Raw genomic sequence first — 115343 nt, 5'->3', positions numbered from 1 at the left:
ATGATGGTACGGTTAATAATTGAGAGGGATGATCTGGTGAGTATTTTGGTAATTTATCCCCATTTCCCCGCCCATTTGAACTAATAGAATCACTTACTGTTGAATGTAAAATTGGTTGAATTACTCTTTGATGACCAAGATGAACACCATCAAATTTACCAAGAGCAACAGCAGTTGGTGTTAGTAGCTGTTCAGTAGAAGCAGCAACCCACATAGAACACCCCCAAAAAAAACAACCAGCCTCAGACAAATTTAGCACTTGGATTCAGGGATTTTAGGTTTATTTTCGTTATCAGCGTTTGCCAACCTCTGCCTTTTAGACGTATTTGAGGCTTGGAGCAGGTGTAGGGTAAGGGGTGCAGGGTGTAAAATTAGCAGACCCATTACCTTGTTTACCAATTACAAATTAGTAATTATCCTAAAAAATTACCTTTTTTAACATTTTTGAATAAGTATCGTCTTGGGGAAGTTATATCTTGTCCAATGATGACGGTCATCATTTAAGAACTGTTCTCTCTCACACTTGTCAAGAGTCACCTATCACCTAAACGATTATTTTATGACTTACGTAAAGGTAATGATTTAGAGACAGCATCTAATACAGGAACATCCAGTATTAATCCCTCTCTGGCCATAATTGCACCAGGAAATTTCTCCGCTGCTTGTTTACCCACATTATCTAAAAAATCATCATTGTGGGCAGGATCATGGTGATAAATGACCAATGTTTTCACATTGGCTGCTTGGGCTATTTTCACCGCTTCTTGCCAAGTAGAATGTCCCCAACCAATTTTTGGTGATTTAGCCCAAGAGTATTCTTCATCAGTGTAGGTGCAATCATAAATCAAAATATCGGCATTGCGTGATAGCCTGAGGACATTTTCATCTAATCTATCAGGAAAATGTTCTGTATCTGTGATGTAAACGGCTGCTCCACCACACCAGTTAACTCGATATCCTACGGCTTCACCTGGATGGTTTAAATGTGTCGTTTCTATGGTAATGTCCTCAATGTGAATTGGTTCACCTGCTTTAACAGTATAAAAATTCAAGTTAGCCTGCATAATCTGCAAGGGTACAGGGAAGTTGGGATGAAGCATTTGGTCATTGAGACGTTGCTCAATGGTTGAGCCATCGGGGGCGATCGCACCGTAGATATTAAATTTATTTCCTTTGATAAAAGCCGGAGTAAAGAATGGAAACCCCTGTAGATGATCCCAATGGGAGTGAGTAAAGAAGATATGACCCTCTACAGGCATTTGGGACAGTAAAGATTGTCCCAAAACGTGAACTCCTGTACCACAATCAAAAATCAAACGTTTACCCCCCACTTGCATGGCAACACAAGGGGTATTACCTCCATAACGGACGGTGTGTGGACCAGGACAGGGGATACTACCCCTAACGCCCCAAAACTGCACTGTAAATTGATTCTCTATCCTAGACATGGTTGTTGGTTGCTGGACTGAGCGGGCGATAAATCAAAAAAATGCTGCTGATTTTTCTAGTTTAAAGTGTAAATTTTACGGTAATGGTTTTAATTTAGACTTGAGTCTTTGGAAATACAGAAAAATTTAAGTAAAGTTAAATTTCCATGTAGACAATTTATGCAGTCCATTGGCATAAGTAAGATTGTATTGCAAAGGAGTAATACTAATGAAATTTTTACGGATAACTTCTACATCTATGGGAATGTGTGGGGGTAAATTTAACCCTGGTGGTGGTTCGACATCTTCTAAAACTTCTCCAGTTAACCAGTAATAAGTTTTGCCACGGGGGTCAACTCGCTTATCGAAAACGTCAACATAGCGACGCACTCCTTGACGAGTGAGAGTGACACCAGCTATTTCTTCCCAAGAGATTGGGGGAATGTTGACGTTAAGTAACATTAAATCTGGTAAGGGTTCTACTGCCAGATGGTCTACTAGCAGTTTGGCAAATTTGGCAGCTGGCTGAAAGTCTTTGTGTGTATGACTGGTGAGACTCAAAGCAATACTAGGAACGCCCTCAATCATACCTTCCATTGCTGCCGAAACAGTTCCAGAGTAAAGAATTTCTGTTCCTAAATTCGCACCTTGGTTAATTCCTGATAATACCAAATCTGGGGGGGAATCGAGTAACGCCCACAATGCCAATTTTACACAATCGGAAGGTGTACCGTCACAAGCCCAAGCATTAACAGCAGGATGAAACAGGGATTCAACCATTTCAGCGCGAATTGGTTGATGTAAGGTTAATCCGTGTCCAGTTGCCGATCGCTCTCGATCTGGACAAACTACACTCACTTGATGGCCTGCTTCGGCTAGGGTGTTGGCTAAGGTGCGAATACCTAAAGCGGAAATTCCATCGTCGTTGCTGATTAGTAATTTCATCTGTTATTGGGGAAAAGGTGATTGGTAATTAATAATTAGTTCATGGTCTGTTGTCAGTGTTTTTGGTAACAACTGCAAAAAAAACTTTTCTCATGCTCTCTAGCTTCTAAACTGTAAACAGAGGAAAGTTGCACCTTGTGGCATTGACTGGTTTATGGCACATTGCTAAGGTTAATTGTCCTTTGTCAGTTGTTGGTTGTTTGTATTTTGCCACTGACTACTGACTACTGACCACTGACCGAAAAATTTTAGATTTTGGATTTTAGATTGTGGATTGAGAATTTTCGGGATAAACTCGGCCTTTTCAGGGCAGAATTAATCCAAAATACTCTCTGCGCTGCCTACGCTTCGCTAACGCCAATCTAAAATCCTCAAGCTCCACATTTTAGGGTGGAGTAAATCCAAAATCCAAAATCGTAAATCTAAAATTGATTGACCCCTGACTAATAATTAATCACGAATGACTAGCAATTTAGAGGAACAACTTTTAGTATTACGGCAGGAAGGAGAAACAGCGATCGCTGCTGCTGATACCCTAGAACGCCTGGAAGAACTGCGAGTTAACTATTTGGGCAAAAAAGGTCAACTGGGGGCGCTGTTACGCAGCATGGGACAAATGAGTGCGGAGGAACGTCCTAAAATTGGGGCGATCGCCAATACAGTTAAGGAAGCTTTACAAAACAGTCTTGACCAGCAACGCACCGCTTTAGAAACTGCCCAAATTCAAGCACAGCTAGAGTCTGAAACTTTAGATGTGACTATGCCCGGTATTTACCGTCCCCAAGGTCGCATTCATCCCCTCAATGGTATCATTGACCAAGCTCTAGATATCTTTGTCGGTATGGGTTACACTGTCGCCCAGGGGTCAGAGATGGAAACAGATTACTACAATTTTGAAGCCCTCAACACCCCTCCTGACCACCCAGCCCGTGATATGCAGGATACTTTCTATTTGCCAGATGGAAATTTACTGCGGACTCACACCTCATCGGTGCAAATTCGCTACATGGAAAAAGAAGAACCACCATTTAAAATTGTTGCCCCTGGTCGAGTTTACCGCAGAGACGATGTAGACGCTACCCACTCGGCTGTTTTCCATCAAATTGAACTTTTAGCAGTGGATGAAGGTTTAACTTTTACAGATTTGAAAGGCACGGTAAAGATATTTTTACAAGCGATGTTTGGTGATTTACCCATTCGTTTCCGCGCTAGTTATTTTCCTTTTACCGAACCTTCTGCGGAAGTTGATTTACAGTGGAATGGGCGCTGGTTAGAAGTAATGGGTTGCGGTATGGTTGACCCCAATGTATTAAAATCTGTGGGTTATGATCCAGAGATTTATAGTGGTTTTGCTGCTGGTTTTGGTGTAGAACGTTTTGCGATGGTTTTACATCAAATTGATGATATTCGCCGTTTGTATAATAGCGATTTGCGCTTTTTAAGGCAGTTTTAACTAATTATCAGTGGTCAATAGTCAGTAGGATAACCACTGAAAAACTGACTAATGACTACTGAATAATTTTTACAATGAACACAAATTTCACAATTATCAATTATTCAAAGAGGATTTATTGATATTGAGTAAACCTTTGACTATTTATATGGATTCCTGTTGTTTCTGCCGTCTTTTAGACGATCCCGTACAGTATCGAGTTCGGTTAGAAACTGAAGCAGTAGTCTCAATTCTAGAATATTGCGATCGCGGCGATTTAGTCTTAGTCAACAGTGATGCTCTAGAGTTTGAGCTTCAAAAAATTCCTGATTCTGGTAATCGTGATCAGATTTTAGCTTTTTTAGGTGCAGCAAATATCTTTGTTGAGTCAAATGAAGATATAGAATCTAGAGCAGAGATTTTATGTGGACTAGGTTTTACTTTATATGATTCATTAGACATCTCCACAATAGAATGTATTAATTTGTCATAAGTTGTAGGGGCGAAGCTTATGGGCGATAATTTAACGGAAAAATCAGACATCTAGATATCCCATAAGCTTCGCCCAGCCCCCATAAATAGGGGTTGCTGAGAAAGTCTTTCCGTGAGGGCATAGGAGTCAGGAGTCAGGAGTCAGGAGGAGATTTGAAAATTTCTTTGCCATCTCTTGAAATCCCAAAAAATGCACACTTTTTCCGGTATACCCTTCAAAACCCTTGCACTAATTTCTGTGTTTATCAGCCTCTAACCTTTGATATATCAAGGTTTTAGGTTTATTCAGCAAACCCTAAATAGGTTCCATAATTTCTTTTCTGGAGATGTCTATTGCATTTAGCATTTGCAGAACCAGCGCCAGTAACAGTCTTTCTGACGACAGATGATCGACTGTTAAGAAAAGCAAGGAATTATATTAATGATGTTAAAATAAATGTAGCTAATCCCGTCAATTGGTTAATGGAAAATCAAAAGTTAATTCAGGAGTTTTAAAAATGAAAGCCAGTGAAATTTCTAGAAGAGGCTACCAAGCACTAATCCAAGAATTAGGTTATGGTGGTGCTGCTAGATTTTTACTAAGATTTGAATCCGGTTTTGGAGATTATACAAAAGATCGTCATCAATGGCTAGATCAATTAACAATGGATGACTTTCGTAATTATATTCAACAAAAACGCCAACAAAAATAAAGGTAAGTATTCAGCTATCAGCGGACAGTAGTCAGCTTTTTAAAGGTTACGCCAAAAATCACGCTAGTGATAATCTACGGTTTTATTAAATATTCTGACTCCTGACTCTTGACTCCTGAATTATTACAAATAAAGTAATCATTTTTTACAATTATCACAATGTCCACAACGCAAATTTTCCGCTTCTTTCCCAAAACCAAAAGCAGTTAACAAAAACTGCCAACGACATTTTTTACTATACAAATATTCACTCATCTGTTTAGCAGCTTGTAATTGCATTTGTGGCTGTTTTCCCGACTTTGCAGAAATCGCATAATGAAAAGGATCAAGCCATTGTAATTGTCCACTACTATGAAGTAAAGAAAGCGCCGTTGCACCATCAGGAAATTGTTTAATTACAGATGTTACTTCTCCTTGTTTTGGTAACTTTTTCGCTAACTGTTGCGCTTTTTGTTGTTGCTGTAAAATTTGTTGTTCAAAAAACTGCTGTCTTTGCTTATCTTCAGCATCTAAAAAACCCGTTGGTTCACTAATTAAAGTTAACGCTTCCGCAGGTTTTCCATCTCTTCCTGCACGTCCAATTTCTTGGACATATTCCGATAATAAAAGTGGTGCTTGAAAGTGAATCACCCAACGGACATCTGGCTTATTTATCCCCATTCCAAAAGCACAGGTACAAACAACGAACGGCATTTTTCCATTTAACCAACTTGCTTCTACTGCGCGTCTTTCTGTAGCACCTAATCCCGCATGATAACTAGCAGTATTATACCCTAATTCTGTTAACCATGCTGCTAATTCTTCGCTATCTTTACGAGTTCTCACATAAATCAAACCTGCTTGATTTTGGTGATTTTTAATGAACTTTAATAATTGTTGTTTTCTGCCTTTTGGTGTCCAAGCAATACGCACATTAAGATGTAAATTATTCCGGTAAGGATTGAGTTTATAACTATCAGGTTTTTGTAACTGTAAAACTTCAGAAATTATCTTTTGTGCAGCAGGATCAGCAGTTGCAGTAAAAGCTGCTATACTAATTTTTGTACCCGGTGGTTTTGTTTTTAATAAAGCTGGACGTACAGCACCCAAACGGCGATAAGCTGGACGAAAAGTATCACCCCATTGTACTAAACAATGAGCTTCATCTAATATCAAACCATTAATTTGTAATTGGGGATGAGATAACCTTTCCCACACAGGAGGACTGAATAAAGTTTCTGGTGATAAATATAATAATCTTAATTGTTGTTTTTCTAAAGCTTGCAATGTTGCCCGACGTTGATAAGTAGGTAGTTCACTATGTAAAAGAGCAGCTTTTTGATTTCGTTGTTTGAGTTCTTCTACTTGGTTTTCCATTAATGCAACCAAGGGAGAAACTACCAAAGTTAACCCGGTTTTTAGGAGTGCAGGAAGTTGAAAACAAATTGATTTTCCCCCTCCTGTGGGCATAATAATTAAAGCATCTTTTTGGGATAATAAACTTTGGACAATTTCTCCCTGTGGAGGACGAAAATCATCATAACCCCAGATTTGTTTTAATGCAGTGCGGAGTTCTGTTAATGATGTGGTCGGGTGATTCATAGAAAAATTTAAGCCTAAATCATTATTTTATGCAGAAATTTGATTAATGCCTACTTGATAAATTACCTGTTCTCGTACTGAATTTGCAGCCGCTACAGCTATTTCTTGCCAATCGCTATCTAATAGTAAAATACTTAAAAGTGACTTTAATACATCCCGATTAGATATAAATTCGTCAATATTATATAATTCATCTTGCTTTAAAATATTTTGCAGTGCTGATAAAGCCACAGGTTCAGGTAATTGAAGTCTTTGAATCAAACATTTCTGTGCTACTTCTAAAGCTGTTTTTTCCCCTATACCCAAATTCCATTCTTGTAAAAGTAACCGCAGTTCTCGGTTGAGTGATACGCGCAACTGTCTCAACTTTCCAAACATTCCAGGATTTTGCAATAAAGCGGGAACTGCTAAACCCCATTCTAACCCTGCGGTTACATCACAGTCGGTTTTATCTTCAATTTCAATTGCTTCTTGAAGAGATGTAGGATTAAAAAGTATGTCAATAGCTGCTGCTACATTGTGATTATTATTCATAAATTTGTTCCTATATTGATATTATTGTTGTAGTCTCAAAATACCATATTCAAAGTATGTCAGATTCTTGTATTCTTCATCAACACCAAGATTGAGCATATTTTGGTTTTCATAAAATCGTTCCGCAGTCTGTAGTGAATGCAGTCCAATTCTCCCACCATAACCTAATTCTACACTTCTCAATCTTGCATATCTTAATAATGCAGTACCAACACCTTTGTATCGTGGTGGACGTTGGATTTCTTTACGATTCCAAGGTGCAGAGGTAATGTACTGGATATATACTAATTTTTGTCCCATTGCCAAACGTGAACCATGTAATTGGGTTTCTATCATCATTAACCCTTGAGTACAATCTTCACACTCAAGGGCATAACCTTCTTCGTTGTCTTGTTTGCTAATATATCCCAGTTTAAATAACCAATCCCAAAACTTATCTTCTGCTTGAACAACCCGCAATTGTTCGCGCCATAATTTTTCATAATCATCAATGTGCTTTTTAGACAGTTCAACAATATTAGCGTTAACAGGTGAATTGTCTATACCTCTATTTAGGGTTTGCTGAATAAACCTAAAACCTTGATATATCAAAGGTTAGAGGCTGATAAACACAGAAATTAGTGCAAGGGTTTTGAAGGGTATACCGGAAAAAGTGTGCATTTTTTGGGATTTCAAGAGATGGCAAAGAAATTTTCAAATCTCCTCCTGACTCCTGACTCCTGACTCCTGACTCCTATGCCCTCACGGAAAGACTTTCTCAGCAACCCCTATTTAGTGGTTATATGTTGCTAACACGGGATAAAGCTAAGAAAGATGATTAAAGATAATCAACAATAGTAAATAACCTCTACTCAATCAACCCAGGTAGGGGTTTTTCTTTGGGAAAGTTTTTTTAGTTTAGAATTGAAATAGCAGTAAGCAGAAATATTAGTTAAAACCAAAATAACTGTTTTTCATGAAGCACAAAATATAACATGGAAGAACTACTCGAACTCAGACAACTTCTAGAACAGGGTAAAATTCCTGAAGCATTAATATTAGTGGATGAATTAGAAGAAATGAGCCTTAGTGATAAAATCAATAAAATTGATAGTTATGGTGTAATTCTTCTCATCCATTTAATTAAACAAAAAGCTGAAAAACGTTCTACCCGTTCTTGGGAAATATCTATAGAAAATGCAATACGGGAAATCAATAAAATCAATAAACGCCGCAAATCTGGAAGTTATTACTTAAATCAAACGGAATTAATGGAAATTCTCCAACAAGGATATCAAGTAGCACTCAAAAGAGCAGCTTTAGAAGCATTTGGAGGATGTTATGAAACAGAAGAATTAGCAGCTATGGTACAAGAATCAGAAATATTAACTGATGCTTTGGAGTTAATTCAAAAATAGATACCTGGTGGTAAATAATGTAGAGACGTTTCATGAAACGTCTCTACACTTTCTAAGCTGTCACTTCTTCCTTCACGGTTTGCTGTAATGCAGCGTACAACCTATTCAGGGCATTCACATAAGCCTGAGCCGATGCCACAATAATATCTGTACTGGCTGCATGACCGGAAAATACACGGGATTCATAACGTAAACGAATCGTCACCTCTCCAAGAGCATCAATTCCCCCGGTTACAGATTGCACAGAAAACTCAATTAAATCATTAGGTACATTCACTACCCGATTGATGGCTTTATAAACTGCATCCACTGGACCAGTACCGATTGCCGCATCGGTTAATTCTTGTCCGTCTGGTGTCCGCAGGGTAACAGTTGCGGTGGGTTTGGCGTTGCTACCACAGGAAACTTGCACCAATTCGATTTTAAATAAGTCCGGCGCTTGTTTAATTTCGTCGTTAACGATCGCCTCTAAATCCCAATCAGAAATTTCTTTCTTTTTGTCCGCTACTTCTTTAAACCGAATAAAGGCTTTATTTAAGTCATTCTCTGACAACTCAAAGCCCAATTCTTTTAAACGAGTACGAAACGCATTTCTACCTGAGTGTTTACCCAATACTATTTGATTATCTGTCAACCCAATCAATTGGGCATCCATAATCTCATAAGTGAGTTTATTTTTCAACACTCCATCTTGATGAATACCAGACTCGTGTGCGAAAGCATTAGCACCCACAATAGCTTTATTCGGTTGTACCAGCATTCCTGTCAAGCTGGAAACCAAGCGGGAGGTTTTATAAATTTGCTTGGTGTCAATATTAGTTAATGATTCTTCAGAATCAGCAGGTCTACCAAAGAAGGAGTTAAAATATTGCCGTCTGACGTGCAAGGCCATGACTAATTCTTCTAAAGCAGCGTTCCCGGCTCTTTCCCCAATACCATTGATGGTACATTCTAGCTGTCTTGCGCCGTTTTTCACAGCTTCCAGGAAGTTGGCCACAGCTAAACCCAAATCATTATGGCCGTGGACGGAAATAACCGCCTGATCAATGTTGGGGACGTTTTCTTTGATACCTTTAATCAAAGCGCCAAATTCGCTGGGGGTGGTGTAACCTACGGTGTCGGGAATGTTAACAGTTGTTGCACCAGCAGCGATCGCCCTTTCCAAAACTTGATACAAAAATTCTGGATCGGATCTACCAGCATCTTCAGGGGAAAATTCTACATCATCGGTGAAGCTTTTAGCATAAGCTACCATTTCCTCAGCGATGGCAATTACTTCTGGTCTGGTTTTCTTTAACTTATATTGCAGGTGAATATCAGAAGTAGCAATAAATGTATGAATCCTCCCCTGAGCTGCTGGTTTGATCGCTTCCGCTGCGGCTTTGATATCATCGTGTCTAGCTCTAGCTAAACTACATATCACTGGACCATCTTCCAAGCCCACAGTCTGGGCGATTTTGCTCACTGCTTCAAAATCACCCGGACTCGCAAAGGCAAAACCAGCTTCAATTACATCTACACCTAAACGGGCTAATTGTTTGGCAATAATTAGCTTTTCGTCTATGTTTAAGGTCGCTCCTGGACACTGTTCTCCATCTCGCAGTGTCGTATCAAAGATGATAATTCTGTCTGCTTGACTGCTCATTGGTTTTGGGTTTTGGTTGGTTGAGTTGTTACTGTGGGCTTAAAATACCTTGAACTTTATTAAAAAGAATAAAGGAGTCAGAATAGAGAATTTAGAATTAATTATATAGGACTAGCTTATGTATAAGTGGGATTAAGATACCTAGCAAATCTATGATTTGGTAGTTCTAACTTTTGGTGATGCTTCGCCTCAATAATTTCTTCTCACTCCTGGTTATAGACTCCTTCTTCAGTTTTTAACTTTTGCTTTGTAAATAATTATTAATTTTACTAAGCTTCGGTCTTTTCTATTTGGTCTCTAATATCGTTCAAGTCTATATATCTATCCGTAGCATTACGCAATTCTCTAGCTATCATTCCTTCTGTCGATACCACTGTAATATGCGTATTTTTGGAACGTAGTAGCTCGATCGCTCTTTCAAAATCTCCATCTCCACTGAATAAAACTACTCGGTCGTACTGGTCAACGGTATTGAACATATCAACAACAATTTCAATATCTAAATTAGCTTTTTGTGAATAACGGCCAGAGACATCATCATAATATTCTTTGAGAATTTTAGTCCGTACTGTATATCCCAAACTAATGAGTGCATCTCGAAAGCCACGTTGGTCTTGTGGGTCTTTTAAGCCGGTGTACCAAAAAGCATTGATTAATGTTGTCTCAGGTTGTTCGTTCTTAAAATATTCTAACACTCGTCGCGGGTCAAAAAACCAGCCATTTTTTTGTTGAGCATAGAACATATTGTTTCCGTCTACGAAAATAGACAGACGATTCATTGGCAAAACCATAGAAATTTACACCTAAATAATAGATAAGAATGTAAGATTGAACAATAGATTATAGCAATTCTTAATTGACAAGCTCGCTAATATCTATAATGGTAGTTATCATGTATAGCTTTTATCTTACCTCTGGCAAAGCATAAAATTGCCTGAAACATTGCTCGCACATTAAATTTGAGTCCTGGGAACTGAACCTGTTTCACCTCCGATTCTTGCAAATACAGCCTGTAATCAAAATCTACCAATAAAAATGACCCAGTAATGGCATTTTGATCTGTATATCAGTCAAGTTTACTCCTAAAGAGGTATGGTATGGGGCTTTAGTTAGGATTTAGACAGATGTCCATTTATAGATTTTTTCATCAACATCAGGGTTTTTTACTGGTAAGTATAAATGATGACTTACGCAAAACAGAACCAAAGCAGGGGTAATTCATGAATTACCCCTAGGCAAGAATCAGGTTTTTAGTCCAATCTTGCTTAAATCCTATAAATATTACTTTTGATGGGAAAAATCTCCTTGAATATTATCTGTTATTGTATAAACTATGTCAAGAAAATTTAGAACTTTTACTGACAGGCAGATAAAATTTTTCTCTAATGCTTCCCTTTTGATTTAGTGAAATTTATGGATAGGATATAATCTCAGCTTAACCGATTGCAAAGGTGCAACAGTTTTAGTTCATAGTCCAGTGCAACAATCATTGATGGGAATTTAGTCAAACACCAGGCTAGACTGTATTTGTATAATGCATGCGTAGTGGCAAATTCACCAATGCTAGTTTTGTATTAATTTAAGCATATTAGTAAAACGTAGTGTATGTATTTTCAGTTGTTAAGAGCCTGGAGAGAAAATTTTTGCATTTATAATCATTTTCCCCTTCTTCACTCTCATAAGTAACCTGTCAACTGTCACCTATTCCTTATTTCAGTAGCTTTTGCCAAATAATTTGCTGTTATTTTGCCAAGGGATACAAAAAATGTCCCAATTTTTGCCAAGATAATAAATAATATTATTTTGCAAAAGTTCACTTGGCAAAAATCAGCATGAGTGAAAAAACCATAGAAAATTACGGGAAAAGTTTTCTCGTTCTCATTTTGCCGATATCGTTTTTGATTGTTTTGGTCGTCAATACTTGGAGGTTTTTGCTGATAGGCTTGTTGCTGCTGATGGTTTTCAACCTTTGGCATCAATACAGATGGGAAAAGTGGGGTGAGCAAGTTAACCCTCTTTTTTATCAGTTGATTCGGGAAAACCAGGGAAAGATCACACCTGTTGATTTAGCTCTCAAAGGTAATTTTTCTGGGAATCAGGCAAAACGCTACTTGGAGGGTAAAGCAAAGGAATTTGGCGCTAGTGTAGTGGACTCAGAAAGTGAGAGTCCTTCCTACTACTTTATAACTGCCAGTATTTTGGGTGACATATTTGATAGTAGTGAATCAGTGGAAAAACTTCCTCCTCGGTCTGTGACGAAAGAGGCGCGATCTCTCTTAGCTCCACCTCCTCCCATTCCACAGGAAGAAGAACAGCAAAAGCAACAGCAGGAAGAATTACAACCAGAATTATTACCTGAAGCCACAGATGTAGCAACTCATCAGGAGGTACAAAAACCTCTGGAAGAACAGTTAGTTTTTGGTTCTTTGATTCAATCTGAACTAGCCAAGCGGTTGGGTGTTTATTCCAGTACAGTTTATAAACGAAGGAATGACCCAGATTTTCCTGAATGGAGTCGCAGCCGTGATCCAGATGGTATTGCTTGGTCTTATTCTCGTAAGTCTAGGGAGTTTTTCCCTTTGGAAAATTAGGGACTGGTGACTGGTGATTGGTGACTGGTGATTGGTGATTGGGGACTGGTGACTGGTGACTGGTGACTGGTGACTGGTGACTGGTGACTGGTGACTGGTGACTGGTGACTGGTGACTGGTGACTGGTGACTGGGAGGATGAATAACCCAATTACCCATTACCTATTACCTATCACCTATTCCCTATTCCCTATTCCCTATTCCCTATTCCCTATTCCCTATTCCCACTGCTTCACTGATAGAATTTAAGCCGTTTTCTTCTAGTTTGGTTAACAAACCGGCAAGAGTGCGGCGCACCATCATTGGTCCTTCATAAATCAAACCTGTATAAACTTGGATGAGACTAGCACCTGCTGTAATTTTTTCCCAAGCATCCTCATCTGTGAAAATGCCACCAACGCCAATGATGGGTATCTGTCCTTGGGTTTTTTGATAAATAAACCGTATGACTTCCGTAGAACGTTGGCGTAATGGCGCTCCGCTAATGCCTCCGGCTTCTTCTTGAGGTGTTTTACCGGTTTTTTCAATGATTTGGGTTTTTAGTCCCTCACGGCTGATGGTGGTGTTGGTGGCAATTATTCCCGCTAGTTTATAGGTTTTGGCGAGATCAATAATGTCAGCGATGGCTTCCCATTCTAAATCCGGTGCTATCTTGACAAATAAGGGTTTTTGTGCCATGTTTTCTGTTTGCAGAACCTCCAAAATTTGACTGAGCATTGCTGCATCTTGGAGCGATCGCAATCCTGGTGTATTAGGAGAAGAAACATTAACCACAAAATAATCACCTAGATTTTTCAGCAAGCGAAAGCTTTCTAAATAATCTGCTGCTGCCGTTTCCAATGGTGTAATTTTAGACTTACCCAAATTTATGCCTATGGGTATTAACCGAGATTGTTGCGGATCAAGCATTTTTAATCTCATTGCCATTGCAGCAGCACCAGCATTATTAAAACCCATTCGATTGAGGGCTGCTTGATCTAAAGTTAAGCGAAACAAACGGGGAGGAGGATTGCCTGGTTGTGCATGATAAGTAACAGTACCCAATTCAGCACAACCAAAACCAAAACTAGACCAAAAATTAGCACCTACTCCATCTTTATCAAATCCCGCAGCCAAACCTAATGGGTTAGGAAAATTTAACCCGAATAGATTTTGTTCTAGCCGTGTATCATAGAGGCACAAAGACTTTTGTAGCAGAGAGTTCAACCATCTAGCACACTGATGATAGCTGGCTTCTGACAGCAAATTCAAACTACTAATTGCCTGTTGGTGTAACCACTCTGGATCTGCTTTTACCAGAGTAAATAAAAAAGGACGAATTACTGCTTTATAAATATCCAATCTGAGTTAATATCTACCAATTATTACAACAACTATGATCAGATGCCAAATCCAGGATTAATCTGAATTTTTTTCAGGCATCTTCAATAATATTAACCCAAGTTGCTAGTTAGTAATAGCAGTTAGGAGTCAGGAGAAAGAATGAATTATGATGGTGTTCCCTGCTTTTTTGCTATCTACTTATCCTTGTTCCTTCGATTTGAGAGCCTTTCTTGCATCATTAGCAACTTACGTTAGTATATGGTGACAGGTGACATTAGAGACAGGAACTGGGGACCATTGACTGGGTAATCAATTTTATTTTTCCCAATCAACTATCAACTATGAATTATCACCAGTCTAAAATCTAAAATCTAAAATCAACATGGGACGTACTCGTTCTAAATCTGACCTGCCTGAAAAAATCTGTCCAGTATGTCAACGTCCCTTCACTTGGCGAAAAAAATGGCAAGATTGTTGGGATGAAGTTAAATATTGCTCAGAACGTTGTCGTCGTCGCCGTTCTCAGGCTAAAGACGATAAATAATTGACAATTGACAATTGACAATTGATAACTGATAACTAATAACTGTTAAAACTACACAGAAACAAATAAATGACTTTACAAGTACAACCTAAATTAATTATTCATGGTGGGGCTGGTAGTTCTCTCCAAGGAAAGGGAGGATTGGCATCTGTCAGGCGATCGCTGCATCCTGTAATACAGGAAGTATACTCACTATTGATCACAGGCGCAACTGCTTCTGATGCTGTAGTCCGGGGTTGTCAAATATTGGAAGATGACCCCCGCTTTAATGCAGGTACTGGTTCTGTATTACAATCTGATGGTCAAATCCGCATGAGTGCTTCTCTGATGGATGGTACATCAGGGCGGTTTAGTGGTGTAATTAATGTTGCACGGGTAAAAAACCCGATTGAAATGGCGCTATTTCTGCAAAATTCCCCAGATCGGGTATTGTCTGATTACGGTTCCTCTGAGTTAGCACGAGAGTTACAAATTCCCACCTATAATGCCTTAACTGATTTGCGTCTTAACGAGTGGATGCAAGAACGGGAAGATAACTTTAAAAGGACAATGGCTGGAGTTGTCGCTGAACCGGAAATGGCAGAAATGTCTAATGCAGGACGGGGTACAATTGGTGTAGTCGCCTTAGATGGCTATGGTCAATTAGCCGCTGGTACTTCCACAGGTGGTAAAGGCTTTGAGCGCATTGGGCGAGTCAGTGATTCTGCTATGCCAGCAGGTAATTATGCTACTCAATATGCAGGAGTAAGTTGTACTGGTATTGGGGAAGATATCATTGATGAGTGTTTAGCCGCTAAAATTGTCATCCGGGTTAGTGATGGAATGTCTTTAAAAGAGGCGATGTTGCGCTCATTTACCGAAGCTAGTAAAAATGAACGGGATTTGGGTGCGATCGCTCTTGATGCTACTGGGGCAATATCCTATGGTAAAACCAGTGAAGTTTTACTGGCTGCCTATCATAACGGTGATACCATTGGCGATACATTAGAATGGGATGATGGCGAATTGATTGGTTATTGCTAAGTATTAAAGTAGCCATTCATTCATGAAACGCCCAATACAAGAGGGTTTTACTTCTGACTCCTGACTCCTGTACGGGCGAAGCATTCAGGTGATCAATTCTCGATTTTTCCCCAATATTTTTGTCCGAATGCTTCGCCCCTACTGACTCCTGCTATAGTGGTGGATTTAAATCCACTACTAACTTAGCTCCTGCTTCCTGCTACAGATAATCAACAGGATCTTGTAAACCCAACTGTGCAAAAGCAGCTAACCGCAACCGACAAGAATCACAAACCCCACAAGCTTGATCACCACCAGCATAACAAGACCAAGTTAACTCCCAAGGTACATCTAACTGATTACCAAGTTGGATAATTTCCGTTTTTTTCAAATTAATTAGCGGTGCAATAATATCAATAGGTTGTCCTTCCCGACCTTGTTTAGTTCCCAAACGGAACACTTCTTGCATCGCTTGGATATAATCAGGACGACAATCAGGATAACCAGAGTAATCTAAAGCATTAACACCAATGTATACACGTTGTGCGCCGATAGTCTCAGCATAACCCAAAGCAAAACTTAAAAAGATAGTATTCCGGGCAGGAACATAAGTGACAGGAATACTTTGTGACATTTCATCCAGGGAACGTGCTTGAGGGAGAGCGATCGCCTCATCCGTCAAAGCAGAACCACCCCATAAGCGTAAATCAAAATTAACTATCTGATGTTGAACAACCCCTACAGACTGCGCTACAAACATAGCTGATTGTAACTCTCGGCGGTGTCGCTGCTGGTAATCAAAAGAAATGGCGTAACATTCACAACCATCAGCCCTAGCTTGATAGAGAACCGTAGAAGAATCCAATCCGCCAGACAATAGAATTACAGCTTTCATCATGCAAAAAAAATCTCAAAAAATCCCTAACATCAATCTCACCCAAAAGGTGAGACAATCAACAAAATGCAACAAACAAAAAATTAAATTCAAAATGCAAATCAAAATGCAAAAAACAATTTACAGTATCGTTGGCAAAATTTTTACAGACAACCTTGCAGCCAATTACAGTCACTGATAATTTTACGGAAATTAGAATGTCATAAATTTATCCAGCAGCCAAGGAAGTAGTTATCTGAGTTATTAATTACCTAACTGCCATCCGAAAGCTACTACGTAAGTATTTTTGAGATGGTCAGTCAATAAAAAAACACATATTCTTTTGTGTTAATTATAACCCATAGGAAAATTAATAACTAACGATCCAAAAGTTAGCAAGATAGTGGGAACTGAACATAAACTTTGAAATTCTTCATAAATAGAACCACTATGTTACCATCTGGATGGTTTTAGACGGATCACACTTGGCAGTTCAGTATAAATGCCAACGACCGTAGCGTTTTTAAATTTGGTGGTTGAGGAGAAAATAATAGTGCAAAATAGCATATCAGTGGCAGAACCAAATCTATATTCACAGCGCAACCAGCCACGTGCAATCCGCATAGGCGTGATTGGTGTGGGTAACATGGGACAACATCACACCCGCGTACTCAGTTCAATGAAAGATGTTGAACTGATAGGCGTTTCTGATATCAACGTTGAACGAGGCTTAGAAACTGCCAGCAAATACAAAGTCCGTTTTTTTGAAGACTACTGTGATCTGCTACCCCATGTAGATGCAGTGTGTATTGCTGTACCCACTCGCTTACATTATGCCGTAGGCATCAACTGTTTGTTAGCAGGAATTCATGTTTTGATTGAAAAGCCAATTGCTGCCAGTATTTCCGAAGCAGAATCACTCGTCAACGCCGCCGCTGAGTCTCAATGTATTTTGCAGGTAGGACACATTGAGCGTTTTAATCCAGCCTTTAGAGAACTGAGTCAAGTCCTGAAAACAGAGGAAGTCTTGGCCTTAGAAGCGCATCGGATGAGTCCTTATTCAGCCAGGGCGAATGATGTTTCAGTCGTGCTGGATTTAATGATCCATGACATTGACCTACTTTTAGAATTAGCTGGTTCACCCGTAGTCAAATTAACAGCGAATGGCACTCGTTCCCTAGACTCTGGTTATTTAGATTATGTGACTGCCACATTAGGCTTTGCCAATGGCATTGTCGCCACTCTCACCGCCAGTAAAGTCACTCACCGTAAAATTCGCCGCATCGTCGCCCATTGCAAAAATTCATTTACTGAAGCCGATTTCCTCAAAAATGAAATTTTGATTCATCGCCAAAATACCAATCCGCATAACGACCATCGGCAGATTCTGTATAGGCAAGATGGTTTGATAGAAAAAGTCTATACTAGTAACGTTCAACCTTTAAGCGCAGAGTTAGAGCATTTTGTTAACTGTGTACATGGAGGTAATCAGCCTTCTGTGGGTGGTGAACAAGCCCTTAAAGCTCTGAGGTTAGCCAGTTTAATTGAGCAAATGGCTGTAGAAGAGCGGGATTGGAACCCATTAGAATGGGAATCCGGATCGATAGTACAATCATTAACGCCAACTGTTTAGAATAGGTGACTGGGGACTGGGGACTGGTGAATGGTGACTGGGGACTGGTGACTGGGAAGATTTATTTCTTTAGTAGATACAGATTTTTAAGGATTAATTTCCTAATTACCAATTACCAATTACCAATCACCAGTATGCTCGAATGGATAACCAAGACCATTAGCTCTTTGGGATATTTAGGAATCACCCTGCTGATGTTCCTAGAAAACCTTTTTCCCCCCATACCTTCTGAATTGATTATGCCATTGGCAGGATTTACGTCCAGTCCATATCAACCAGGAGGAGCAAAGCTGAATATAATAGGTGTGTTTTTATCCGGACTTTTGGGTTCTGTCGCGGGCGCACTGATCTGGTAAGATCCTGGTAAGTTTTTGGGGGAACGACGCTTAAAACAATTAGCTAACAAGTACGGTAGATGGTTGACTATATCTAGCGAAGATATTGATAGCGCTAAAGGATGTTTTAACAGACATGGGGGAAAAGCAGTATTAATTGGTCGTATTGTGCCAGGAATTCGTACTTTGATTTCTGTTCCCGCAGGTATGAGCAATATGCCCTTGTTGCCTTTCTTATTTTACACAACTTTGGGTAGTGCTGCCTGGGTGGCTTTGCTCACATATTCCGGATACTGGTTATGAATCCAGTATGAACTTGTGAAGAAATACCTTGCCCCTGTATCTAAAATTGTCCTGGGAGGTCTATTGGTTATTCTTACTTTGGGTACTCAAGCGCCAAAGTCGAGAAACTCGCAGATGAATATAGTTCAGTTTTCAATATATGGCTGCTGTAGAGAGGTTTCGGCGGCTAGTAACGGAAATATCTCCACTTTCCACTGGCTATATGTGAAAATTTTGCCTGTACAATAAATCCAAAATAATGTTACATTTCCAATCGCCTACAATAAATTTTGACGTATTTCTAGCTACACTTGACCCATCTGAAAATTTTTTTGATCTTGTATTTTTGTAAGATGGGCATGATAACTTTTTACAGTTAAGTCACCACATAGGAGCTTTCATGACAGATCAACCACCCGTAGCTAATCCGATGAATGCTGCTGCTATACCCATGAATCGAGTAGCATCAGCCCCTATAAACAACAATGTTAATAAGCCAGCCTCAATTTCGGGTAAAAACATTCTCAGCGTTGATTTAGGTAGAACATCTACCAAAACTTGTGTCAGCCGCGAACCTGGCAATGTTGCCTTCATCCCTGCCAATGTCAAGCAAATGTCAATTGAACAAATACGTGGTGGGGTGTTTGAATCTAAGGCAACTGATCCTTTAATGGATTTGTGGATGGAATATCAAGGCAAGGGCTATGCTGTAGGGCAGTTAGCAGCAGACTTTGGTGCAGGTTTAGGAGTTGGACAATCTAAGGTAGAAGATGCACTGGTCAAAGTATTGGCAACTGCTGGCTACTTTAAACTCAAAGACGAAATTTCCGTTGTCTTAGGTCTGCCTTTCCTGTCCTTGGAACAGTTTGAAAAGGAAAAAACCGCTTTAATCAGCCAAGTAACAGGTCCCCATGTCTTCAACTTCCGTGGGGAATCTTTGTCGTTAAATATAACTAAAGTTTGGGTGATGCCAGAAGGTTACGGCAGTCTGCTGTGGTCTGAAGCTCAACCTAATAAAACCCCCTCATCCCCTGATTTTACCAAAATATCAGTGGGAATTGTCGATATCGGACATCAAACCATTGATTGTATCATGGTGGATAATTTCCGCTTTGCTAGAGGTCTTTCTCAAAGTGAAGACTTTGGCATGAGCAAGTTTTATGAACTGGTAGCTAATGAAATAGGAGGGGCTGATAGTCAATCTCTAGCACTGATTTCTGCGGTTAATAAGCCTAAAGGTGAGCGTTTTTATCGTCCTAAAGGTGCAAGCAAACCCACTAACCTAGATGATTTTCTGCCGAACCTCACAGAGCAGTTTTCACGCGAAATTTGCGCTCGTGTGTTGGCTTGGTTACCAGAACGTGTTACAGATGTAATTATCACTGGTGGTGGTGGTGAGTTCTTCTGGGAAGATGTACAACGTCTGCTCAAAGAAGCTAAGATTAATGCTCATCTGGCTGCACCCTCCCGCCAAGCTAACGCTTTAGGGCAGTATCTTTACGGAGAGGCGCAATTGTCTGCTGTTCGCGCTGCTAGGTAATAAAACTGATGTTCCAATGGTCAAAAAAGGTAGTTAAATCCGTCACTTTCAATCCAGAAATTGGTGATGAAAGCTTGTTAGCACAGGTAGAAAGTTACTTGGAGGAACAGCCTGAAAAGACTTTCAGTGACCTCTGTAAAGAGGCTCTTTGGCAAGCTTTATGTGTACCGGACTCTGCACGACCTTCTCCGAATACAGCAGCACTACCGATGGAACAACAACTCGGTGAGTTGCAACGTCAGATAGCTGGACTTGAGGAACGTTTTTTTGCTAAGGAATCCAATCGTTTGCAGGTGATGGAAAGCCAGATATTACAACTTAGTCAACAAGTTGCACAATTGGCAATCATGGTCAATCAAGCAGCATCTTTTCAACCCGCAAATTCATCTATAGCAACGGTAGAAGTAGTTAATGAAACTGCTTCTACTCCCGATCCTACTCCCCAAGAGGTCGACCCTGTAATCAGTCGCCTGAGTTCTTTGGTTGATGATTTCTAAGGAAAAAGCCAGTTAGCAATTGATAATTGATAATTGATAATTGACAATTGTTTCACTCAAGGCTTTCGCCGTGAGCTTCAGCCGAACGGTTTAAAACCTCCCCTTTCAAAGGGAAAAAAAGAAAAAAATTCCGCTTTTTTGCTCCTCTCCCTTCAAGGGAGAGGTAGTTCTCAATAGTTCATTGTTAATTGTCCATTCATTATTGAATAAGCGTTTTTACAAGATAGATCGGGAAGTGTGAGAAGTTTACTAGTGACACCCAGAATTTTTTCGGATTTTCTGGGTGTAATCTTTTTTAGGAGGCAGGAGGCAGGAGAAAGATAAATAGGGTTTGCTGAAAAAGTTATCTGTGAAAGCTAGGTGACAGGTGACAGGTGCTACGCCACGGTGACAGTTTCAAGAGTTGGATAGGAACGATTTTTTCTTTAAGTAGGAATTAAGTGCAAGGTTTTTCAGTTGCCACCTCATAAAAGCTGGCACTTTTTGAAAGCACTTCGGCTTACTTCGACTGCGCCCTTCGACACAGCCCTTCGACACCGCTCAGTACAGGCTCAGGACAGGCTCAGTACAAGTCGCTCAGTACAAGTCAAAATAGCTAAAACCCTTTACCTGTAAAGTTTTCGGATTTATATGGCTAACGCCACGCTACGCTATCAGCAAACCCTAAATATTTCCTGTTTCCCCAGTCACCAGTCACCAGTCACCATTCCCCTGCTATAATTTCCGAATTTTCCACAGATAGCTAGATAGCCAATTTGTCATGATATGAGCCATTATTGGTACTAACAAGTTGCCACTCAATAAGGCGCTATATGCCAAGATGATACCGATAATAGTTGCCCAAATTACATAAGGCCATTGTTCAGCACCACTGAGATGTAATACTCCAAAACAAAGACTGGAGACCATGACGGCTACATGATCAGCGCCCAAAGCGGGTAACATGACACCGCGAAATAATAATTCTTCACTTAAACCCGGTAACAGCCCCAGCCAGAGCAAGTCTGGTAAAGCTAACGGTTTAATTACCATTTCTAGGTAATAATCTGCGCTTTTGCGATAGGGAGGAGAGAAGCGATAAGCTAAACCACTAAAAACAGTGATGACTAAACCCAACCCCAAACCCAAAAATAAATCCTGGGGTTCCCAGTACAACTTAAATAGGGCAACGTTACCAAAGCGCAGCCACAATTTGGCGGCTATCCATAAAATAATCGCTGTTGCGCCCATAGCTACCAGGACTTGGGTGCGTGAGAGTTCAGGAATTTCTGGTTCTTGCTTTTGTTGTTCTACCACAGGCGTTTAAATAATGAGGACTGGACTGGGGACTGGGGACTGGGGACTGGGAGCAGGCGGAGAATAACTAATGACTAATGACTAATGACTAATGACCAAGGATTAATACCTGCTTTGTGGGCGACTAAGACACCGACTGCTTCTAAATATGAGTTTACCTTTATAGATTTTATTCCTAACGCTGGGGCAGGAACTTGTATTAAAGTTTTATTTTCTGTAACAGTTATTATTTGGCATTGTTTCTGGCTTAAACTTAGTAAGGTACTACTCCCACAGGCGTTTGCTGGTACTATAACGGCATCTACTTGATCTGCCCAAATGTCTGCTGGTAAAGAATTGATAAATTCTCTGTTGAGGATAAATTGGGGGGCGCGACTTAAACCGACCAGCACGCATGATAAAAAAGTATAACCTATTTCTTCGGCTGCGGAACGGGGAGATAAATCGGGATCTGGGGGTGCTGGTGCTAGGGCTGGTGCATGGGCGCAAGGTATTTTAAAGGTTCGCACTAATAAATGGCTAATTACTGCTTCTGCACCTGCTAGGGGGTCTACGCCTTTTCCATGACGGTAATTTTGCGTTGCTTGTTCATCTATATGATCGGGAAACCGGGCTACTACTGCGATCGCCTCTGCTTTCTCTTTTTTAATCAATTTTTCTGCTGCCCGCAATAAACTTTCTGGGTTGCCGATTGTTCCCCAACTTACACCAGATGAAGATATGCGTAATTCTACGTTTAATGGGGCATCTGTAATTACATGATTTGTAATGTTTAATCCTAGTGTGGCTCTGGCTGCGTCTGCCGTTTGTAGGTGTCGCAGCATTAATTCTGGTTCTATTCCTTGGTCTAAAAGTAAACCAACTCGGTTACTATGCACGGGTCTTAAACCCCATTCTCCAGCGGCAAATTTATCTAAACCATATCCTTCTACATAGAAGGCGTTGGGAATATTCCAGTATAAACTTGCACCATTTAGGACGTTGGGATGAGTAATCAGGCGATCGCACACCTGTGATATAACTCTAGCTACTGGTAATGCGTCACCTGCATAACCACCTATGGACGCTCCTATGCCAGTAGGTATAATTAAAATTGCTGTATATGGGCGTTGCATGATGGTATTATGAATTATGTTTCCGCGCAATCTCCGTCAGGAGATCCCGCAGGGTAGGCACAAAGGAGCAAAGGCGCAAAGTTGCTAGTTGTAAATTTCTCAGTTTTTTCATGCTCATTCAGCAACGCCTTAATCTTAATTATTCAGGGTTTGCTGTGGTGACAACTGCTTCTACTGTGGCTTTTTCCTGTTCTGTATCTACGGAAGTAACCGCCCAGCGCAGGGGTTCACCTTGTTTTTTTAGTTCCGCTTCAATGGCTTTTTGTAATTCTGTGGGTGTTTCTTGCAGGTCTATTTCGGCAGTAATAAAATGAGTGGTCATGATGGTAAAATATAGGGTTTTGGTTATTTATAGAATACAGCTATTTTTGGGTAATTGGTGATTGGTGATTGGTAAACATTTATTACTTATCCTATCACTCATCACCCATTAATCGGTTGACTAACTTTTACCAAATTGCTTCTGATAAACTACTTCTTCTTTGTCTGTTTCGATTTTTAAATCAGAAAGAGGTTTAGCTACACAAAGTAAAGCATAACCTTGTTTTTGCAATTCTGGACTTACACCCATTCCCTCAGATTGATCTACCCTTCCTTGAGTTATCAAAGCAGCACAAGTTGTACAAACTCCAGCATGACAGGAAGCTGGTAAATCTAAACCTTTTGTTTCTGCAATAGCTAAGATAGTTTCATTTTCAGGAACTTGCAAATTATAAATTGTGCCTTGGTGGTTAATTTCGACGGCGTAAGTTTTGGTCATATTTAAAAGAGGAGTCTTTCAACTGATAAATTACTTATTTTATCTCATAAGATGTAAATTTCACAATGGTTACTTTTGACTACAAATTTTGCTATTTATGAATTTTGATTCATGAATATTTACTAAAGATGATCATTTCATTACCCACAACGGGACTACGTGCAATTAATTTATTTTCAGCATCAACAAGTTGTAAATGTGTAAAATCTAGTTCTTGAGAGCGTTTTAATATATCCGCTGCTAATTGTTGCTGTTGTGATGGTTCTAAGGTGTACCAATCATCACTAATTGTTATGGTTAAGTCGCTGGTGCGAAAATTAGCTTGGATTGATTTTATCAGATTAATAGCAATATTTTCATCTTCTTTGGTTTGTACGGAGATAACGGTAATTTCCGCAAGTTGCTGTTCTATTGCTGCTATTAAAGCTTGTTCTGGTGTTAATTGTACTGCTTCTGGTTCTGGTGTAGGTTCTGGTGTAGGTTCTGGTGTAGGTTCTGGTGTAGGTTCGGGGGTAGGTTCGGGGGTAGGTTCGGGTGTAGGTTCTGGGATAGGTTCTGGTGTAGGTTCTGGGATAGGTTTGGGTGTGGGAACTTCTGCAACTAAAGGAATATCTGGGGGAATGGTTGCTACTTGAGTAGGTTTGGGAGTCAAGAAAGCTGCTGTAACCCCGACTATCACCACTGCAAAAATAGCAAAAATTGCGTTTAAGGTAAAATCTGATACATTATTAGCAACCTTGGATGGTAAAAACAAGCGGAATGTTTGTAAAAATTTATCCCATGCTAAGAAAACCCGTGCTAAAAGATTAGGTTTTTTTTCAGTTGTTGGAGGTGGTTCTGTTTCTAGTTTGACTACTGTATTTTCTAAAATTCCTATTGTTCCTCGAAGAAATTGAATTATTGCTATTTTCCAAATAGGTTGATTTTCTTGGTAAAGTTGTGGAGCAGGTAGAGTTTTTTGTTGTTTTCTGGGTTGGGGTCTTCTATCTTGTGACATATAATTGATGTTGATTTATTGATTTATGAATATGAAACGTCGAGAATTTTTAGTTTTAGGTGGTCTGAGTGGGTTGTTTTCGGGTTTGTTTGCTGGTAAGTTTGTTGGTGAAAATAGTAAAAATTCTTTTTTAGAAACTGCTATAGCTGTAAATTCTCACCCAAAAGATTTATTATTGCGTTTTGTGTCGGTTGCGGATACGGGAACAGGTGCTAAAGGACAGTACGCTGTTGCTAGAGCGATGAATTTTTATCATCAAAAAAATCCCTATAATTTAGTTATTTTAGCTGGTGATAATATTTATAACAATGGGGAAATTGAGAAAATAGGGGCAGTTTTTGAACGTCCTTATCAACCTTTGTTGAAAAAAGGTGTGAAATTTTATGCTTGTTTAGGTAATCACGATATTAGAACTGATAATGGTGATCCACAGGTAAATTATCCTGGTTTCAATATGCAGGGAAGGTACTATACATTTCTTAGGGATAATGTACAGTTTTTTGCTTTAGATACTAATGGGAACGCTGATTGGAAAAATCAGCTAATTTGGTTAGAGAAAGAATTGAGTTTGAGTAAAGCTGCTTGGAAGATTGTATTTGGTCATCATCCGATTTATGCTTCTGGTGTTTATGGGAGTAATGCTAATTTTATCAAAGTGTTTACTCCTTTATTTAAAAAGTATGGTGTGCAGCTTTATATTAATGGTCATGAACATCATTATGAACGCACTCGCTCTATTAATGGTAGTACTTATTTAATTTGTGGTGCGGGTGCAGGAAATCGTTCTGTGGATCGTTCTGAGTGGACTGAATATTCTACCAGTAATTTAAGTTTTGCTGCTTATGATGTGTATGCGGATAGAATTGAGGTGAGTGGTATTGGTACTAATAATCGTGTTTTTGATCGGGGTTTGATTAGGGTGAAGGGTGTTTGAAAAATAATTGTTTGAATTAGGATTTTCAGGATAAGAACGCAGATAAACGCAGATAAACGCAGATAAACGCAGATTGTCAGAATCAGGTGGTTATCGAGCGACCTGTACTGAGCGCAGTCGAAGTAAGTCGAGATAATGTCCAGGATTTAAGGATTTACGGGATGTGTTATTTTAACAAATACTGCTTAATTAATTTGAAGATATACTATCTAAAAATTGACTCGGTGTAACAATCAATATATCTTGAAAAGGATGCAGTTCTAATAAATCTTTATCTCCTGTGATAATATGAGTGGCATTTCCAGAAATGGCTAATTCTAAGAATTTATTATCTTTAGGATCTCGACAAATATCAATTGTTTCATTAATTGTAATTAATTCTGTTTCTGTAGCTAAACTTGCTAAAAAGTCTTCACGAATTTCTCTGGATAGATAGCGGTCGAATTTTTGACGACTGAGTACATCAATTAATTCTGCTAAAATTTCTGCTGAAATTAAAATTAATCCGTTTTGTTTTGCTGCTCTAAAAGCTTGCATTGTGGTAGATTTAGAGAATATTAATGCACTAACAATTACATTTGTATAAATTACGAATCGGTTAGTTGTCATCATTGAGAATTGATTCTAAAATTTCTGGGGTCATTCCGTTAGCAATTGCTTGTTGACTCGCTTCTTCCATAATATCTAAGAGTGATTTTTGACTGACTACTTTTTGCAGCATTACTTTCAAAAACATTTGGATTTTTTGCTGTTTTTCTGGTTCTGCTTCTCGGTATGCTTGAGCAATTTCTGGGTCAACTTGAATGGTGATGTTTTCCATAATGGTTTAGAAGCTATCAATTTGCTTTTTTGATTATAACGGATTTAGAACCCCGAACCTACGTAGGTTAGTTTATTGTATTGTGTCAGAATCAGGATTTACAGGATTTAAGGATTGATTAATACCCAGATAGGCCAGATCCCTGACTTCTTTAAGAAGTCCGGGATCTAGTATTTTGTCTGAATCAGGATATCCAGGATTTAAGAATTTACTGTTGTGGGTTACGCCCTCATTAACCCACCCTACTATACTTATAGTAATTTGTAAATTATTGCTCCTGTGGATTTATCGTTGGTAATTTCCATGAGTCCATCAGTACAAATAGTTTCTAAAATTGAGCGCACTTCTGAAGTAGGTTGAGCAAGTTCAATCACTGCATCAGTGAGTGATATACTACCACCTTTACTTTGAGCTAACTTTAAAAAACCCGTAAAGTAATCAGGAGTCAGTAGGGGTTTAGTAATGCTAAACCCGTACATAATTCAGGATATTATCTATTCCAGAAATTTAGGACGATTTTGTTGATTTAACTTGAGCTTTTGCTCTAAAACTTCCCAGTTTTCCTGTTCAATCACGTTAATAAATATGTCGAGGTTTTGACGATATTGATGTAGTGAATTGATTAATGCTTGACGATTATATTGCGCCATCATCACCCCTAATTCTGGATTGCCAGCACCAACGCGGCTGGTATCTCGAAATCCTGAACTAGCAAGGTTTTGGGCTAATTGAAAAATTTCTGGATCGGTTTCACCCAAACAAGCAGCCATCAAAGAGGCGCTAACCATCACAGGTAAATGGGAAATCCAACTCACAGCCCGGTCGTGTTTTTCTGGCTGACAATGATAGATAATAGAACCAAGCGATCGCACAATTTCCTCTAAAACAGTAATGGCAGTAGTTGGGGTTGTTTCTATTGGTGTGAGTACATAAGGTCGATTCACAAATAAATTGCGCTGTGCGGCCTCTATACCCACATCTGTATTTCCCGCCATAGGATGACCGCCAATAAAATTCTTCCATAGAGGAGAAATTGCATTGACTATAGGTGCTTTTACTGAACCTACATCAGTTACAATAGTAGTCTCAGGCAAATGAGCAACCAACTGTTCAACTTGAGGCACAATCAGTCCTATAGGAGTACAAATAAACACAACTTCAGCACTAGCTAACAAACTCAAATCAATTGATGCTTGATCGACACTGCCAATCTCAACAGCTTTTTGACAGGTTGATTCACGACGGCTAACTCCTAAAACATAATGTCCTTGGGAACGTAAATCAAAACCTAATGAACCCCCTATCAGTCCCAGTCCTAAAATACCAATTTTCATTTTTGCCTTTAACAACTAAACTTTGAAATATTATCTGTATTTCTGACTCTTGCTATAACTAAGAAAATTATATGGAGAAGAAAAATGAGCAATTTTTTTAATAAAATGATGGGTAGAACTCGCTATGTAGTTTGTCGTTTATTTGTGCATTTAGCCGGCAGTGAAGTAGCACCAATTTTAGGAGTTTTAAACCGCGCCGCCAGAGAAGCGATTGACGCTGAGGGCGATTTAGAAGTTTTGGGCGAAGGATTAGTAGAAATTTGTGAAACTTTGCTCAGATATGATGAATACTGGCTTTCAGCAGCTAATGAAGGAGATGTTTTTTGGAATGAAGGAGAAGCGGGAGATTATGTCAATGAATTATTTACCGACTGCGCCCAAAGATACGGCGCTGAATTTGATATTAGTTCTTCCTCTGGTTTCGATCAACCTTTATCTATTCCTGTAACGCGCAACATTGTGATTATGCTAACAGTGGCTTATGAAGGAGAAGTACCAGAATTAGAAACAGACCTTTCCAACATTGCAGCCTTACAAGAAGGGTTAAAATCATTAATCAACTTACAGCAAAAACTTAAATTCCGCGCTATCCAAGTGCATTTTTCACCAGCCAAGTTGGGAGAAGAACTCACAAACGATCAATTGTTGCAGTATTTTCCAGAATTGATCCCATTGTAACTTGTTGTTACTCTTTAGTTATCACACCTAAAATCGGCAATGATAACTAACACATAAGGACAATTATCTAATGATCAGGACTATAATGCGTAAACTAACAATTTTTTGTTTAGCACTAAGTTTGTGCTTGACAAGTGTCGCCTGTGGGGGAGGAAACCAAACTACCTCTTCTCCTCAAAGTGGTAGCCAAAGTACCAGCCAAAGTGCAACCCCCACCAAGCTGAATGATGGACAGTATCAAGTACAACAAGCCACTTATAATGATGCCAATGGGGAGTATACCCTGTTCTTACTGGGTAGTCAGCCGCCAACCTTTGCTACAGAAAAATTACAAATGGCAAGGCTGACAGAGGAAGAAATCAAAGAGGGCAAAAAAACCTATCTCAAAGTAGAAAATGGTCAGCCAGCCTTATATCTGACAGAAGACTTTAAAATTGAGTACGTTCACAACGTCACCGAAACCAAAACCAATCCCCAAACCGGACAACAAGAAACCGTAATTGTACGTCAAGAATCTAACTTCTGGACACCTTTTGCTGGAGCTTTAGCTGGTAACATAGCAGGTCAAGCTATTGGTAGTCTGTTATTTAGACCTCAATATTATGTACCTCCCGTTTATCAGCCCGGTGGAATTATGACAGGTTATGGTGGATATGGTTCTAGCTATGATGCAGCAGTTTCCAGCTATCGTTCTCGATATAATGAACCACCCGCATCTGTAAGAAATCGTACAGCTTTCCGCACTACAGGTTCAATTAGATCCTCTGGAAGTTCTACAACCACAACAAATCGCACCAACACTAGCGGTAGGGCTACTGGTTCAGGTTTTGGTAGCAGTAATCTCCGTTCTTCTGGAAAATCTAGTTCTACCCGTCGTAATTCTGGCAGTAGTTTTGGTAGTGGCAGCCGTTCTTCAGTCCGTCGTTCTTCTGGTTTTGGTAGCAGAAGAAGATAAATAGAAGGCAGGAGGCAGGAGGCAGGAGGCAGGAGGCAGGAGGCAGGAGGCAGGAGGCAGGAGGCAGAAGGTAAATATTTCTTCCCATCTTCCCATCTCCCCATCTCTCCATCTCCTCATCTCCTCATCTCCTCATCTCTACTGTCACCTGTCACCTGTCACCTATCACCTGTCACCTGTTATATTACACAATTGCCAATGCAGGTTGTGGCCAACGACCGACGGCTTTACCAATAACTGCTAATTCTGACATGAGTTGATCAAAGCTGTCTGGTGTTAAAGATTGGGGTCCATCGGATAAAGCTTTGGCTGGGTTGGGGTGAACTTCAATCATTAAAGAATCTGTACCAGCGGCGATCGCTGCCATTGCCATTGCAGGTACAAACTCAGCCCAACCCACACCATGACTAGGATCAATCATAATCGGTAGGTGAGTCAGTTTTCTTAATACAGGTACAACAGACAAATCTAAAGTATTGCGCGTATACTGACGGTCAAAAGTTCTAATTCCCCGTTCACACAAAATCACATTCGGATTACCAGCAGCCAAAATATACTCAGCAGCCATTAACCAATCTTCAATAGTTGCTGCCATTCCCCGTTTTAAAAGCACTGGCTTAGATTGCGCCCCTACTTGTTTTAACAGAGAGAAATTTTGCATATTTCTCGCCCCTACCTGAATCACATCAGCAACTTCGGCGATTTTTTCCAAATCACCAGCGTCCATCACCTCAGTAATGATTCCCAGTCCACTGACTTCCCGCGCCTTTGCTAACAACTCCAAAGCACTTTCACCGTGACCTTGGAAAGCATAGGGTGAAGTTCGGGGTTTGTATGCACCACCACGCAGGAACTTAGCACCAGCAGCCTTAACCCGCTGTGCAGTTTCCACAATCATGGTTTCATTTTCCACCGAACATGGTCCAGCAACCACAACTAAAGGATGATGTTCACCAAAAATTACAGGACCATCGGGAGTATTTACCACCACCTCAGAAGCTTCACCGTGGCGGAACTGACGACTAGCGCGTTTATAGGGTACTTCCACCCGTAAAACTTGTTCGATCCATTGACTGAGTTCTTGAATTTGCAGGGGATCTAAATCCGCCGTTTCACCTACTAAACCTATTACTACTTTATGTTTGCCAATAATTTTTTCTGGTGTTAAACCCCAGTCAGCTAATTCTTGAGTTAAACGATCTATTTCTGACTGTGGGGAGCCGACTTTCATTACAACAATCATCTTTAAATCCCCTTATTAACAAAGTATTTTCAGTTATCAGTTAACAGTCTTTTTACCGTTCCCTGTTCCCTGTTCCCTGTTCCCTGTTCCCTAATATGTTAATCATTAAACAAAAAAATAAACAAAAAATGTAGCGCCAGGTACTTTGTCTGCATATTGGGTATAAATCAGATAAAATTCATTCCCTAATTTACCCAATATGGCAGTTATCTCAAGATACCTGAGCGCCGTTGATCAGTCGTTCTTTTTGCGTGTTTCTCGCCAACCTTCGACCATTCTGCCCCAATTGGTACTAAATTCACCAAAACCTAGTAAAGTACCAGGTCTTTCTACATCCCAAGAGGCGGAAAGTACACCGTAGGTTATGCCTAAAACCCCTAACCCAAATAATCCCATATTCACCAATAATACTGCGATGGGAGGTAATTGGACATGAGCGTAACTGACCAACAAATAGCTGACCACCAGAGTAGTAATACCTAAAGCCGTAGGTATCCCACAAAATGCAGCGACTCTGCGGATCATCCGCTGGCTGACCACTTCAGGAATCGCCATTTCCTCTTTCGTGTAAGGTGGTTGCTGTGGCGACTTTTGATTAGATTCCTGTGTTTTTACTATCGGTTGAGTTTTAGTTTTTACAGGTTTTTGACGCTTTTTATTTGGCTCAAAAGGTAAATTACTGCGTTCTGATCCTTCAGCAGACATAAGCAATAATTCCTAACCACGAATGCCCAGGCGAGAAATCAAAGCCTGATACTTTTCCCGGTCGTTTTTGAGAACATAAGCTAAAAGACGCTTGCGCTGTCCGATCATCTTTAAGAGTCCTCGGCGGGAGGAGTGATCTTTTTTGTTAGCTTGCAGGTGTTGGCTGAGGCGGTTAATACGATCAGTCAACATAGCGATTTGGACATCCGCAGATCCGGTATCGGTTTCGTGTACTTGGAAGCCAGAGAGAATTTCTTGTTTGCGCTGTTGCGTGAGAGCCATGATTGATTAAACTTCGATTTTCGCTAAATGTATGCAGCAGTCTCCTATAATATCACAGCAATCAAAGTCTGTGGTAATTTTAGGTGATTGGTGACTGGTTATTGGTGATAGGGTTATTTACCTCCCCATCTTCCCCCTGTTCCCTACCCATGACTTTCGTTCTGTTTTGCGTAAGTCCTGAAGTATTTAATCGAACTGAATATTAGTTATTTTCTTGCATACTTCTAACAATTTTTGTCACCATCTTTCGAGGAAAAAATCTGACACTTTTCGCCAGAATTTGATTTAAAAGTCCGGGAATAACTATAGTTTGACCGCGCATTAAGGCATCATATCCCATCAAAGCCACAGTTTGAGCATCCATCATTTTTTGACCTTTCAACAATTTAGAATCTGCCATTCCTGTGCGTTCATGAAATGCAGATACAGTTGAACCTGGACACAAAACAGTTACTGTTACACCTGTACCTTCTAACTCATTAGCAATAGCTTCAGAAAAGGATAAAACATAAGCTTTAGTGGCAAAATAAACCGCCATTAAAGGACCAGGTTGAAAAGCAGCAGCAGAAGCAACATTTAATATTTTCCCCCTACCTTGCTTAACCATATTTTTGAGAAATAACTTAGTTAAATGAGTCAAACAAACTAAGTTAACCTGCAACATTTCTAATTCATGATTCAAGCTGGTTTCATTAAAAAAACCATAAGTACCAAATCCGGCATTATTCACAAGTACATCAACTTGAATATTATCTTGTTGCAATTCTGTAAAAATTTCGTTGGGAGAAGTATGTATAGATAAATCTTTAACAATAGTTTTGACAAGAATATTAAATTTCTCCTTGAAATCAATAGCGATTTCTAAAAGTTTGATTTCGTTTCTATCTACTAGGACTAGATTGTAATTCTCGGAGGCAAATATACAGGCTAATTGGTAGCCAATTCCACTTGCTGCTCCAGTAATAAGAGCAGTTTCTTTACACTGTAATTGACCTTTGATGTTCATATTATAAACTGGTGTTATTCACCTAAAATTATTAGATTGTAAGATGGGGAATGCCCACCCTACTTTTTTAAGACTATAATTATGCGAGAGTCAGGAAACCTGTTTGCATTAAATAGGAAGTGTAAGTGATTAATAATTGTGAGTCAATTTGCGGACAAACAATAGAACTTCCTTTCAATGCTTCCAGGGTTTCTTCACAGCTAATAATTGGTCTTCTTGCTTGCAAATACAAATCAGGAATGGTGATTTGTTCATCAGACCAACGCTCTAATAAAAAGGGTTTCAGGGTGTATAATGGATTCTCTTGGTCAGTGACATTATTGATTAATTCATTTTGCCATTGTTCGTAGGGAATCATTTCTAATTTAAAGCCAAAGGTGTGTATCCATTCCACCAATGATTTTAAAGAAGCGGGTTGGGGATGTTGCAAATGGAAAGCTTGACCAATGGATTTTTCCTGTCTAGATAAGTAAACTACTGCTTTACTTACATAGTCTACAGGGGACATATCCAACATATAATCTACATCGGGAAAACATCCCATTTGTAGACACCCTTTAATCATTAAATTGATAAAATCATGGGTGTTACAAATCCCAGTTTGGCTATCTCCAGCAATTAAAGGTGGTCTGTAGATTGTAATCGGTAATCCTCTGTCACCAGCAATTTTAACTAACTTCTCAGCTACCCATTTTGTTTGAGAATAACCTAAGAAAATACCTTGCCAATCATCAAAGCTATCTTGTTCTTTAACTACCTTACCAGCGTAAGCGGTAGATTCAAAAACAGCAACGCTAGAAACGTAATGTACAGGTTTAACTTTGGTTTTGCAAGCTAACCTTAAAACTTCCTGAGTTCCTAATACGTTTGCTGCTTTTAATGCCGAATAAGGATAAACATAATTCAGCAAAGCACCACTATGATAAATGGTGTCAATATTGGCAGCTAAATTTTCAAATTGTTCTGCACTAATGCCTAAAAGTGGTAACGATAAATCACCAACAATAGGTATTAAACGATCACTATATTGATCATCCCAAATAGCATACTGTTGGAGATTTTTGATTAATTTGCTCTTAGCTTCGGCAACATCAGCAGCACGTACCAAACAATAAATAGTTGCTGGGGTTTCTGTTAGAAGTTCCTTAATAATAAACGCCCCTAAATAACCAGTCCCCCCTGTTAAAAAGATGTTTTTAGGATTGGTAACAGCGATCGCATTATTACCCACCAGTTGAATAGTGGGATCTAGCACCACTTCCGCACCTAAATCTAAAAATGGTACAGGAATATTGACATTATTAACAGTACCATTGCTGGAGTTTTCTAACTGGGAATTTTCGTGATTTTCTTCTGATAAACGTTGAGAAAGCGCAGCGATGGTGGGATAATGCCACAATAAAACCGGAGAGGGTTTAAAACCTAGTAAATTTTCTAATTTACTAATAATAATCATAGCTTGGGCAGAATCCAAACCATAATTTTCTAAATGTTCTTGAACGTCAATTTCTTCTGGTGTTGTTCCTAGCACTTCTGCTAAGTTAGACACCATAAAATCTTGAATTTGAGCAGCATTATAAGTAGTTGTTAAACTCATTTTTACATCTCCAATGTAGAGTTAACGGGTTGATATTGACTGTAAAAACTAGGAAGTTGCAAACCTTGGAATTTTAGGTTTTGAATACGATATAAAAAGGCAGTTCCTAACATAATGTGATTGGCGACATCAACAACATGACGGTTTTGAGGTGCTGCTAAATAAGAACCTTTTACCCAGTCGTTAAAACTGCCCATTGCAGGACCGCACCAAATTTGATAATCTACTTCTCGACCTTTTTCACCGCTACTAGACCACCGAGAAGATAAACCTAAATACCAACGGAAAATTAAAGCCATTTTTAATTTAGGATTATTCACAGCCTTACCTAATTTTTCAGGGTTTTTCTGTGATAAATAAGCGGCTGTTCCTTCCCAAACTTCGGCGATAGGTTTACGGAAGATTTGTTTTTCTAACTTCTCTCTTTCTGCTTGGGGAATCTCTTCAATTGAGTCATAAGCGCGATATAATTCATATAATTTTTGCGCCCGCATGGGAAACATTGTTCCCCGTTTTAAGACCTGTAATTTGACTCCCATTTCAAACATATCAGCAGCAGGAGCCATCATCATATCTGCCATTTCTGCTTGTGCTAATAACTTTTTGGTGTATTCACAAGCTCCCGATTCTATGCAAGATTGATTGATAGAACCACTGACTATATAAGCCGCACCCATCATAAATGCAGCTAGGGCGGATTCTGGTGTACCAATGCCTCCTGCTACTCCCACTCTAATGGGTTTTTCGTAATTATATTTACCTTGAATTTCGTCCCGCAAACTAATAATTGAAGGTAGTAAACATACGAGGGGACGATTATCTGTATGACCGCCAGAATCAGCTTCTACGGTAATATCATCAGCCATTGAAACTTTGCTGGCTAAATTTGCTTGCAGTTCGGTAATTAATCCTTGGGCAAGTAATTCTTTAACCATTTTTTCTGGGGGTGGCTGCATAAATTTGGTAGCAACTTCACGCCGAGAAATTTTGGCAATGACTTTATTTTTGATTTCAATTTGATGATTAGAATTTAAACTTAATCCGGCAATGCGATAATAAACAATGTTAGGAGTTAAGTCTAAAAATGCCGATGCTTCGACAGTGGTAACGCCATATTTTAAGTATAATTCTACGGCGCGACGTTCTATTGCTGGTTCGTTGGGACTGTGAATTAAATTAAAAGCATAAGGTCCATTGGGTAGGGCAGTTTGGATGTTGTGAATGGCTGTTTCTAGGCGTTCTGGAGGTAAACCACCTGCACCAAATGAACCTAAAAGTTGTTGTTTTCCTAGTGCAATGACCATTTCTTCGGATGCTATTCCCCCAGCCATTGCACCAGTCATGTAGGCATATTTTACATTATAGGTGGAGAGGAAAGAGCGATCGCCAAATTGTTGCAGTTCTAATGCTGGTAATGATATTAATAGTTCTGCTTGTTCGGATGCACCGTTGTTAGCAGGTGTTAAATATCCGTCGTTGGTTACGCCAATGTTACCTGCTATTTTGACTATATGACAGGGTTTTTCTAGGGTGAGTAGTTTTTGTTTGATGGCGTTTTGTTCAAAGGCAATATAATCTAATGAACCTCTCCAAGCTTGGGTTTGATGTTGGGAAATGTGGGAGAAGGTAAGTCCGTTGTTGGGTTTGTTGAGTACCGTATTAAATGTTGTCACGGTAGTTATTTCCTCAAGTTATCAAGTTTTGTAGCTATATTTATAGTTTATAAACCGCAAAGTTCGCAAAGTTCGCAAAGGTAAGAAAGGAAGAGATGTCAAGGGTTTTTTGTGGTTCTATTGCTTTGTGTTTTTTGCGTTCTTTGTGGTTAGTTTTATTCATTATTTTTCCTGTTGCAGTAAGTTTTGAGCGCAAGCTAATTGCAGTTTGATGATTTCGCTCATTTGTTGGCTGAAGTCTTTTCTAGCTTCTAAAAAGCTGGTGTGTGCTTTTGTTAATTTGGAGTTGTTGTTGGTCAGTTTTTGATACTGAGCTATTTTTAAATCGTTCATGTGAATTTTACGAAGTAATTTTTTAGGTTTGGGTTTTTGAGTGCTGGTTAGTTCAGAAGATTTTAATTCTTCTTGGGGTTGGAAACGGTTATCTATGAGCGGTTTTATAACCGTTTTTTCTGGTTGTGGGTAAATGTCTTGGGGTTGAATTTGGTAAGAGGGTTTGAGAGAGTTAATGATTTTATACTCTCGGTAATTAGTGTTTGGTTCTGGATTTTGATGGGTATCTTTTTGGAACAGTTGGCGGTTTTCTGCTTTTAAAATTTCGGCAGTGATGGAGTGACCACCCAGGGTTACTTTTCTCCAGGTTGATTTGTTGGTTTTCGTGGTTGCTAAGGAGAGGTTATACAGAGGAGAAATATCTAATTTAACTCCATGACTGAGCAGTTTTGCTAATGCCTTAACTATTGATGTATGGTCATCTAAGCCACGACGATTTAAGGATACGTTAATGTGTTCTTGGTTGCTGAGAATTTTATCTATCCACCGTGAACAAATACCACCAGCACCAGCTTCAATAAATACTTTTGCACCGTCTTGATAAACTCGATTGACTAAGCGAGGAAAGTCTAATTCCTGACATAATCCTTTGGCGATATTATGGGCAATTACTTCACTTTCTAAGGTAATTGGTTGATATTCTGCCGCAGAATAACAGGTAACTCCGGAAATTTTTTGTGCTGGTAAGTTGTTGAGTCGGAATAGTTCTGGGTATTCTGACTGCATCGCTGGAGCGTGAATAACGTGGTCAAAAGGTGCAGGAAAAGCGTTACATCCTAATTTTTTGATCACTCTTTCACACGCTGCTGGTTCACCGGCAATTAATACTTCTTCTGGTGTATTAATTTGGGTGAGGTAGACACGATTTTCACCTTTTAAAACTTCTCTAACTTGGTCAGGGGTGGACATTAAAACGTAGTTACTCCACAAATTATTATCATGATTTGCAGAATTTTTTGGTAGTCCCCAATACTCTCTGACTGCATTTTTTTGTCCTGATAATCTATCACCAAATAATGATGATGAGTTGAAGGTGTTACTTCCTTGATAGAAGTTGCTCCAAACTCCTTGGGCAACCATCATACTGGTTTCACCTAAGCTATAACCAAAGATATATTTGGGTTTAATTTGGAAGTCATCGCTAATAATTGTGGTGATGAATCTCGTAAAGAGCATTTCTGCTTCAAACATAGCCAGAGAATCATCTAACAATTTCTTTTCTAGTGTTTCTAGTTCTCTGGTAGTTAGTTTTTTTAGACTTCTGGGAAATACTAATTTTTCAACATCGGCTGCTCGTTTGTACAAACTTTTAACAATTACGTCATCAAATGCTTTAGGAAATAGTCGGAATAATGTCCGTCCAATTCCTACATAAGTGTTAACAGCTGCAGGATAAACAAAGGCAATTTCGCCATTTTTTCCTAATGGTTTGGGTGTAAAATAACTACCAATGGGTGTCACCCAATCTTTGCCATTTACAAAGGCATTGGTTACACCTTTTTTGGCAGAATTGATTTCTTTGAGGAGTTCTTTGTGGTTGCGTCCGGTGATAGATAAGGTATAATTGGCGTTAGGTTGTTGTTGAAAATTGATAAATGTTTGACTGGCTGTGGTTTTCAAACATTCAGCAGTTTCAATGGTTTTTTCCAGGTTATTTAACGCAGTTAATAAGCTAGTTTCATCATTTCCATTGATAGGAAAAAGATGATAGGGGCGTGATTCTAAATATCTGCTATTGCGTTCTTCCTGTTGGGTTTCTTCTGATAAAATAACGTGAGCAAAAGAACCGTCACAACCAATACTGTTAATAGCAGAAATTCGACATTTGACCTCTTTTTGTAAAAACCAAGGTCGAGACTCGGTAGCAACATAAAAGGGGCTTCCTTCCCATACTTGCGGTGTTTTCACACCTGACCAGTTGGGGGTTGCTGGTATATATTTATAGTACAGACTCAGGGCAGTTTTGATTAAACTGGCAATACCAGAAGCCACGAAAGTATGACCAATATTAGCTTTGACGCTACCAATGGCACAGTGTAAACCATCTCCCACCGAAGGATAAGCTTGCAGCATACCCTGAATTTCTGCTTCGTCCTCTTGGGGTATGCCACTACCGCAGACTTCTAAGTAATTGACCTCTTGGGGTTGAATGCCAGCTTGTTTAAATGCCTGTTTGCATACTTGATTGATGGTATCTGCATTTATCGCCATTGCAGGAGATTGACCAATACTTAAACCATCAATGACTGCATAGATGCGTTGATTGTTTTGCAATGCGGTATCATGTCTCTGCAAAACTACCGCACCTGCACCTTCTCCCACATTCCAACCGTCTGCATTTTGGTCAAAACTGAGGGTATTTATGCCTGTATTTAGTTTACCAAATTGACTTCTCAGGAAGACATTTTCTACACCCCCAGCTAAGTCAACAGCACCTACAACTACTGCTTCAACTTCGTGAGTTGCTAATAGCATTTCTGCTAATTCTAAAGCTTTAAAAGTGGCAGTTTCTACGGCGTTAATAGTGAAGGATGGACCAGAGAAATTCCACAAAGAAGAAACTCGACTGGCCATGATATTGCCGACATAACTGAGATATTCGCCAATATCAACTTGATGGTGAATGCTATCTTTTACTATGTTTTCTAGTTGGGTGATTTTTTCTGGTGGTAAGGCAATTTCCGCAGCATTCAAACCATCTTTTAATTGCCAAGAAGAATTCCACCGTTGTTGTAATTGGTGTACAGATAATTCTGTATCGGCGGCGATAATGACAGCGACATTACTATTAGGTTGAATATTACCATCTTTGAGGGCGCGATCGCACACTTTTAATAGTAAAGTTTGCTGCGGGTTGAGTTTTTCAACTTCGTTGGGCGGAATTTTGTAAGCTAAGGTGTCAATTTCAAAATCTTTAATGTATGCACCGTTGGGTACTGTTCCTGCTTCTAAACCGTAACCTTGCAATAATTTTTCTTGTTCATTAATCCCATGCCATCTTTTTTCAGGTAAGGGAATAAAATGTTGTTTTCCGTCGTAAATACCGCCCTCAAAGGCATCTAAACCATCACATTCCCCAAAAAAGGCATCCATGCCCACAATCGCCATTTTTGCAGCCATTTGCGCGTTCATTCTTTCCTGATTATTCATTATCTGACTTGCCCCTACTCAAGAATTATGTTCAAGAATTAAATGAGAGTTTGTTCCACCAAATCCAAATGCACTCAAAGCTACACGCTTAGTTTCTTTACTCGGCCACGGTGTGGCAGTTCTGACAATGTTTTGAGGCGATATCACATTATTTTCAGAACCCATCGGCTCACTGACATTAATAGTTGCAGGGATGACATTATTAGACATTCCTAAAATCGTTTTTGTAATCCCCACCATGCCGGCAGCAACGAGTAAATGACCGATATTATTTTTAGTTGAACCTACTAAGGGTTTGGCATTTTTCGCGCCAAAAAATCCTTCAATAGAGTTAGATTCGGTGGTATCTCCTAAGAGAGTGCCGGTTGCATGACACTCTAAATAATCTATTTCTTGGGGGTTAAGTTTTGCTTCGTCATAAGCTCTTTGATAGGCAATCATTTGCCCTTGAGCATTAGGACTTAAAAGATGTTTACCTTTGCCATCATTAGATAAACCATTACCGCAGATTGTTGCTAAAATTTTGTCCCCATCTCTGACAGCATCACCATATCTTTTTAACATTAACATCCCAATGCCTTCGGAGGTAATTAAACCCCGTGATGTTTTATCAAGAGGGCGACTAATGCCATTTTCTGGATATCCTTGAATCCCGGAAAATAACATTCTTAAAAACAACGGATCTGAACAACTAATAGCACCAGCTAACATTAAATCTGCTTTACCTGATTGCAGATAATGGGATGCTAATTTAATGGCATAAAATGATGATGAACAGGCAGCATCTATACAGAAATGAGTTCCAGAAAGATTAAAAGCGCGGGAAATTATGGCAGCAGGTAAACCGGAAACCATTGCATTATATGGTGATGCTTTAGCTGCGGTTAATGTACCACCTAAACGGAAATCTTTTTCCTGTAGAAGTTCACTAATTGCAGGTTCTATTGTTTGCTGATAAATAGGGGCAAACAATTGATTTGATGCTTTAGTTGGTAAAGCGAGAGTTCCTAAAATTACGCCACATTCAGAGAGTGCAGATTGATTTCCCCAATAGCCACTGTTAATAATTGCTTGTTTAGCTGCATACAGTGACCATTTAAAAGTATTGTCCAGACTTTGGACAAATTCCCCAGGTAAATTATATTCGTTGGGGTTAAAGTCAAAGTTACGGATAAATCCACCTTTTAAAAAGTAGAATTTTTCCGGTTTGCCTTTGGTTGTATCGTAGAATATGCTAGGATCTAAACCTAATTCGGTTACGCTAATATCAGAAGTTGAGTCTTTTTCTGCGCTGAGATTCTGCCAAAATTGCTCAGGATTGTTTGCGTCTGGAAAGAGGCATGATAATCCGATAATGGCTATTTTTTCCACTGTTGAAATCCTCGTTGGGGTAGGAGGGAAAGAAGTAAGTTTCTCACGCAGAGGCGCAGAGGCGCAGAGAGAGAGATTTTTACTTCTTTTCCCAAGTTTCTAAGGATTTACGCGATTCCCCCAAACGTGGTTCAAAGTTTTAATTGTAGGTTGGGTTGACGTAAGGAAACCCAAGATGAGAAAAACCAACATTTTGTTGATTTTGTTGGGTTGCGCTGTCGCTTAACCCAACCTACAATTTCTTTATCTATCTATTTCTTACTTAACATTTTCATCGGCCAAATGACTGCTTTTGCTCCTAAAATGCGGGAGTATATTTTTCCTTCTCGACTGTGTAAGATAAAGTTGGCTGTTACTCCTGTATCTGTTTTATTTTCTACTTCGCAGGAAACATAAAATGGTAAATTACAAGGTACTGCTAAAAATTGTTCTGAATACGTTAATTGTCCTGGTAAACATACTTCTTGATGAAAGTGGTTTAACCATATCCAAAGTGATTGGGTACTGATATCTGTGGTATAGGGATTATGCCATTTAACCGGAAATTGTCCTTGTGCTTGTTCAGATATTTCTTGCCAGCAACACTCGACGGTAATTTTATTAGGGTTAACATTTAATACCCTGGTAATTTCCTGGAAAGCTGGTCCATGAAATAAGGATGAATCGCCATTTTGATAAAATTCTTTACCTATAGTGGTAATGATGTTATCTTCTGTGAGATTCATGGCTTCATAGATTGGCGCTTCTGGCATTTTACCCACTACTCTGATGATAGCAGAGAAATGAAAATGGGTTTTAACTTGAGCATTTTTACTCAATATTTTGGTTTGAAATTCTATAAATTCACCATCAGCTTTTGATAGTTCTTGAATTTCTAAAATGTATTCATCTGCGAGGGTGGAATTAAAGGATATTCCCTTTAAGACTTTAAATTCTTTGCAATTTAAGTAGCGATAACCTGGATAAATTTCTTCACAAGCATGAATCATCCAAGACATGGCACAGGTAGCTGGTAATACTTGCACCCCGGCAATGGTATGATCATATAAAAAGGGATTTTCTGCTAATGTCATCCGTCTGCGGAGACGATAACTTTTTAGTTCGCTTTCTAGGGGTGTGGGTGGTAAATTCATGGGACTACCAATCACCACCTGGGATTGATTTTGAAAGGCAGGATGGAGTTCATTAACTAACATTTGTGTACCGATTTCTACGGGAATAATATCAATTCCACGTTCAGCAAATGCTTTTTTCAATTGTGGTGTCACCATCCCACTATCCCAACCACCCCAGTTAATTGCGACTACATGAGTTTGGGGATAATGTTTTTTAAATTGGTGGGCTGATTTGTTGAGAATTTCGTTAGCTATAGCATAATCACTTTGACCAATATTCCCATAAAAACCAGTCACGGAAGAAAACAAAACTAAATGCTGTAATTGTTCAGGATGAATGCAATTGAGTAAATTTTGTAAACCTTGAACTTTGGCAGTATAAACTTTTTCAAAATCCTCAGATGTTTTCTTTTCAATTAACTTATCTGCTAAATTTCCAGCACCGTGAATAATACCTGTAATTTGCCCAAACTTTTGAGCAACAGTATTGAGTTTTTCTTGTAATGCTACTGTATCGGTGACATCAACACTGATATATTCAGCCTTTCCCCCTGCTGCTTCAATTGCGGCTAAAGTCTTTTTAATTTCTCTGCTGGAAGTAATTTGATTAAATATCTTTTGTACCATCATGGGCGTTGGTTTCTCACCTTGAGAAATCAAATTTTCCATGATGCGTTTTTTCAAAGCTGGTTCTTCTAAACAATCACGGGTATAATCTGGTTCTTCTGTAATTTCTGAACGACCTAAAAGAATGAATTTACATGGTTGATTTTGGGCTAATTTAATTGTGCATTGTGCAGTGATTCCCTTTGCTCCACCACTAACAACAAATACAGATGATGGATTAACTTGAAGTGTTGCTGTCATAATTCAACTTTATAATTGATTCTGTGTTGATGAATAAATTTATTTTTTTCTCACGCAAAGACGCAAAGACGCAAAGAGAAGATTTATTGAACCACGAAGGAGCGAAGGACACGAAGGAAGAAGAAAAGAAGGAGAAGAAGAGAAGAAGAAAATAGAAGAATTGAAGAATAGAGTTACTTAGGACATAAGTAATATTTACCTTTGCGTCTTTGCTCCTTTGTGCCTACCCTGCGGGATCTCCTGACGGAGATTGCGCGAAACACAATTTCTTTGTGGTGGGCATTGCCCACCTTACAAATTATTCTGCTTCAGCTATGAGTGTTACTCGTCCCTTTGAGCTATAACCAACTTCGCCAATATATCGGTTAGAATCGTGCAATTCTGCCACAATATATTCTGCTGATTGGTGTGGGTCTAAGTTGGGATGTAAATCAATTGCTCTCAAGAAGACTTTTGGCCATTCCCATCTCAAGCTTTTGGTTAATCCAAATAATCCTGCGCCGATAATTCCGAAGTTTTCTGTGTAGTCTAATCCAAATGCACCGTCAAGATGGGCAACTGTACAAAAGCTAACTCTTCCTTCTAATTCGGCGGCTGTGGTCAGCGATTGTTTGAGATGTTTCGCCATTAAAAAGATGTGTTTGACAATCGCTTTTTCTGTTTCTGAATAGCCGAGATTTGTGGTTGTGAATTGTGGATGTAGGTGAATAAATGCCCCAATCTTTCCATGTTGAATAGTTATACTTTGCAGTAGTAGTTGTAGGTGTTCTTCACTCATGTTTGCTAAGGTGAGGTGGGTAACTCCTACTGGTAATGGTGACTGTTCTGGAACTATTGATTGGGGGAAACTCAAAACTACTACTTTCCAACCTTTTTCTATTAGCGCGTGGGCTAATTTTGTTGTAGTTAAAGAACCGTCATCTGTGATTAATCCAATGTGTCCTTCTGGGAGTTTATATTCCCAAAAATCAGGTCTGGGTAATGTTTTGAGTTTGGCTAGACGACGAGGTAAATTTGGGTCTGCTGGTAGTGGTGGGGTTAAGTCCACCACTTTTTTTATTGTTTCTGTTTGTGTTTCTATCTGGTAAGAATCAAGCTTTTTTTTTTCACCTGCCACCAGTTTTTGGAGGTAGTTAACTATCTGTCCAATTGTTCGCAGGTCGCCTAATTCTTCGATGTTTGGTTTGGGTAAATCGGGGTACGCTTCTTGCATTCCTCCTAATATTTCTACCCGTTTGATGGAGTCAATTCCCAGGTCGGCTTCCATGTCCATGTCTAGTTCTAACATTTCTACTGGATAGCCTGTTTTTTCACTGGTAATTCTTAACAGGGTTTCGGCTATATCCGGGTGTTTGGTACTGGGGACTGGGGACTGGGGAATAATGACTAAATCTTGTTTTACTTCTTCTATTTCTGTCACCTGTAACCTGTAACCTGTCACCTCTTCTGTCACCTCTTCTGTCACCTGTAAACTGTCACCTTTCACCTCATTTTTAACTTCTAAACTGTTAACCGCAACCTGTTTTCCTAGATATTCAACTATTTGCCCGATGGTGCGTTTTTCTGCCAGTTCTTCTAAGTTTGGTTTGGGTAAATCAGGATATAATTCTTGCAATCCTCCTAAGATTTCTACCCGTTTGATGGAGTCAATTCCCAGGTCGGCTTCCATGTCCATGTCAAATTCTAACATTTCGATGGGATAACCTGTTTTTTCGCTAGTAATTGCTAGGAGATTTTTACCTAGTTCATCAATATTAACTGCGGGTTTTGTTGGCTCAGAAATTAATGCTACGGGTGCAACTGGTTCGGGTTTATTTTCTATTACAGGTTCAGCAATTTTTGTGATCGAGACTTGTTCAATTACTGGTGCAGTTTGAGTTACAATTTCTATCACTGGTTCAGGAGTTTCTACTATTTTATTAACAGTAGAAGCAACTGTTTCTGTAATTGTTGGTTCTGGGTTTTGGGGGATAAATTCCCGTAAACTTTGGGTGTGTGTTTCGGTAAATTGTGGGGGAATGACGGGTGTGGTTTCTGTACCGTCAATTAGTAATGAATATTCTTGTTGAATGAGTTGGAAGAAGTTTTTGGTGTATTCTACTTGTTCCCGTAAATATTGTTCATGGATGCGGAGAGTTTCGGCTTGTTGGTTGTGAAATTGGATCATGCTGCGCTCGAAACTTTCCATGATTGATTGTTTAATTTGGGCAGTTTCGGCAGCTTGACTGTTCATTAACAGGGCGTTTTGTTGCTGCATCAATTGGAAAAATGTTTTCGCATATTCCATTTGATGATTTAAATATGTGCCGTGAATTTCTAAGTTATCACTTTGATTATTTTGAAACTGGTTGAGGAGGTTTTCTAAACTTTCCAAAACCTGTTGAAAGTTGGTGTTTTTATCTGGTGTTTCCATATTCCCTCCTAGACTCTCTGCCAGCGCATAAGGCACTTTAGATAATTGTTCTTTGGTGGCTGGATTTAAATTTACAGGTGTAGCAGGATTCATCTGAGAAACTGTTTGCAAAGAAGTAATTACTGGTGTTTTCTTGTTGCCGTTACCGTTACCGTTACCATTTCCGTTTCCGTTGCTGAAAGAAGTTACAGGAGTTATAGAAGTTGCAGAATTTTTAACTTCTAAAATCTTAGATTCTTCTAAATTCCGAGATTCTTTAATTTCTTGCACTCCTTGAATTTTGAAACCATCATTAAGTGCTTCGGTAAAGGCATTTTTGGTTTTATCGGAAACGTAGTTAATGCCTCTTAATTTAACGTTTAAGGCTTTTTTGGTTTCTTTGGTGGGTAATGTTTCTGGTAGTTGGTAGGGGTCAAGATTACCTAAAGCCATACCAATTACACGCAGTTGTACTGCTGCTTCTCTGAGAGAGCGATCGCTATTTTTCTGGGTGCTAGGATTGAGAGATATAGTAATATGTGGACGCTCACCCAAAATATCTTTTACCAAGTTGGTAAGAATGCGTTTTGGTCCAAATTCTACGAAGCAATAACCACCAGCAGCATAGATATTTTCTATCTCTTGTTTGAAGTGAACTGAGCTAGAAAGATGACTTTCTAATACTCTTTGAATGGCGGATGGTTCTTGAGGATATTGTTTACCAGTAACGTTACTGAAAACAGGAACTTTGGGATTTTGGAAGGATACAGATTTTGTTGCAATGGCAAAGGATTTTTGAGCAAAGGCAATTAAAGGTGTGTGGAAAGCGGCGGATACTGGCAAAGGAACAACACCATATCCTAACTCTTGAAACTTCTGGTGAATTTTCTGAATTTCCGCAGTAGGACCAGCTAAAACAATTTGAGTGGGAGAATTGAAATTAGCGATCGCAATTTTCGGGAAGTTCTTCAGCACTGCTTCAATTTTGCTGATATCTTCTTTCACCGCTAACATACTACCTGCATCATGATCAGGATCTTTCGGTGCAGCCATCGCTTGACCTCTAGACTTAACCAAGTACAAATAATCTTCTTCACTCAACACTCCCGCAGCCCACAAAGCGGTTAATTCACCAAAACTATGACCGGCGGTAAAATCAGATTGAAACCCAGCTTGTTGGAAAATAGAATACAAACCAGCACTAAAAACACCAATTGCCGGCTGTGCATATTCTGTTCTTTGTAAAGCTGAAATTTGCTCGTTTTTCTCCGCTTCATTAAAAGTTGGATGAGGGAAAACAACTTCCGAAATAGGCTGCAAATTATCTTTATTTAACAACCCATCCATCAACCCATACAACCTTCTTAAAGTTGGGAAATTCATCACCACCTCTCTACCCATTTCTAAGTATTGAGAACCTTGACCAGAGAATAAAGCCACAACTTTTCCAGCTAATTCTATCCCAGAAGCACGGTAATAAATACCCTGTGGATGTTCCCAAGAATTTGCAGATTGTTTATTTTTCAGTAAGTCAATACTAACCTTTAGTAACTTACAAGCATCTGCTTTATTCTCAGATATAAAACCAATTCTCGCCGCAGTTTTAGGAATACTTAGAGATTGAGATTCGAGAACCAATTGTGAATAATATCTATCACCATCGCTAGATTGCAAGTTATTAAAAGTTGCTTCTAACTTATTGATTAATTCACTAGGATTGGTAGCAAATAATAACATTTCACTTGCCACATTATGTAAACGATAAGCCTCTTGTTGCTCCCCTTGATATTCTTCCAACACTACGTGATAATTAGTGCCACCAAAACCAAAGGAACTGACACCCGCACGTCTTGGATCTTCACCTGCTGCACGTATCCAAGGTCTAGTTTCAGTGTTTAAATAAAATGAAGAATTTTCAATATCAAGCTTCGGATTTGGTTCAGTAATATTGATAGTTGGTGGTAAAATCTTGTGGTGTAAAGCTAGGGCAGTTTTCACTAAACTTGCTGCACCGGCGGCGGCTTTTGTATGTCCAATTTGGGATTTTACACTACCCAAAGCAATATGCTGTTTCTTGTTATCATATTGACTAAAGAAACTGTGTAAAGAAGCAAATTCTGTAGGATCTCCCGCCATTGTTCCCGTACCGTGAGCTTCCATTAAACCCACAGTTGCCGGCGAAAAACCAGCATCATTATAAGCACGTTCTAAGGCTTTAACTTGTCCTTCTTTTCGTGGTGCATAAATACTCTTGTAGCGACCATCGCTAGAAGTACCAATACCTTTAATTACAGCATAGATTTTATCGCCATCTCTTTGGGCATCTTCTAAGCGTTTGAGAACTAACATAGCGATACCTTCACCTAACATCATCCCATCTGATTTTGCATCAAAAGGTTTGACATTTTCGCTAGGAGAAACCGCCGGAGTTTTGCTAAAAGAAATGTAAGCCATGATGGTGTTATCGGTATCCACACCACCAGTTAACATCATATCGCTGCGATGTTCTACCAGTTCACTAATGGACATTTTTAAAGCACCAAAGGAACTAGCACAAGCAGCATCAACTACACAATTCATACCGCCAAAATTGAGACGGTTGGCAATACGTCCAGCCACAACATTTGCTAACATTCCAGGGAATGCGTTTTCATCCCATTTAACGTAAGCACTCTTAATTTTTTCGACTATTTTCTGAGTATCTTCGTCAGATAAACCGCTACTTTTAAGAACTTTTTCCCACACAGGATATTCTAATCTGGCTGATAATGGCATACCCAATTGTTTAGCCATTGCCACACCTAAAATAACCCCCACATTCTCCCGGTTAAAATCACGAGATTCACCATAACCAGCATCTTCCATTGCTTCTTTAGCAACTACTAAACTTAATAGTTGCGAGACATCAGTAACTTCTAAAATGCTGGGAGGAATCCCAAATTCCATCGGGTTAAAATCAACTTCAGGAAGAAAACCACCACGTTTACAATAGGTTTTATCGTCTGGAGTTCTGGGGTTAGGATCGTAGTAATCTTTGACGCTCCAATGGGTTTCAGGAACATCAGTAATACAGTCAGCTTTATTAACAATATTTGACCAGTATTGTCTTAGGTTTCTAGCTTGTGGCAATAGAGAAGCCATCCCCACAATAGCGATAGGATTTTGTTGCAGTTGTCTGTTAATTTTGTGAGTTGACATTTGATTTTCTGACTTCATTTTTCTTTCCTCTATAAACCTAATCAAATCCTTTTCACAACTGTTAATAAGGCTCTCTAACTCTGCCAAGGCAGTATTAATTGAATCAGCAGACATCATGGCATAGAGTAATTTTGAGGATTGTTAATTGTTGAGCTACAGAACTTACTTAAATTTCTGTGGCTTACACATAAATAATTAAGCCATTTGTTCTTACCAGTATTAGTTAATTTAGCTGTGTAAGAAATCAGGCATTTTCATCCATTAACACCACACGGTAAATACTGCCTTGATTTCCCTTTTAATAATTAAATTCTTTGGTGTTTTGATGTAATTGGCTAACACTGTAAACCTGAAACGATACTATACAATGTTGTCTTTCCTTTTCTTGTTTGTTTAGAGACATTATCAGTAAAAACTCGCGTGTGTGAGAAAAGACAGCAGGATTTAGAAAACTCCATCCAAAGAACTTAGGATATTGTAGAAACTGGTAAAATTTTCTGAACTTGTTTGGTTACTAATTGGTTAGTAAATTGGTTAGTTGTCTGATCACGGTAGATATGATGTCAGCATTTGTGTGAGCATTAAATTACCAGTGATTAGGAAAACAAGTTAATATATTTTATGACATTCAACCAATAAAAGCTGCCAAACTCGTTACAGAAATAACATCACCTTGAATCTAAATTCATGCAATGTGAAAAAATACTTAAACGGTTTTATCGAGATAATAACAGGGTTGGTTTATGGTATTTTTTCCTTTTTACTTGCAATTCATTGAATAATTGACTTGCTGCTTTTCATTATTGAATTAATACAAAGAATAGCACAATTTGAAAAAATAGAATAGTTCACAGACAGTAAGTTTTGAAAAATATTTTTGGCTCATGAACTCAGTTTTCAATATTCTATCAGGATCATGGTATATCCCTTTACTCGAATTTGGACAATAAAAGTTTTGTTTTAGGTGTGTTATTGTCATTTGCGCTTGCATTATCAAGAGTTTTAGAGCAACTGTCTTGTAAGCAACAAATCATTAAATACACACATTGTTGATTTGAACATAAATGTTTTTTTCTCAGAGAAACATGATAATTAGGCTGTGGTATTTGATGAATTTATAAGATAACTCAGTTTGTTACTCAAATTGGTTATTTATAAAGCAAATCTTAATTTAGTAGCTGTAATTAATTGTATTAAGACCACAGGAGCAACTTGTGATGGAATCTTTATATTTTGACAACATCAATCGTTATTTGATCACAAAAATACAGATATCAAAGTTGATTCATGAACCTCTTATGTCATGTTTTCAAGAAAATATATTATTTGAGTTATTTTCAGTAACAATAACAAATAAGTCCATTTACTTTGTTGACAAAATTCATTTTTTTTGGCAGAATTAGATTGAACTTTTACAGATTTTTCGATTCACTTCTCTGGAAAATCGTTCTATCGGAAACACAAAATTATTAGTTAGCTATCTTGTATTTCTCGCTACTTTATCAAAGGCTAATTAAAGATAAAACTGATGATACTTGCAAGCTAAATCACCGAGTTCAATCACTGTTGATTTTCCTGTTCATCTTGTTACCTGTAAAGATTGCAATAAACTATCACAACACTTCATACACACAAGTAATGCGACTTATCCATTAGCTAAACGTCAGATGATAAAGGATAGGTTATTTTAGGTAATTTGCGCTATTAAAACTATACCTGAGCAAAAATAACGGGAATAAAAATATGGCAGTAAATAAAGAAAGCCAACTATTAAAAAAAGCTACCAAGCAGTGGAAAATTATTTTAGCCGTTGCAATTGCTTTAACTGCTGGTTTAGGATCTTTCTACAGTTTTTCTCAATTAAAGGGAAAATCTAACTCTCCACTTCCCGCTACTGAAAACCCATCCCCTCAACCCACTCCTGTAAAATTTGCAGTCACTGCTTTAGGAAGACTACAACCCCAAGGGGAAATTACTTATTTATCTGCTCCTAATTCCATCAACGGTGTGCGTGTAGAAAAACTATTAGTAGCAGAAGGGGATGAAGTAACAGCAGGACAAACATTAGCTTATTTAGAAAACTATGAACGTTCAAAAGCTGCAATCAAACAAGCTTTTAATAAATTATTAGTTGCTAAAGCTAAACTAGCACAGGTAAAAGCTGGAGCAAAACCCGGAGATATTAACGCTCAAAAAGCAACAATTACCCGGTTAGAATCACAATTAAAAGGTGAAATTGCAGCACAAAACGCGACAATTAACCGCATTCAAGCTGAAGTAGAAAATGCTCAAAAAGAGAGCGATCGCTATCATAAATTATACAAAGATGGCGCAATTTCTGCTTCCATTGCTGATGCCAAAACTTTACAACTAAAAACAGCCCAACAACAATTAATAGAAGCAAAAGCGACACTGCAAAGAACCAAAAACACCTTACAAGATCAAATTCAAGAAGCAACTGCCAAACTCAACAGCATCAAAGAAGTACGTAGTGTAGATGTGGCATTAGCAGAAGGTGAAGTTAAAAGTGCAGAAACTGCCGTTCAACAAGCCAAAGCAGACCACGAATTAACTTATATCAAATCCCCCATAGATGGCAGAGTATTAAAAATTCATGCCAAAAATGGCGAAGTAATAGCAACTTCTGGTTTTGCAGAACTTGGTAAAACCTCAGAAATGAATGTCATTGCTGAAGTTTATCAAACAGATATTCAAAAAGTGAGAGTTGGACAAAAAGCTAATCTTACCAGTGCTGCATTTTCAGGAAAACTACAGGGAACAGTCAAAGAAATTGGCTGGCAAATTGACAAACAAAGCATCTTTAGTCTTAACCCCAACTCAGATACAGATCGCAGAATTGTCGAAGTAAAAATCGCCATTGATAAACCAGCAGACAGCCAAAAAGTATCTCGTTTAACTAACTTGCAGGTAGACGTTGCTATTCAGATTTAGTCATTAGTAGGTGATTGGTGACTGGTGACTGGTGATTGGTGATTGGGTAGAATTAACTAATGACTAATGACTAATAACTAAAAACAAAATATATGACCATCAAAATACCTTTAGCATGGCTACAGTTAGCCCAGCAAAAACTCCGTTTTGTTGTCGCTGTAGCCGGAATAGCCTTTATTGTGCTGCTGATGTTTATTCAACTTGGTTTCCAAGATGCACTTTATTCTAGTGCTACAGCAGTACATCAAAATCTCAAAGGAGACTTATTTTTAGTTAGTTCTCAATACAAATCTTTGACCTCAAATCAAAGTTTTTCTCGCAATCGTTTATATCAAGCATTAGGTTTTAATGGTGTAGAATCAGTTAGCCCGATGTATTTGCAATTTGCAAAGCTAAAAAATCCAGAAACTGGCGAGAAATATTCTATTTATGTCATTGGTTTTGACCCAGGTAGACCAGTGATGAATATTCCCGAAGTGGAGCAGAATTTAGATAAACTCAAAATTCCTGATGTCATGTTATTTGACAGATCCTCACGCCCTGAATTTGGTCCCATAGCCAAAAATTTTGAGAGAGGAAATACAGAACAAAAAATAGAAATTTTCGCATTTGATGCCTTGCAAGGTTATCGAGTCAGAGTAGGGGGTTTATTTAGTTTGGGTCCCTCCTTTGGTGTCGATGGCAATTTAATTGTCAGTGACTCAACTTTTGTAAAAATCAATCCCCTTGTACGTCCATCAGAAAAAATAGATGTAGGTATTGTTAAACTGAAACCAGGTGTTGATCCCCAGGAAGTGTTAAAAAACTTGCGGGACAATATACCTAATGATGTACAAATTTTCACCCGTCAACAATTCATTGATTTTGAAAAAGAATATTGGGCTTCTAGAACACCCATTGGCTTTATTTTAAACTTAATGTTGACAATGGCTTCTGTCGTTGGCGTAGTCATTGTTTATCAAATTCTTTATAGCAATATTGCTACCCAATTTATTGCCTACGCCACCTTAAAAGCTATCGGTTATGCCAATGGCTATTTATTAAATGTAGTTTTTCAACAGGCACTCATTCTAGCTTTACTAGCTTATTTCCCAGGATTTATTATTTCAGTTGCTTTATATGATTTTGCTATGGAAGCAACTAAATTACCCATCGTGATGACTTCTAATAATGCCATACTTGTTCTTACCTCTACAGTTTTGATTTGCATCACTTCCGGCGCATTAGCAATTAATAAACTGCGCTCCGCAGATCCAGCAGATATTTTCTAAATCGTCAAGAAATTAACTCAGAATATTCACTAATCAATACTATGGACATCAAAAACAAAACCATTCTCATTACCGGCACTGACGAATTTATTGGCTCTCGTGCAGCAGAATTAGCAATATCTCAAGGCATGAAAGTCAAAGGTTTACAAACTTCTCAAGTACAGGATAAAAACCTCCAAAACTTAGGAGTAGAAATTATTGTTGGTAGCATCACTGACGATAAAATAGCCCAAAAAGCTTGTCAGGGAGTAGACATTATTTTACACACTGCCCAACTAGCAGAAGAAGCAGGAGACATTAAAAGTTTTCAAGAAATAAATGTAGGAGGTACTGTCAACATAGCTAAAGCTGCTAAACAAGCTGGTGTGAAAACATTTGTTCATCTTTCCACTGTCTTAGTTTATGGCTTTAACTATAGCGATAATATTGCCGAAATAGGAACATTATCTAGTGATAATAACCCCTATTGTCAAACTAAAATTGAAGCAGAAACAGAAGTTTTAAAACTTAACTCATCTCCTGATTTTGGAGTCATAATAATTCGCGCTGGAGATGTTTATGGTCCGGGTAGTATTCCTTGGATAGTGCGCCCAGTATTAATGATGCGTCAAAAATTATTTGCCTATGCCAATGATGGTAAAGGTGTGATGAATCATCTTTATGTTGATAACTTAATTGATGCCATCTTTTTAGCAATAGAAAAAGAAGCTTATGGCGAAATATTTAATATTACAGATGGTGAAAAAACTTCTTGGAAAGAATATTTTATTCACCTCGCAGCAATGGAAGGTTTACCTGCTCCCATGTCCTTGCCTAAGGAAGAAATGAAATTGTTTCTTAAAGTGCGTAACCAAGGACAAAAACTATTTCGCAAAAAAGCTGATATCCTGCCAGAGTCAGTAGACTTTATGAGTCGTCCTTATGCTTATTCTATTGCTAAAGCTACAAGTTTATTAAACTATAAACCCAAAGTTGATTTAGAAGAAGGCATGAAACGTACTCATCAATGGTTACAAAAAACCGACATCCAAAAATTGATGAAATAAGTAATCAGTAATGTAAGTATTCAGCTATCAATAATCAGCCCATAGCCAGGATTCAGGCGTTTTTAGTTCAGGAATGTTATCTACATCTATTTCTTTTGATTCTTTTTATTTCAATCTTTCATTTACATAGCTGATAACTGACGGCTGAATGCTTACTCAGTAATATATTTTTGTCGGGAATGGCGTATGTATAAACCTCAAGCAAAATTAAGTATTGGATTACCTGTATACAACGGCGAAAAATTTATAAAACAGTCTCTAGATTCTCTGCTAAATCAGACATTTAGTGATTTTGAGTTAATTATTTCAGATAACGCTTCCACAGATAATACTGAAGAAATTTGTAGAAATTACGCTGCACAAGATCATCGCATTCGTTACTATCGTAATCCTACTAATATCGGTTGCGCTTGTAATTTTAACCGCGTTTTTGAATTATCGAATAGTGAATACTTTAAATGGGCAGCTTACGACGATTTACACGCTCCTGATTTTCTCAGTAAATGTATACAGGTACTTGAAGAAAATCCACATTATATCTTATGCCATTCCCACACATATCTGATTGATGAACAGGGTAATTTTTTCCAAAACTATGACATTAAACTCAATACTAACTCAGAAAAAACACAGATCAGATTTGAAGAATTACTCACTAAACATCTCTGTTATCAAATGTATGGAGTCATTCGCAAAAGTTCCTTACAAAAAATCACTCCTATGGGTGGTTATGGCAATGCAGATGGAATTTTATTATTAAGACTTGGTACAGTTGGCCAGTTTTATGAAATTCCCGAATACTTATTTTTTGCCAGGATTCATCCCCAACAATCTTTGAGTATGTTTTTTCCAAGTTACCTGTCTTTTACTCAGAAAGATCCTCAATATTCATTAGATATGTTACCAGATTTCTATGAGTATTCAATTTGGTTTGATTCAGGTAACAAAGGCAAACTTTTATTTCCCCATTGGCGCATTCTCAAAGAATATTTACTTTCAGTCAGTCAAAGTTCACTGAATTTATATGAGCAAATATTGTGTTATTTGATTATTGTTAAAAAGCTATCTGGAACAGAATCTTTATTACTTAAAGATTTGTGGATGGCTGCTAAAATTTTGCGTTTCCACAAAACCAAAACTAACAGTAATTTAAGTTTGTCCAATGAATATTTAAGCAATTAATCCACAAGCTATATCTCACAGCTTATGTTGAAAATATCTCGCCTTTCTTATCTATTGCTGGCGACTGTTTTAAGTTTCAGTTGTGCTAACACTGCCCATGCACAAACTACCACGGCATTAACTGTAGTCGTGAATGGAATAAGTAACAAAACAGGTGAAATTTGTTTCCGAATTTATAACTCTGAAAAAGGCTTTCCTATGAGTAGTTCTAGTGAAGTTCAAAGTGGCTGCACTAAAATTACTGGTAGTTCTGTGAAAAAAGTATTTTCTGGTTTAAAACCAGGAACTTATGCAGTAGCAGTAGTTGATGATCAAAATGGCGATCGCAAACTCAATAAAGACTTTTTTGGTATTCCCACAGAAGGTTTTGGCATTTCCAGAAATCCCATTGTCTCTATCCAAACTGGTACACCAAAATTTAAACAAGCCAGTTTTAAAATGACTAAAAATACCACCATTAACATCAACATTAAATATTCCCTTGATCCATAAGTAATTGGTGATTTGTGACTGGTGACTAGTGACTGGTGACTGGTGATTGGGTTATTTACTTCCCCATTACCTATTACCTATTCCCTATTACCTATTCCCTATTACCTATTCCCTATTCCCTATTCCCCATGACTAATGACTAATGAAAGATTTGACCGCATTTCTGTCTAATTCTTTGATAGGTTGGCTGGTAATTCAGGTATGTTTAATGCTAATATTTTTATGGTATTTGCGAACCTATAAACAACCATTTTTATCAGATAACCAACTACCAAAAACGGCAGTAATTCTTTGTTTACGAGGTGCTGATCCATTTTTACCTAATTGTGTGCGATCACTCTTAAATCAAAACTACCCAGAGTACGATTTAAAGCTGATCATTGATAGTCCAGAAGATCCAGCTTTTAAAATTGCCAAAGAAGTCATCGCTGAAACTAAAGCCACTAATTTCCAAATTAGCACCCTCAGAACAGTACGTCATAATTGTAGTCTCAAATGCAGTTCCTTAGTACAAGCAGTTTCCGATTTAGATGACTCTTACCAAGTAATTGCATTAGTAGATGCTGATACCATCGTCCACAAAAATTGGTTAAGAGAATTAGTTAGTCCCCTCACCGATGAAAAAGTGGGAATAACAACAGGAAACCGTTGGTATATACCCACAGGAAAATATTGGGGTTCTTTAATACGCTACGCTGGTAACGTTTCTACTGTCGTGCAAATGTTCCTCTTTCAAGTTCCTTGGGGTGGGAGTTTAGCAATTAAAAAACACCTCCTCCAACAAACAGAAATACTGGAAAAATGGGGAGAAGCATTTGGTGACGATATGCTACTACACAAAGTCATCAAAAAACACGGATGGAAAATTAAATTTGTCCCTTCTTTGTTAATGGTAAACCGAGAAGAAAGCAATTTATCTACTTTATTTCCATCTCTCCAACGCTTAATACTTTGTTCTCGACTTTATCACCCCAATTGGTTAGCATTAGTCAGTGATGCAGTTTCCAGTATTCTCTTTCCTACCCTCACCATTTTCTTAGCTTTAGGATTGTTTTTAGCCACAGAATGGAATACAGCATTTTCCTTATTTAAATCCTATAGCATCTACACAATTGGATTACTCTTGTTAATGCTAGTTATGGAACTAGGAGTACAAGAAATAATTCGCTCTCAAGGACAACCAATTCCAGAAATTTCACTCACCAACATCCTCAAAATGTTCATTGCTATTCCTTTAACACAATGGGTTTATGGTTTAGCAATGTTATCTTCTCTGGGGATGTCAACAGTGACATGGCGAGGACTTACCTATAAAATTCAAAGTCCCTGGCATATTCGCTTAGTTGAATATCATCCTTATCAATGGTTAGATCAACCAATTGATCCGAAAATTTCTCTCTAGTCATACTCTTGATAGAAATTCAGAAGCTTGTCTGTAATTTGATTGGGAATTATAATTGGGAATTTTATTAATTATCAGCGCAAAAACCAAAAGTTTCATGATAGTTGCTGCGTAAATCCTGAAACCAGCACTAAAATAATTGAAACAAAAATGACAAAACAAACCCTCCGCATTGCCTTATTTACTGGCTTATATTCTCCTTTCTTAACAGGAGTATCCGTTGCTGTACATCAGCGCGTCCATTGGTTACTTGAACAAGGACACGAAGTTTTTCTTATTCACCCACAAATCAATAATAAGTTCAGTAAACAAGTTGGGAAACGTCCAATGGCAGGACTAGAAGAACTAGACTCTTTTGCCAACTTTTCCTCCTATGCTTTTCCCACAGAACCGCTAATATTCTATAAATCTCTGCCCCAACCTCTAAACTATCGTCATTGGAGCGATACTCAATTACTAGAAAAGTTTCAACCTGATATCATTGTAGTTGAAGAAGCAGCCCAAATGAGAGGGCTATATTCAGTTTTTCTGCAAGGTTATGGCAGACCTGTAGGAGTTGATTATGCGAAACGTACTAAAACACCCATCATCTCCGTTTTTCATACCGATATCGTTGCCTATATCCGATATTATTTAGGTGATTTCCTATTCGGATTGATGCGTCCCATAATTCCATTATTAGTTAAGCAATTTAGTAATGCTTACACCCTCAATATATTTTCTTCTAGGGAACAACTTTCCAAGTACCAAAAACTAGAATGTCTACGCGGTGAATACGTCCCCTATCAAGGAATTAACTGTGAAAAATTCCATCCCCGCAACATCTGTTATGATCCAATTCCTAACGATAAAAGACCTACAATTTTATTTGTAGGACGCATCACTGCCGAGAAAAATGTCACACAACTTTTAGATGCTTATCCCTTGATAGCTGCTCAAATTCCTGATGTTCATTTAGTCATCATTGGTAGCGGTCCATTAGATCAAGAAATTCGTCGTCGCGCTCAAAAATTCCCCCACGGTGTAACGCTTTGGGGTGAGTCCCACGGTACTGAACTTTTAGGATGGTTTGCTAGAGCAGATGTTTTTATTAACCCTTCAGTAACGGAAAACTTCTGCACTACAAATAACGAAGCTTTAGCATCAGGAACTCCTGTAGTCGCAGCTATGGCTCCCTCAACCACTGAACAAGTAACAGTTGGTTATAATGGTTTTCTAGCTCAACCCAACAACGCCCAAGATTTCGCAGAGAAGATAATTGCAATACTGCAAAATCCTGAACTCAAAGCCCAATTATCCGCACAAGCTCGTCCTTCTATCTTAGAGTTTGATTGGTCAGTATGTAGCCAAAAATTTGAAGATAAGCTGTACCAGTTAGTTGGTATACCCCAAATAGTTGAGTCTTCCTCATAATTATTAGCACCCACAGGTTAAAAAAAAGCCAATTTGGCTACATATCTTTGATTATGTTTGGTAGAGTATTCCAGTAATTGACCTGTGGGCTTTTAGGTTACAAGTTGCAGACACGAGCAAACTTTGCCACGGTTTTATCAGCAGAGACATGACCTACTCTCACTGATGATCATCCTGGTATTGCCCTCAACTGTGCCTAAAAATCTTTAGACCTCATAAGTCATGACTTATGGGGTTTTTATTATCTTACTACTCAGCAGTCAGCTTTTTAACTTAACCAATATTTTCAACATCTTTACTCCTCTATCTTCACTCCTGAATGACCACACAATTACAGACAAAATTCCTGTAATTTTGTCTCAAGTTTTTGATATTTAAATGCACTCTTATGTCAAGATTAAATTCTTAGCAACTACATAAACTAGAAAATGTGTTATTTCTCAGACATAATTACTGCTATTATGTCTCAAGATTTACAGTTAGAGTATTGATTTTTCATATTTTTGCAGCAAAAATACAAAGTAAGTCTAACATCTTGTAGGCTCTCTTGGTGACAACTTAACCTTATCCAATGTCCATAGTCCGCACCTGCGGACTTTTTTTAGAATTGTTGCAATACTCCAATTGCAGCAAAGTTGTGTTGTAATAAAAATTACACTTGAATAAGCTGTTACACAGCTAGGTTGTATAATCATAATATTATGAACTCTTGTGCAACAGGCAAGATGCCTGTTCCACTTATACAAATTAAATGCACAACAGCTTATGATTGTTTAAAAGCAAATAATTATGATCCAAAAACATTAAGTCATAATCGTCAAAGTCCTTATGTTTTAACTGAGGAAACAGGCATAAATTTAGCTTTGTTATTTCAGACGATTCAACCACTTTCTAAACCAGAAAGAATTGCTAATATTGCCCAAGGAATAAAAGCTATGAGTTATGAGGAATCCCATTATTGGTTTGCTAAGATTAGTAACGGGAAGCATAGTCAGGCGTTAAAAGCGATTAAGGTATTATTGGGAGATTAATAAACTTATATTGGGGTATCTTATGTTTCCTATTCCAGATTTTTCGTATTTTGCAGTACCGGGTTTTATTCCTCAAATGAGGAGTTATCCTAATATGTATTCATCACTAATTTTGCATAATAAAAATAATGATCAATGGGATTTAGTATTAAGACAGGAAGATGCTTATTTAATAACTTGGTTGCATGAAAAAAGTGGAAAAATACATAATATTTATTTTCCCTATGCTCCCAACCATAATTTTTTAATTCTTAATAGTAAACATATTATGGATATAGTTGAGCCAGCCAAAAATAGAATACATAACTTTCTTGTGGAATTAGGAGTTGATGATGTTGAAGAATATATGATAGATAGTGACGAATGGTTATCTGTACTCTTTAGTCTTGGACATCATCACCATCGAGCGGCAGAAATTGCAGCGTCTTGTTTTCAAATTCCTTCAGACCGATTTCCGGTTATATTAGTTTGGTCTAATTTAGATAGTCAAACTTTAATTAAAATAATGCCAAATTCGTCTGATGAAAATATCACTGAATATGTTAAATCACTTTATTGGTCAATCACTATGGCTACTCAAGATTTAGTTAAAAATGGGAAAAATATACCCATAGATAAATTATTAGAAAGGATTAAAAGTAAATTAAACGAATCACACCACATAAAAAATTATCCTAGAAAAATAAAGTCAATACAAACATTTAGAGCAACTAAAAGTATAGCCCGTATTTTAGAGGAGATAGGTGAGGCATATAAAGATGAATTTAATGATGCTATATTGAATTTTGAAGATACTGTTAAAAATATCATTGATACCAAATCAATTATTGAATTTTCAGATGAATCAAAAAATAAAATTATCAGAAAAATGGTTGATATTGGATTTTACAAGGTTAGAGAAGGTGGTAATCATGAGGTTTGGCAGCATCCTAAATTAAACAAACCTACTCCAGTTCCTCGACATAGAAACTTATCTAATTTTGTTATTCGTAGTATTGAAAAAGATATTCAATTGGCGACGAGTGCTTAAAAACGCATTAGTTCTGGATAACTGATTTTGTCTTGTTGAAATAACATAATGACAATTTGCTGTAAAAATTCGTCCTCTGATAAACCACTTGCTTTCACAATTTCTTCAGAAATTACTAAACTCATTTTTCCTCCAGCAATTATTATTAATAACTTTTACTATTCGTTGCCGTTGTTTTTATTTTAGGCAATATTGATAAATTTGGTAAATTCGCAAATGCTGTCTATAGGATACTCTTAACCTAGTCTCTTGTAAAGAAGCGATCGCACTTTGAGTAAAACTTACTAAAATAGAACAAACTGATGTTGTAATGAGGTCAGCTATTTTGCTTTTTATTTGGATAATGAATGCAAGCAAGATGCTTGCGCTACTGTATTCTTGGGTAGGGTAATTCATGAATTATCTCTACTTTTGTGATGTTTTGCGTAAGTCCTCAGCTATACTAAATCTACGAGAATAGCGATGTCTAAGGAGAGCGATCGCACTTTAGTAATAGTAAAACCTGAATACAATCAGGTATCACTAGTACCAATACAGAGAATAGCACGTAATTTATGTTTTCTTTAACTGTGCAGAAATATTCACAAGTGTGTATAATACGCACTAATTTATCAAATATTTGTAATAATAATTACTCAATATATAGTATTTACATTAATTCAGCATAGTTAAACAATTTTTTCCACTTATGATTCATGGGATAAAAATTCCCAACATCCTATAAAAACTCACCAAAATTCACACTATCTTTAGTAAATATAAATTCAGAAATTTTACGGATAACGTATCAAGAAATATTGCGTAAAATAGAATATAAGTGTATTTCCAGTTGAAATACCTAAAGATTGTGTTTAAGGAACTCCAAAAACAAATGATCCAATTTCTCAACTCAAAATGAGGCTTCTGCCCTGTGCTACCTGCTCTCTGAGAGGTTGTAATATATTTTTCTATTGGGAATTTCCTGAGGTCATCAAATTCATAAAACAACTATCTTCAAATATATCAACAGGGTGTAAAGTATTAAATAAATCCTCTCCTAATTCAAATTTAAAACTACTTTTAAACAAGACTAAGCAAGTGCTGAACAAAACTAGTATAGAGAAAGAAAAGGTAATATTTATAACGTTAAAGCCACATATATTTTTGTCAATTTCCTGGTGCTTGCTAACTCCTGTGTGGCTAATATTAGATTCTCTAGAGGCTGACTTACTGATTACAAGGAACAAAGTATGACCAACTCAGAACTCGTGGAATCTCATAACTTACTGAATGAGTTTAAAACCTGTACTCAGTTTCAGTACAACGGGAAATTAAATATTAAAAGCTCCAAAGGCCGTCAATGGGCTTTTTACTATCGTCTCGGACGGATAGTTTGGGCAACTGGTGGGACTCATCCCTTCAGACGCTGGCGCAGACAAATGGCTCAACACTGTCCTGAGATTGACTTAGACAAGATTCGCTGTCGCTCTGAGGATTTTGCTATAGATTACTGGGATTATCATCTCTTGGATATCTTATACAAAAGGCAAAAAATCCAAAGAGAACAAATTCAAGCTATTGTCGAAGGCACAATTGCAGAACTATTTTTTGATTTAGCCCAGGAGGTTGATTTTCATGCTGTAACTAGTCATTTCAGCCATGATGTAATTTTAGATATGCCTATGAGTTTCACAAGTGCAGATATGTCAATCAAACAGATGCAAGACTCATGGGCAATTTGGTCACAAGTCGGTTTAGCCAATGTTTCTCCCAACTCATCACCCGTCCTACGGCGGCCAGAGCAACTCGAACAGATTGTGAGTCCATCTGTGTTCAAAAACTTTGTCAATTTAATTAATGGCAAATACACTCTGCGAGAACTCGCCATCAAAATGAAGCAGGATGTGATGCCTGTTGCTCGTTCCTTGCTTCCCTATATCCTCAAAGGCATTATTGAGTTAGTCGAAGTACCTGACCTACCTCTGCAAGTTGTAGATGGCGACCATCCTACCTCTGGACATTCTAGAAGTCGGATGAATCGAATTGCACCACTGATAGCTTGTGTTGATGATAGTCCTTTGGTGTGTAAAACTCTAGAGGATATTATCACCTCCAATGGATTTAGATTTACCAAGGTTCAAGATGCTATCCAAGCTTTACCTGTTCTGATTCAAGAGAAGCCAGATTTAATTTTCTTGGATTTGATTATGCCAGTCGCCAGTGGTTACGAAATTTGCACTCAGTTACGGCGCATACCTGCTTTTGCTAATACACCAGTAATTATCTTAACTGGCAATGATGGTCTTTTGGATCGAGTGCGTGCTAAGGTAGTTGGTTCAACAGATTTTATCTCCAAACCAATCGTGGCTGAACGAGTCATAGGTGTAATACGTAAATATTTACCTTTACAAGCTAACTCAACGGTTAAAAATATAGCTAATTTAGAAGCTTCTGGATAGGGTGATGTTTACTTTACAAGTATCTCTTGTTTGATAAAATATACTTATGATACCAAAAAAATTACAGCCTAGTTGTTTTTGTCCTTAATTAGACGTTTTCAGGAGTTTTAAAATAAAGTTAAATCATGAACTTAAATGGTTGTAAACTTATGTTTAATACGTAAGTTTCCTAATGGAAATATCTATACAATGATTGAAGTTATAATAACAATACAGGCTAGTGTTATTTTCATCTGTCTGAATTGCTCCCTCTAAGTCTTTGTTTCCAAGTTGAAAAATATAATTTAATAGGTAGTTACCATGAGTACTGTTTTAGTGGTTGAAGATGGTTTGACGGATATGGAAATTATCAGCGGTTACTTACGACAAGCAGGTTATTCTGTCATTTCTGCCGTCAGCAGTGAAGAGGCACAACAAAAACTTGATACAAATAAACCTGATGTTATTCTATTGGATGTAATTTTACCAGGTAAAAGCGGTTTTGAAATTTGTCGAGAACTACAAAATAACCCTAATACTAGCCAAATACCTGTGGTTTTTTGTTCTACTAAAAATAGTGAAGTAGATAAGATTTGGGGTAATATGTTGGGCGCTAAAGCTTACCTATCCAAACCAATAGATAAGGAAGAATTAGAAAAAACTTTGAAAACATTAACCAACAAGTAAAAAAAATATTTAAGGAGTCAGGAGTAAAACTAGCTTGGTGTATAGGTTTCAATTTAAAGTCTGTACCTAATTAATCTGTAATCTGCTGTATTTAATTGATTCCAAACGAAATAGTCACTATTTATCATTGAGTTTAAATCATTAAATAGTGGCGAAAACCCTATCTAAATAAAAAGGAAATTGGCTTTGGAAACCAAACAAAAATTCTTAAGTTTTAATTTGGGATCACGAGATCAAGCTGTAATTGATTTACAACATATTTCAGAGGTATTACGTATATCCCTTACGGAAATTTGCGTAGTTCCACAGATGCCAAATTGTGTTTTAGGTATTTATAGTTGGCGTGGGGAAATGCTGTGGATGGTTGATCTAGAGGAAATGTTAGGTTATCCACCGCTTTTACAAGGTTCAAATTTACTGACAAAAATCATGGCAATTGTGCTAGAAAAAGACGGTAAATATTTGGGGCTGTTGGTGCGCCAATTAACAGATATTGAGTGGATGGATACACAACAAATGAAAATTCCCTCTCCTGAGCTATTTTATCCAGCAATGTCACCCTTTTTACAGGGATACTTTACTAACGGTTCAGAGCAGATGATTTTCAATTTAGATGCTTTAGCAATTATACAATCGCCAATGTGGGGGAGTCATAACTAACAAATGTTTTTGTAACAAGTAATAAAAGTGATAATTCAGGTAATTGGCATCTTAGTATTTAAGTAATTTTTTTGTTCAAAATTTCCAGTTATTTAGTAGCTAAAAAAGTATTGAGGATAGGTAAATGACAACATTATATCAAAGTAATGAAGACAGAGGAAATCTCTTTGGTGAGATAGAAAAATCGGATAAACAAAATGGCAGTACATTAGAAAAGTTTGCTCGCAATGATGGGGCTAAAACTAATACTATTGCCCAGGAATTTAAAGCTTGGCGGCAACGCTTTCAATACATAACTTCCCAGATGGGGAAAGCACAAGACCTAGATTCTTTACTAAAGGTAACTGTAGCGCAAGTTAGGGATAAGATTGGTGGCGATCGCGCCTTGATTTATCAATTTACTAACTCGGATACTGGTACAGTTTTAGTAGAATCAAGAACCACAGGTTGGACACCATCTTTAGGCGAAAATCTGCCAGCAATTTTGTTTGGTTTATATACAAGTCAAGATTACATAGAACCAGTAACCATAGACGATATTAATCAAATTCAAGCTACTCCCTATCAAAAACAACTACTAGATAAATTTCAAGTTAAAGCTAGTTTAAGTCTACCGATTTCAAGAAATAATCAAGTATGGGGCTTGTTGGTACTCCATAGTTGTGGATCAGAGCGCCAATGGCAAGAGGCAGAAATTACACTACTGTCGCAAATAAGCACAGAAATTACCTACAGATTGCAGAGTTTTAAATTACAAAAAGAACTGCAACAGTCAGGACTAGCCAAAAAATCAGCAGCTAAAGTTATCAGCAAGATTTTACAACAGCCAGATGTAGATAAAATCTTTCAAACCACCACTCAAGAAGTCAGACAATTACTAAAATGCGATCGCGTGGGTGTGTATCGTTTTGAGCAAGATTGGAGTGGTAAATTTGTTTCTGAGTCAGTAGGCAACAACTGGACAAAAGTCGTCACCCCTGATTATAAAATGGTGTGGGAAGATACCCACCTACAAGAAACCAAAGGAGGAAGATATGCTCAAGGTGAAACATTTGTTGTCAATGACACCTATAAAATCGGTCTAGCTCAGTGCCATATTGACATCTTAGAACAATTTGAAGCTAAAGCTTATATAATTGCTCCCATCTTCTCTGGAGAAAAATTATGGGGTTTACTAGCAGCTTATCAAAATACAGGGCCACGGGAATGGCAAGATTGGGAAGTGAGCTTTTTAAATCAGATTGGCTTGCAATTTGGTGTAGCTATTTCCCAAGGGGAATACTTAGAAAAAGTACAAAAACAATCTGATCAACTAGCGCAGATTGCTAAACAAGAAAAAGCCTTAACCAAGATAGTCAACCGGATTCGTCAATCCTCCGATTTAGAAGAAATCTTCAAAACCACCACACAGGAAGCACGTCAGGCACTCAAATGCGATCGCGTTGCTATTTATCGCTTCAATCCAGATTGGAGTGGTAATTTTATCGCTGAATCAGTAGCAACAGGATGGGTAAAACTTGTTGGTAGTGATATCAATACCTTGGTTGAAGATACTTATTTCCAAGAAACCAAAGGCGCGAGATTTGCTAAAGGTGAAAACCTATGGGTAAATGATATCTATCAGGAAAATATTACCCCCTGTTACCTAGAACTATTAGAAACATTTGAAGCCAAAGCTTATGTTAATGTTCCCATCTTCTTTGGCGATCAATTGTGGGGATTGTTGGCAGCTTATCAAAATTCCGAAACCCGTGAATGGCAAACCTCAGAAGTCAACTTCTTGACTCAAATAGCTTTGCAGTTCAACTTAGCAAAATCACAAATAGACTATTTAGAAACAGTCAGATTAAAAAATGAAGAACTAGCAAAAATAGCTGAACAAGAAAAAAGCATCAACAAGATAGTCAACCGCATTCGTCAAGCGAGAGATGTAGATGAAATATTCGTCACTACCACTCAAGAAGTCCGTCAGGCTTTACGTTGCGATCGCGTCGCTGTTTATCAATTCCATCCAGATTGGAGCGGAAAATTTATAGCCGAGTCAGTAGCTAGTGGCTGGATAAAAGTTGCCACCGCTGACTTTAAAATGGTATGGGAAGATAGCCACTTGCAAGAAACCCAAGGTGGTAGATATGCCAAAGGCGAATCCTTGGCAGTTAATAATATCTATCAAGCCGGTCACGCTCAATGTCACCTGGAAATTTTAGAACAGATAGAAGCCAAAGCTTACATAATAGTTCCGATCTTTTATGGAGAAAAATTGTGGGGATTATTGGCAGCTTATCAAAACAGTAGCACCCGTGAATGGCAAACCAGAGAAGTCAAATTTTTAGAGCAGATTGGCTTGCAATTTAGTTTAGCGAAATCCCAGATAGATTATATAGATCAAGTACAATCGCAATCTCAAGAAATTAGTCAGATTGCCGAACAAGAGAAAACCCTCAACAAAATAGTTAACCGTATTCGCCAATCCTTTGATTTAGAAGACATCTTCAAAGCAGCTACTCAAGAAGTTCGTCAGGCTTTACGTTGCGATCGCGTCGCTGTTTATCAATTCCATCCAGATTGGAGCGGACAATTTATAGCTGAATCAGTAGCTAGTGGCTGGATAAAAGTTGCCACCGCTGACTTTAAAATGGTATGGGAAGATAGCCACTTGCAAGAAACCCAAGGTGGTAGGTATGCCAAAGGTGAATCCTTGGCAGTTAATAACATCTATCAAGCTGGTCACGCTCAATGTCACTTGGAGATTTTAGAACAGATAGAAGCCAAAGCTTACATAATAGTTCCGATCTTTTATGGAGAAAAATTGTGGGGATTATTGGCAGCTTATCAAAACAGTAGCACCCGTGAATGGCAACGCCGAGAAGTCAACTTTTTAGAACAGATTGGCTTGCAAATTAGTTTAGCGAAATCACAGATAGATTATCTAGAACAAGTAAAATCTAAATCAGAGAAACTAGCGCAGATCGCCGAACAAGAAAAAGCCTTTAGTAAGATAGTTAACCGCATCCGTCAATCTTCAGATGTAGAAGAAATCTTCAAAACCACCACCCAAGAAGTCAGACAACTACTAAAATGCGATCGCGCCGTAGTTTATCAATTTACATCTGATTGGGGCGGTGAATTTGTAGCCGAATCAGTAGCTAGTGGTTGGGTAAAACTTGTAGGACCTGGTCTTAAAACCACCTTAAACGACCCTTGCTTACAAGACAACGAAGGTGGACGCTATAAAAAAGGTGATGCTTTAGTAGTCAACGACATTTATAAAGCTACCCTTGATCCTTGCTACATAGAAATCATCGAAAAATATGAAGCCAGAGGATATATCATTACTCCCATCTTATTTGGCGATAAACTCTGGGGATTACTGGCAGCTTATCAAAACTCCGCCCCCCGTGAATGGGAAGAATCAGAAATTAACTTGTTGTCACGTATTGGCGACCAGTTAGGACTGGCTTTACAACAAACAGAATACTTGAAACAACTGCAAACGAAATCAGCCCAACTATCAGAAGCCGCCCAACGAGAAAAAGCCGCCAAAGAATTACTGCAACAAAGGTCAATTCAACTACTCAGAGCCATCAGTCCCGCCCTCAGCGGTGATTTAACAGTCCGCGCCCCCATCACAGAAGACGAATTAGGCACAATTGCGGATGCTTATAATGGCACTCTGCAAGCATTACAGCAAATCGTTATTCAGGTACAAACATCTTCCCAACAAGTTGCCCAAACCTCTATCAATAGCAGTTCTTCCCTAGTAGGATTAACTGATTTAGCAAAAGAACAGTCCGACGAAATTAGCCAAGCATTACGGGATTTGCAACAGATGGTAGATGCTACCCAAGCCGTCGTAGCCAACGCCCAATTAGTACAAATAGCAGTACAACAGGCCAACAAAACTGTAGATTCCGGTGATACAGCCATGAACCAAACAGTAAATGCTATTCAGGCCATTCGGGAAACCGTCGCCCAAACTAGCAAAAAGATTAAACGCCTGAGTGAATCATCACAAAAAATCTCCAAGGTAGTCAATTTGATCAGCAACTTTGCCTCACAAACCAACGTACTGGCTTTGAATGCTGCCATTGAAGCTACTCGCGCTGGTGAATATGGTAAAGGCTTTGCCGTCGTAGCCGATGAAGTTCGTTCTTTGTCTCGTCAGTCGGCAGCAGCTACCATCGAAATTGAAAAATTAGTCCAAGAAATTCAAGCAGAAACTGGGGAAGTTGCTTTGGCAATGGAAACGGGTATCCAGCAAGTTGTGGAAGGGACAAACTTGGTGAGTGAAACCCGCCAAAACTTGAACGCCATTGTTTCCGCGACTGCGGAAATTAGTCAACTGATTGAGCGCATTACTGAAGCCACTCAAAAACAAATGGAACAATCAGTAACAGTAACAACATCTATGAATGATGTAGCCTCTATTGCTAATAAGACCTTTGGCGAATCTCAAGAAATTGCTTCTGTGTTCCAAAACTTATCAGAAATGGCTCAAGCTCTCTTAACAACCGCTGGTAAGTTTAAAGTTAAATAAGTGATTGGGGACTGGGGAAGAAAATTTTAGATTTTAGATTTTAGATTGGAGTTAACAAAATCCAAAATCCAAAATCCAAAATCCAAAATAAAAAAACTCCTGCCTCCTGACTCCTGCCTCCTGGGGCAACCACGGGGGGTTTGCCCCTACTGCCTCCTGACTCCTGCCTCCTGAACTCCTGACTCTTATGATTACAGACACTGAAATTCGTAAACAAGGCTATGCTTACTTTTTAGCCGAAGCACCAGAATTATTACAAGCAATTGAACAGGATTTATTTAGCTTTTTAGAAGACCATAGCACCAAAAAAGTGCATAACTTAATGCGGGCGACTCATACAATTAAAGGAGGAGCAGCTACGGTTGGGCTAGATACAATCAAGATGATCGCCCATTCTTTAGAAGATATCTTTAAAGCTTTATATAATCCTGATGTAGTTATAGATACTGAATTGCAAACCCTCCTACTAGAAGCTTACGAATGTCTTCAGTTGGCTGTCACCGCAGAATTGACATCAAATAATATTGATAGTGAAGGAATTATACAAAGGGCTAGTTCAGCATTTGCACAATTACAAACAAAATTAGGTGATGCTTTTGGGGCTGAAGATCATATTCCTACTTCTGAAGAATTGGGATTTGATATTGTTCAATCTATTTTTGAAGTAGGCGTTACTCAACGCTTAGAAAGTATAGCTGAAGCTATTAATCATTCACTCAATAATCAGGAATTAGCAGAGTTTTTAAACTCTCAACTTGAGGTATTTATAGGGTTAGCTGAATCTTTAAATTTACCTGGTTTCAAAGAATTATCTCAGACAATTATCGCTGCATTAGTAGCTCATCCGCAGGAAGTACATGAAGTAGCGGAAATTGCCTTAGCTGATTTACAAGCGGCACAAAAAGCAGTTTTAGAAGGCGATCGCACATCCGGGGGTTCACCTTCTGCTGCTTTAAAAGCACTAACAACAGCAGAAAAAGAAGAAGAACCAGAGGTAGAAAAAAAACAATCACCTGTTACACCCATTAATAGTTCCTTAGCTACAGTCCCCAAAAATGAGTCAGGAATTAGCCATAATAATAACTCTTTCGCTGACATATTTTTCCACATTACTAGAGAATTTTATCAATTTTTAATTACATCTGGTGACAGAGCGCATGAGCCGTTAAAACCAGCAAATGCCAAATTTTACTTAAAAGTAATTCGCTATATTTTTGGCTGGTTTAATCACCAAAGACAAATACCAGAATCAGAACTGAGTTTAGACTTATTAATTTATCAAAAATATCAAGATGATTCAAGAGAATATGTGAAAAATTGGATAAATCAATTTTTAGATTCTATTAGGGAGGAACAGGATCAAGAGAACCTTTGTCTTTATCGTCGCGGTGTGATATTAATAATTATCCTTACTGTTGCTGAATTTGAGTATTCAGTTAAACAAGATGATCATGCTATGTCAATTATTAACTCACTCAAGAAACAAATCCGTCAACTAGGAAAAGAATATAAAAAATATCCTGCCGTCACAGAGGAAGAAAAAAAATGGCTTGATCGTCCTAAGTTACAAGAATTATTAGTTATTAAAGCAATATCCGCCCCTGTGGTTAATAACACTGACTATAATCTCGTAGAGGAAATATGGGGAGGAGAACCTATACAAGAAACATCTGAAGAATCTTTGGTAAACCATACCGCCGAAGCAATTAAAAATGATAATTATTTAGAAAGTGTAACATCATCAGTTGTGAGTAATCAGGTATTTACAAATGATTCAGATTCAGATTATGAAGTGATTACTGATGATACAGAAACAAAAAATAGAGAACTAGAAGATAAATCCCCAGCATCCCCTAATAAAAATACCCGACAATCTTCATTTGTGCGTGTAGACGTAGAGGGATTAGAACGTCTCAATTACTTAACAGGGGAATTGCTGATTTACCAAAAACGACGCACTTTATATGATGAACAAATTATAGAATTAATTGAGCAATTAAGTAGAAAAATCAGCCAGCATCAAGCAACTTTACAACAATTACGTGATTTGCCTTTGCAGGGAAATAATTTTTCTATAGCAACTAGCCAAAAAGTTTCTGCTGTACAATTTGATGCTTTAGAAATGGATGTTTATACAGAATTTAATTTGACATTACATGAAGCACTAGAGGAAACGCTGCAACTACAAGAAACCGCAGATTCTCTAGAATTACTAACTAGACAATCTGCTCAAATTAGTGAGAAAAAATATAATTTAACTCTGAGCATTATAGAGAACCTAGCAGAAGCAAGAATGCTACCTTTAGGAATCATATTAAATCGCTTTCCGCAAATGGTCAGCAATCTAGCAAATGTTTATGCAAAAAGTGTAAAATTAAAACTTACTGGCACAGAAGTTCTCATAGATAAAGCCATTGCCGAAAAACTCTATGATCCTTTATTGCAATTAGTTCGTAACGCTTTTGATCATGGGATTGAATCACCAGAAAAACGCCGTGAACGTGGTAAAAACGAACAAGGTGTAATAGAAATATGCGCCTATCATAAAGGAAATCAAACTATTATTGAAGTTAGAGATGATGGTCAAGGTTTAAATTTAGAAAGTATTAGAAAAAGAGCTATTGATCTAAATCTGATCCCAGATGATGACAACCCTCAATATTATCATCATCAAACTGAATCAGAACTGATTGATCTGATGTTTTCACCTGGATTTTCTACAGCTGCTAAGGTGAGTGAAATTTCTGGACGGGGTATGGGGTTAGATATTGTCCGTACTCAGTTACAATCACTTAATGGCGCGATTTCCGTGCAATCATCGCCGAATCAAGGAACAATATTTATACTAAAAATCCCCTTTTCTATGACCACAGATAAATTAATGCTAGTCCAATCTGGGGGTATTGTTTATGCTTTACTACTAGATAGTATTGAGAAAATAATAATTCCCTCGGAACAGCAAATCCAAGAATTTGAAGGTAAACAAATTTTATATTGGCAAGCCGGTGAAGAAGAAATAGTTGTTAACCTCGTTAAACTTGAAAGTTTAGTATATTATAATGGTTCACTTGTGGGCAGCAATTATTTAAATAATATACCCAGAACTGCTGATACAGAAATAATGAAAAATCCTGTGCTGCTACTCAGACGCAATCAAGGATTTTTGGGTTTAGAAGTTGATCAAATTATCGGCGAACAAGAATTAGTAATTAGACCTTTAGGCAGTGTGATTACTCCACCAAAATATATTTATGGTTGTAGTAGTTTAGCGAATGGTAATTTGATTTTAGTCATTGATGGCACTATGTTGATAGATGCTCAACAGATGCAGGCCACACTGGATGTTAGGACTTTACCAACAAATTCTGAATCTCACAAACAAGCTTTGCTAATGTCAGATGAACAGAAATCCATATCATCATCTACACCATCATCTACACCATTATTAAGTGCATCTGTATCTGTGGATGATCGGAAATTGCCAGAAAATTCTTCAGGAATAATACCAAAATTAGCAAAGGTAGTGTTAATTATAGATGATGCTATTAGTGTCCGGCAAACTTTGGCTTTGACTTTACAAAAGTATGGTTATCAAGTTGTTTCAGCCCAAAATGGTGTAGAAGCTTTGGAACAGTTGGAGAGACATTCAGAAATTGAAGTGATCATTTCTGATTTGGAAATGCCACGGATGAATGGATTTGAATTATTAAGTCATATTCGCCAACATCCAGAATGGTCTCAAAAACCAGTGATGATTTTGACTTCTCGGAGTTCGGAAAAACATCGTCAGTTAGCGCAAGAATTAGGTGCAACTGCTTATTTTACTAAGCCTTATTTAGAGCATGAGCTTCTTTCTACTGTGGAGAGTTTAGCTAACAGTGATGGTGGTAGTGTAATACAGCAGTTTCCGTTATTATAGTGATAAAACCCTTATAGCGCAGGCATCTTGCCTGATCATGGTGTACCTCATGTAGATAGAATGTGCTGTATGTGTATCTCACTCAGATTAAATAGGGGTTGCTGAGAAAGTCTTTCGGTGAGGGCATAGGAGTCAGGAGTCAGGAGTCAGGAGTCAGGAGTCAGGAGTCAGGAGTCAGGAGGAGATTTGAAAATTTCTTTGCCATCTCTTGAAATCCCCAAAAATGCACACTTTTTCCGGTATACCCTTCAAAACCCTTGCACTAATTTCTGTGTTTATCAGCCTCTAACCTTTGATATATCAAGGTTTTAGGTTTATTCAGCAAACCCCAATCAGGTATCACTAGTACCAATACAGAGAATAGCACATAATTTATGTTTTCTTTAACTGTGTAGAAATATTCACAACTGTGTATAATATGGACTAATTTATCAAATATTTGTAACAATAATTACTCGCTTAAAGGAGAAGTATCAATGTGCAATTAATTTTGACTAGGTACTTAAATAGGTTTATACTATTGGTTTTACTTGTGATAAATTTAAATATTTTTGTTAATTTATAATTTGATTAATCAACTCTAGTTTAACTGTATTTTCACCATAATTAGCAACCAAAATAAATAACTTCAACCATCGAGAACCCATTAAAATCTCCTGTATTTCATCTCCAGCGAATACAGGAATTTCAAACTTTTGACCATCTATAATTACCCTACCATTATAAACATCAAATTCAGTTTCACCCTGAGCAGTTCTTAATTTATTTTGCCTTAAAAAAGGCCAATCAAGACTTTGGACATCTTGTTTATTCATAGCTAAATATTCAGTAAAACCTGTATCTAACATTGTTTCTATAGGAAAACTGATATCCCCATCAATTAAATCAATGTCCAAATAAATTTGACCCTTATCTCCAAATCTTCCCTCAATCATATTCTGCCACTAACTCCCGTTTCATTAATGCCGTAAATATGATGAATTAAATGAGGATACTTTTCCCTAGCCATTTTACTAGCTATCTCTTGATCCTGATCAATGAAATAATCACCGCTATCTGGTTCAATAGCAATGTACCAACCATAGTATTTATCGAGTATTTCTGGTTTTAAACGCTCAAAAATTACCCAACAACGATCTGAAAATGCCTTTCTTCTCGCTCTATCTTGGGCTTTTTGTTCTTCTGTCCATTGAATTTCAGGAAACACTCTTCCACGTCTAACAATTCTCTCTGATGAACTTTGTGCCATATTTTTTTACTTCAATATAATTATTGTCTCTAATATTATCAAAACCGCCAAAATTTCCAATGCACATAAGGCATATTTACCCAGATCCCCGACTTCTGTGATTGATTGTATTCCGAAGGGATAAATCTATCTTAGAAGTCGGGGATCTTATCACCTCACCTGAATCCTTACTTTATTTTTTATCCTGGATTTATTTTCGCAGGTGATTGAGAGAAAGTGATCTAAGGACGTTCATAAATCTTATTTTTATAATAGCAGGGAACAGAGTTGAAAGTCCTTATGAAATTTTGGCACGCTTACTTTCGTTCTGTTTTGCGTAAGTCCTCACCTATACTAAACCCAGCAGAATAGCGATCGCTCCCAGTAAAGAATGACTAATAATGATACTATATAAATTACGAAACTTTGCGTAGTTCCAGCCCCAAATTATACCTATAATTAATGTAAATACCAGCGTCGGTATATCTTTATAAATCAGATGTATAAAACTGTAAAGTAAGGTAGAGAATACAATTTGTACCCAAGTTGCAAATTTTTCTCTCTTAAAAATAGCAAATAAAAACCCCCGATATAAAAACTCTTGGATGGGAGAAGATACACCCACAAAGAAAAGGTAAAATAGCCATTGATATGCTGAGTTATCTAACCGTGATCCATGAGTTAAATAATAAATAAACATGAACCCAGTCAAGATTAATGTTGGTAAAGAGATCGCTGTCAAAGATTTTTTTAAGTTATGATTTGTAAATCCTAATTCTACAGGAGAAAATTGGTATAAATAGGCGATCGCTACTACGACTATAGCGGCAAAAATTAGCACATAAAACCGCCAGGAAAAAGGAATTACTTCTAAAAATACAAGTAAAACTGGCAGAATGTATGTCAAAAATACAATCAAAATTACTTTTTGTCGTTCTTGATAAAGTTGCTGATTTTCCATATTTAATCACCACATCAGTAAGTATTCAGCTATAGCACTTGTTCATACCCAGATCCCCGACTTCTGATAGCAATTTATAATTTTTGGACACAATAAATAAAAGAAGTCAGGGATCTGATATTTAATCATCACCTACTCGCAAATCAATCCAACTTACAAGCAAGAAAAATAAAGGAGCAAAAAACACGATACTTGCAAACCAAGGAGTTAAAGGATTGGTGCTATTCATCCCAAACAAGTGATCAATAATAGAAACACCAAAAATACTACTTAATACAGTAAAACCTAAACTACCTAATAAAAATGACAATAAAATAGGCTGATATTTTTGGGTAGCACTTTTGTATATACTGCTAATAGTAGTGAAAAATAAAATGGCAATAATCGCATAAGTAATCACATTAATTCCAGCTAGAGTACCTCGGAAATCAGAGGAAAATAAGAGACTTTTGGTATGTTCTATACTATAGCTTTGAAAAGGCAACCATAGGAGAATACCTAACTCACAAATAATCAGATAAGTGAGGTATTTATTTTTATTAAAGATGGAATCTGGAGCAAAAAGAATATTTGACACCAGTGCTACAAGTTGAACACCACAAGCAACAATACTGAGAAAATTGAGAATGTAAAACGATCTACTTAGGGAAAAATATTGATGATTTTGTTGCCAAACTTGATAGGATGTGGCAATTCTTAAAAGTCCTTGAAATCCTTTTTTATTATTACTTTTTTTTAGTCGTTTAATGGCTGATTCTAATGCGGATTTTTTGATAATTAAATTGCCTTGTTTGTCAAAAGCTTGATTAATATTAAAAAGGTTTTGGGGAATACTTTTGATCTGTGATTCTGAAGTTTCCCAATCTAAATACAGTGTTTTTAGTTTCTCAGATTTAATTGTTGTCATCGCTTGGGAATTAAATTCTAAAAACATCATGCGATCGCTATTAATCTCGAAAAACAATGCCCCCAAAGTAATAAAAATTGTCACCAATGTTAAAATTAAAAAAGAGCGAGTTTGTACCCGAATCATACAATGCACTCTATAAGCTGCAAATAAAGACATCCAAAGAAACAGGGAAGGATAAATGATAATATGGGGGTAAAGTTGAGCGTAAAGTGTTAAAGTTTCCCGTCCATTAAACTCGGTGAATATGCCCACAGGTAGACAAATTAGCATAGCGATCGCTATTATTGCCAAAACCATTTCCCATTGCCAAGATAACCTTCTTTCAGAAAATAAACGATTCCAAGTTACTTCTTTAGCTAAGGGGTTAGCAACAATTACAGGTAGCCAACTTTTACCAGGTTCAAATTTTTTTTGTAACTGTTGACGGGCATAATTCATTGCCGCAAATAAAGAGCGATCTTGTACAAATGCCTCTAAAAAATACCTTAATAATTCTCTAGCTACGGCAGATTCAACTCTTTCGCGCATGACAATACAATAAGGCAAAGATAGCTCAGTTAATTGATTTGCTAATCCCAAACCATCGCAGGAATTAAAGATAGCTATTTGTAATTTTTTCTGAATTGCACCTGTTAACAAATCTCTTAACTTGGCAATTTCAATAATGCCTTCTTCCCCATCGGCGGGATTAATTTGAATCCTACCAATACGTCCATTGCGATCGCTTTCACTATGGCCAGCAAAAAAGAAAATGTGCCAACCTTGACTATCTTGTAAATTCTCTTCTAACTGTTTGCGTGTAGGTTGTCTGAGGATATGAGGATCGCCACCATGTCGCCGCAAACTTTTAATAAAACTGATTTCTTCTGCAAAATTAAGTTTTTCATCACCAAATACTACCAATATCCGAGCAGTTGCTTTTAATTGTGCTGTTTGTTTTTGTGTCAACCGTTTAAAATTAGTCGCACTAATGGCAACTTCTACCCCATTGCTAGTATACCCTGCTAAAGTGTCCCATTCTTGCCAAGGAAGTCCCCGTAATTGTCTATCTTCTGTTTGAACAATAATTTGAACTTCATCTTTTTGACTTATTTTCTCCCTAAATTGTTCCAAAACCAAACTTACACGAGGATCTGGTTGTCCATTTTCATCAACCCAACCATCCCTACCTAACCATTGGTTTAATTCTGCTTTCAAAGAATTAGCTAATTCTGTGAGATTAATGACCCCAAAAGTGCGATTTTCCTGGTTTTTAACAACTTTGCGATCGCCTTGTAAACCAATATAATCTTGCCAATCTTTAAACTTATTTGATAAAGATTTTGGGAGAGGAGAAAGAAAAGAAACCAGTTCTTCTATTTGTCCATATTGATCATAAATAGCAAGAGTGACAGGTAAAACTTCAGAATTATTGATTTGCACCCTACCACCAATTTTAAAGGAGATTTTCCAAGTCATAAACACTCCTTTTTAAGCAATGAAATATTCTCTAATAAAACTTTCTCCTATCCGCAATTCTACCCAAAATTCTTCACCTGGAGATAATTCTAGGGGTATAGATATCAAATCACCAGATTTATTTACTGTTTCTGTATGTGTATGTGATTCATCTGGTACACTCACTTGCATACCCATAGGTAAAAAAGTATTTTCACTTTGAATAGTGACTATAACATTAACTAATTCCTCACTGGGTTGGGAAACGGAAAGCTGCATTTTAAATATTTGTCCTGCTAGGGAGATATTTTTATTGCAGATAGCATTTCTCAGATTCCGCGTTGCAGGTTGCCAATCTCCCTCATAAATATTATTCAACCAATTTCTTAAATAAGTAATTTTTTTTTCTGTAAATTCTAGGGATATCTCATCATTTTCTGCTGTTTCCACTAGTAAAGATGTTTCTTTCTCAGATAAATAATCAATCAGAGCATCCATAGATTGTAAATCTGTTATTTGTAATTCTTCATGTTTAGTATCAAAACCAGGTAAAAAACCCAGCAATACGGCTTCTTTTTCTGAATCAGCAATTTCTATAAATAAATAGCCGATGTTATGCCTAACAATATTACTAACAATATCAGATGGTAAAATTATTTCTTTTTGTTCTTTTTTAATGACACAACATTCTAAATTACCTAATCCTAATAATTCTAATTCATTAGCTTCACTCCATAAACGTTGAATGACATCCCATCTTTCTGTCCGATTCAGATTAGTCTTAAAACCAAGTATCTGAAAATAAGCATCAGCAACAAATACAGCCAAGGTATTCAAATAAATTCTTTGTTGTATATTTGGTGTAAAATATTGTGCTGCATAAGTTCTAGCTTGGTGGCGAAAGGATGCAGTAATGGGAAAGGTAATAGCTAAATCATGTAATACATTTAGTTTATTTAGTTTATCATTCATTGTTTTCTTCTCCAAATAATTTTTGATTTTCTGCTAACCATTTTTGCAGTAATGGTTCACATTTTCTATTCCAATGGGATCTCAGCGAACCCTGCGGTGATCCAACTTCATCAGCTATTTCTTGCCATTTTTTTCCTTGGATACGGTTCAGTTCAGCAAATAATTGACAGTTAGCTTTTGGGTTATCTCTGATGTGACAATCTTTAAGAACATTATCAGGATCTTCTATAATCCATTGCTTAAATGATTCCCAAGTTGCAATGAGTAAAGTCGCATCTATGGGAGAAACTCTTTGCTCTAATGGATCAATAGATATTTCATCATTTTGTAAGACAGACTGTATGCGATTTTTATAACCGTTGACTGTTCTTATTTCATCTCTGTACTTATTTATTAGACACCTGTTAAACCAGTGTAGAAATAATCCCCGATCTGGATCATACTTCTCACATAATGTTTTACTAGATAAATCAACCAGAGTTTTTTGTAATGCTTCTTCATAAATATCCTCGTTGTTGTCATTCCCTGCTGATGGCCTCCAAATACGTCCTGATTTGAGAAGCGATCGCAGTAAACCGTTGATTGCTTGACGGTGCTGGCGGGTGTCTTTGGAATACTTGCAAGCTTCCTTGACGAGGATTTGCAGGTGGAGGTTTAGATCATCCATATACTTATGACATTTTAGTAAGAGCATCATTAAGTATAGAATAATCTCTACTATTATTTATACGAAGAATAGTTAACTCCTGTTGCAAATATTTGTTTATATTTATTTATGGTTTTTATGGTTTTTTGGAGGGCGATCGCGCTGATCCGATATAATAGTATAAATAGAACTTACGCCAAACAGACCAAAAGTAGGGGTGATTCATGAATTACCCCTAGACGAGAATCAGGTTTTTAGTCCAATCTTGCGTAAGTCCTAAATACTATCAACAAGTCTTGATTATGCAGATTAGTGAATAAATTACAATCAAAGTGAGTCCTAACGTTGCTCAAGCTTATCAAAAAGCAACAGAACGGAAAAAGCAATCTTTGGTAACGCTGGTTAGTTTATTTTTACGAGAGGATCTGAATGAGGAAGTTGATTTTCTTGGTAAATTGATGGATGAAATTAGCGATAGAGCAGTTTCTAGAGACTTGACACCAGAAATTTTGGAAACAATTATGAATGAATAATCTCCCTAAATAATAATCTGGATTGATATTGGGTTTTGTTGATTCAACCAACCAAAAAGCGATCGCCTCTTATACATTACTATCATCGCATTTTCAACATTATTCAGGACCTACGCGAAAAAGACCGAAAGTAGGGGTAATACCCTTCGGGAAGCAAGCTACATGAATTACCCCTACAAACTAATTTGGAGTCTGATCCTGTCTATTCACTGAGGTAGTCATCAATACGTAACGATGTTCCGTCCTTCAGATATTTATTGAGTCGGTTTAGCAATATCTCCGACTTTAAATTTTCCACCACCAATAATTTTGCCAACACTAGATGTACCATCTACCTCAACTAATTCAATTATGCCAATTGGTTGAGTAACATTGCGAATAACTTTACCTGTAGTGGGGTCTTTAACTTGTTTTGTTACCCTTTCAATTGATAACTTCATTCCCACTCGATAACCATCTGATTTGCCTTTGTTTAAAATCACAGTATTTCCTGTGGCATCAGCTACGGTAGCGGTGACACTTGGTAAAGATTTTGGCAAAGATGCTAAATCTGTTGATTTATTATTTAATTCCGTAACGACTTGATCGATGGCTTTCTCTGTTGCCTTTGTTAATAACTTACTTTCATTAACTGTTACTGAACCTCCACCAAATGGACCAACTCTAACTTGAGTATCTGACTGACTATCATTACCATTACCTTCGGCAACAAATAATATTTCTGATGTAGTAGTATTCACTACCCGGATATTCAATTTGACGTAAGCATCTGTATCAGTAGATGCTGCTCCGAATCCTAAAAATCCTCCTCCAGACTGCCGTTGCTGAAGGTCAAATTGAGTTACTGAGCCAATTATAACTGCTTCTACACCTAAAATCTTACCAATTTGAGCCGCAGTACCAGCATCAACTCGTCCAGAATCACCGAAATTTTGTTCCCTCAAAATTGCGTCTATTTGACTGCGTTCAATGACAGAAAAATTACCATCTTTGACTAATCTGTTGACTAGGATATCACTTACACCCTTGCTTCCTCCTTGTAAAATAGATAACAGATTAGGGTTGCTAACACTGCTGAAATCAAAATCAAGAACGGCAATTCTCACTTTTTCTTTACTTGCCAATCTAAAGTTTCTTGAGGAATTATTACTTTGGGCAATTTTTGGTATTTCATTTGCATTAGCCTGTTTACCCTCAAAAATTCCTGAACTGAGAATTAAACATGAGGTAATCACGGGCAAATATAAGCTAAACACTAAAGTCGTATTTCTACAGCAACGAATTTGATTCATCTATTTATCCTTGTTAAGCGAATATAGAGCAATAGTCAGGTCAGTTGTAAAACCCTGGTTGTAATCTTGAAAAATCAATCAATTTTCACTGTATTAAGCATAATTTCCAATTCTTGTGAAATGAATGTTTGATGAGTGATAAAGTAAATTGCTGAACTAGATGTAAATACTAAATACTGTTTACAATCTATATACGAACCAGATTCACTCGGTGTTGCAAAAAGGTAAAAAAATTTCAAGATTGTGACAACTTCCTCCTGACTCCTGTACAGGTCGAGCCAAAAACGCTGGTAATCCAAAGTAATTATCTAAAATTGTCCTTGCAGCATTCTACCTTTGATTTTACGGACATAATTACCTTTAGTATTTATACATTCCTGCATTCTCTTATTTTGGGCTGGAGTAGTGCGAGAATCAGAGTTATTTCCTGCTAATAATCCCCAACCACTGGAAGCACCAGTATTATCACTAAATGCAGCTAAAACAGTAGAATATTTGCTTAAAAATTCATACTCTGGTAATTCTCTAACATTCATTACCTGGATTTCCTGATTGTTCCCATCAATGTAAAGTTGACCTCCTCGATTTGATACGCTACTAATCATAATTTCTTCTCGTCCACGATAGTTATTAGGTGGTCCGTCAACTATTTTGATGCAAATTTTTCCATTACGATTTAAAATCTCTCTCCTAGAGTTATTAAACATAGTTCCTTGTGTATAATAAGCACCTGAAGGAAGTTTAGATTCTGGTTTGGGTGATGCAAATGCTAAGGGTGATATTGATGTAATTAATGCAGTTGTGATTGTGAAACTAATAAACAAGTTTTTCATTTTTTCTCCAATAATTTTTGTTAGCTATTATCTGTTATCTAAATGCAAACCACGTATCCCCAATCAAGTTTTTTTCTTGCTCTTGGGTCACTCTCTAAAATACATTTAAAGCGCCCAACGTCATTATTTTCTAATAAGCCGTAACTTTCAACATGATCAGTTTGATATTCTCCAAAGTCAACTATACTAATTGATGAGCAATTATCTATAATGTCTTTGGCAATTCTAGTTAAGAACTTATCAGAATTTAAGACAGATTGTGTAGCAGGACCTCTTAAACCAAAACCATAGGAAAATGGACGATTTTTAGGATAGTTTTTGTCATGTTTGTAATGTTGAGAAATATTTTCTTGACTTGTATAAACAACTTTGACCTTTCTATTTTTTTGAATTTGTTTTTTTGCGCGTTGTAAAGCAGTATTACATTCAACAGATGGTTTTCTATTTTGTGCTTGTGCTGATGATGAAAACAAGAGCATAATATTGGTAAAAATTAACCCGGTAGCAATTATTTGATTAAGCCGCATATACTAGCCTTTGTATTGACTATTTGGATAATTTGAAAATTTGGCAATTTCTATGGTTTTTTTGAGCATTCTACACTTCTGCTAAAATTGTAACCAAGCTAATTTTGTGGTTTTGATGTATTAAGCTGATTACCAGAAACTGCTCCATACTTCTTTAAAATTACAGCCATTTCACTTGAAGCCTCATCCAATACAGTTCTAGGTGTATTGATAAAAACCGATGAAATTGTATTCGGATTAGCACCATGTTTTAATAAAAGTTCTGCTGCTTCAGCATTTTGCTTATATCGTACTACCTCAGACAAAGCCAAAGAATTACCATCTCCCTCATTAGGTTTTGCTCCTGCTTCCAAAAGAGCTTTGAGAGTTGGTAGATTCATGTCATATCTTTTGACCACACCGACAAGTAAAGAATGATTCCAAGAACCTTTTTGATTGGGATCAGCCCCTGCATTGACTAATAATTTGATCAGGTCTGGATTAGATATATATACTGCTTGTTCTAATGACAGAGAGTTCCCATCTTTACCATCTTTAGCCACTGCTCCCTTATCTAATAACAACTTCACAGTCGCTTGATTTCCTGATAAAACAGCTTGCGATAAAGCTGTGCAATGGTTGTCACCACATCCCACAGAACTAGGGTTTGCACCTTTATCGAGTAAAATTTTTGTGATTTCTTCGCTCTTATAAGTAGCAGCAACTAAAGCTGAGGAGTTTATACCATCAATATCTTGAGGATTAGCTCCTTTATTAATTAATAATTCCACTACTTCCAGATTATTTCGCTCTGCTGCAACAGTAAGATAAGATTGTTTATTTTCAATACTAATGTTAGGGTCTACTCCTGCATTAAGTAAAATCTTAATAATTTCTGTGTATTGAGGTTGAGGCTCTTGATCTACAGTAGCATGAAGAGCATGGGCTAAGTAATATTTATCTTTAGTTTTGCTAACTAACTTCTTAACAATTTGAACACAACCTCCTTCAGATGCTCCCAATAAACCATATCCTGGTTCCATTCCTCCTATCAGAAAGTCATCAATCGGTAGGATATCGCATTTATATGTGACTTGGTAAAAAACATTTTTATCAAATTGTAAACCCATTGCAAATAGGTCTTTTCTTGCTTGTTCTGGGCTTTTTCCACAACTAGCTAACAATGATAGTATGAGGAAGTATCCAGTCAATTTCTTCATTATTTTCTCCTTTTTATAATCTTATGACGACAGGCAATAGCACAAAAATATCAAAATATTTCAATAATTAATCTGCCTTTTGTTGTTTGTAAATGCCAAAGGTGATATTAAATTCTTGCTAGATTAGAATGCGATGGGGTAAAATTCCGATAAATTAACCTTCACGTTCCCGTTCTTCTTGAATCGCTTTTTTCGCTGCTCGTTCACTCATAAAACTAATGGTAGATGCTAAGGCCCAGGCAAAAAGTCCGATATGAATTAACAAACCAATAACAAGCCAAAATCCTAGCGTTACCAAAATCAGCAGGTCGTTAATAATAGCTAAAACCAACTGAATAAATCCTTCAACTCTCTTGTTAGTAAACAACAGAGTTCCCAGACCAGGAAATAATAAATTCAAGAAAATTGCCAAACAACCCATAATTTTTTACCTCATTTTTTGTTACTAAATTCAGATAAACTCTAGCAGCAATATTATAATATTATTTCCAAGCCATTTCATCCACAGCTTGTAAATAATAATTAATAGCCTCTACCTCCTCCTCTAATCTTTCTACTAAAATTTGCGACTCTATTACTACCTCCATTTCCGGATCACTTATATGGTCAATCAGCTTATTTTTTAATTCTAATTCTACATTATCTAACCGTGCAAAGTAATCATTTTTTAGTGTTTCTAGTCTATCAACAGCTTGAGAAATTCGATTTTGTAAACTTCCAACTTCATCTACTGTTGTTGAACTAAGATGCTGACTTTTTCGTACATTCTCTATCTTTTGATGCACATAGTTTACATACTCCTGATATGTTTTGATAAAATTGTTTTTCTGATCGGAAAAATAGTTTTCTATTTCTACTATATTAATAGCTTCTGTTTTTGAAAAATGCAAATAATTTTTATGTTTCTTTGTGTTTTGTACATATTTCCTCCAGGAATTTATTAAAGGTATCAATACTAAACATACTATAAAAACACCAAAATCATAATATACTTTTGATATCACTATTAAATTGAGATAAAAACTAATTACGGAAATTCCCAACATAGTAAACGATGCTAGAATCATAAACAACCAAATAAAAGCGATTGTTCCACGGGGAAAGACTAATTTTAATTCGGGTTCTTGCAATTTTAATTGCTGAAGACGCTGATTCATGATAATTCTTACCACGTCAGATTCTGAGATATAGAGATTAATATTTTGAAGATTCAAATCCATAGTTATAACTCCATATCAATTTCCAGCAGTTGGTACTACATTTAATGCTGTAATTATTGAACTTAATATGTTTTCCAGTTCTTGAAAGTTATGTAAAAAGTTATCTAATTTGCAAGATTTTTCTCCTGTAACTTCAAAAAAAGTCAAATTCTTATTTGTAGTTACAACTGCAAGTTTCTGTAATGGTTTATTATTTTGACGAGTAATATTGATAAATTGCATCCAAAAATTAGGAGTATTTTCCTGATTACCTAAAAGAAATTGTACTACTTTTGGTTGAGATATTTCTTCTTTTTTGGGTGATATCATTTCTACAATTTTTTCCATAAACCGATAGGATAGTAATTTTCTGGAAGCATTTTCATTATTTGTAAAAACATAAAATTTGTCTTCTATTTCCATATTTTCTACACTGTATTCCTCACAACCTCGCTGCATAAATCTTTCTGGACTGCGTTTATCCCTACTCAAAAGTTCTAGTCTAGGATAATCTTTACTAACTGTCATTGTTTTCCTGTCTTCTCTGATTTTTTTGGTGGGACTAGGTGCAGCTTTTTTAGGAATCATAACTGTTAAAAAGTCACTATTAAGATTTTCCTTTTCATATTCCATTTGATAAACAATACCTTTGAAATAACAAACAATTCTCCTATCATATCTATCAACAAATTTATCAATCTCTGTAGCCTCTTTCTGGGAATTAAGTATATATACAGGTTCTACATCTGCTATGTAAAAAGGTCTTTTATCAATTGTAAAGGCAAGGGTATTTTTTTCCGTGTATTTATAAAGTTTATTGTAAAACAAATTAGCTAATATTGGTTGCATCTGATTCTTAGATGAAATTTGAGGTTCAAATATTATCTGTTCTGCATCAGGAAAAATGATTTTTACAAAGCCTTCAATTGCATCTTTACGAAGATAAAACAATAGATTGTTATATTTTCTGATAAAAAAATCAATGCGATTTTTAGCCAAATTAATACCAAGCATTAGCCCATAAATAACACCTGAACTTATTAGAGAAGCTAGAATATAAGAAAATCCTGAATCTACAAAAAAGAGGATTATGAAAGTCAAAATACTGCAACCCAAAATACCAATGACAATCCGTGCAGTTAAAATTAATCCCCCAAAAATTAGCTGATTTTTAATCTTTTCCTGTCTAGCTTTTTCAACTTCCATCAGTCTGGTATTAAAATCATTACCAGTAAATAAGCTCTCAACTGCATAACTATGTTTTTGACTCAGTTTTTCACTCATATCCTATCTACCTCAACTTCATTCCCTATACAACAAACTAAACATTAAAATTTACATCAGAATCTTGTCTTTCGTCAGCAGTTGCTTGGAAATAAGCCTTTTGTTGAAATTGTTTGAAAAGAAGTTGTGCAATAAATCCAGTGGGAAAACTCACTAAATAAGTATTAAATCTTTCAACACTATCGTTATATGTTCTTCTAGCTGCTGCAATTTCTTCTTCTAGTTCAGCAATTTGTTTATTAAAGTCTTGAAACCCGCGTATGCTTTGGAGTTGTGGTAAGTTCAATATTTGATTCCACATTCTTGATATCTGGTTTTCTGTATCAAGAAAAGCCTGTTGATTTCCCCGTTGTAAATTAGCTTTTTCTACTAAATTAGTCAATGCTTCAAACTGATTAATAATGCTTTTTTGTTCTGCATTAACACTACTAACCAACTTTTTAATAACACCGTGTCTTCTGGATAATTGTGTATCTATTCCAGAAAAGTTTCTCTCAACTCTGGAATTAAGTCTGTTGATTTGATTGTAAATTTTGGATACAAAATATCCCAATAGTCCCAGTATTGCTAATAGAAAAACAAATGTCTGACCCATGATAAACTCCTGATGAAAATATTGATAACAACAAACTGAAACAGTTTGCTAATTATTCTCGAACTGGTTTCAATACAAAATATCTAAACCAACTCTAGTGATGAAAAAATCAGACACTAAAACTATCGGTACTAGCAATAGTGCATTGCGAGAAGATAAACCCAGTACCCCTATGAGTGCTGTATTCAAAAATAAAACAAATGTAGTCCAGCAAAATACCGAAATTAAAGCCATTAATTCTGCTGCATTACTACCTAATAACCACAACATGAACAGAAAAAAGGTAATAGGGGCAAAACAACAACCTGTAACAAATATGAATTGTTGATAATTACCAGATCCTTTAAATATTTTGCGGGTGATCCACAAAACTGCTATCATCCCTAACACGGGAATTGTGGCAGCTAAAATAACTCGCAAGTGTTCTGAAAAACTTAACTCGGTCTTATAACTTGTACCAAATAAACCCCCGAAAGAAAACAATGGTGCAAGGGATTCTATGGTTTTTGATACTGCCATCCAAGCAGCTAAAACAAATAGAATACAAAGTGCAATTCCCGCATATAAAATTCTACTATCTCCTAAACTGTTAATTGCCGTTTGCAGTCCGTTATTTGGATCATTCCAAATTAGTTTTAACGCACTCCAAACATCTAAAACAGCAGTTTTACCTGTTTCTACTACTAACTGTGGGTTTTTGGATTGGGATGTAAGAGAATTAACTACTGAGGTAGAATCAAAATCATCTCTATCAGTTAGTTCATCAGGATTTTGATTTTCTGGCGGTATGGAATTTGACATACTGTTAGGCAGTGGAAAGTAATGTTTTATAAGTGACAATGCATTGAACTAAACAGAGACTTTTGATATCGCCTACAATTTATATACGGATTAGATTCACCCTGTGTTGCAAATAGTGAGGAAATTTTTTTTAAATACCTCTAATCTTTGATTCATATGGGTTTTAGGTTTATTCAGTATCTCCTAAGTAGAACTAAGTAAAGCCAAATAAAGCGATCGCACCACATTATTTCACTAACAAATAACAGCAAGTTATTTATTTCAGTCAAATTTAGCAAATATGGGCTTATATTAGATTCATAGATTGTTTAAATCTATGATTTTTATACAAAAAACATTAACTTCAATAAATTGAACTAGGAGCGAACTGCTTGCAGCAGTGCTTTACTATTGCTCTTTAATAACACCCCACCATACATCATACTACAATTAGTTCATATTACTTCATGTAATAAATACGACATTGATAAATATTACCTACTCATACAGCATACTAAGTAATTTATGATTTTTTGCAACTGTGTAGAAAAATTCACAACTGTGTATAATACGGACTAATTCATAAAATATATATGAAAAATAATTACTCAATAAATGCGATAGATACTGACTCAGGTAAGATGTGATAGAAAATTTGTCTATAATAAAAACAAATGAGGTGAAATTATGCAATTTGTTTCAGATATAGAAGTTAATCAAGCTTTTGCCGCAGTCATTGATAAAGTGCAACATGAACCTGTAACTATCCGTCAGCAAAATCGTGATGTTGCGGTTATTATGTCTATTGAAGAATATCAACGCATAACTCGGATTAATATTCAAGAATTTCAACAATTTAGAGAAAATATCGGACGTAAAGCTCAAGAACGTGGTTTAACTGAGGATAAATTAAAGAAGCTTTTAACTGAAGATTAGTAGATTTATGCGTCTAGTCCTTGATACTAACGTTTTAGTTACTGCTATTTTGTTTCCTAAGTCTGTTTCGGCACAGGTTTTAAACTGGGGAGAAGACAATGGAATTATTTTATATTCTGCCGCTACTTTAACAGAACTTTTGTCTGTTCTGAGACGATCGAAATTTGCTAAATATATTGATTCTGATGACATTGATGGGTTGTCTATCCGTATTAAAACTACATGGTTTCCTGTGGAAATTTTAAAGCAGGTGAAATTATGTCGAGATACCAAGGATGATAAATTTATCGAATTGGCTTTAAATGGTGATGCTTCACATCTTATTACTGGAGATGCTGATTTGCTGATCTTACATCCAATTGAAAATATTCCTGTTATCAATCCACGTACTTTTTGGGATGAAATAACGAGATCAAAGTAGTTTTTGGTATTAAAACTACTGAAATGCAATACTACACAGTCCAAAGTTATCTAATTGAGTTGTTAGTCAGTGTAGGCGAAATTGGTTTGTTTTGTATAGCCGCAATTTCTAAGCTGTTACGCAGCTAAATTTTATAATCCTAATATTCTTAGCTCTTGTGGAACAGGCATACTTCGACATAGTTCGACTGCGCTCACTAACCGCTCAGTACAAGTCTTGCCTGTTAAACTTATGCAAATTAAATACACAACAGCTTAATAGCCAAGGTGTGTTTTTACAAAATTGGGATGCTACTTTTCCTTGTAGAGCGTTTCAAACTCAATAAATCCTACAAATAAATCATTGGTAACATCTGATGCACCCTAACTAAGTAATTTCTGATTTTTTTCAACTGTGTAGAAAAATTCACAACTGTGTATAATATTGATTAACCTGACAACATACCCAATCAAAACATTACCCAAACAGTACAGTGGATATTGATAAGTTCCATCAAGCACTCGACGGACTAACCCCTAAGCAGCGACGAGTATTAGATAAATTCCTATGTGGTGAAAAAGACCAACAAATTGCGGAGTCTCTTTACATAACTAGAACAACAGTTCGCAAACATATTGAATCTATATGTAAAGCTTTTGGCTTAAAAAACCTCGATGGAGAGCGTTTTTCCAAACGCACAGAACTGATCAGCTTATTTCATAAATACAAACCAGAATTAATTTCCCAAAATATACCCGCAAATAAATCAGAACCATCCAATCTCCCCAGTTTAATAACTGAATTTTTTGTTTATGATAGTGGGTGGACTGGAAGAGATGATTTAATTATCAATCTCACTCAACTTTTACAAAGTTCTTGTCGTTTACTTTTATTAGTTGGACTAACAGGAATTGGTAAAACTGCATTAGCAGAACGTTTAACTATTGAGTTAAGTAGTAAATTTGATCATGATCCAGAAAAATTGTATCGAAAAAATTTTGATGATAAAAGCACCCCTTCAGACTTTGTAAGTGTTGCTGTCAAATGGTTAGAAAATGCAGGGGAACAAGTTTCATCAGAAGAAAAAAAACAACCACAGTCTTTACTACTACGTTTAGTTACATATTTTTGTCATCATCCCCAGTTAATCTTAATTGATTCTTTAGAATTAGTGCTACTGGGAGATGAAAATACTGGATGGAGTGATTTTATTGATGAATGGTGGTGTCAGTTTTTCGCTAGTTTATTATCAGCAGAAACTTGTCAAAGTCGTTTTATTATTACTTCTCAAGAGTTACCACATCAACTAGTAGCAGCAGCATCGCGCTATCCTAATTTCTGGTACTGTCAGCGAGTGGATGGACTGACGGAAACGGAACAATTCACTTTATTTCATAAAGTTGGTTTAGGTGCTAATTTGCCATCTGTAGAAATGAAACTACTGTTAAGAATAGGCAAAGCATACAAAGGACATCCTTTAGCATTAAGAACCATTGCTGGAGAAATTATTAATGATTTTGCCTCTCAAGTTTCCGCTTATTGGCAACAATATGGACCGGAAATTGAAGAAGTAGAAAAAGCTTTAGCAGAAGCTAGTCAAGGTATAATAGAATCAACAAATGATCAATGGAAATTAGATCGGTATTCTATCCAGCTACGGGTAAAAGTCCAAAGTAGACTAGAGCAAACTTTCAAAAGATTATCAGATAATGCCCATCATGCCTATATTTTACTTTGCATAGGTTCAGTATATCGTGTTCCAGTACAACAAAGTTGGTGGTTAAGGCATTTAGAATATAGAGGATATACTAATGAACAGCAACAATTTGCACTACAAACTTTACAAGATCGTTATTTAGTAGAAATTTCATTTCTTGCAAATAATGAAACGATGCTGATAGGAATGCACAATTTAGTCAGAAGTGTTGCTATAGCTCATTATGAAAAATTATTAACACAAAAAGGATAAAAAAGCATAATATGGAAATTTCCTTACTACCAGGATCTATCGTACTAGAAAATATAGGCATTCAACCATCTAATCTTTTACAACAAGTTTCCCTACAACAATTAGATCATTATATTGCCGTCATCAACTGGTTAACAGATTACCAAACTAATATTAATGCTACTCATCGGCAAAAATTAGAAGGTTATTTACAAGCACTTTATCATCTTTGTGATGCTCAAGCTTGGAAACCAGCTAGTGATATATTATCTATGTCTTTAACTCCACCCAGTCAACAACAATTTCATCAACAATTGGGTATTTGGGGATGTTATTCAGAACTAATTCAATTATATAAACATCTTCTGGGTAATTTAGAACCTGTAACTGAACTAACTTACTTGTGTGGTTTAGGCAATGTTTACTACAGTATTAGCAAATATTCTGAGTGTTTTCAATGTTATCAAAAAGGATTAGAAATAGCTATAGAACTAGATGATAAATCTATGCAATCTCAACTTTTAAATAATTTGGGTAGTGTGTATTTAATGCAGAGTAATTATGATACTGCCATTGATTTTTATGAACAAGGGTTAACTATTGCTCTTGAGCTTAAAAATCGCCATCTACAAAACATTTTAAATACCAGGTTAGGTTTAGCTTATATATATTTAGGACAATATTCTAAAGCTTTGGAATGTTATCAGAATGAATTAGTAAATGTGAGAGAAATTGGTGATCCTGAACAAGAATCTATAGTATTAACAAATTTAGGACTGGTGTATATTTGTATGGAGGATTATGTCAAAGCATTAGATTACAATAAACAAGGTTTAGAAGTTGCCCAAAAAATAGGGTATAGAACTCAAGAAGCGTGGGGGATTTGTAATATTGGTAAAACTTTAATGCGGATGAATCAATATCAAGAAGCAGAAAAACATTTACAATTGGCGTTAAGTATTTTTAGAGAATAAATGCACAACAGCTTAATCCAATATTTTATCAATAGACTTCTCCAGAAAAGAAATTATGGAACCTATTTATCGGGGCAGGGCGAAGCATTTGGGATATCTAGATGTCTGATTTTTCCGTCAAATTATCACCCAAATGCTTGTTACTATGAGACTGGGAATAAATTCCCAGTCCGGTGATGGTTTTAACCTCAAGTTGAGAAAAATCAGCTTTTGCTAAACCCCTACAGCAATCAAGATATCCAGGAATGAGAACAAAAATCTATATTCATTCTCTGTCACCTGTCACCTGTCACCTGTCACCTAAAATTAAGGAGCAAGTGCGTTACCACGTAACAAGCTACCTATGGTTTTCGCTGTAATTTTCAATTGTGTAATGGGGTTAGCTGGAACTACAGTTTTATACAAATAGCTATCAAAAGTTAGCTTTTGTACATCCAAATCATCACACATTTCTACAAACGCTTCCCGGGTAGCATCGGAACGGTAGAACACGGTTTGCAGAATATCCAACACTTTGTAAGTGAGTCCGTATTTCTTATCCCAACGTTTGATGTAAAGTTTCAACTCTTTCTCAGAAGGAATACGCGCACCATTGTTAGAAACCTCAACAATGGTTTCTGCACACATCCGCCCAGACTTCGCTGCAAAATAAATACCTTCACCAGAAGACTTGGTAACATAACCCGCAGCATCACCAACCAAAGCGATCCGGCCAACTACACGACGAGGACGGGGATGTTCAGGAATGGGGTGAGCTTCTACCTTGATGATTTTACCACCAGCTAATTTTTCGGCAGCACGGGCGCGAATACCAGCTTGTAATTTCTTGATGTCTCGTTGGTTAACGTGCATTGTGCCAGTACCAACTGCTACGTGATCGTATTTGGGAAATACCCAAGCGTAGAAGTCAGTAGAAACATCGTCACCTACATACATTTCCGCTAAGTCATGGTAGTAGGCCATTTTGTCTTCAGGAATGCGAATTCTTTCTTGGAAGGCGATCGCATAATTGTAATCCCCTGCATCCATTTCCTTAGCAATGCGGGAGTTAGCACCATCAGCACCAATAATCAAATCTACCTTTAGGGTTTTAGGTTCTCCCCTATCACCACCTACGGCATGATCAAAATAATGAATTGTATAGGGATCATTGTTATTGGTGGGTATATCCAGTTTTTGAACTGTACCGTTAATTAAGTTTGCGCCTAATTTAGCCGCACGGTTACGGAGAAAACCATCCAGAACCTCACGACGGCACATTCCTATATATTCTTCTTCATTTACCAGATTGATATCTACCTCACGATTAGAGGGAGAAATCATTTTCATTTTCCGCACTTGACGGTCAATGATTTCTGGAGGTAGATCAAATTCACTCACCATACACAGGGGAATAGCACCCCCGCAAGGTTTAGCGTTATCTAGCTTGCGCTCAAATAAATATGTTTCAATGCCAGCTTTTGCTAATGTCTCAGCAGCGCATGAACCGGCTGGGCCCGAACCCACAACAGCAACCCGTAATGTCAAAGGTTTACTCCCAATCTTCACATTTACCGAAAGCATCCTATCATGGAGTTTCGGCTGATATGACGCTCAAGCTTAATGTTTTGACAGAATTGCAATATTCCTTAACATTTCGTCATAAAAACGCAAGTAAAATTACTCAATCAGGGGTTATGAGTAGATTTTTGTAAATGATAACTACAAAAAATTCTAATATTAACTAAATTGTTGGTTTTCTGGTTTAGGCTGGGGACTGGGGACTGGGGACTGGGAACTGGGGACTGGGAACTGGGGACTGGTGACTGGGAAAAATACAAATAATTTCCCCCTGCTCCCTGCTACCCTGCTTCTTCACTATCTCCCCACATAAAAACGGGATTTTTATATGCAAATTTCTCTATGGGATGCTGTGAGTAGAAACATTAGTGTTTCTGCAATTAGCGGATATCAAAAATACCTTTCTCCCCATAAAGGTTTTGCTTGCGCTCATCGCGTTTTGTATGGTGTTGACACTCTGCTGTCTAAAGACACGCAGATTCTTTAAGACTTACTCAAAAGGGATAGTCAATTATCCCCCTACGCGCTCAAAACAACTACCAGTACGACAGGTATTGCAATTGTGTTGATCGCAATCTGAAGAAATAGATGAGGCACTAGAACCACCAACACAAACAGACAATCAACAAAACAGGAAACCTCAGCCAAAAACACCCCTATCATCTTGTCAGGATATTTTTGATGTTGTGGATATAGGAATTAATTAGACATCTTCAGAAAAGAAATTATGGAACTTATTTATGGGGGCAGGTCGAAGCTTATGGAATATCTATATGTCTGATTTTTCCGTTAAATTATCGCCCATAAGCTTCGCCCCTAAAACTTATGACAAATTAATACATTCTATTTTGGAGATGTCTATTGTACTGATACCGCTTGTAATTGTCCTGAATTAATCAATATTACTCCTGATTGCGGTGCTTTAGATTGTGGCGGTTGTAGTTGGTAAGATACCGGAAATGATTCCCTATTCCCTATTCCCTATTTATGATATAAATAAAACTACAGTAATTCTACTCCTAAACCGTAGATTAGTCACAGAGGTATAAAACCAGTGGGCATAGTAGTTGAAAATGTGTCTAAGCAATTTGGCAGCTTCCAGGCTGTAGATCAGGTGAGTCTAGAAATCAAAAGTGGTTCATTGGTAGCATTACTCGGACCTTCTGGATCTGGTAAATCTACACTACTGCGGTTAATATCGGGGTTAGAAATGCCGGATAGTGGTAAAATCATTCTCACTGGGAAAGATGCTACCTATCAAAGTGTACAAGAGCGAAATATTGGTTTTGTATTTCAGCATTATGCCTTATTTAAGCACTTAACCGTGAGGCAAAATATCGCCTTTGGCTTAGAAATTCGCAAAGCACCGAAAAAGAAAATACACGGTAAAGTAGAACAACTGTTAGAATTAGTGCAGCTAAGTGGATTAGGCGATCGCTATCCTTCTCAACTTTCAGGAGGACAAAGACAAAGAGTAGCCTTAGCTAGAGCCTTAGCCGTAGAACCTAAAGTATTATTACTAGATGAACCATTTGGGGCGTTAGATGCTAAAGTGCGTAAAGATTTACGTGCTTGGTTACGCCGTCTCCATGACGAAGTTCACGTTACCACCGTGTTTGTAACTCACGATCAAGAAGAAGCTATGGAAGTTTCTGATGAAATCGTAGTTATGAACAAAGGAAAAGTAGAACAAGTAGGAACACCCGCAGAAATTTATGATCATCCTGCTTCTGCTTTTGTAATGAGTTTCATTGGTCCTGTGAATGTTTTACCGAGTTCTGCCAAGATTTTTCAAAGCAGTGGTTTCGACTCAGCTAACCCAGAAGTATTTTTGCGTCCCCAAGACGTGATTGTAGAAAGAGTAGCTAATGGTACAACAGCATCTGCTATAGTTAATCGTGTCATTCATTTGGGTTGGGAAATTCAAGTAGAATTAACCTTGGATGATGGACAAAATTTTACTGCTCATTTAACACGGGAACGTTTTGATGAGTTAAAATTAGAACCACAAGAGCGAGTTTATGTCAAGCCCAAAGATGCAAAATCTTTCCCGCTTTATTATTCTATTTAACGTAAGTTGCTAGTTCTGCAAGAAAGGCTCTCAAATCGAAGTAAAAAGGATAAGTAGACAGCAAAAAAGCATGGAACACTATCATAATTCATTCTTGCTCCTGCCTCCAAGCCCTCACGAAGAGACTTTTTCAGCAAACCCTATTTAGAGGTCAACTTAACCCCAAACCCACTCCAGGAGAAGATTAATTAAAATTAAACCTTTACCCCTTGCCTGTACTTCTGGAGTGGTTTTTCTGTTATTAATATAATTAATACTAAAGCAACCTATTTTATCCGGATACATCAGGGAATTGAATAGACTTCTCCGAAAAAGATGTAGGGACAATTCATGAATTGTCCCTACGAATGGGTTTCAGGTTATGCTTATGTAATTTTCGGAGATGTCTAATGGTTAAAATTGACTAAGTGTTCATTGTTCTTAGCCTGATAACTTATATGACATTTGATATCGTTCTGTAGCTTTTAATGTTGACGGAAATAAGATAATTAGTGGTAGTGCTGATCATACAATCAGGATTTGGCAGTCTGAGCAATAACATAATATAGCAGCAGTCAAGAGTAAAACCCTCTTCACTGCTATAAAAAACTGTAGCGTTTACTCCTAAATTTATTATATTTGGGAAAATAGGACAATAAATTTGGAAAGCGGGTGATGGGACTCGAACCCACGACATTCTGCATGGGAGGCAGACATTCTACCACTGAATTACACCCGCAGATTACAAGTATGGAAATCTAGTCTATGGGCTATTATATCATAAATTCCGCGAAAATCAGTAACGGATTTTTCTAGAACAAATAGGAGGGAGGAGAGACAAGACGGTTAATAGTAAAGGATGATAACTTATAAATGAACTTATTGGTTTGTGAGGAAAAATTGAGATGGATAATGTACACTTAATCCAATGGCAGTCAGAAGCACCAAAGTCTCTGAGTATAGTAACTTGGTTATTTATTCGATGCGCTTAATAAACGTGAAAAGTTTTATCTTTTTTAGAGTTAGAAAGCGATCGCCCCTTTAACTGGTAAGATAAAGGATTTACATTGAACGAAATTGCAACAGATAAACATGATTATAAAAAATATATACCCTGAGAATCCTCTAATCCTCTATGTTCAATACCACTGAAATTATCATTGATGCTTTTGTAAATCAACTGCGAGAAGGTTATCGACGTACCTACGGCGGTTTAAAAACTGATTATCAAGACATCATAGCTTGGGCTGGTAACATGGCTTTGGAAAACATCGCCAACAGTGATGCTTTATATCACAATGTGGAACACTCTGTTCTCGTTACCCTCGTCGGACAAGAAATTTTGCGTGGTAGACACATCCGAGAAGGAGGAGTTTCCAGCGAAGATTGGTTGCACGTGATTATCTCCTTATTGTGTCACGATATTGGTTATGTCAAAGGAGTTTGCCGCGAAGATCAAGAAGCAGAAAGTTTATATGCTACAGGACAAAATGGCAACATGGTTGCTCTTCCTCCTGGTGCTTCTGATGCTAGTCTCACACCCTATCATGTAGATCGGGCTAAACTATTTATTGATGAAAGATTTGGTGGACATCCTTTGATAGATTCGGAAGTGATCAAGAACAATATTGAACTAACCAGGTTTCCAGTTCCTAGAGCCGATGATCATCAAGATACCACTCATTTTGCCGGCATAGTACGTGCTGCTGATTTGATTGGGCAATTAAGTGATCCCCGTTACCTGAAAAAAATTACAAGTTTATTTTATGAATTTGAAGAAACCGGAGTGAATAAAGCTTTAGGTTATAAAAATCCTGGAGACTTACGCAAAAACTACGCCAAATTTTACTGGAATGGTGTCTATCCTTATATCAAAGAAGGATTGCGTTATCTAGGACTGACACAACAAGGAAAACAAGTTTTAGCTAATCTTTATGCTAATGTGTTTGTGGTCGAACATGAAAAACAGAATGAGGAAATAAGGTATTTAGCTGAACAGTTAAATGGTTAAATCACTAAATTTATGTAGCTTCTATTTCAGGCTGGTAATGGGTAATTGGTAGTTGTGAAATTAGCCACTCTTAACTTTTACCTGATCTATAAATAGAAACTTACATACATTAGAAATTTAGCTGAATGAATTACTAACTCTATTAATTATCATTCATTGTTTTGTAAATAAGTTTTGTCAAAAAAATTATGAATTGGTTGCAAAAACTCAAAAAAAATTCCTTAGCAAGATTTGGGGCAATTATACTATTAGTGTTCTATTTAGCAGTCATTGGGGCTGACTTTATCGCACCTTATAATCCTTATGATTCACAGCCAAATGGTTCGCTATTGCCACCTACCCGCATTTATTGGGTTTCTCCAGAGGGTAAATTTATCGGACCCCATATTTATCCAACAATTCAAGGAGATACAAATCTAGAAACAGGGGAACGTAAGTTAATTGTAGATTTTAAACAGCCTTCACCTTTGGCTTTATTTGTTTCCGGTCCAGAATATAGATTATTTCAACTCAGTTTACCCCTACCTCCCAAATGGGATGAAGTCACTATCATTCCTGGTATTCCCCTAAATTTGCATTTATTTGGTTCTACAGGTGAAGCCAAATTTAATATTTTAGGTACTGATGAACAAGGACGGGATCAATTTAGTCGTCTGCTTTATGGTGGTAGGATTAGTTTATTTATTGGGATTTTTGGCATCATCATTACCTATCCTTTGGGTTTAATAATCGGTGGTATTTCTGGTTATTTTGGAGGTGTAATTGATAGTGTGATTATGCGTTTAGCAGAAGTGTTAATGACTTTTCCTAGCATTTATTTGTTAGCAGCATTATCAGGAGTTCTCAGCCCTCAATTAACCAGTACACAACGCTTTTTATTAATAGTTGTAATTACTTCTGTGATCAGTTGGGCAGGTTTAGCTAGAGTAATTCGTGGTCAAGTTTTATCAATTAAAGAAAGAGAATTTGTCCAAGCATCACTGGCAATGGGAGGTAAGCCAATTTATATTATTCTCCGTCATATTTTACCCCAAACTGCCACTTATGTAATTATTTCTGCTACTCTGACCATTCCGAGTTTTATTGGTGCAGAAGCAGTGTTAAGTCTGATTGGTTTAGGTATTCAACAACCTGATCCTTCTTGGGGAAATATGCTTTCTTTAGCTAGTAATGCTTCAATTTTAGTCTTACAACCTTGGCTAGTTTTATCACCTGCTATTTTGATTATTCTGACTGTTTTATCATTCAATTTATTAGGTGATGGGTTAAGGGATGCCCTTGATCCTCGCAGTTTGCAAAGGTAGGTAAAGATCAACAACAAATTTCATCTGGATGAAGTATAAAAGGGCGGGCAAGATGCCCACCCCACAACACTGAAAATCATCAAAAACAGAATTACAAACCAAATGATATAACTAGCAAATTGGGTTAATATCTAATTCGCGGATCTACATAAGCATTAAGAATATCAATCAAAATACTCGCAGTCACAACAATTGCCCCAAAAAATACTAAAATACCCTGCACTGTAAAATAATCCCGTTCAGAAATAGCTTGATATAATCTATTTGCTAACCCTGGCCAAGAAAATGTTACTTCTGTTAAAATTGCCCCTCCCAACAGGGAAGCAAATGTTAATCCTAAGACTGTAATTACAGGTATTAAGGCATTCTTTAAAGCATGGGATATTAAAATCTTATTTTCCGGGATTCCTCGCGCCCTAGCTGCTTCTACATAATCAGCTTTTAATGTTTGTTTTAAATTCACTCTCACAATACGTTCAAAAATACCACTGAGTAAAATTCCTAAAGTGATACTGGGTAAAGCTAAATGATGTAAAGCTGTGAAAAAATTACTCACATTTCCACTTAATAAACTATCAATTGTATATAAACCAGTAAGAGTTGGAGGTGGGGAAATATTAGGAGGAAAACGATTAGAATTAGGAAACCAACGTAATTGAACTGAGAATATTAATTGTAATAACATTCCCGCCCAAAACATGGGGAGTGCATAGGTAATAATGCCAAATAAACGCCCACCAACATCAAAAGAAGTACCGGGACGAGAGGCGGAAAGTGTACCTACTAAAATTCCCACAATTAAAGCTACCAGCATACTACAAACGGCTAATTCTACTGTAGCTGGAAAATGTTGGCTGATAATTTCCCACACATTTTGACCGCGACTGGTTAAGGAAGTTCCTAAATCAAAACGTAGTATATTTCCCAAATAATTGAGATATTGTAACCAGATAGGTAAATTTAAACCTAGTTGTTTTCTGAGTTCTTCCTTAGCACTTTCTGGCGCACGTCCACCAAGAATTGCATCTGCTGGATCTCCAGGAGTGGCTCTTAATAATAAAAAAACAATGGTGATAATAGTTAATAGTTGCAGTGGTGCAAATAGCAACCGAGAAACTATGTAATATTGTAAGGCTTTAGAACGGGACATATTTATTAGGAGTCAGGAGTTCAGGAGTTCAAGGAGTTCAAGGAGTCAGGAGTCGTAGGGGCGAAGCATTCGGGCGACTAATTGTAAATTTTTGTCCAAGGCTATTTTCCTGTAAGGGCGAAGCATTCGGGCAACTAATTATCAATTTTTATCACAGGTTATTTTCCGAATGCTTCGCCCCTACTTCGCCCGTACAGAAGTCAGGAGTCAGGATAAATATAACTAATGACTAATGACTAATGACTAATGACTAATGACTAAGAACTACTTCTTAATTGTTCTGTAAATCAAGTTTTGAGTAGGATCAAGTTTGACATCTGTTACGCCTTTTTGGGCAAATACATAATCTTTGTTTTGCCATAGGGGAACGTAAGGAACATCAGTTACAACTAGATTTTGAATGTCAGTAAAGATTTTCTTTCTCGTTTCTGGGTTTTGTTCTTGACGTTGTTGATCAATGAGTTTATTCATTGTTTCACTATAGTAAAAAGAACCCTGAGTTTGACTTCCACCTGTTTCACAACCTTTAGCTTCTGAACCTTTTTCACAGGATAAAAATGGTTGTACATAATTATCTGGATCTAAAAAGTCTGGATACCAGTCTAGCAAAGCGATGGGATATGAACCTTTGGAAATTTCTTTGAAAAATGTTGCACCTTCTACGGTTTTAACTTCTATTTGTAATATCCCGTCCATTTTAGTATCAGCTAAGGATTTTAATGTCTGTGCTGCTAAACTCCGGGTGGGTGAACTTGCAGGATACCAAACTTGAATTTGGGCGGGTTTTTCTTTAGAAAAACCTGCGGTAGTTAACAATTTTTTCGCTTCTTCAAATTTACCATCACCATATTTCTCTTTAAATAATGGTTGGGAAACATTGAAGGTTGTGGGAATCATGCTATAAAGTGGATCTGCTTGACCATATAATACCCGTTCATTTAATAATGGACGATCAACGAGTGAGGCGATCGCACTTCTTACTTCTGGTTTATCTAATGGTTGTTGATTTCTGTTCAACACCATATAACTAACTACACTACCTTGAGCAGTGATAGCTTGCCATTGTCCGTTTTTCGCACCATCTTCTAAACTGCGAATTTGATCTGGTTGTAAAGATAAATAAGCAACATCAACCGCACCAGTTTTAAAAGCATTAAATAAATTCACTGGGCTGGTTTGAATTTGTACGTTAATTCCTTTATTTGCTGGTTTTTCTCCCCAATATTTATCAAAAACATCCAATCTTAAAGAATCTGTACCATACTGGGCTAATTTATAAGGACCAGTTCCTACAAAGGTATTAGGTTGAAATTTCCCCGCACCAAGTTCATAAGCTTTAGGTGAAACTGGACACACTCCAGAAAATGCTAATAATGCGGGAAAAGCCGCAAAGGGTTTTTTCAATTTAATTGTAAGTTCATAGTCCCCTGTAGCTTTCACGGATTCAATTGTATCGGAAAGTAGAAAAGATGGTTTACCTTTATTTTCGATAAAACGCTGGATACTAAATGCCATTGCTTTAGCGTTAAAAGGTGTGTCATCGTGAAAAACTACTCCTTCCCGTAGGGGAATGGTGTATGTTAAACCATCTTCACTAACTTTAGGTAAAGCTGTGGCTAGTTGGGGTTTAATTTCTGTGCTACCTGGTTCATAAGTATATAGGCGATCGCTCATATTAAAGACTAAACCCAAGGATGCTAACTCATAAGCATCAGCAGGATCAAGGGTTCTCGGTTTTGCTGTTGTCCCGATAGTAATCCTACCATCACCAGCAGGAGTATTCACCGCACCAGGACTAGGTGGTGTAGTTGGTTGGGGACTTGGAGTACAGCTTACAGCCAGCAAGAAACACAAGGAGAACAACGACAGGAATTTTGTTACCTTACCCCACCGTCTTATAGACCTGAAAAACCCAGTTATCAACATTAATTTTTCTAAAATCAGCAGTTAATCATTTTAATATATATGTTATATTTATAAGCTGTTTTTCATATCAAAGATTTTCATCCTTGTAAAACTTGAGCAGCAGTCAACTTGAGTTCTGGAAATATGGGAGAAACTATCAAGCTGTCATTTTCATACACCTGCTCGTCATAAAAACCTTCTACCCATTCCAACACTGTCACCTTTTGAGTAATGGGATCAACAATCCAGTATTCAGGAATACCCCGCGCCGCATATTCGGATCTCTTGTAGCGATAATCACGATTAGCCTGATTAGGACTGACCACTTCAACAACTAATAATGGTGGTGGCATATCCATATATACCAGTGAACGAGTAGTTCCTGCCATTGCCACCGCTAACTCTTCAGAATAAACTACCACATCAGGTATACGCACACCTACACTTCTACTATTTACAGCTATCTCAGCTTTCATCCGTAAACGAGAAGACGGGATACCTAATTGAGAAAAATAGATCAATAGAAATATAGCTATTCGTTGATTTATATCACTTTCCGAAGGCATGGGAATTAATTTTCCATTTTCCAATTCATATAAAGTATCCGTACCATCGTCATAGTTGAGAAATTCCTCAAAGGTCATCTTTTTAGCAATTGCCACTGTCATTGCTGTTTCTCCCGTACTTAATATCTAATCCTGATAATGAAAATGACAAGCTACAATAATTATGTTTTCTTCTAGTTTTCTTCTAACACTTAATAAACCAGACGGTGTTCGGTGTTGATGCGCCTAGACCAATAACCTGATAGATTAGCTTTCAATGGCTTTGGTTTACCCATACCCTCAAACGGAGTTCGCAGAATTTCTTTAATCAGAGTGTTAATTCTTTTTAAGAGTTTTTTATCAGTATCTTGAAACCACAAATAATCATTCCATGCAGCTTCTGTAAATGTGAGTTTCATTCTTCTATTAAGTCTCTCTCAATAATATCACCTGCTTTTGCTGATTGAATTGAAGAAAGAAGATGCTTGGCGTTAACAGGATTGGACAGTAAATATAATGTCTCTTGCCATGATGAAAATTCCTCTAGAGAAATTAAAATGGCCTTGTTACCTTTGTTATTACAAATAGTTGTTGGTTCTACATCTGCAATAACCCGATCTACTAAATTATCTAAGTCTTGACTTGCTTGCTGAGTAGTAATTGCATCCATTTTATCCTCCTTTATTTGTTGAATAGTGGTTGAATTATAGCCTATAAATTTCAGCATTAAAATCAAGGACAGGAATGTGTAAATCTCGTCAATATAAGTTATGTTGTTTTTCAACAAGCGATCGCCATGGGAATCATAGTCCTAATTTTATACCAAACGAACAGCTTTATTGTATATTTAGAATAATTTAAGCTTAACCAGTGCCTCAGATGATAAATAGTAGCATTGTGGGCATGAGTAGGGATATCTGATGCAAAAACTAGCTAATCACATCTATTTAGGAGCTTGCAAAGAGTTCCATCAATAGTTACACTTTTTAAAATATTCTCATTTTTGCTGATCGCCAAAACAGCTACTTCCTGAAAGTCACGAACTTAGGGAATTAACTTGTGACAGCGAATAAGCGATAATAAACTACAGAGTAATCTGTGGTTAAACTCAAGACTGGCAATAACAAAAACTCAGAGAGACTTCTGGGTGGTAGTTTACCTCCCTCAGAACCTCAGTAAGAAAATTGCTTTGTAAACAAACTAACTCTTCGAGGAGGAGCGTAGTCGATGGGACTACCCTGGTACCGAGTACATACAGTGGTTCTGAACGATCCAGGCCGACTGATTTCTGTACACTTGATGCACACAGCCCTAGTTGCTGGCTGGGCTGGTTCAATGGCACTTTACGAACTGGCTGTTTACGACCCCAGTGATCCAGTTCTCAACCCCATGTGGAGACAAGGGATGTTCGTACTTCCCTTTATGTCACGTTTAGGCGTAACCGAATCCTGGGGCGGCTGGAGCGTCACCGGTGGCACAGCAGTAGATCCTGGCTTCTGGTCATTTGAAGGCGTTGCTGCTGCTCACATCGTTCTTTCTGGTTTATTATTCCTAGCAGCCGTTTGGCACTGGGTTTTCTGGGATTTAGAACTATTTAGAGATCCCCGCACAGGCGAACCCGCCTTAGACTTGCCAAAAATGTTTGGCATCCACCTGTTCTTATCTGGTTTACTTTGCTTTGGTTTCGGTGCTTTTCACTTAACCGGTCTATTTGGACCTGGGATGTGGGTTTCCGATGCTTACGGTATAACTGGTAGCATCCAACCAGTAGCACCAGAATGGGGACCAGCCGGGTTTAACCCCTTTAACCCCGGTGGTGTTGTAGCTCACCACATTGCAGCTGGTGTAGTTGGTATTATTGCTGGTTTATTCCACCTCACAGTTCGTCCTCCCGAAAGGCTCTACAAAGCCCTACGGATGGGTAACATTGAAACCGTACTTTCCAGCAGTATCGCTGCGGTATTCTTCGCTGCTTTCATAGTTGCTGGTACTATGTGGTACGGTAACGCTACCACCCCCATCGAACTGTTTGGACCTACCCGCTATCAGTGGGACCAAGGTTACTTCCGTCAAGAAATTCAGCGCCGTGTGCAAAATAGTGTTGCTAACGGTGCAAGCTTGTCCGAAGCTTGGTCACAAATCCCCGAAAAATTGGCCTTCTACGACTATGTAGGAAATAGCCCCGCTAAAGGTGGTTTATTCCGTACCGGTCCAATGGTTAAAGGCGATGGTATTGCCCAATCTTGGCAAGGTCACGCAGTCTTCACAGATGCAGAAGGACGCGAACTCACAGTACGTCGTCTACCTAACTTCTTTGAAACCTTCCCTGTAATTTTGACCGATAAAGATGGAGTTGTCCGCGCTGACATTCCTTTCCGTCGGGCAGAATCTAAATACAGCTTCGAGCAAACAGGCGTTACTGTTAGCTTCTACGGTGGTGATTTGAATGGTAAAACATTCACAGATCCCGCCGATGTGAAGAAATATGCTCGTAAGGCTCAAGGCGGCGAAATCTTTGAATTTGACCGCGAAACCTTAAACTCTGATGGTGTATTCCGTACATCTCCCAGAGGTTGGTTTACCTTTGGTCACGCTGTCTTTGCGCTCTTGTTCTTCTTTGGTCACCTCTGGCATGGTTCTAGAACCATCTACCGCGATGTATTCGCAGGTGTGGAAGCGGATCTAGAAGAACAAGTAGAGTGGGGTCTGTTCCAGAAATTGGGTGACAAGACCACTCGTGTTCGTAAGGAAGCTTAAACAAGCATGAAGTAAAAAGTATGAAGTTTTATGACTTCATGCTTTTTACTCTGCTTGGTAAACTAAAATTACTGGCTGGATAGGCAGGAAATCCTAATATGGAAAGCGTTGCATACATTTTGATTTTGACCCTAGCAATAGGTGTTCTCTTTTTTGCGATCGCATTTCGCGAACCTCCCCGCTTTGAGAGAAAAGAGAAAGACTAAGAAGTTAAACACTGTCAGCGGTTAGCTTTCAGCTATCTCAGACTTAACACTTTTTTAAGTAAGATTCAAATCCGTTGCTGCATATTTATGTGGCAACGGATAATATTTTGATATAGTGCTGACTGCTGACTACTGACCCCTAACTTGCAAAAAGTGAAAAAAATTTTGGGATATGATATAATATCATATCTGGAAGATAATATGTGTGAACCTAGCTCTTCTGCGCTAGGATTAACAAGGATGTAAGTGTAGACTTATTTAAAAGCCCTCGCATATACATCATTAATTGTGACAAAAACTTACGGAGACTAGAACCAGGAACAAAACAGCATGGTCAATCAGAATTTAACCGCTACAGAAATTGGATTTACTCACGAAGATTTCGCTGCTCTACTTGATAAGTACGATTATCACTTCAGCCCTGGTGATATAGTACCAGGTACAGTGTTTAGTATAGAGCCGCGCGGCGCTCTGATTGACATTGGTGCTAAAACAGCAGCATACATACCTATACAGGAAATGTCTATTAACCGGGTTGATGCACCGGAAGAAGTCTTACAATCAAACGAAACACGGGAATTTTTCATCCTCACTGATGAAAACGAAGATGGTCAGTTAACCCTGTCCATTCGTCGTATTGAATACATGAGAGCATGGGAAAGAGTACGGCAATTACAGGCAGAAGATGCTACTGTCCGTTCTGGTGTGTTTGCTACTAATCGTGGGGGCGCATTGGTACGCATTGAGGGACTACGTGGTTTTATCCCCGGTTCTCATATTAGTACCCGCAAACCAAAAGAAGAATTGGTAGGGGAAGAATTACCCTTAAAATTCCTAGAAGTAGATGAAGAACGTAACCGTTTGGTTCTCTCCCATCGTCGGGCGCTGGTTGAGCGCAAGATGAACCGCTTAGAGGTTGGCGAAGTAGTAATTGGTACTGTTCGCGGTATCAAACCCTACGGTGCATTTATTGACATCGGCGGTGTTAGCGGACTACTCCACATTTCTGAGATTTCCCACGAGCATATTGACACACCTCACAGCGTGTTTAATGTCAATGATGAATTGAAAGTCATGATCATTGATTTGGATGCAGAAAGAGGACGCATTTCGCTGTCTACCAAGCAGTTAGAACCAGAACCCGGTGATATGATCAAAAACCGCGATTTGGTCTATGATAAGGCGGAAGAAATGGCAGCTAAGTATAGGGAACAAATGTTAGCTAAACAGCAAGGTATCACTGCTGCACCAGCAGAAGTAGCTGAAGCTGCACCAGTGGAAGGAGTAGAAGTTGTAGCTGAAGCAGAAATTCCAGCAGCAACTGAAGTTGAAGAGGAAATTCCAGCAGCTATTGAAGAGTAATATATCTGTAGTTGTGATTATTTGCAACAAAGTATTAATCAAGAGGGAATATCCCTCTTTTTTTATTTATGGTGATTGGTGATTGGTGACTGGTGATTGGGAAAATACAAATAATTTCCCCCATCTCCCCATCCTGCTTCCTACCTCCTGACTCCTGACTCCTTGATCTCCTTCTAATATGATAAATATCAAATGTAGAGACATCACCTTTTCCGATATTCAAGCGATTTTATTTGACAAAAATGGTACATTGGAAGACTCAGAAACCTATTTGCGATCGCTCGGACAAAAAGCAGCTAGGATCATAGACGCGCAAATTCCCGGTATTGGCGAACCATTATTAATGGCTTTTGGTATTAATGGCAATATTTTAGATCCTGCTGGTTTAATGTCTGTAGCTAGTCGCAAAGAAACCGAAGTAGCTGCTGCTGCATACATAGCCGAAACTGGAAGAGGTTGGTTTGAGTCTTTAAAAATTGCTCGTCAAGCTTTAGCAGAAGCTGATCAATATGTGAGTCAAAGTCCCGCACCTCTTTTCCCAGGTGTCTTGGATGTTTTAAGATCACTATCAGCAGCAGGATTAAAACTGGGTATTCTTTCAGCCGCAACCACTGGGGAAGTGCAAAAATTTGTCATTACTCATCATCTCAGAGATTACCTGCAATTAGAAATGGGAGTTGATGAAGGTCCGAGTAAACCAGATCCAATATTATTTTTACAGGCTTGCCAAACTTTAGGCGTACCACCGGGAGCTACTTTGATGGTAGGCGATTCAGTGGGTGATATGCAAATGGCGCGTCATGCTAAAGCCGCAGGTTGTATTGGTATTACTTGGATTAATAATACAGATAATGTTAAAGGTGCAGATGTGGTAATTAATCAACTTGATGAAATTCAGATTTTAGAAGCATAGAAAATCAAAAGTCAGGAGTCAAAAGTCAGGAGTCAGGAGTGTTAGGGGCGAAGCATTCGGGCGACTAATTATAAATTTTTCTCCAAGCCTATTTTCCTGTAAGGGCGAAGCATTCGGGCGACAAATTATCAATTTTCTGAACAGGTTATTTTCCGAATGCTTCGCCCCTACTTCGCCCGTACAGGAGTCAAAACAAAAAGTATCTTTGTGCCATTGGTAAAACTGTTGCAGGTTCACAGGTTAATAATTCCCCATCTGCACGAACTTCATAAGTTTCTGGATCTACTTCAATTTGCGGTAAAGCATCATTGAATTTCATATCTCGCTTAGTAATTTGGCGAGTTCCCGAAACCGCAACAATTGATTTTTTCAAACCCAACATTTGCGGAATTTCTCTTTCTAAACCGACTTGAGAAACAAACGTTAATGATGTTGCATGACGCGCACCAGCAAAACTACCAAACATCGGGCGACTATGCACAGGTTGAGGTGTGGGAATACTAGCATTAGCATCACCCATTTGTGACCAAGCAATCATTCCCCCTTTAATAACTATCTCTGGTTTAACACCAAAAAACGCAGGTTGCCATAAACACAAATCTGCAATTTTACCTTCTTCCACAGAACCAACATAGTCAGCAATACCATGTGTAATGGCTGGGTTAATTGTGTATTTAGCAACATATCTTTTAGCACGGAAATTGTCTGACCTCTCGCCCAACCCCTCTCCTAGAAGGCTAGGGGAGAGTGTTCCCCGTTGAACTTTCATTTTATGGGCAGTTTGCCAAGTTCTAATTATTACCTCTCCTACTCTTCCCATTGCTTGAGAATCGGAAGCAATCATACTAAACGCGCCTAAATCGTGCAGAATATCTTCAGCAGCGATAGTTTCTCTACGAATACGGGATTCAGCAAAGGCAACATCTTCGGGAATGCTAGGATCTAAATGATGACACACCATTAACATATCTAGGTGTTCATCTAAGGTATTAACTGTATAGGGACGGGTGGGGTTAGTAGAAGATGGTAAAACGTTGGTTTGTCCACAAACTTTAATAATGTCTGGTGCGTGTCCTCCCCCAGCGCCTTCGGTGTGGTAGGTGTGAATAGCACGATGTTTAAAAGCAGCGATGGTATCTTCCACAAAACCGGCTTCGTTTAATGTATCAGTGTGAATTGCTACTTGTACATCATATTCATCGGCAATGGTTAAACAAGTATCAATAGTTGCAGGGTTTGTTCCCCAATCTTCATGGAGTTTTAAACCTATTACCCCGGCTTCTACTTGTTCTCTCAGTGCTTGGGGCTGACTGGTGTTACCTTTGCCTAAAAATCCCAAGTTAACAGGGAAAGCGTCAGCAGCTTGCAGCATTCGGTAAATATTCCATGGTCCTGGTGTGCAAGTTGTGGCATTTGTTCCCGTAGCTGGTCCTGTTCCTCCACCGATCATAGTAGTGATACCGGAGGCGATCGCTACTTCTATTTGTTGAGGACAGATAAAATGAATATGAGTGTCTATTCCTCCTGCGGTGAGTATCATTCCTTCACCGGCTAAAGCTTCTGTTCCCGGTCCAATAATAATATCTATATTATCTTGAATATAGGGATTTCCGGCTTTACCAATTTTATAAATTTTACCATCTTTAATGCCGATATCTGCTTTTACAATACCCCACCAATCGAGAATCAAAGCATTAGTAATTACTAAGTCTACAGCACCATCGGCGTTAGAAATAGGAGATTGTCCCATGCCATCTCTAATTACTTTACCACCTCCAAATTTCACTTCGTCGCCGTAGGTGGTAAAGTCTCTTTCTACTTCTATAAATAGTTCGGTGTCTGCTAGTCTAATTTTGTCGCCTACTGTTGGTCCGTAGGTGTCAGCGTAGGCGCGGCGGTTCATTTTGTAGGGCATTTTTTTATCCTTTTTTGTATCACGCAGAGGAGGACACTTGTGTGGGCGGGTTTCCCGACTTGAGCAAAGTGTCCGTCGCGCAGAGGCGCAGAGAGAGAATTTAGAGTTTTCCGTTTATTTTGTTGTTGAATCCGTATATTTGACGACTACCAACTAGGGGAATAAGGGTGATTTCTTTTTCGTCTCCTGGTTCAAATCTTACTGCTGTTCCTGCGGGGATGTCTAATCTCATTCCTCGCGCTTTTTCACGGTCAAAGTGTAGGGCGTTATTGACTTCATAAAAGTGAAAGTGTGAACCAATTTGTATGGGTCTGTCTCCGGTGTTTGCTACTATTAATTTAGTGGTGGGACGATTTACGTTGAGTTCGATTTCTCCTGGTGGGGTAATGATTTCTCCGGGGATCATAGATTTATTTCCTTTGCGTCTTTGCGTGAGAATTATCTAATCGGATTATGCACTGTCACTAACTTAGTTCCATCAGGAAAAGTTGCTTCTACCTGTACTTCATGAATCATTTCTGGTACACCTTCCATCACATCATCTCGTGTTAATAAAGTTGTTCCATAACTCATTAATTCTGCTACGGTTTGTCCATCTCTTGCACCTTCTAAAATCGCGGCGGAAATAAAAGCTACCGCTTCGGGATAATTTAATTTTAAACCTCTATTTTTTCTTCTTTCAGCTACCAAAGCAGCAGTAAATATTAATAATTTATCTTTTTCTTGCGGTGTAAGTTGCATTGTTTTTTCCTCTATATTTATTCTTATTTTTTATCCTTTAGTTAATAGCTGATAGCTGATAACTGATAGCTGACGGCTGAATGCTTTTTCAAATCTGCCAAACTCTAGGTATACAATTACCACGATTTAACAACGATATTCGTAAATTTTGCCAAATATTTGTAAACCAATTTCTTGCTTCCGATGTAGAATTACCACGATATCGACACAAAAATCCATGTTCTAAACGAGTTACTCCAGCATCAGAGTTATTGATAGAGTTGTGAATAATTAAAGAACGTGCTTGTTTAATAATTTCCTGTGATATGGGAACCCCAACGCACACAAAACTACCAATAACGGGTTTTCCTGCTAAACCGTGGGGACTGTGAAATATTTCTTCCCTACCGGGTAAATATTGTCTATCAATCCACAATGGTTGATTATTTTGCCATATTTCTGTGTGCGATCGCATCTCTCCCTGTACAAATTTTTCCCCTCTCGCACTTCTACCAAATCTCGTAATTTCCCACCCTAAAAAGCTGCTTCCTGTAGCTAATTTTACTCGCAAATCCTGGCGATAAACTGCACCATTAAATAAAATTGTTTCTTGGGGTAAATATTCTAAACAAGCACCAGCATCAACTTGAATATTTACAGTTTGTTGTGCTTGTAACCCATTACTACGATATATTTTAGCAGCAGTAGCAGTAGTTATTAATACTTGTGTATCTTCTTGCAAGTGAATTTGGGAAGATAGGCGATCGCCTCCCACTACACCTCCAGCAGTATGTAAAATCACACTATGACATATTTTTTCACCTTCGGGATAAAAAGGACGTTGAATTTTTAAAGGTGCTTGGTTGTAGTCGTAAATTAATTGTGTAGAATCTTGGCGTTTAGCATAGACTAAATGAAGTTTACCATGCCAACTTTTATTTATTGGGGTATCCATTTGGGTGTTAGGGGTCATTTATAAATAGAGCAATTTTTACTTGTTAATTTTCTACAATTTTAGGCAACAATATAATTATATACCCCTAATGTATCCATCTACCAAAAACTATGACAGCGAAAGTAATCAGTGTTTGCAACCTCAAAGGTGGAGTTGGCAAAACTACCATCGTCATGGCCTTAGCAGAATATTTAGCCGGCGATACCATGTATGGTAAACGGGTACTCGCTATTGACTTAGATCCCCAGAGTAACCTCACTAGCGCCATGATGTCAGAAGAAGATTGGGAATGGCAATATAATCAAAAAGGATTGACTTTACCTTTTCTTTTGAAAAACGCAGATTACTTTTTAGAAAAGGGTAATAGTGAGAAGTTCATAGTTAAAGAAAACGTTTCCAATCTCAGAAATAAAAACTTTTTTAATTGTTTACATTTAATTCCTAGCAGTCCGCGATTATTTGAAGTTCAGGAATATTTACCAGCCAATGCAGTGGCAATTTTACATAACATTATCAATCCTTTATTAGAAAAATACGATTACATTTTAATAGATTGTCCGCCTAGTATTAATAATGTAATTAAAAGTGCATTTTTTGCTAGTGATTTTTGTTTAATTCCTTGTGTACCTAGCAGAATGTCAATTCACGGTTTAGAACTTTTGTTAGAACAAATAACTCAATTTAAAAAAGATTACGACCATAAAATTAGTCCTATTGGTACTTTAATTTCCCGTTATAACAGCACTGTTTCCCAAACCCACAACTTGAATTTTATTATTGTGAATCCCTTCTTTCCCCCAACTTTTGCCACAAGAATACCAGAAAGATCAAAAATAGCTGAAGGTTTGGATTTTAATCATCAATTAACCTACAAACAAAAATATGGTGATGCCCATGAAGTCATGATAGAATTAGCTAAAGAATTTATGAACAGAGTTGATAATAGTGTGATGTATACACCACTCATGGCTAGTTTATTGTAGGTACAGGTGATAAGATCCCCGACTTCTGAGATAAATTTATCATTTATGGACACAATAAATAACAGAAGTCGCGGATCTGCATCTAATTAACTTAGATACTACCTACACTACTAAATTATACAAAACATAATTAATTATTAAGTTTTTTTAGATATATTTACGGATTTACAAAATTTATCCGTCGCATATTAAACTTATGTTACAGTAGTTTTCATGTCTTTAGACCACAGTCAGGGCGAAGCATTCGGATGATAGTCTTAGGTAAAAACTGATAATTAATTGTCCGAATGCTTCTGTTGACGCGAAACCTAAATCAAAATGTGGTTTATTTACCTGAAAATATCTGTAATTTGTAACCATTAAAAAAATTCGATAACTGCATTATGGTCAACATCATCAATACTAACAACTTATCTTCTATCACCGATACAGTTTCCCACGGTTGGGAAAATACAAAAAACTTCGTCACAGACACAACAGAAAAAACAGTCAATACACTGACACAAGTTACCGATAAATCATTGAATAGTTTTTCAGAAACAGCAGAAAAAACCAGTCAATCTTTAACTGAAACCTTCCAAGGAGCAACAAATACAGTTAGTAATTCTACAGGAAAAGTAGTTAATAAAATAACGGAAACAGCAACTCAAGTTAAAGATAATTTCACTACAACTACATCCAGTGCAATTGATAATGTTAATCAGGTAAAAAACAACGCTGTTGATAGTTTTATTGAAAGTGCTAAACAAGCAGGAAATTTAACTAATTCAGTTTCTAAAGCAATGGAAAATGCTATTAATAATTTTATCACTCATCAATGGGATACTATGACAACTTGGATTGATAATCATCCTACAATTTCCTGGGTCATGAAATTATTAAACTTAGCAGTTAGTCATCCTGTTATTACTGCTTTCATGATATTTTTAGGTATTTATATAATCTGGAAAATCTTTCAATTATTTAGTAAAATATTGGATCAAGGTTTGTTATTTACCTTGAAAACTCCTCTCAAGTTGATTTATGCAATGTTTTCTTTTGGGTTTAAGAAGATCTCTAAGTTATTATTTTCCGTTTTAAAAATTAGGAAATCAGAAGATAATAGTTTGATGTTGAATAATGCAATTGCTGATAATATTAGTTTAGATACAAAGCAGGAAATAACAAAGTTGTTGATGAGATTAGAAGCTGTGAGAAAAGAAGAAAATGAGATTTTAGAAAATCTGACTGCACTCTTAGCAGAGAATAAGTAAGATTTTTTCTATCTATTAATTAAGAAATTAACCAATTTTCTAACTGTAAATCATTAACCCTAGTTAAATCAGAATCATGAGAAACTAAAATTAAATTATGAACAATAGCAGTAGCAGCTATCAAAATATCTGCATCCTGAATAATTTTACCCTTATTTGTTAAATCAGCATGAATTTCTGAGGCTTTCTGAAATATCCTCAAATCATCTAAAAATAAAACAGGATAATCTTGACAAAATTGTGCAAACAAGGCTAATTTTTTAGTGGCATTGCTTCTTAAAAGTCCTCTTTGTACTTCATAGTAAGTTATACCACTTATAGCAATCAATTCACCTCGGCGACGCATTTCTGTAATTTTTAATGCGACTTGTAAATTTTGCTTGAGTGATGCAGAAACAATATTAGTATCTAATAAATAACCCATTTAACTACCACGCTTTACAGATTCATCAAAAATTTGCATTTGTTCTGGAGTAAAATCATTTAGCATTCCTGAGACTAAATGTAAGGATAAAATACTTTTAATTCGTTTAATTAATGATTCTTCAGAAATGCTATTTACATCAGGAACAAATGCAGGATCAAAATTGTGATTGATATTGTCAATCATTTCCTGTCTATTTAGATTTTCTAGGTAAAGAGGATTATTGTCAATCAAGTTGTTAACAATTGCAGTTAATTTTTGATAATTGGATTGTTGGTTAATACTGTGAGTCATGGTTTGATCTCCTGAAAAGTATATGGTTGTTAAATATGCTAGATCATTATTATTATACCATTTATGATATTTCTGACAGTCCCATTGATTAACTTTTGTTTGCCTGTGAATTGATATAAATCACAATATTTCTATACAGCACCTTGACGAACCATCTCAAAACCATAAACATAAATGTCAGCAACCTTATAGCGTTTCTCTTTTTCTCGCCATTCAATAATACCAATCTCACGTAAAAAAGAAACAAAATCTTCAAAACCTGCTATATCCCGCGCTGAATCTTGCCATACTTCTTGTAACTGTTCTTTAGATAAAAAAGCCAATTTACCTTTAAGAGCATCAAAGAATTTAGTTAAATTAGGGTATTCCTCTTTAATTTCTTCACATCGTTTTTCAGATGCTTTTTTCAAGCCAAATTCTAAAGATTTTCCTTGAAGTAGACGGTCTGTACGCAATTTACTTAATGATAGTCCTTTATAGTTTAATTCTTGTTCTTTTGCTCCTTTGAGGAATATACTTAAACTCCGAAGAAAAGTAGTACCACCTGAATCTGTTAATTTTTCATAAACCCATCGAGATACATTTTTAGCTCTATTTCCTCCTCTACGACGACTTCCCCAAAGCAATTCTAATGCTTTATCAATCGCTTCTTCACTAGCTTGATCAATGCTTTCCACAGCAATAGGAGAGGATCTATCAACTAAATCCTTGAAATTTTTAGATTGTATTACTTGACGAAGTGCTAACCGTAAAAAGTCAATTTTAGTCCACTGTAAAATAATATCGCGTCCAGTAAAATGACTTTTGTTATCAAAACTTAAACGACTCCAAATATCTTCTCTCAAGAAAATTTTAAATCTAATTTCTGTTAGTCTATTTGCATCACAAGATTGAACTAATTGAAAAAGTCCAGTTAATGCTTGCTGTCTTAATTGTCCCGCTTCAGAAAAATCTTCATCTAAATCATCGTATAGAAACCACAGTTTTTGAGAATTATTTTTAGCTTCTTCATTAAGAATATCTATGGCATCTTTTACCAGAAGTCTTAAATTAGAATTAGTAGATAATTCTAACAAAGCTGAAGTGCTTTCAGATTGCCATCTCTCTTTGGGTAAATCATTAATAATTTCTCTTAATTCACGGAACTTTGCAGCTTTCTTACCTTTAGGAAACTTTAATACGTTTTCCTGATGACATCTAAGCAGTAAATAAGCTCTCCAAAAAGCTTCCCAAGTTCCACTGTTTGGTTGCAAATTTTGATGGATAAATTGAAATTCTTCACGAGATGGACGGTTTTTTTGAAATCTACCATGTGCTGACACAAATATAGTATTATCTAAACGCCCAGGAGCTAGTTTTTGGGCAAGACTTTTGTGTTGTAGAAAAAGCCAATATAACGCAGTTTTACCAGTCCCTTTTCGTCCTCTAATTAGGCAGGTTGTATCGTCCAAAAATCTTGCAAAATCAGTTGTACGCTGAAATAGTAAGCTTAAATCCTGTCTTTGATCAGCCGCATTGACTTCAGGAAATTGTAAACTTTCAATAATATTCCATCGTTTTTCTAAATCAGTTAAAATATTTGTTCTTTCAATTTCGTCGGTTTCTTCATCAATCAAATTGACAATTTTATTATAGCAATCCTGAGCAGTTTGTGAGAAAATACGGAAATAAGAAAAAAGTAAATTTGAGAACTGGGGTGTGGGCTACAAATGTGGATACAATTATTAGAGGATTTTATCAAAAATAGTCAAGAGCCG

Annotated in this window: 99 protein-coding genes, 1 tRNA gene and 5 pseudogenes (1 of these 105 running past the window's edge); 44 read left to right on the top strand and 61 right to left on the bottom strand. The window is 37.4% G+C overall.

What is annotated here, in order from left to right:
- From H5968_RS01520 to surE, 3 genes are all read right to left on the bottom strand, one after another.
- Positions 1–214, bottom strand: partial view of a bifunctional riboflavin kinase/FAD synthetase gene (locus H5968_RS01520; protein WP_187038526.1) — the 5' portion only. It extends 884 nt beyond the left edge of the window; 214 of the gene's 1098 nt are visible here — the first part of the coding sequence; the start codon lies at positions 212–214; the stop codon falls past the left edge of the window.
- A gap of 343 nt (positions 215–557) precedes the next feature.
- Positions 558–1448 (bottom strand): MBL fold metallo-hydrolase, encoded by an 891-nt coding sequence (locus tag H5968_RS01515; RefSeq protein WP_187038525.1) that lies wholly within the window; start codon positions 1446–1448, stop codon positions 558–560.
- 126 nt (positions 1449–1574) lie between these two features.
- Entirely contained in the window at positions 1575–2372 is a 798-nt protein-coding gene (gene surE / locus H5968_RS01510; RefSeq protein ID WP_187038524.1) for a 5'/3'-nucleotidase SurE, read from the bottom strand.
- A 460-nt stretch (positions 2373–2832) separates the two neighbouring features.
- On the opposite strand from surE, the gene pheS reads away from it, so the two are divergent.
- From pheS to H5968_RS01495, 3 genes are all read left to right on the top strand, one after another.
- Positions 2833–3825, top strand: coding sequence for a phenylalanine--tRNA ligase subunit alpha (gene pheS, locus H5968_RS01505; RefSeq protein WP_096572200.1), 993 nt, complete (start codon positions 2833–2835; stop codon positions 3823–3825).
- 136 nt (positions 3826–3961) lie between these two features.
- Entirely contained in the window at positions 3962–4297 is a 336-nt protein-coding gene (locus tag H5968_RS01500) for a PIN domain-containing protein (RefSeq protein ID WP_187038523.1), read from the top strand.
- Between the two features lie 496 nt (positions 4298–4793).
- The gene (locus H5968_RS01495; protein WP_137667341.1) at positions 4794–4988 is read left to right on the top strand and encodes a hypothetical protein; all 195 of its coding nucleotides are present in this window, start codon (positions 4794–4796) and stop codon (positions 4986–4988) included.
- Positions 4989–5126: 138 nt separating this feature from the next.
- Here the strand turns inward: H5968_RS01495 and H5968_RS01490 are convergent, their stop codons facing one another.
- From H5968_RS01490 to H5968_RS01480, 3 genes are read right to left on the bottom strand one after another with little or no spacing between them, the layout of a single operon-like run.
- A complete protein-coding gene (locus tag H5968_RS01490) occupies positions 5127–6569 on the bottom strand; it encodes an ATP-dependent DNA helicase RecQ (protein ID WP_187038522.1) in 1443 nt (480 codons plus the stop codon).
- Positions 6570–6596: 27 nt separating this feature from the next.
- Positions 6597–7103: a hypothetical protein gene (locus tag H5968_RS01485; RefSeq protein ID WP_187038521.1), complete on the bottom strand. Its 507-nt coding sequence runs from the start codon at positions 7101–7103 to the stop codon at positions 6597–6599.
- Between the two features lie 21 nt (positions 7104–7124).
- Positions 7125–7694, bottom strand: coding sequence for a GNAT family N-acetyltransferase (locus H5968_RS01480; protein WP_222620518.1), 570 nt, complete (start codon positions 7692–7694; stop codon positions 7125–7127).
- 383 nt (positions 7695–8077) lie between these two features.
- Between H5968_RS01480 and H5968_RS01475 the strand changes: the two genes are divergently transcribed.
- On the top strand, positions 8078–8500 hold the full coding sequence (locus tag H5968_RS01475) for a DUF29 family protein (protein ID WP_187038520.1): 423 nt from the start codon (positions 8078–8080) through the stop codon (positions 8498–8500).
- 52 nt (positions 8501–8552) lie between these two features.
- Here H5968_RS01475 and H5968_RS01470 read toward each other — a convergent pair whose 3' ends face one another.
- Together H5968_RS01470 and H5968_RS01465 are read right to left on the bottom strand one after the other, a co-directional pair.
- A complete protein-coding gene (locus H5968_RS01470; RefSeq protein WP_187038519.1) occupies positions 8553–10145 on the bottom strand; it encodes a 2-isopropylmalate synthase in 1593 nt (530 codons plus the stop codon).
- A 269-nt stretch (positions 10146–10414) separates the two neighbouring features.
- The gene (locus H5968_RS01465) at positions 10415–10936 is read right to left on the bottom strand and encodes an NYN domain-containing protein (protein WP_096572205.1); all 522 of its coding nucleotides are present in this window, start codon (positions 10934–10936) and stop codon (positions 10415–10417) included.
- 1041 nt (positions 10937–11977) lie between these two features.
- Here H5968_RS01465 and H5968_RS01460 point away from each other — a divergent pair.
- On the top strand, positions 11978–12736 hold the full coding sequence (locus H5968_RS01460; RefSeq protein WP_096572206.1) for a hypothetical protein: 759 nt from the start codon (positions 11978–11980) through the stop codon (positions 12734–12736).
- Here H5968_RS01460 and H5968_RS01455 read toward each other — a convergent pair.
- Complete coding sequence (locus H5968_RS01455) at positions 12733–12894, bottom strand: hypothetical protein (protein WP_187038518.1); 162 nt, start codon at positions 12892–12894, stop codon at positions 12733–12735. The two genes, H5968_RS01460 and H5968_RS01455, sit on opposite strands and share 4 nt — an antisense overlap.
- Before the next feature lie 45 nt (positions 12895–12939).
- Entirely contained in the window at positions 12940–14076 is a 1137-nt protein-coding gene (locus tag H5968_RS01450) for a quinone-dependent dihydroorotate dehydrogenase (protein WP_187038517.1), read from the bottom strand.
- 364 nt (positions 14077–14440) lie between these two features.
- Here H5968_RS01450 and H5968_RS01445 point away from each other — a divergent pair, with 364 nt between their 5' ends.
- On the top strand, positions 14441–14602 hold the full coding sequence (locus H5968_RS01445; protein WP_096572208.1) for a DUF2256 domain-containing protein: 162 nt from the start codon (positions 14441–14443) through the stop codon (positions 14600–14602).
- Between the two features lie 69 nt (positions 14603–14671).
- Entirely contained in the window at positions 14672–15625 is a 954-nt protein-coding gene (locus tag H5968_RS01440) for an isoaspartyl peptidase/L-asparaginase (protein ID WP_187038516.1), read from the top strand.
- 199 nt (positions 15626–15824) lie between these two features.
- Here the strand turns inward: H5968_RS01440 and queC are convergent, their stop codons facing one another.
- Positions 15825–16499 carry a 7-cyano-7-deazaguanine synthase QueC gene (queC, locus tag H5968_RS01435; RefSeq protein WP_187038556.1) on the bottom strand — a complete coding sequence of 225 codons (675 nt, stop codon included), beginning with the start codon at positions 16497–16499 and terminating at the stop codon, positions 15825–15827.
- Between the two features lie 532 nt (positions 16500–17031).
- Between queC and H5968_RS01430 the strand changes: the two genes are divergently transcribed.
- The 4 genes and pseudogenes from H5968_RS01430 to H5968_RS01415 all read left to right on the top strand — a co-directional run bounded on the left by H5968_RS01430 (position 17032) and on the right by H5968_RS01415 (position 20765).
- Entirely contained in the window at positions 17032–18111 is a 1080-nt protein-coding gene (locus H5968_RS01430) for a Gfo/Idh/MocA family protein (RefSeq protein WP_137667347.1), read from the top strand.
- Between the two features lie 134 nt (positions 18112–18245).
- Positions 18246–18867 (top strand): annotated as a pseudogene (locus H5968_RS01425) (DedA family protein).
- A gap of 261 nt (positions 18868–19128) precedes the next feature.
- Positions 19129–20268, top strand: a complete 1140-nt coding sequence (locus H5968_RS01420; RefSeq protein ID WP_187038515.1) for a ParM/StbA family protein — start codon at positions 19129–19131, stop codon at positions 20266–20268.
- A gap of 8 nt (positions 20269–20276) precedes the next feature.
- Entirely contained in the window at positions 20277–20765 is a 489-nt protein-coding gene (locus H5968_RS01415) for a plasmid segregation centromere-binding protein ParR (RefSeq protein ID WP_187038514.1), read from the top strand.
- A gap of 714 nt (positions 20766–21479) precedes the next feature.
- Here the strand turns inward: H5968_RS01415 and H5968_RS01410 are convergent.
- From H5968_RS01410 to H5968_RS01390, 5 genes are all read right to left on the bottom strand, one after another.
- Positions 21480–22061: a type II CAAX endopeptidase family protein gene (locus H5968_RS01410; protein ID WP_187038513.1), complete on the bottom strand. Its 582-nt coding sequence runs from the start codon at positions 22059–22061 to the stop codon at positions 21480–21482.
- Between the two features lie 74 nt (positions 22062–22135).
- Complete coding sequence (locus H5968_RS01405; RefSeq protein WP_187038512.1) at positions 22136–23176, bottom strand: DUF3326 domain-containing protein; 1041 nt, start codon at positions 23174–23176, stop codon at positions 22136–22138.
- 139 nt (positions 23177–23315) lie between these two features.
- The gene (locus H5968_RS01400; protein WP_187038511.1) at positions 23316–23498 is read right to left on the bottom strand and encodes a hypothetical protein; all 183 of its coding nucleotides are present in this window, start codon (positions 23496–23498) and stop codon (positions 23316–23318) included.
- 120 nt (positions 23499–23618) lie between these two features.
- Complete coding sequence (locus tag H5968_RS01395) at positions 23619–23936, bottom strand: 2Fe-2S iron-sulfur cluster-binding protein (RefSeq protein ID WP_096572215.1); 318 nt, start codon at positions 23934–23936, stop codon at positions 23619–23621.
- Between the two features lie 109 nt (positions 23937–24045).
- Complete coding sequence (locus tag H5968_RS01390; RefSeq protein ID WP_187038510.1) at positions 24046–24933, bottom strand: hypothetical protein; 888 nt, start codon at positions 24931–24933, stop codon at positions 24046–24048.
- 25 nt (positions 24934–24958) lie between these two features.
- Between H5968_RS01390 and H5968_RS01385 the strand changes: the two genes are divergently transcribed.
- Positions 24959–25867 (top strand): metallophosphoesterase, encoded by a 909-nt coding sequence (locus tag H5968_RS01385; RefSeq protein WP_187038509.1) that lies wholly within the window; start codon positions 24959–24961, stop codon positions 25865–25867.
- Between the two features lie 189 nt (positions 25868–26056).
- Here H5968_RS01385 and H5968_RS01380 read toward each other — a convergent pair whose 3' ends face one another.
- The 4 genes from H5968_RS01380 to H5968_RS01365 form a co-directional block, all read right to left on the bottom strand.
- Positions 26057–26479, bottom strand: a complete 423-nt coding sequence (locus H5968_RS01380; protein ID WP_370569739.1) for a putative toxin-antitoxin system toxin component, PIN family — start codon at positions 26477–26479, stop codon at positions 26057–26059.
- Positions 26466–26687, bottom strand: coding sequence for a hypothetical protein (locus tag H5968_RS01375; protein ID WP_187038508.1), 222 nt, complete (start codon positions 26685–26687; stop codon positions 26466–26468). The genes H5968_RS01380 and H5968_RS01375 overlap by 14 nt, the downstream gene beginning before the upstream one ends.
- Positions 26688–26938: 251 nt before the next feature.
- Positions 26939–27166 (bottom strand): hypothetical protein, encoded by a 228-nt coding sequence (locus H5968_RS01370; RefSeq protein WP_187038507.1) that lies wholly within the window; start codon positions 27164–27166, stop codon positions 26939–26941.
- Between the two features lie 15 nt (positions 27167–27181).
- Entirely contained in the window at positions 27182–28021 is an 840-nt protein-coding gene (locus H5968_RS01365) for a prephenate/arogenate dehydrogenase (protein WP_187038506.1), read from the bottom strand.
- An 84-nt stretch (positions 28022–28105) separates the two neighbouring features.
- On the opposite strand from H5968_RS01365, the gene H5968_RS01360 reads away from it, so the two are divergent.
- Entirely contained in the window at positions 28106–28699 is a 594-nt protein-coding gene (locus H5968_RS01360) for a DUF1517 domain-containing protein (protein WP_187038505.1), read from the top strand.
- Positions 28700–28769: 70 nt separating this feature from the next.
- Positions 28770–29654, top strand: coding sequence for a hypothetical protein (locus tag H5968_RS01355; RefSeq protein ID WP_187038504.1), 885 nt, complete (start codon positions 28770–28772; stop codon positions 29652–29654).
- Positions 29655–29838: 184 nt separating this feature from the next.
- On the opposite strand, the gene aroF is transcribed toward H5968_RS01355, so the two are convergent.
- The 10 genes from aroF to H5968_RS01305 all read right to left on the bottom strand — a co-directional run bounded on the left by aroF (position 29839) and on the right by H5968_RS01305 (position 48700).
- Entirely contained in the window at positions 29839–30897 is a 1059-nt protein-coding gene (gene aroF / locus H5968_RS01350) for a 3-deoxy-7-phosphoheptulonate synthase (protein ID WP_187038503.1), read from the bottom strand.
- A 234-nt stretch (positions 30898–31131) separates the two neighbouring features.
- A complete protein-coding gene (locus H5968_RS01345; protein ID WP_187038502.1) occupies positions 31132–31602 on the bottom strand; it encodes a PAM68 family protein in 471 nt (156 codons plus the stop codon).
- A 12-nt stretch (positions 31603–31614) separates the two neighbouring features.
- Complete coding sequence (rpsO, locus tag H5968_RS01340) at positions 31615–31884, bottom strand: 30S ribosomal protein S15 (RefSeq protein ID WP_096572226.1); 270 nt, start codon at positions 31882–31884, stop codon at positions 31615–31617.
- Positions 31885–32086: 202 nt separating this feature from the next.
- Positions 32087–32890 carry an SDR family oxidoreductase gene (locus H5968_RS01335; RefSeq protein ID WP_137666561.1) on the bottom strand — a complete coding sequence of 268 codons (804 nt, stop codon included), beginning with the start codon at positions 32888–32890 and terminating at the stop codon, positions 32087–32089.
- 79 nt (positions 32891–32969) lie between these two features.
- Positions 32970–34487, bottom strand: a complete 1518-nt coding sequence (locus tag H5968_RS01330; RefSeq protein ID WP_187038501.1) for a thioester reductase domain-containing protein — start codon at positions 34485–34487, stop codon at positions 32970–32972.
- Positions 34488–34489: 2 nt separating this feature from the next.
- On the bottom strand, positions 34490–36160 hold the full coding sequence (locus H5968_RS01325; RefSeq protein ID WP_187038500.1) for a PfaD family polyunsaturated fatty acid/polyketide biosynthesis protein: 1671 nt from the start codon (positions 36158–36160) through the stop codon (positions 34490–34492).
- A gap of 162 nt (positions 36161–36322) precedes the next feature.
- Entirely contained in the window at positions 36323–39643 is a 3321-nt protein-coding gene (locus tag H5968_RS01320) for a type I polyketide synthase (RefSeq protein WP_255427009.1), read from the bottom strand.
- A gap of 18 nt (positions 39644–39661) precedes the next feature.
- Positions 39662–41014: a polyketide synthase gene (locus H5968_RS01315; protein WP_187038499.1), complete on the bottom strand. Its 1353-nt coding sequence runs from the start codon at positions 41012–41014 to the stop codon at positions 39662–39664.
- 251 nt (positions 41015–41265) lie between these two features.
- Positions 41266–42996, bottom strand: a complete 1731-nt coding sequence (locus tag H5968_RS01310; protein ID WP_187038498.1) for an SDR family NAD(P)-dependent oxidoreductase — start codon at positions 42994–42996, stop codon at positions 41266–41268.
- Between the two features lie 298 nt (positions 42997–43294).
- The gene (locus H5968_RS01305) at positions 43295–48700 is read right to left on the bottom strand and encodes a type I polyketide synthase (protein WP_187038553.1); all 5406 of its coding nucleotides are present in this window, start codon (positions 48698–48700) and stop codon (positions 43295–43297) included.
- Between the two features lie 1629 nt (positions 48701–50329).
- Between H5968_RS01305 and H5968_RS01300 the strand changes: the two genes are divergently transcribed.
- The 9 genes and pseudogenes from H5968_RS01300 (at position 50330) to H5968_RS01260 (ending at position 60405) form a co-directional block, all read left to right on the top strand.
- Entirely contained in the window at positions 50330–51538 is a 1209-nt protein-coding gene (locus H5968_RS01300) for an ABC exporter membrane fusion protein (protein ID WP_187038497.1), read from the top strand.
- A gap of 92 nt (positions 51539–51630) precedes the next feature.
- Positions 51631–52809, top strand: coding sequence for an ABC transporter permease DevC (gene devC / locus H5968_RS01295; RefSeq protein WP_187038496.1), 1179 nt, complete (start codon positions 51631–51633; stop codon positions 52807–52809).
- Between the two features lie 41 nt (positions 52810–52850).
- Positions 52851–53855 (top strand): NAD(P)-dependent oxidoreductase, encoded by a 1005-nt coding sequence (locus tag H5968_RS01290; protein ID WP_187038495.1) that lies wholly within the window; start codon positions 52851–52853, stop codon positions 53853–53855.
- A 186-nt stretch (positions 53856–54041) separates the two neighbouring features.
- Entirely contained in the window at positions 54042–55037 is a 996-nt protein-coding gene (locus tag H5968_RS01285) for a glycosyltransferase family 2 protein (protein WP_187038494.1), read from the top strand.
- 24 nt (positions 55038–55061) lie between these two features.
- Complete coding sequence (locus H5968_RS01280; protein ID WP_187038493.1) at positions 55062–55529, top strand: DUF2141 domain-containing protein; 468 nt, start codon at positions 55062–55064, stop codon at positions 55527–55529.
- 142 nt (positions 55530–55671) lie between these two features.
- Positions 55672–56931, top strand: a complete 1260-nt coding sequence (locus H5968_RS01275) for a glycosyltransferase family 2 protein (protein WP_187038492.1) — start codon at positions 55672–55674, stop codon at positions 56929–56931.
- Between the two features lie 150 nt (positions 56932–57081).
- A complete protein-coding gene (locus tag H5968_RS01270) occupies positions 57082–58344 on the top strand; it encodes a glycosyltransferase (protein ID WP_187038491.1) in 1263 nt (420 codons plus the stop codon).
- A 764-nt stretch (positions 58345–59108) separates the two neighbouring features.
- Positions 59109–59375 (top strand): annotated as a pseudogene (locus H5968_RS01265) (hypothetical protein); the annotation flags it as partial.
- Positions 59376–59397: 22 nt separating this feature from the next.
- Complete coding sequence (locus H5968_RS01260) at positions 59398–60405, top strand: type II toxin-antitoxin system HicA family toxin (RefSeq protein WP_187038490.1); 1008 nt, start codon at positions 59398–59400, stop codon at positions 60403–60405.
- On the opposite strand, the gene H5968_RS25355 is transcribed toward H5968_RS01260, so the two are convergent.
- Positions 60402–60530, bottom strand: coding sequence for a hypothetical protein (locus H5968_RS25355; RefSeq protein ID WP_255427006.1), 129 nt, complete (start codon positions 60528–60530; stop codon positions 60402–60404). The two genes, H5968_RS01260 and H5968_RS25355, sit on opposite strands and share 4 nt — an antisense overlap.
- Positions 60531–61634: 1104 nt before the next feature.
- On the opposite strand from H5968_RS25355, the gene H5968_RS01250 reads away from it, so the two are divergent.
- From H5968_RS01250 to H5968_RS01230, 5 genes are all read left to right on the top strand, one after another.
- Positions 61635–62843, top strand: coding sequence for a response regulator (locus tag H5968_RS01250; protein WP_187038489.1), 1209 nt, complete (start codon positions 61635–61637; stop codon positions 62841–62843).
- Positions 62844–63143: 300 nt separating this feature from the next.
- On the top strand, positions 63144–63509 hold the full coding sequence (locus H5968_RS01245) for a response regulator transcription factor (protein ID WP_187038488.1): 366 nt from the start codon (positions 63144–63146) through the stop codon (positions 63507–63509).
- Between the two features lie 186 nt (positions 63510–63695).
- A complete protein-coding gene (locus tag H5968_RS01240; RefSeq protein ID WP_187038487.1) occupies positions 63696–64169 on the top strand; it encodes a chemotaxis protein CheW in 474 nt (157 codons plus the stop codon).
- 124 nt (positions 64170–64293) lie between these two features.
- On the top strand, positions 64294–68706 hold the full coding sequence (locus tag H5968_RS01235) for a GAF domain-containing protein (protein WP_187038486.1): 4413 nt from the start codon (positions 64294–64296) through the stop codon (positions 68704–68706).
- A 187-nt stretch (positions 68707–68893) separates the two neighbouring features.
- On the top strand, positions 68894–72625 hold the full coding sequence (locus tag H5968_RS01230; protein ID WP_187038485.1) for a hybrid sensor histidine kinase/response regulator: 3732 nt from the start codon (positions 68894–68896) through the stop codon (positions 72623–72625).
- Positions 72626–73179: 554 nt separating this feature from the next.
- Here the strand turns inward: H5968_RS01230 and H5968_RS01225 are convergent.
- The 6 genes from H5968_RS01225 to H5968_RS01200 all read right to left on the bottom strand — a co-directional run bounded on the left by H5968_RS01225 (position 73180) and on the right by H5968_RS01200 (position 78800).
- Positions 73180–73560, bottom strand: coding sequence for an aspartyl protease (locus H5968_RS01225; RefSeq protein WP_187038484.1), 381 nt, complete (start codon positions 73558–73560; stop codon positions 73180–73182).
- Positions 73557–73874 (bottom strand): hypothetical protein, encoded by a 318-nt coding sequence (locus tag H5968_RS01220; RefSeq protein ID WP_187038483.1) that lies wholly within the window; start codon positions 73872–73874, stop codon positions 73557–73559. The genes H5968_RS01225 and H5968_RS01220 overlap by 4 nt, the downstream gene beginning before the upstream one ends.
- 328 nt (positions 73875–74202) lie before the next feature.
- Positions 74203–74814, bottom strand: a complete 612-nt coding sequence (locus H5968_RS01215) for a CPBP family intramembrane glutamic endopeptidase (RefSeq protein ID WP_187038482.1) — start codon at positions 74812–74814, stop codon at positions 74203–74205.
- Positions 74815–74935: 121 nt separating this feature from the next.
- The gene (locus H5968_RS01210) at positions 74936–77182 is read right to left on the bottom strand and encodes a CHAT domain-containing protein (RefSeq protein ID WP_187038481.1); all 2247 of its coding nucleotides are present in this window, start codon (positions 77180–77182) and stop codon (positions 74936–74938) included.
- A 12-nt stretch (positions 77183–77194) separates the two neighbouring features.
- Positions 77195–78133, bottom strand: coding sequence for a DUF1822 family protein (locus H5968_RS01205; RefSeq protein ID WP_187038480.1), 939 nt, complete (start codon positions 78131–78133; stop codon positions 77195–77197).
- Positions 78126–78800 carry a sigma-70 family RNA polymerase sigma factor gene (locus H5968_RS01200; RefSeq protein ID WP_255427005.1) on the bottom strand — a complete coding sequence of 225 codons (675 nt, stop codon included), beginning with the start codon at positions 78798–78800 and terminating at the stop codon, positions 78126–78128. The genes H5968_RS01205 and H5968_RS01200 overlap by 8 nt, the downstream gene beginning before the upstream one ends.
- Before the next feature lie 311 nt (positions 78801–79111).
- Here H5968_RS01200 and H5968_RS01195 point away from each other — a divergent pair, with 311 nt between their 5' ends.
- Positions 79112–79312, top strand: a complete 201-nt coding sequence (locus tag H5968_RS01195) for a hypothetical protein (protein WP_222620516.1) — start codon at positions 79112–79114, stop codon at positions 79310–79312.
- A gap of 254 nt (positions 79313–79566) precedes the next feature.
- Here H5968_RS01195 and H5968_RS01190 read toward each other — a convergent pair whose 3' ends face one another.
- From H5968_RS01190 to H5968_RS01150, 9 genes are all read right to left on the bottom strand, one after another.
- Positions 79567–80604, bottom strand: a complete 1038-nt coding sequence (locus H5968_RS01190) for a CsgG/HfaB family protein (protein WP_187038478.1) — start codon at positions 80602–80604, stop codon at positions 79567–79569.
- 308 nt (positions 80605–80912) lie between these two features.
- Positions 80913–81437 carry a hypothetical protein gene (locus tag H5968_RS01185; protein WP_187038477.1) on the bottom strand — a complete coding sequence of 175 codons (525 nt, stop codon included), beginning with the start codon at positions 81435–81437 and terminating at the stop codon, positions 80913–80915.
- Positions 81438–81475: 38 nt separating this feature from the next.
- Positions 81476–81964: a hypothetical protein gene (locus H5968_RS01180; RefSeq protein ID WP_187038476.1), complete on the bottom strand. Its 489-nt coding sequence runs from the start codon at positions 81962–81964 to the stop codon at positions 81476–81478.
- 98 nt (positions 81965–82062) lie between these two features.
- Positions 82063–83163: an ankyrin repeat domain-containing protein gene (locus H5968_RS01175; RefSeq protein ID WP_187038475.1), complete on the bottom strand. Its 1101-nt coding sequence runs from the start codon at positions 83161–83163 to the stop codon at positions 82063–82065.
- 154 nt (positions 83164–83317) lie between these two features.
- Positions 83318–83584 (bottom strand): hypothetical protein, encoded by a 267-nt coding sequence (locus tag H5968_RS01170; protein ID WP_187038474.1) that lies wholly within the window; start codon positions 83582–83584, stop codon positions 83318–83320.
- A gap of 61 nt (positions 83585–83645) precedes the next feature.
- On the bottom strand, positions 83646–84383 hold the full coding sequence (locus H5968_RS01165; RefSeq protein ID WP_187038473.1) for a hypothetical protein: 738 nt from the start codon (positions 84381–84383) through the stop codon (positions 83646–83648).
- Positions 84384–84398: 15 nt separating this feature from the next.
- Positions 84399–85646: a DUF3137 domain-containing protein gene (locus tag H5968_RS01160; RefSeq protein ID WP_222620515.1), complete on the bottom strand. Its 1248-nt coding sequence runs from the start codon at positions 85644–85646 to the stop codon at positions 84399–84401.
- A gap of 37 nt (positions 85647–85683) precedes the next feature.
- Positions 85684–86241: a LemA family protein gene (locus H5968_RS01155; RefSeq protein ID WP_187038472.1), complete on the bottom strand. Its 558-nt coding sequence runs from the start codon at positions 86239–86241 to the stop codon at positions 85684–85686.
- Positions 86242–86310: 69 nt separating this feature from the next.
- A complete protein-coding gene (locus tag H5968_RS01150) occupies positions 86311–87042 on the bottom strand; it encodes a hypothetical protein (protein ID WP_187038471.1) in 732 nt (243 codons plus the stop codon).
- A 666-nt stretch (positions 87043–87708) separates the two neighbouring features.
- On the opposite strand from H5968_RS01150, the gene H5968_RS01145 reads away from it, so the two are divergent.
- The 4 genes from H5968_RS01145 to H5968_RS25345 all read left to right on the top strand — a co-directional run bounded on the left by H5968_RS01145 (position 87709) and on the right by H5968_RS25345 (position 91279).
- Positions 87709–87957, top strand: a complete 249-nt coding sequence (locus H5968_RS01145; protein WP_187038470.1) for a type II toxin-antitoxin system Phd/YefM family antitoxin — start codon at positions 87709–87711, stop codon at positions 87955–87957.
- 7 nt (positions 87958–87964) lie between these two features.
- The gene (locus tag H5968_RS01140) at positions 87965–88378 is read left to right on the top strand and encodes a putative toxin-antitoxin system toxin component, PIN family (RefSeq protein ID WP_187038469.1); all 414 of its coding nucleotides are present in this window, start codon (positions 87965–87967) and stop codon (positions 88376–88378) included.
- 472 nt (positions 88379–88850) lie between these two features.
- Positions 88851–90326 (top strand): LuxR C-terminal-related transcriptional regulator, encoded by a 1476-nt coding sequence (locus tag H5968_RS01135; RefSeq protein WP_187038468.1) that lies wholly within the window; start codon positions 88851–88853, stop codon positions 90324–90326.
- Positions 90327–90337: 11 nt separating this feature from the next.
- The gene (locus H5968_RS25345) at positions 90338–91279 is read left to right on the top strand and encodes a tetratricopeptide repeat protein (protein WP_255427004.1); all 942 of its coding nucleotides are present in this window, start codon (positions 90338–90340) and stop codon (positions 91277–91279) included.
- 306 nt (positions 91280–91585) lie between these two features.
- Here H5968_RS25345 and chlP read toward each other — a convergent pair whose 3' ends face one another.
- On the bottom strand, positions 91586–92806 hold the full coding sequence (gene chlP, locus H5968_RS01125) for a geranylgeranyl reductase (RefSeq protein ID WP_334310630.1): 1221 nt from the start codon (positions 92804–92806) through the stop codon (positions 91586–91588).
- 361 nt (positions 92807–93167) lie between these two features.
- Here chlP and H5968_RS01120 point away from each other — a divergent pair.
- The 3 genes and pseudogenes from H5968_RS01120 to H5968_RS25985 all read left to right on the top strand — a co-directional run.
- Positions 93168–93287: pseudogene (locus H5968_RS01120) on the top strand (membrane protein insertion efficiency factor YidD); the annotation flags it as partial.
- 606 nt (positions 93288–93893) lie between these two features.
- Positions 93894–94910: a TOBE-like domain-containing protein gene (locus H5968_RS01115; RefSeq protein ID WP_187038466.1), complete on the top strand. Its 1017-nt coding sequence runs from the start codon at positions 93894–93896 to the stop codon at positions 94908–94910.
- Between the two features lie 460 nt (positions 94911–95370).
- Positions 95371–95448, top strand: a pseudogene (locus H5968_RS25985) (hypothetical protein); the annotation flags it as partial.
- 108 nt (positions 95449–95556) lie between these two features.
- Here H5968_RS25985 and H5968_RS01105 read toward each other — a convergent pair.
- Positions 95557–95628: transfer RNA gene (locus tag H5968_RS01105), tRNA-Gly, on the bottom strand.
- A 396-nt stretch (positions 95629–96024) separates the two neighbouring features.
- Between H5968_RS01105 and H5968_RS01100 the strand changes: the two genes are divergently transcribed.
- Positions 96025–96900 (top strand): Npun_R2479 family HD domain-containing metalloprotein, encoded by an 876-nt coding sequence (locus H5968_RS01100; protein ID WP_096565103.1) that lies wholly within the window; start codon positions 96025–96027, stop codon positions 96898–96900.
- 188 nt (positions 96901–97088) lie between these two features.
- Positions 97089–98204, top strand: a complete 1116-nt coding sequence (locus tag H5968_RS01095) for an ABC transporter permease (protein WP_096565105.1) — start codon at positions 97089–97091, stop codon at positions 98202–98204.
- Between the two features lie 124 nt (positions 98205–98328).
- On the opposite strand, the gene H5968_RS01090 is transcribed toward H5968_RS01095, so the two are convergent.
- The 5 genes and pseudogenes from H5968_RS01090 to H5968_RS01070 all read right to left on the bottom strand — a co-directional run bounded on the left by H5968_RS01090 (position 98329) and on the right by H5968_RS01070 (position 102474).
- Positions 98329–99354: an ABC transporter permease gene (locus H5968_RS01090; protein WP_137667614.1), complete on the bottom strand. Its 1026-nt coding sequence runs from the start codon at positions 99352–99354 to the stop codon at positions 98329–98331.
- 264 nt (positions 99355–99618) lie between these two features.
- Entirely contained in the window at positions 99619–101280 is a 1662-nt protein-coding gene (locus H5968_RS01085) for an ABC transporter substrate-binding protein (protein WP_187038465.1), read from the bottom strand.
- Between the two features lie 77 nt (positions 101281–101357).
- Positions 101358–101927, bottom strand: coding sequence for a Uma2 family endonuclease (locus H5968_RS01080; RefSeq protein WP_137667612.1), 570 nt, complete (start codon positions 101925–101927; stop codon positions 101358–101360).
- A 24-nt stretch (positions 101928–101951) separates the two neighbouring features.
- Positions 101952–102223 (bottom strand): annotated as a pseudogene (locus H5968_RS01075) (Txe/YoeB family addiction module toxin).
- On the bottom strand, positions 102220–102474 hold the full coding sequence (locus H5968_RS01070; protein WP_096572531.1) for a type II toxin-antitoxin system Phd/YefM family antitoxin: 255 nt from the start codon (positions 102472–102474) through the stop codon (positions 102220–102222). The pseudogene H5968_RS01075 and the gene H5968_RS01070 overlap by 4 nt, the downstream one beginning before the upstream one ends.
- A gap of 557 nt (positions 102475–103031) precedes the next feature.
- Between H5968_RS01070 and psbB the strand changes: the two genes are divergently transcribed.
- The 4 genes from psbB to H5968_RS01050 all read left to right on the top strand — a co-directional run bounded on the left by psbB (position 103032) and on the right by H5968_RS01050 (position 107042).
- Entirely contained in the window at positions 103032–104561 is a 1530-nt protein-coding gene (gene psbB, locus H5968_RS01065; RefSeq protein WP_096565114.1) for a photosystem II chlorophyll-binding protein CP47, read from the top strand.
- Positions 104562–104659: 98 nt separating this feature from the next.
- The gene (locus H5968_RS01060) at positions 104660–104767 is read left to right on the top strand and encodes a photosystem II reaction center protein T (RefSeq protein ID WP_013192567.1); all 108 of its coding nucleotides are present in this window, start codon (positions 104660–104662) and stop codon (positions 104765–104767) included.
- Between the two features lie 330 nt (positions 104768–105097).
- A complete protein-coding gene (locus tag H5968_RS01055) occupies positions 105098–106129 on the top strand; it encodes a 30S ribosomal protein S1 (RefSeq protein WP_187038463.1) in 1032 nt (343 codons plus the stop codon).
- A 178-nt stretch (positions 106130–106307) separates the two neighbouring features.
- The gene (locus H5968_RS01050) at positions 106308–107042 is read left to right on the top strand and encodes an HAD family hydrolase (RefSeq protein WP_187038462.1); all 735 of its coding nucleotides are present in this window, start codon (positions 106308–106310) and stop codon (positions 107040–107042) included.
- A gap of 18 nt (positions 107043–107060) precedes the next feature.
- Here the strand turns inward: H5968_RS01050 and H5968_RS01045 are convergent, their stop codons facing one another.
- The 5 genes from H5968_RS01045 to H5968_RS01025 form a co-directional block, all read right to left on the bottom strand.
- The gene (locus tag H5968_RS01045) at positions 107061–107279 is read right to left on the bottom strand and encodes a hypothetical protein (RefSeq protein ID WP_187038461.1); all 219 of its coding nucleotides are present in this window, start codon (positions 107277–107279) and stop codon (positions 107061–107063) included.
- Entirely contained in the window at positions 107230–108957 is a 1728-nt protein-coding gene (gene ureC / locus H5968_RS01040) for an urease subunit alpha (RefSeq protein ID WP_187038460.1), read from the bottom strand. The genes H5968_RS01045 and ureC overlap by 50 nt, the downstream gene beginning before the upstream one ends.
- A 100-nt stretch (positions 108958–109057) precedes the next feature.
- Entirely contained in the window at positions 109058–109363 is a 306-nt protein-coding gene (locus H5968_RS01035) for an urease subunit beta (protein WP_187038459.1), read from the bottom strand.
- Between the two features lie 32 nt (positions 109364–109395).
- Positions 109396–109698, bottom strand: coding sequence for an urease subunit gamma (ureA, locus tag H5968_RS01030; RefSeq protein ID WP_137667603.1), 303 nt, complete (start codon positions 109696–109698; stop codon positions 109396–109398).
- 88 nt (positions 109699–109786) lie between these two features.
- Entirely contained in the window at positions 109787–110632 is an 846-nt protein-coding gene (locus H5968_RS01025; RefSeq protein ID WP_370569738.1) for an urease accessory protein UreD, read from the bottom strand.
- 110 nt (positions 110633–110742) lie between these two features.
- On the opposite strand from H5968_RS01025, the gene H5968_RS01020 reads away from it, so the two are divergent.
- The gene (locus H5968_RS01020) at positions 110743–111615 is read left to right on the top strand and encodes a ParA family protein (RefSeq protein ID WP_187038457.1); all 873 of its coding nucleotides are present in this window, start codon (positions 110743–110745) and stop codon (positions 111613–111615) included.
- A gap of 383 nt (positions 111616–111998) precedes the next feature.
- On the top strand, positions 111999–112868 hold the full coding sequence (locus H5968_RS01015) for a hypothetical protein (protein ID WP_187038456.1): 870 nt from the start codon (positions 111999–112001) through the stop codon (positions 112866–112868).
- A gap of 19 nt (positions 112869–112887) precedes the next feature.
- On the opposite strand, the gene H5968_RS01010 is transcribed toward H5968_RS01015, so the two are convergent.
- The 3 genes from H5968_RS01010 to H5968_RS01000 all read right to left on the bottom strand — a co-directional run bounded on the left by H5968_RS01010 (position 112888) and on the right by H5968_RS01000 (position 115202).
- Positions 112888–113292 carry a type II toxin-antitoxin system VapC family toxin gene (locus tag H5968_RS01010; RefSeq protein WP_187038455.1) on the bottom strand — a complete coding sequence of 135 codons (405 nt, stop codon included), beginning with the start codon at positions 113290–113292 and terminating at the stop codon, positions 112888–112890.
- A complete protein-coding gene (locus H5968_RS01005; protein WP_187038454.1) occupies positions 113293–113586 on the bottom strand; it encodes a hypothetical protein in 294 nt (97 codons plus the stop codon).
- Between the two features lie 131 nt (positions 113587–113717).
- Positions 113718–115202, bottom strand: a complete 1485-nt coding sequence (locus H5968_RS01000; protein WP_255427003.1) for a P-loop ATPase, Sll1717 family — start codon at positions 115200–115202, stop codon at positions 113718–113720.
- Between the last annotated feature and the right edge of the window lie 141 nt (positions 115203–115343).

Origin of the sequence: Sphaerospermopsis sp. LEGE 00249, from assembly GCF_014299995.1 — a bacterium.
Classification (GTDB): domain Bacteria; phylum Cyanobacteriota; class Cyanobacteriia; order Cyanobacteriales; family Nostocaceae; genus Sphaerospermopsis; species Sphaerospermopsis kisseleviana.
The sequence above is the reverse complement of the archived record's forward strand: the minus strand, read 5'-3'. Positions and strand labels throughout refer to the sequence as shown.

Excerpts from the sequence above, each read along its gene's own strand:
- H5968_RS01095 (WP_096565105.1), top strand. The coding sequence starts at position 97,089 with ATGAATTGGTTGCAAAAACTCAAAAAAAATTCCTTAGCAAGATTTGGG.
- H5968_RS01515 (WP_187038525.1), bottom strand. The coding sequence starts at position 1,448 with ATGTCTAGGATAGAGAATCAATTTACAGTGCAGTTTTGGGGCGTTAGG.
- H5968_RS01155 (WP_187038472.1), bottom strand. The coding sequence starts at position 86,241 with ATGGGTCAGACATTTGTTTTTCTATTAGCAATACTGGGACTATTGGGA.
- H5968_RS01080 (WP_137667612.1), bottom strand. The coding sequence starts at position 101,927 with ATGACAGTGGCAATTGCTAAAAAGATGACCTTTGAGGAATTTCTCAAC.
- H5968_RS01390 (WP_187038510.1), bottom strand. The coding sequence starts at position 24,933 with ATGTCACAAGATAGAAGACCCCAACCCAGAAAACAACAAAAAACTCTA.
- H5968_RS01415 (WP_187038514.1), top strand. The coding sequence starts at position 20,277 with ATGTTCCAATGGTCAAAAAAGGTAGTTAAATCCGTCACTTTCAATCCA.
- H5968_RS01280 (WP_187038493.1), top strand. The coding sequence starts at position 55,062 with ATGTTGAAAATATCTCGCCTTTCTTATCTATTGCTGGCGACTGTTTTA.
- H5968_RS01455 (WP_187038518.1), bottom strand. The coding sequence starts at position 12,894 with ATGGGTAATTGGGTTATTCATCCTCCCAGTCACCAGTCACCAGTCACC.
- H5968_RS01085 (WP_187038465.1), bottom strand. The coding sequence starts at position 101,280 with ATGTTGATAACTGGGTTTTTCAGGTCTATAAGACGGTGGGGTAAGGTA.
- aroF (WP_187038503.1), bottom strand. The coding sequence starts at position 30,897 with ATGATTGTTGTAATGAAAGTCGGCTCCCCACAGTCAGAAATAGATCGT.
- rpsO (WP_096572226.1), bottom strand. The coding sequence starts at position 31,884 with ATGGCTCTCACGCAACAGCGCAAACAAGAAATTCTCTCTGGCTTCCAA.
- H5968_RS01140 (WP_187038469.1), top strand. The coding sequence starts at position 87,965 with ATGCGTCTAGTCCTTGATACTAACGTTTTAGTTACTGCTATTTTGTTT.
- H5968_RS01475 (WP_187038520.1), top strand. The coding sequence starts at position 8,078 with ATGGAAGAACTACTCGAACTCAGACAACTTCTAGAACAGGGTAAAATT.
- H5968_RS01440 (WP_187038516.1), top strand. The coding sequence starts at position 14,672 with ATGACTTTACAAGTACAACCTAAATTAATTATTCATGGTGGGGCTGGT.
- H5968_RS01055 (WP_187038463.1), top strand. The coding sequence starts at position 105,098 with ATGGTCAATCAGAATTTAACCGCTACAGAAATTGGATTTACTCACGAA.
- H5968_RS01225 (WP_187038484.1), bottom strand. The coding sequence starts at position 73,560 with ATGATTGAGGGAAGATTTGGAGATAAGGGTCAAATTTATTTGGACATT.
- H5968_RS01070 (WP_096572531.1), bottom strand. The coding sequence starts at position 102,474 with ATGGATGCAATTACTACTCAGCAAGCAAGTCAAGACTTAGATAATTTA.
- H5968_RS01170 (WP_187038474.1), bottom strand. The coding sequence starts at position 83,584 with ATGGGTTGTTTGGCAATTTTCTTGAATTTATTATTTCCTGGTCTGGGA.
- H5968_RS01275 (WP_187038492.1), top strand. The coding sequence starts at position 55,672 with ATGAAAGATTTGACCGCATTTCTGTCTAATTCTTTGATAGGTTGGCTG.
- H5968_RS01205 (WP_187038480.1), bottom strand. The coding sequence starts at position 78,133 with ATGAATGATAAACTAAATAAACTAAATGTATTACATGATTTAGCTATT.
- H5968_RS01300 (WP_187038497.1), top strand. The coding sequence starts at position 50,330 with ATGGCAGTAAATAAAGAAAGCCAACTATTAAAAAAAGCTACCAAGCAG.
- H5968_RS01460 (WP_096572206.1), top strand. The coding sequence starts at position 11,978 with ATGAGTGAAAAAACCATAGAAAATTACGGGAAAAGTTTTCTCGTTCTC.
- H5968_RS01245 (WP_187038488.1), top strand. The coding sequence starts at position 63,144 with ATGAGTACTGTTTTAGTGGTTGAAGATGGTTTGACGGATATGGAAATT.
- H5968_RS01385 (WP_187038509.1), top strand. The coding sequence starts at position 24,959 with ATGAATATGAAACGTCGAGAATTTTTAGTTTTAGGTGGTCTGAGTGGG.
- H5968_RS01210 (WP_187038481.1), bottom strand. The coding sequence starts at position 77,182 with ATGACTTGGAAAATCTCCTTTAAAATTGGTGGTAGGGTGCAAATCAAT.
- H5968_RS01015 (WP_187038456.1), top strand. The coding sequence starts at position 111,999 with ATGGTCAACATCATCAATACTAACAACTTATCTTCTATCACCGATACA.
- H5968_RS01380 (WP_370569739.1), bottom strand. The coding sequence starts at position 26,479 with ATGATGACAACTAACCGATTCGTAATTTATACAAATGTAATTGTTAGT.
- H5968_RS01360 (WP_187038505.1), top strand. The coding sequence starts at position 28,106 with ATGAGCAATTTTTTTAATAAAATGATGGGTAGAACTCGCTATGTAGTT.
- H5968_RS01235 (WP_187038486.1), top strand. The coding sequence starts at position 64,294 with ATGACAACATTATATCAAAGTAATGAAGACAGAGGAAATCTCTTTGGT.
- H5968_RS01495 (WP_137667341.1), top strand. The coding sequence starts at position 4,794 with ATGAAAGCCAGTGAAATTTCTAGAAGAGGCTACCAAGCACTAATCCAA.
- H5968_RS01230 (WP_187038485.1), top strand. The coding sequence starts at position 68,894 with ATGATTACAGACACTGAAATTCGTAAACAAGGCTATGCTTACTTTTTA.
- H5968_RS01490 (WP_187038522.1), bottom strand. The coding sequence starts at position 6,569 with ATGAATCACCCGACCACATCATTAACAGAACTCCGCACTGCATTAAAA.
- ureA (WP_137667603.1), bottom strand. The coding sequence starts at position 109,698 with ATGCAACTTACACCGCAAGAAAAAGATAAATTATTAATATTTACTGCT.
- H5968_RS01150 (WP_187038471.1), bottom strand. The coding sequence starts at position 87,042 with ATGTCAAATTCCATACCGCCAGAAAATCAAAATCCTGATGAACTAACT.
- ureC (WP_187038460.1), bottom strand. The coding sequence starts at position 108,957 with ATGCCCTACAAAATGAACCGCCGCGCCTACGCTGACACCTACGGACCA.
- H5968_RS01090 (WP_137667614.1), bottom strand. The coding sequence starts at position 99,354 with ATGTCCCGTTCTAAAGCCTTACAATATTACATAGTTTCTCGGTTGCTA.
- H5968_RS01290 (WP_187038495.1), top strand. The coding sequence starts at position 52,851 with ATGGACATCAAAAACAAAACCATTCTCATTACCGGCACTGACGAATTT.
- H5968_RS01100 (WP_096565103.1), top strand. The coding sequence starts at position 96,025 with ATGTTCAATACCACTGAAATTATCATTGATGCTTTTGTAAATCAACTG.
- H5968_RS01465 (WP_096572205.1), bottom strand. The coding sequence starts at position 10,936 with ATGGTTTTGCCAATGAATCGTCTGTCTATTTTCGTAGACGGAAACAAT.
- H5968_RS01025 (WP_370569738.1), bottom strand. The coding sequence starts at position 110,632 with ATGGATACCCCAATAAATAAAAGTTGGCATGGTAAACTTCATTTAGTC.
- H5968_RS01175 (WP_187038475.1), bottom strand. The coding sequence starts at position 83,163 with ATGAAGAAATTGACTGGATACTTCCTCATACTATCATTGTTAGCTAGT.
- H5968_RS01395 (WP_096572215.1), bottom strand. The coding sequence starts at position 23,936 with ATGACCAAAACTTACGCCGTCGAAATTAACCACCAAGGCACAATTTAT.
- H5968_RS01485 (WP_187038521.1), bottom strand. The coding sequence starts at position 7,103 with ATGAATAATAATCACAATGTAGCAGCAGCTATTGACATACTTTTTAAT.
- H5968_RS01215 (WP_187038482.1), bottom strand. The coding sequence starts at position 74,814 with ATGGAAAATCAGCAACTTTATCAAGAACGACAAAAAGTAATTTTGATT.
- H5968_RS01260 (WP_187038490.1), top strand. The coding sequence starts at position 59,398 with ATGTTTCCTATTCCAGATTTTTCGTATTTTGCAGTACCGGGTTTTATT.
- H5968_RS01160 (WP_222620515.1), bottom strand. The coding sequence starts at position 85,646 with ATGAGTGAAAAACTGAGTCAAAAACATAGTTATGCAGTTGAGAGCTTA.
- H5968_RS01005 (WP_187038454.1), bottom strand. The coding sequence starts at position 113,586 with ATGACTCACAGTATTAACCAACAATCCAATTATCAAAAATTAACTGCA.
- H5968_RS01375 (WP_187038508.1), bottom strand. The coding sequence starts at position 26,687 with ATGGAAAACATCACCATTCAAGTTGACCCAGAAATTGCTCAAGCATAC.
- H5968_RS01285 (WP_187038494.1), top strand. The coding sequence starts at position 54,042 with ATGTATAAACCTCAAGCAAAATTAAGTATTGGATTACCTGTATACAAC.
- H5968_RS01445 (WP_096572208.1), top strand. The coding sequence starts at position 14,441 with ATGGGACGTACTCGTTCTAAATCTGACCTGCCTGAAAAAATCTGTCCA.
- H5968_RS01370 (WP_187038507.1), bottom strand. The coding sequence starts at position 27,166 with ATGTACGGGTTTAGCATTACTAAACCCCTACTGACTCCTGATTACTTT.
- H5968_RS01420 (WP_187038515.1), top strand. The coding sequence starts at position 19,129 with ATGACAGATCAACCACCCGTAGCTAATCCGATGAATGCTGCTGCTATA.
- H5968_RS25355 (WP_255427006.1), bottom strand. The coding sequence starts at position 60,530 with ATGAGTTTAGTAATTTCTGAAGAAATTGTGAAAGCAAGTGGTTTATCA.
- H5968_RS01345 (WP_187038502.1), bottom strand. The coding sequence starts at position 31,602 with ATGTCTGCTGAAGGATCAGAACGCAGTAATTTACCTTTTGAGCCAAAT.
- pheS (WP_096572200.1), top strand. The coding sequence starts at position 2,833 with ATGACTAGCAATTTAGAGGAACAACTTTTAGTATTACGGCAGGAAGGA.
- H5968_RS01220 (WP_187038483.1), bottom strand. The coding sequence starts at position 73,874 with ATGGCACAAAGTTCATCAGAGAGAATTGTTAGACGTGGAAGAGTGTTT.
- H5968_RS01035 (WP_187038459.1), bottom strand. The coding sequence starts at position 109,363 with ATGATCCCCGGAGAAATCATTACCCCACCAGGAGAAATCGAACTCAAC.
- H5968_RS01020 (WP_187038457.1), top strand. The coding sequence starts at position 110,743 with ATGACAGCGAAAGTAATCAGTGTTTGCAACCTCAAAGGTGGAGTTGGC.
- H5968_RS01310 (WP_187038498.1), bottom strand. The coding sequence starts at position 42,996 with ATGACAGCAACACTTCAAGTTAATCCATCATCTGTATTTGTTGTTAGT.
- H5968_RS01200 (WP_255427005.1), bottom strand. The coding sequence starts at position 78,800 with ATGGATGATCTAAACCTCCACCTGCAAATCCTCGTCAAGGAAGCTTGC.
- H5968_RS25345 (WP_255427004.1), top strand. The coding sequence starts at position 90,338 with ATGGAAATTTCCTTACTACCAGGATCTATCGTACTAGAAAATATAGGC.
- H5968_RS01320 (WP_255427009.1), bottom strand. The coding sequence starts at position 39,643 with ATGAATAATCAGGAAAGAATGAACGCGCAAATGGCTGCAAAAATGGCG.
- queC (WP_187038556.1), bottom strand. The coding sequence starts at position 16,499 with ATGAAAGCTGTAATTCTATTGTCTGGCGGATTGGATTCTTCTACGGTT.
- devC (WP_187038496.1), top strand. The coding sequence starts at position 51,631 with ATGACCATCAAAATACCTTTAGCATGGCTACAGTTAGCCCAGCAAAAA.
- H5968_RS01400 (WP_187038511.1), bottom strand. The coding sequence starts at position 23,498 with ATGACCACTCATTTTATTACTGCCGAAATAGACCTGCAAGAAACACCC.
- H5968_RS01470 (WP_187038519.1), bottom strand. The coding sequence starts at position 10,145 with ATGAGCAGTCAAGCAGACAGAATTATCATCTTTGATACGACACTGCGA.
- H5968_RS01365 (WP_187038506.1), bottom strand. The coding sequence starts at position 28,021 with ATGAAAATTGGTATTTTAGGACTGGGACTGATAGGGGGTTCATTAGGT.
- H5968_RS01010 (WP_187038455.1), bottom strand. The coding sequence starts at position 113,292 with ATGGGTTATTTATTAGATACTAATATTGTTTCTGCATCACTCAAGCAA.
- H5968_RS01305 (WP_187038553.1), bottom strand. The coding sequence starts at position 48,700 with ATGTCTGCTGATTCAATTAATACTGCCTTGGCAGAGTTAGAGAGCCTT.
- psbB (WP_096565114.1), top strand. The coding sequence starts at position 103,032 with ATGGGACTACCCTGGTACCGAGTACATACAGTGGTTCTGAACGATCCA.
- H5968_RS01405 (WP_187038512.1), bottom strand. The coding sequence starts at position 23,176 with ATGCAACGCCCATATACAGCAATTTTAATTATACCTACTGGCATAGGA.
- H5968_RS01190 (WP_187038478.1), bottom strand. The coding sequence starts at position 80,604 with ATGAATCAAATTCGTTGCTGTAGAAATACGACTTTAGTGTTTAGCTTA.
- H5968_RS01185 (WP_187038477.1), bottom strand. The coding sequence starts at position 81,437 with ATGAAAAACTTGTTTATTAGTTTCACAATCACAACTGCATTAATTACA.
- H5968_RS01270 (WP_187038491.1), top strand. The coding sequence starts at position 57,082 with ATGACAAAACAAACCCTCCGCATTGCCTTATTTACTGGCTTATATTCT.
- H5968_RS01330 (WP_187038501.1), bottom strand. The coding sequence starts at position 34,487 with ATGAGTTTAACAACTACTTATAATGCTGCTCAAATTCAAGATTTTATG.
- H5968_RS01050 (WP_187038462.1), top strand. The coding sequence starts at position 106,308 with ATGATAAATATCAAATGTAGAGACATCACCTTTTCCGATATTCAAGCG.
- H5968_RS01180 (WP_187038476.1), bottom strand. The coding sequence starts at position 81,964 with ATGCGGCTTAATCAAATAATTGCTACCGGGTTAATTTTTACCAATATT.
- H5968_RS01060 (WP_013192567.1), top strand. The coding sequence starts at position 104,660 with ATGGAAAGCGTTGCATACATTTTGATTTTGACCCTAGCAATAGGTGTT.
- H5968_RS01355 (WP_187038504.1), top strand. The coding sequence starts at position 28,770 with ATGATCAGGACTATAATGCGTAAACTAACAATTTTTTGTTTAGCACTA.
- H5968_RS01250 (WP_187038489.1), top strand. The coding sequence starts at position 61,635 with ATGACCAACTCAGAACTCGTGGAATCTCATAACTTACTGAATGAGTTT.
- H5968_RS01145 (WP_187038470.1), top strand. The coding sequence starts at position 87,709 with ATGCAATTTGTTTCAGATATAGAAGTTAATCAAGCTTTTGCCGCAGTC.
- surE (WP_187038524.1), bottom strand. The coding sequence starts at position 2,372 with ATGAAATTACTAATCAGCAACGACGATGGAATTTCCGCTTTAGGTATT.
- H5968_RS01165 (WP_187038473.1), bottom strand. The coding sequence starts at position 84,383 with ATGGATTTGAATCTTCAAAATATTAATCTCTATATCTCAGAATCTGAC.
- H5968_RS01335 (WP_137666561.1), bottom strand. The coding sequence starts at position 32,890 with ATGAACATCAAAGGTCAATTACAGTGTAAAGAAACTGCTCTTATTACT.